Source organism: Streptomyces sp. MUSC 14 (assembly GCF_001866675.1).
Lineage (GTDB): Bacteria > Actinomycetota > Actinomycetes > Streptomycetales > Streptomycetaceae > Streptomyces.
Genome location: NZ_MLYN01000051.1, coordinates 57672 through 170083 on the forward strand (window position 1 = coordinate 57672; position 112412 = coordinate 170083).

General features: G+C 72.6%; 105 protein-coding genes, 1 tRNA gene and 1 pseudogene (1 of these 107 only partly in view). 54 read left to right on the forward strand and 53 right to left on the reverse strand.

What is annotated here, in order from left to right:
• Positions 1 to 385: the 3' end of a PAC2 family protein gene (locus tag BIV25_RS31020; RefSeq protein ID WP_071375790.1), read on the forward strand. It extends 602 nt beyond the left edge of the window; the window shows 385 of its 987 coding nt (coding positions 603-987); the start codon falls outside the window, past its left edge; it ends in the stop codon at positions 383 to 385.
• Positions 386 to 461: 76 nt separating this feature from the next.
• Here the strand turns inward: BIV25_RS31020 and mshC are convergent, their stop codons facing one another.
• The 4 genes from mshC to BIV25_RS31040 form a co-directional block, all read right to left on the reverse strand.
• Positions 462 to 1691 carry a cysteine--1-D-myo-inosityl 2-amino-2-deoxy-alpha-D-glucopyranoside ligase gene (mshC, locus tag BIV25_RS31025; RefSeq protein WP_071375913.1) on the reverse strand — a complete coding sequence of 410 codons (1230 nt, stop codon included), beginning with the start codon at positions 1689 to 1691 and terminating at the stop codon, positions 462 to 464.
• A gap of 93 nt (positions 1692 to 1784) precedes the next feature.
• Positions 1785 to 2624: an SCO1664 family protein gene (locus BIV25_RS31030; protein WP_071375791.1), complete on the reverse strand. Its 840-nt coding sequence runs from the start codon at positions 2622 to 2624 to the stop codon at positions 1785 to 1787.
• On the reverse strand, positions 2588 to 3178 hold the full coding sequence (locus tag BIV25_RS31035; RefSeq protein ID WP_071375792.1) for a DUF3090 domain-containing protein: 591 nt from the start codon (positions 3176 to 3178) through the stop codon (positions 2588 to 2590). The genes BIV25_RS31030 and BIV25_RS31035 overlap by 37 nt, the downstream gene beginning before the upstream one ends.
• Positions 3179 to 3287: 109 nt before the next feature.
• Entirely contained in the window at positions 3288 to 3998 is a 711-nt protein-coding gene (locus BIV25_RS31040) for a histidine phosphatase family protein (RefSeq protein WP_071375793.1), read from the reverse strand.
• A gap of 62 nt (positions 3999 to 4060) precedes the next feature.
• Here BIV25_RS31040 and corA point away from each other — a divergent pair, with 62 nt between their 5' ends.
• Positions 4061 to 5056 (forward strand): magnesium/cobalt transporter CorA, encoded by a 996-nt coding sequence (corA, locus tag BIV25_RS31045; RefSeq protein ID WP_071375914.1) that lies wholly within the window; start codon positions 4061 to 4063, stop codon positions 5054 to 5056.
• Positions 5057 to 5068: 12 nt separating this feature from the next.
• Here corA and BIV25_RS31050 read toward each other — a convergent pair whose 3' ends face one another.
• Together BIV25_RS31050 and BIV25_RS31055 are read right to left on the reverse strand one after the other, a co-directional pair.
• Positions 5069 to 5857 (reverse strand): ferritin-like domain-containing protein, encoded by a 789-nt coding sequence (locus tag BIV25_RS31050; RefSeq protein WP_071375794.1) that lies wholly within the window; start codon positions 5855 to 5857, stop codon positions 5069 to 5071.
• Between the two features lie 245 nt (positions 5858 to 6102).
• Positions 6103 to 7158: an LLM class F420-dependent oxidoreductase gene (locus BIV25_RS31055; protein ID WP_071375795.1), complete on the reverse strand. Its 1056-nt coding sequence runs from the start codon at positions 7156 to 7158 to the stop codon at positions 6103 to 6105.
• 187 nt (positions 7159 to 7345) lie between these two features.
• Here BIV25_RS31055 and BIV25_RS31060 point away from each other — a divergent pair, with 187 nt between their 5' ends.
• Together BIV25_RS31060 and BIV25_RS31065 are read left to right on the forward strand one after the other, a co-directional pair.
• Positions 7346 to 8329, forward strand: coding sequence for an aldo/keto reductase (locus tag BIV25_RS31060; protein ID WP_071375796.1), 984 nt, complete (start codon positions 7346 to 7348; stop codon positions 8327 to 8329).
• Positions 8326 to 10623, forward strand: coding sequence for a helix-hairpin-helix domain-containing protein (locus BIV25_RS31065; RefSeq protein WP_071375797.1), 2298 nt, complete (start codon positions 8326 to 8328; stop codon positions 10621 to 10623). The genes BIV25_RS31060 and BIV25_RS31065 overlap by 4 nt, the downstream gene beginning before the upstream one ends.
• Before the next feature lie 62 nt (positions 10624 to 10685).
• On the opposite strand, the gene BIV25_RS31070 is transcribed toward BIV25_RS31065, so the two are convergent.
• Positions 10686 to 11384, reverse strand: coding sequence for a hypothetical protein (locus BIV25_RS31070; protein ID WP_071375798.1), 699 nt, complete (start codon positions 11382 to 11384; stop codon positions 10686 to 10688).
• A 47-nt stretch (positions 11385 to 11431) separates the two neighbouring features.
• Here BIV25_RS31070 and BIV25_RS31075 point away from each other — a divergent pair, with 47 nt between their 5' ends.
• The gene (locus BIV25_RS31075; protein ID WP_067050609.1) at positions 11432 to 11620 is read left to right on the forward strand and encodes a DUF5703 family protein; all 189 of its coding nucleotides are present in this window, start codon (positions 11432 to 11434) and stop codon (positions 11618 to 11620) included.
• 132 nt (positions 11621 to 11752) lie between these two features.
• Here the strand turns inward: BIV25_RS31075 and BIV25_RS54105 are convergent, their stop codons facing one another.
• From BIV25_RS54105 to BIV25_RS31090, 3 genes are all read right to left on the reverse strand, one after another.
• Positions 11753 to 12607, reverse strand: a complete 855-nt coding sequence (locus BIV25_RS54105) for a chaplin (protein ID WP_071375799.1) — start codon at positions 12605 to 12607, stop codon at positions 11753 to 11755.
• Positions 12608 to 12725: 118 nt separating this feature from the next.
• On the reverse strand, positions 12726 to 12959 hold the full coding sequence (gene chpH / locus BIV25_RS31085; RefSeq protein WP_071375800.1) for a chaplin ChpH: 234 nt from the start codon (positions 12957 to 12959) through the stop codon (positions 12726 to 12728).
• A gap of 148 nt (positions 12960 to 13107) precedes the next feature.
• Positions 13108 to 14478 (reverse strand): M20/M25/M40 family metallo-hydrolase, encoded by a 1371-nt coding sequence (locus BIV25_RS31090; RefSeq protein ID WP_071375801.1) that lies wholly within the window; start codon positions 14476 to 14478, stop codon positions 13108 to 13110.
• A gap of 174 nt (positions 14479 to 14652) precedes the next feature.
• Here BIV25_RS31090 and BIV25_RS31095 point away from each other — a divergent pair.
• From BIV25_RS31095 to polX, 4 genes are all read left to right on the forward strand, one after another.
• Positions 14653 to 14740, forward strand: a tRNA-Leu gene (locus tag BIV25_RS31095).
• A gap of 272 nt (positions 14741 to 15012) precedes the next feature.
• On the forward strand, positions 15013 to 18876 hold the full coding sequence (locus BIV25_RS31100) for a Pls/PosA family non-ribosomal peptide synthetase (protein WP_071375802.1): 3864 nt from the start codon (positions 15013 to 15015) through the stop codon (positions 18874 to 18876).
• A gap of 77 nt (positions 18877 to 18953) precedes the next feature.
• Complete coding sequence (locus BIV25_RS31105) at positions 18954 to 20291, forward strand: M1 family metallopeptidase (protein WP_071375803.1); 1338 nt, start codon at positions 18954 to 18956, stop codon at positions 20289 to 20291.
• Positions 20292 to 20300: 9 nt separating this feature from the next.
• Positions 20301 to 22022, forward strand: a complete 1722-nt coding sequence (gene polX, locus BIV25_RS31110) for a DNA polymerase/3'-5' exonuclease PolX (RefSeq protein WP_071375804.1) — start codon at positions 20301 to 20303, stop codon at positions 22020 to 22022.
• A gap of 9 nt (positions 22023 to 22031) precedes the next feature.
• Here the strand turns inward: polX and BIV25_RS31115 are convergent, their stop codons facing one another.
• On the reverse strand, positions 22032 to 22349 hold the full coding sequence (locus BIV25_RS31115) for a dsRBD fold-containing protein (protein WP_071375805.1): 318 nt from the start codon (positions 22347 to 22349) through the stop codon (positions 22032 to 22034).
• Positions 22350 to 22442: 93 nt separating this feature from the next.
• Between BIV25_RS31115 and BIV25_RS31120 the strand changes: the two genes are divergently transcribed.
• Positions 22443 to 22817: a YchJ family protein gene (locus BIV25_RS31120; RefSeq protein ID WP_079176993.1), complete on the forward strand. Its 375-nt coding sequence runs from the start codon at positions 22443 to 22445 to the stop codon at positions 22815 to 22817.
• 109 nt (positions 22818 to 22926) lie between these two features.
• Here BIV25_RS31120 and BIV25_RS31125 read toward each other — a convergent pair whose 3' ends face one another.
• Complete coding sequence (locus BIV25_RS31125) at positions 22927 to 23628, reverse strand: FadR/GntR family transcriptional regulator (RefSeq protein ID WP_071375807.1); 702 nt, start codon at positions 23626 to 23628, stop codon at positions 22927 to 22929.
• 140 nt (positions 23629 to 23768) lie between these two features.
• Here BIV25_RS31125 and BIV25_RS31130 point away from each other — a divergent pair, with 140 nt between their 5' ends.
• From BIV25_RS31130 to BIV25_RS31145, 4 genes are all read left to right on the forward strand, one after another.
• Complete coding sequence (locus tag BIV25_RS31130; RefSeq protein WP_071375808.1) at positions 23769 to 24284, forward strand: gluconokinase; 516 nt, start codon at positions 23769 to 23771, stop codon at positions 24282 to 24284.
• Positions 24285 to 24384: 100 nt separating this feature from the next.
• The gene (locus BIV25_RS31135) at positions 24385 to 25782 is read left to right on the forward strand and encodes a GntP family permease (RefSeq protein ID WP_071375809.1); all 1398 of its coding nucleotides are present in this window, start codon (positions 24385 to 24387) and stop codon (positions 25780 to 25782) included.
• A gap of 27 nt (positions 25783 to 25809) precedes the next feature.
• Complete coding sequence (locus BIV25_RS31140) at positions 25810 to 26580, forward strand: SDR family oxidoreductase (protein ID WP_071375810.1); 771 nt, start codon at positions 25810 to 25812, stop codon at positions 26578 to 26580.
• Between the two features lie 14 nt (positions 26581 to 26594).
• On the forward strand, positions 26595 to 27623 hold the full coding sequence (locus tag BIV25_RS31145) for an L-idonate 5-dehydrogenase (protein ID WP_071375811.1): 1029 nt from the start codon (positions 26595 to 26597) through the stop codon (positions 27621 to 27623).
• A gap of 27 nt (positions 27624 to 27650) precedes the next feature.
• On the opposite strand, the gene BIV25_RS31150 is transcribed toward BIV25_RS31145, so the two are convergent.
• The 3 genes from BIV25_RS31150 to BIV25_RS31160 all read right to left on the reverse strand — a co-directional run bounded on the left by BIV25_RS31150 (position 27651) and on the right by BIV25_RS31160 (position 30104).
• Positions 27651 to 28277 carry a cytochrome b/b6 domain-containing protein gene (locus tag BIV25_RS31150; RefSeq protein WP_071375812.1) on the reverse strand — a complete coding sequence of 209 codons (627 nt, stop codon included), beginning with the start codon at positions 28275 to 28277 and terminating at the stop codon, positions 27651 to 27653.
• Positions 28261 to 29001 carry a molybdopterin-dependent oxidoreductase gene (locus BIV25_RS31155; protein WP_071375813.1) on the reverse strand — a complete coding sequence of 247 codons (741 nt, stop codon included), beginning with the start codon at positions 28999 to 29001 and terminating at the stop codon, positions 28261 to 28263. Before BIV25_RS31155 ends, BIV25_RS31150 begins: the two co-directional genes overlap by 17 nt.
• Before the next feature lie 101 nt (positions 29002 to 29102).
• Entirely contained in the window at positions 29103 to 30104 is a 1002-nt protein-coding gene (locus tag BIV25_RS31160; protein ID WP_071375814.1) for a hypothetical protein, read from the reverse strand.
• 338 nt (positions 30105 to 30442) lie between these two features.
• Between BIV25_RS31160 and BIV25_RS31165 the strand changes: the two genes are divergently transcribed.
• The 7 genes from BIV25_RS31165 (at position 30443) to BIV25_RS31195 (ending at position 35616) form a co-directional block, all read left to right on the forward strand.
• Positions 30443 to 31339 (forward strand): DMT family transporter, encoded by an 897-nt coding sequence (locus BIV25_RS31165; protein WP_071375915.1) that lies wholly within the window; start codon positions 30443 to 30445, stop codon positions 31337 to 31339.
• A gap of 53 nt (positions 31340 to 31392) precedes the next feature.
• Entirely contained in the window at positions 31393 to 31908 is a 516-nt protein-coding gene (locus BIV25_RS31170; protein ID WP_071375815.1) for an NUDIX domain-containing protein, read from the forward strand.
• 21 nt (positions 31909 to 31929) lie between these two features.
• Complete coding sequence (locus BIV25_RS31175; protein WP_071375816.1) at positions 31930 to 32322, forward strand: YidH family protein; 393 nt, start codon at positions 31930 to 31932, stop codon at positions 32320 to 32322.
• Positions 32310 to 32633, forward strand: a complete 324-nt coding sequence (locus BIV25_RS31180) for a DUF202 domain-containing protein (RefSeq protein WP_071375817.1) — start codon at positions 32310 to 32312, stop codon at positions 32631 to 32633. Before BIV25_RS31175 ends, BIV25_RS31180 begins: the two co-directional genes overlap by 13 nt.
• A 262-nt stretch (positions 32634 to 32895) precedes the next feature.
• Complete coding sequence (locus tag BIV25_RS31185; protein ID WP_071375818.1) at positions 32896 to 33195, forward strand: hypothetical protein; 300 nt, start codon at positions 32896 to 32898, stop codon at positions 33193 to 33195.
• A 167-nt stretch (positions 33196 to 33362) separates the two neighbouring features.
• A complete protein-coding gene (locus tag BIV25_RS31190) occupies positions 33363 to 34385 on the forward strand; it encodes a phosphotransferase family protein (protein WP_071375819.1) in 1023 nt (340 codons plus the stop codon).
• A 7-nt stretch (positions 34386 to 34392) separates the two neighbouring features.
• Entirely contained in the window at positions 34393 to 35616 is a 1224-nt protein-coding gene (locus BIV25_RS31195) for an acyl-CoA dehydrogenase family protein (RefSeq protein WP_071375820.1), read from the forward strand.
• Positions 35617 to 35688: 72 nt separating this feature from the next.
• On the opposite strand, the gene BIV25_RS31200 is transcribed toward BIV25_RS31195, so the two are convergent.
• From BIV25_RS31200 to BIV25_RS31210, 3 genes are read right to left on the reverse strand one after another with little or no spacing between them, the layout of a single operon-like run.
• On the reverse strand, positions 35689 to 36282 hold the full coding sequence (locus BIV25_RS31200) for a TetR/AcrR family transcriptional regulator (protein ID WP_071375821.1): 594 nt from the start codon (positions 36280 to 36282) through the stop codon (positions 35689 to 35691).
• Between the two features lie 37 nt (positions 36283 to 36319).
• Complete coding sequence (locus BIV25_RS31205) at positions 36320 to 37993, reverse strand: class I adenylate-forming enzyme family protein (protein WP_071375822.1); 1674 nt, start codon at positions 37991 to 37993, stop codon at positions 36320 to 36322.
• On the reverse strand, positions 37990 to 38763 hold the full coding sequence (locus tag BIV25_RS31210) for an SDR family oxidoreductase (protein ID WP_071375823.1): 774 nt from the start codon (positions 38761 to 38763) through the stop codon (positions 37990 to 37992). Before BIV25_RS31210 ends, BIV25_RS31205 begins: the two co-directional genes overlap by 4 nt.
• A 95-nt stretch (positions 38764 to 38858) precedes the next feature.
• On the opposite strand from BIV25_RS31210, the gene BIV25_RS31215 reads away from it, so the two are divergent.
• Entirely contained in the window at positions 38859 to 40079 is a 1221-nt protein-coding gene (locus BIV25_RS31215) for an exo-beta-N-acetylmuramidase NamZ domain-containing protein (RefSeq protein ID WP_071375824.1), read from the forward strand.
• A 29-nt stretch (positions 40080 to 40108) separates the two neighbouring features.
• Positions 40109 to 41404: a serine-threonine protein kinase gene (locus BIV25_RS31220; RefSeq protein WP_071375825.1), complete on the forward strand. Its 1296-nt coding sequence runs from the start codon at positions 40109 to 40111 to the stop codon at positions 41402 to 41404.
• A gap of 39 nt (positions 41405 to 41443) precedes the next feature.
• Here BIV25_RS31220 and BIV25_RS31225 read toward each other — a convergent pair whose 3' ends face one another.
• Positions 41444 to 44233 (reverse strand): penicillin acylase family protein, encoded by a 2790-nt coding sequence (locus BIV25_RS31225; protein WP_071375826.1) that lies wholly within the window; start codon positions 44231 to 44233, stop codon positions 41444 to 41446.
• Between the two features lie 219 nt (positions 44234 to 44452).
• Between BIV25_RS31225 and BIV25_RS31230 the strand changes: the two genes are divergently transcribed.
• The 3 genes from BIV25_RS31230 to BIV25_RS31240 all read left to right on the forward strand — a co-directional run bounded on the left by BIV25_RS31230 (position 44453) and on the right by BIV25_RS31240 (position 47071).
• The gene (locus BIV25_RS31230; protein ID WP_071375827.1) at positions 44453 to 45055 is read left to right on the forward strand and encodes a hypothetical protein; all 603 of its coding nucleotides are present in this window, start codon (positions 44453 to 44455) and stop codon (positions 45053 to 45055) included.
• Between the two features lie 96 nt (positions 45056 to 45151).
• Positions 45152 to 45910, forward strand: coding sequence for a 3-keto-5-aminohexanoate cleavage protein (locus BIV25_RS31235; protein ID WP_071375828.1), 759 nt, complete (start codon positions 45152 to 45154; stop codon positions 45908 to 45910).
• A gap of 93 nt (positions 45911 to 46003) precedes the next feature.
• Positions 46004 to 47071 carry an RNA ligase (ATP) gene (locus BIV25_RS31240; RefSeq protein ID WP_071375829.1) on the forward strand — a complete coding sequence of 356 codons (1068 nt, stop codon included), beginning with the start codon at positions 46004 to 46006 and terminating at the stop codon, positions 47069 to 47071.
• A gap of 34 nt (positions 47072 to 47105) precedes the next feature.
• On the opposite strand, the gene soxR is transcribed toward BIV25_RS31240, so the two are convergent.
• Positions 47106 to 47564, reverse strand: a complete 459-nt coding sequence (gene soxR / locus BIV25_RS31245; RefSeq protein ID WP_071375830.1) for a redox-sensitive transcriptional activator SoxR — start codon at positions 47562 to 47564, stop codon at positions 47106 to 47108.
• Between the two features lie 149 nt (positions 47565 to 47713).
• Between soxR and BIV25_RS31250 the strand changes: the two genes are divergently transcribed.
• Complete coding sequence (locus BIV25_RS31250; protein ID WP_071375831.1) at positions 47714 to 48175, forward strand: MaoC family dehydratase; 462 nt, start codon at positions 47714 to 47716, stop codon at positions 48173 to 48175.
• 13 nt (positions 48176 to 48188) lie between these two features.
• Here BIV25_RS31250 and BIV25_RS31255 read toward each other — a convergent pair whose 3' ends face one another.
• The 3 genes from BIV25_RS31255 to BIV25_RS31265 form a co-directional block, all read right to left on the reverse strand.
• Positions 48189 to 48812 carry a TetR/AcrR family transcriptional regulator gene (locus BIV25_RS31255; protein WP_071375832.1) on the reverse strand — a complete coding sequence of 208 codons (624 nt, stop codon included), beginning with the start codon at positions 48810 to 48812 and terminating at the stop codon, positions 48189 to 48191.
• A 103-nt stretch (positions 48813 to 48915) separates the two neighbouring features.
• Complete coding sequence (locus BIV25_RS31260) at positions 48916 to 49203, reverse strand: YiaA/YiaB family inner membrane protein (protein WP_071375916.1); 288 nt, start codon at positions 49201 to 49203, stop codon at positions 48916 to 48918.
• Between the two features lie 61 nt (positions 49204 to 49264).
• Positions 49265 to 50416 (reverse strand): acyl-CoA dehydrogenase family protein, encoded by a 1152-nt coding sequence (locus BIV25_RS31265; protein ID WP_071375917.1) that lies wholly within the window; start codon positions 50414 to 50416, stop codon positions 49265 to 49267.
• A 65-nt stretch (positions 50417 to 50481) separates the two neighbouring features.
• Here BIV25_RS31265 and BIV25_RS31270 point away from each other — a divergent pair, with 65 nt between their 5' ends.
• Entirely contained in the window at positions 50482 to 51129 is a 648-nt protein-coding gene (locus BIV25_RS31270) for a TetR/AcrR family transcriptional regulator (RefSeq protein ID WP_071375833.1), read from the forward strand.
• A 41-nt stretch (positions 51130 to 51170) separates the two neighbouring features.
• On the forward strand, positions 51171 to 51884 hold the full coding sequence (locus BIV25_RS31275; RefSeq protein WP_071375834.1) for a helix-turn-helix transcriptional regulator: 714 nt from the start codon (positions 51171 to 51173) through the stop codon (positions 51882 to 51884).
• Positions 51885 to 51920: 36 nt separating this feature from the next.
• Here the strand turns inward: BIV25_RS31275 and BIV25_RS31280 are convergent, their stop codons facing one another.
• The 8 genes and pseudogenes from BIV25_RS31280 to BIV25_RS31315 all read right to left on the reverse strand — a co-directional run bounded on the left by BIV25_RS31280 (position 51921) and on the right by BIV25_RS31315 (position 59636).
• Positions 51921 to 53003: a Zn-dependent alcohol dehydrogenase gene (locus tag BIV25_RS31280; RefSeq protein ID WP_071375835.1), complete on the reverse strand. Its 1083-nt coding sequence runs from the start codon at positions 53001 to 53003 to the stop codon at positions 51921 to 51923.
• 32 nt (positions 53004 to 53035) lie between these two features.
• Complete coding sequence (locus BIV25_RS31285) at positions 53036 to 54424, reverse strand: aldehyde dehydrogenase family protein (protein WP_071375836.1); 1389 nt, start codon at positions 54422 to 54424, stop codon at positions 53036 to 53038.
• Positions 54425 to 54550: 126 nt separating this feature from the next.
• Complete coding sequence (locus tag BIV25_RS31290) at positions 54551 to 55921, reverse strand: ABC transporter ATP-binding protein (protein ID WP_071375837.1); 1371 nt, start codon at positions 55919 to 55921, stop codon at positions 54551 to 54553.
• Between the two features lie 278 nt (positions 55922 to 56199).
• Positions 56200 to 56904 carry a class F sortase gene (locus tag BIV25_RS31295; protein WP_071375838.1) on the reverse strand — a complete coding sequence of 235 codons (705 nt, stop codon included), beginning with the start codon at positions 56902 to 56904 and terminating at the stop codon, positions 56200 to 56202.
• Positions 56891 to 57580: a hypothetical protein gene (locus BIV25_RS31300; protein ID WP_071375839.1), complete on the reverse strand. Its 690-nt coding sequence runs from the start codon at positions 57578 to 57580 to the stop codon at positions 56891 to 56893. Before BIV25_RS31300 ends, BIV25_RS31295 begins: the two co-directional genes overlap by 14 nt.
• A gap of 403 nt (positions 57581 to 57983) precedes the next feature.
• A pseudogene (locus BIV25_RS51465) lies at positions 57984 to 58199 on the reverse strand (citrate:proton symporter); the annotation flags it as partial.
• Between the two features lie 152 nt (positions 58200 to 58351).
• Entirely contained in the window at positions 58352 to 58969 is a 618-nt protein-coding gene (locus BIV25_RS31310; RefSeq protein ID WP_071375841.1) for a TetR/AcrR family transcriptional regulator, read from the reverse strand.
• A gap of 64 nt (positions 58970 to 59033) precedes the next feature.
• A complete protein-coding gene (locus tag BIV25_RS31315) occupies positions 59034 to 59636 on the reverse strand; it encodes a hypothetical protein (RefSeq protein ID WP_071375842.1) in 603 nt (200 codons plus the stop codon).
• Between the two features lie 162 nt (positions 59637 to 59798).
• On the opposite strand from BIV25_RS31315, the gene hmgA reads away from it, so the two are divergent.
• From hmgA to BIV25_RS31330, 3 genes are read left to right on the forward strand one after another with little or no spacing between them, the layout of a single operon-like run.
• Positions 59799 to 61109, forward strand: coding sequence for a homogentisate 1,2-dioxygenase (hmgA, locus tag BIV25_RS31320; RefSeq protein ID WP_071375843.1), 1311 nt, complete (start codon positions 59799 to 59801; stop codon positions 61107 to 61109).
• A 45-nt stretch (positions 61110 to 61154) separates the two neighbouring features.
• Entirely contained in the window at positions 61155 to 61904 is a 750-nt protein-coding gene (locus tag BIV25_RS31325) for a GntR family transcriptional regulator (RefSeq protein ID WP_071375844.1), read from the forward strand.
• Between the two features lie 26 nt (positions 61905 to 61930).
• Positions 61931 to 63085 (forward strand): type ISP restriction/modification enzyme, encoded by a 1155-nt coding sequence (locus BIV25_RS31330; RefSeq protein WP_177235479.1) that lies wholly within the window; start codon positions 61931 to 61933, stop codon positions 63083 to 63085.
• A gap of 103 nt (positions 63086 to 63188) precedes the next feature.
• Here the strand turns inward: BIV25_RS31330 and BIV25_RS31335 are convergent, their stop codons facing one another.
• Positions 63189 to 63530 (reverse strand): nucleotidyltransferase domain-containing protein, encoded by a 342-nt coding sequence (locus BIV25_RS31335; RefSeq protein WP_071375845.1) that lies wholly within the window; start codon positions 63528 to 63530, stop codon positions 63189 to 63191.
• Positions 63527 to 64249 (reverse strand): TetR/AcrR family transcriptional regulator, encoded by a 723-nt coding sequence (locus BIV25_RS31340; protein WP_071375846.1) that lies wholly within the window; start codon positions 64247 to 64249, stop codon positions 63527 to 63529. The genes BIV25_RS31335 and BIV25_RS31340 overlap by 4 nt, the downstream gene beginning before the upstream one ends.
• Before the next feature lie 63 nt (positions 64250 to 64312).
• Between BIV25_RS31340 and BIV25_RS31345 the strand changes: the two genes are divergently transcribed.
• From BIV25_RS31345 to BIV25_RS31355, 3 genes are read left to right on the forward strand one after another with little or no spacing between them, the layout of a single operon-like run.
• Entirely contained in the window at positions 64313 to 65281 is a 969-nt protein-coding gene (locus BIV25_RS31345; protein ID WP_071375847.1) for an ATP-binding cassette domain-containing protein, read from the forward strand.
• On the forward strand, positions 65278 to 66057 hold the full coding sequence (locus BIV25_RS31350; protein WP_071375848.1) for an ABC transporter permease: 780 nt from the start codon (positions 65278 to 65280) through the stop codon (positions 66055 to 66057). Before BIV25_RS31345 ends, BIV25_RS31350 begins: the two co-directional genes overlap by 4 nt.
• A 46-nt stretch (positions 66058 to 66103) precedes the next feature.
• The gene (locus BIV25_RS31355; RefSeq protein ID WP_256256323.1) at positions 66104 to 67309 is read left to right on the forward strand and encodes a CaiB/BaiF CoA-transferase family protein; all 1206 of its coding nucleotides are present in this window, start codon (positions 66104 to 66106) and stop codon (positions 67307 to 67309) included.
• A 73-nt stretch (positions 67310 to 67382) separates the two neighbouring features.
• Here BIV25_RS31355 and BIV25_RS31360 read toward each other — a convergent pair whose 3' ends face one another.
• The 3 genes from BIV25_RS31360 to BIV25_RS31370 all read right to left on the reverse strand — a co-directional run bounded on the left by BIV25_RS31360 (position 67383) and on the right by BIV25_RS31370 (position 69172).
• Positions 67383 to 67664, reverse strand: coding sequence for a hypothetical protein (locus BIV25_RS31360; protein ID WP_071375850.1), 282 nt, complete (start codon positions 67662 to 67664; stop codon positions 67383 to 67385).
• Between the two features lie 126 nt (positions 67665 to 67790).
• On the reverse strand, positions 67791 to 68633 hold the full coding sequence (locus tag BIV25_RS31365) for an anti-sigma factor domain-containing protein (protein ID WP_071375851.1): 843 nt from the start codon (positions 68631 to 68633) through the stop codon (positions 67791 to 67793).
• Positions 68630 to 69172 carry a sigma-70 family RNA polymerase sigma factor gene (locus BIV25_RS31370; protein ID WP_071375919.1) on the reverse strand — a complete coding sequence of 181 codons (543 nt, stop codon included), beginning with the start codon at positions 69170 to 69172 and terminating at the stop codon, positions 68630 to 68632. Before BIV25_RS31370 ends, BIV25_RS31365 begins: the two co-directional genes overlap by 4 nt.
• Positions 69173 to 69390: 218 nt before the next feature.
• Between BIV25_RS31370 and BIV25_RS31375 the strand changes: the two genes are divergently transcribed.
• The 4 genes from BIV25_RS31375 to BIV25_RS31390 are packed head-to-tail and all read left to right on the forward strand — an operon-like array spanning position 69391 to position 75537.
• Positions 69391 to 70929: a DUF4331 domain-containing protein gene (locus tag BIV25_RS31375; protein ID WP_071375852.1), complete on the forward strand. Its 1539-nt coding sequence runs from the start codon at positions 69391 to 69393 to the stop codon at positions 70927 to 70929.
• Positions 70899 to 72383: a tetratricopeptide repeat protein gene (locus BIV25_RS31380; RefSeq protein ID WP_371273084.1), complete on the forward strand. Its 1485-nt coding sequence runs from the start codon at positions 70899 to 70901 to the stop codon at positions 72381 to 72383. Before BIV25_RS31375 ends, BIV25_RS31380 begins: the two co-directional genes overlap by 31 nt.
• Positions 72380 to 73858, forward strand: a complete 1479-nt coding sequence (locus BIV25_RS31385) for a nickel transporter (RefSeq protein ID WP_071375853.1) — start codon at positions 72380 to 72382, stop codon at positions 73856 to 73858. The genes BIV25_RS31380 and BIV25_RS31385 overlap by 4 nt, the downstream gene beginning before the upstream one ends.
• 44 nt (positions 73859 to 73902) lie before the next feature.
• The gene (locus BIV25_RS31390) at positions 73903 to 75537 is read left to right on the forward strand and encodes a serine/threonine-protein kinase (protein ID WP_071375854.1); all 1635 of its coding nucleotides are present in this window, start codon (positions 73903 to 73905) and stop codon (positions 75535 to 75537) included.
• A 59-nt stretch (positions 75538 to 75596) separates the two neighbouring features.
• On the opposite strand, the gene BIV25_RS31395 is transcribed toward BIV25_RS31390, so the two are convergent.
• Positions 75597 to 76400, reverse strand: a complete 804-nt coding sequence (locus BIV25_RS31395; protein ID WP_071375855.1) for an SGNH/GDSL hydrolase family protein — start codon at positions 76398 to 76400, stop codon at positions 75597 to 75599.
• 364 nt (positions 76401 to 76764) lie between these two features.
• Between BIV25_RS31395 and BIV25_RS31400 the strand changes: the two genes are divergently transcribed.
• The 5 genes from BIV25_RS31400 (at position 76765) to BIV25_RS31420 (ending at position 83858) form a co-directional block, all read left to right on the forward strand.
• Positions 76765 to 77076 (forward strand): hypothetical protein, encoded by a 312-nt coding sequence (locus tag BIV25_RS31400; protein ID WP_256256325.1) that lies wholly within the window; start codon positions 76765 to 76767, stop codon positions 77074 to 77076.
• Positions 77077 to 77461: 385 nt separating this feature from the next.
• Entirely contained in the window at positions 77462 to 78283 is an 822-nt protein-coding gene (locus tag BIV25_RS31405; protein ID WP_071375857.1) for a glycosyltransferase family 2 protein, read from the forward strand.
• Positions 78280 to 79374, forward strand: a complete 1095-nt coding sequence (locus BIV25_RS31410; RefSeq protein WP_079176994.1) for a glycosyltransferase family 2 protein — start codon at positions 78280 to 78282, stop codon at positions 79372 to 79374. Before BIV25_RS31405 ends, BIV25_RS31410 begins: the two co-directional genes overlap by 4 nt.
• A complete protein-coding gene (locus BIV25_RS31415) occupies positions 79367 to 80167 on the forward strand; it encodes a polysaccharide deacetylase family protein (protein WP_071375858.1) in 801 nt (266 codons plus the stop codon). The genes BIV25_RS31410 and BIV25_RS31415 overlap by 8 nt, the downstream gene beginning before the upstream one ends.
• A complete protein-coding gene (locus BIV25_RS31420; RefSeq protein WP_071375859.1) occupies positions 80160 to 83858 on the forward strand; it encodes a lipopolysaccharide biosynthesis protein in 3699 nt (1232 codons plus the stop codon). Before BIV25_RS31415 ends, BIV25_RS31420 begins: the two co-directional genes overlap by 8 nt.
• Before the next feature lie 15 nt (positions 83859 to 83873).
• On the opposite strand, the gene BIV25_RS31425 is transcribed toward BIV25_RS31420, so the two are convergent.
• A complete protein-coding gene (locus tag BIV25_RS31425) occupies positions 83874 to 85292 on the reverse strand; it encodes a xylan 1,4-beta-xylosidase (protein ID WP_071375860.1) in 1419 nt (472 codons plus the stop codon).
• 132 nt (positions 85293 to 85424) lie between these two features.
• Between BIV25_RS31425 and BIV25_RS31430 the strand changes: the two genes are divergently transcribed.
• A complete protein-coding gene (locus BIV25_RS31430) occupies positions 85425 to 86519 on the forward strand; it encodes a DUF5925 domain-containing protein (protein WP_071375861.1) in 1095 nt (364 codons plus the stop codon).
• 15 nt (positions 86520 to 86534) lie between these two features.
• Positions 86535 to 87305: a DUF72 domain-containing protein gene (locus BIV25_RS31435; protein ID WP_071375862.1), complete on the forward strand. Its 771-nt coding sequence runs from the start codon at positions 86535 to 86537 to the stop codon at positions 87303 to 87305.
• 51 nt (positions 87306 to 87356) lie between these two features.
• Here the strand turns inward: BIV25_RS31435 and BIV25_RS31440 are convergent, their stop codons facing one another.
• Entirely contained in the window at positions 87357 to 87725 is a 369-nt protein-coding gene (locus BIV25_RS31440; protein WP_071375863.1) for a GntR family transcriptional regulator, read from the reverse strand.
• Positions 87726 to 87809: 84 nt separating this feature from the next.
• Here BIV25_RS31440 and BIV25_RS31445 point away from each other — a divergent pair, with 84 nt between their 5' ends.
• Positions 87810 to 88739, forward strand: a complete 930-nt coding sequence (locus tag BIV25_RS31445; RefSeq protein WP_071375864.1) for a GNAT family N-acetyltransferase — start codon at positions 87810 to 87812, stop codon at positions 88737 to 88739.
• Complete coding sequence (locus tag BIV25_RS31450) at positions 88720 to 89220, forward strand: DUF402 domain-containing protein (RefSeq protein ID WP_071375865.1); 501 nt, start codon at positions 88720 to 88722, stop codon at positions 89218 to 89220. The genes BIV25_RS31445 and BIV25_RS31450 overlap by 20 nt, the downstream gene beginning before the upstream one ends.
• Before the next feature lie 17 nt (positions 89221 to 89237).
• Here BIV25_RS31450 and BIV25_RS31455 read toward each other — a convergent pair whose 3' ends face one another.
• A complete protein-coding gene (locus tag BIV25_RS31455) occupies positions 89238 to 89840 on the reverse strand; it encodes a bifunctional 2-polyprenyl-6-hydroxyphenol methylase/3-demethylubiquinol 3-O-methyltransferase UbiG (protein ID WP_107486419.1) in 603 nt (200 codons plus the stop codon).
• Positions 89841 to 89951: 111 nt separating this feature from the next.
• Here BIV25_RS31455 and BIV25_RS53380 point away from each other — a divergent pair, with 111 nt between their 5' ends.
• Both BIV25_RS53380 and BIV25_RS31460 read left to right on the forward strand, forming a co-directional pair.
• Positions 89952 to 90086: a hypothetical protein gene (locus BIV25_RS53380; protein ID WP_107486421.1), complete on the forward strand. Its 135-nt coding sequence runs from the start codon at positions 89952 to 89954 to the stop codon at positions 90084 to 90086.
• A gap of 239 nt (positions 90087 to 90325) precedes the next feature.
• Positions 90326 to 91267 (forward strand): lytic polysaccharide monooxygenase, encoded by a 942-nt coding sequence (locus tag BIV25_RS31460; protein WP_071375866.1) that lies wholly within the window; start codon positions 90326 to 90328, stop codon positions 91265 to 91267.
• A gap of 50 nt (positions 91268 to 91317) precedes the next feature.
• On the opposite strand, the gene BIV25_RS31465 is transcribed toward BIV25_RS31460, so the two are convergent.
• The gene (locus BIV25_RS31465; RefSeq protein WP_071375867.1) at positions 91318 to 92181 is read right to left on the reverse strand and encodes a triacylglycerol lipase; all 864 of its coding nucleotides are present in this window, start codon (positions 92179 to 92181) and stop codon (positions 91318 to 91320) included.
• Between the two features lie 169 nt (positions 92182 to 92350).
• A complete protein-coding gene (locus BIV25_RS31470; protein WP_071375868.1) occupies positions 92351 to 92797 on the reverse strand; it encodes a MarR family winged helix-turn-helix transcriptional regulator in 447 nt (148 codons plus the stop codon).
• 93 nt (positions 92798 to 92890) lie between these two features.
• Between BIV25_RS31470 and BIV25_RS31475 the strand changes: the two genes are divergently transcribed.
• Positions 92891 to 93265: a cupin domain-containing protein gene (locus BIV25_RS31475; RefSeq protein ID WP_071375869.1), complete on the forward strand. Its 375-nt coding sequence runs from the start codon at positions 92891 to 92893 to the stop codon at positions 93263 to 93265.
• 17 nt (positions 93266 to 93282) lie between these two features.
• Here BIV25_RS31475 and BIV25_RS31480 read toward each other — a convergent pair whose 3' ends face one another.
• The 7 genes from BIV25_RS31480 to BIV25_RS31510 all read right to left on the reverse strand — a co-directional run bounded on the left by BIV25_RS31480 (position 93283) and on the right by BIV25_RS31510 (position 104653).
• Complete coding sequence (locus tag BIV25_RS31480; protein ID WP_071375870.1) at positions 93283 to 94257, reverse strand: hypothetical protein; 975 nt, start codon at positions 94255 to 94257, stop codon at positions 93283 to 93285.
• The gene (locus BIV25_RS31485) at positions 94254 to 97721 is read right to left on the reverse strand and encodes a DNA polymerase III subunit alpha (protein WP_071375922.1); all 3468 of its coding nucleotides are present in this window, start codon (positions 97719 to 97721) and stop codon (positions 94254 to 94256) included. The genes BIV25_RS31480 and BIV25_RS31485 overlap by 4 nt, the downstream gene beginning before the upstream one ends.
• A 192-nt stretch (positions 97722 to 97913) precedes the next feature.
• Complete coding sequence (locus BIV25_RS31490) at positions 97914 to 98996, reverse strand: S1 family peptidase (protein WP_071375871.1); 1083 nt, start codon at positions 98994 to 98996, stop codon at positions 97914 to 97916.
• Between the two features lie 305 nt (positions 98997 to 99301).
• Complete coding sequence (locus BIV25_RS31495) at positions 99302 to 100201, reverse strand: S1 family peptidase (RefSeq protein WP_071375872.1); 900 nt, start codon at positions 100199 to 100201, stop codon at positions 99302 to 99304.
• A gap of 153 nt (positions 100202 to 100354) precedes the next feature.
• The gene (locus tag BIV25_RS31500; RefSeq protein ID WP_256256328.1) at positions 100355 to 101302 is read right to left on the reverse strand and encodes an LLM class flavin-dependent oxidoreductase; all 948 of its coding nucleotides are present in this window, start codon (positions 101300 to 101302) and stop codon (positions 100355 to 100357) included.
• Between the two features lie 75 nt (positions 101303 to 101377).
• On the reverse strand, positions 101378 to 103135 hold the full coding sequence (locus BIV25_RS31505) for an FAD/NAD(P)-binding domain-containing protein (protein WP_071375873.1): 1758 nt from the start codon (positions 103133 to 103135) through the stop codon (positions 101378 to 101380).
• Positions 103136 to 103540: 405 nt separating this feature from the next.
• On the reverse strand, positions 103541 to 104653 hold the full coding sequence (locus BIV25_RS31510; RefSeq protein ID WP_071375874.1) for a DUF5685 family protein: 1113 nt from the start codon (positions 104651 to 104653) through the stop codon (positions 103541 to 103543).
• 268 nt (positions 104654 to 104921) lie between these two features.
• Between BIV25_RS31510 and BIV25_RS31515 the strand changes: the two genes are divergently transcribed.
• On the forward strand, positions 104922 to 105359 hold the full coding sequence (locus BIV25_RS31515; protein WP_071375875.1) for a cell division protein SepF: 438 nt from the start codon (positions 104922 to 104924) through the stop codon (positions 105357 to 105359).
• Between the two features lie 36 nt (positions 105360 to 105395).
• On the opposite strand, the gene BIV25_RS31520 is transcribed toward BIV25_RS31515, so the two are convergent.
• The gene (locus BIV25_RS31520; protein WP_071375876.1) at positions 105396 to 106589 is read right to left on the reverse strand and encodes an acyl-CoA dehydrogenase family protein; all 1194 of its coding nucleotides are present in this window, start codon (positions 106587 to 106589) and stop codon (positions 105396 to 105398) included.
• A 102-nt stretch (positions 106590 to 106691) separates the two neighbouring features.
• A complete protein-coding gene (locus tag BIV25_RS31525) occupies positions 106692 to 108302 on the reverse strand; it encodes an MFS transporter (RefSeq protein WP_071375877.1) in 1611 nt (536 codons plus the stop codon).
• A gap of 271 nt (positions 108303 to 108573) precedes the next feature.
• Here BIV25_RS31525 and BIV25_RS31530 point away from each other — a divergent pair, with 271 nt between their 5' ends.
• Together BIV25_RS31530 and BIV25_RS31535 are read left to right on the forward strand one after the other, a co-directional pair.
• Positions 108574 to 109740: a mannosyltransferase family protein gene (locus BIV25_RS31530; RefSeq protein WP_071375924.1), complete on the forward strand. Its 1167-nt coding sequence runs from the start codon at positions 108574 to 108576 to the stop codon at positions 109738 to 109740.
• Positions 109741 to 109978: 238 nt separating this feature from the next.
• Positions 109979 to 111010 (forward strand): phosphatase PAP2 family protein, encoded by a 1032-nt coding sequence (locus BIV25_RS31535; RefSeq protein ID WP_071375878.1) that lies wholly within the window; start codon positions 109979 to 109981, stop codon positions 111008 to 111010.
• A 115-nt stretch (positions 111011 to 111125) separates the two neighbouring features.
• On the opposite strand, the gene BIV25_RS31540 is transcribed toward BIV25_RS31535, so the two are convergent.
• Together BIV25_RS31540 and BIV25_RS31545 are read right to left on the reverse strand one after the other, a co-directional pair.
• Positions 111126 to 111341 (reverse strand): I78 family peptidase inhibitor, encoded by a 216-nt coding sequence (locus BIV25_RS31540; protein ID WP_071375879.1) that lies wholly within the window; start codon positions 111339 to 111341, stop codon positions 111126 to 111128.
• 339 nt (positions 111342 to 111680) lie between these two features.
• Positions 111681 to 112391: a transglycosylase family protein gene (locus BIV25_RS31545; protein ID WP_071375880.1), complete on the reverse strand. Its 711-nt coding sequence runs from the start codon at positions 112389 to 112391 to the stop codon at positions 111681 to 111683.
• Positions 112392 to 112412 lie beyond the last annotated feature (21 nt).

Below are 112412 nucleotides of genomic sequence, written 5' to 3' on the forward strand. Positions count from 1 at the left end.
GACGCTGGCGCTGCTCAACCGGCTGGAGGACCTGCTGGACCTGCGCATCCCGCAGGGCGAGCTGCCCGAGGACGCGCGCGCCTGGCAGGTGGGCGTGGACCAGCTGGCGGCCGAGGACAGCGAGGTCGCCGAGTACGTGCAGACGCTGGAGGAGGCCCGGGACACCGCCGAGCTGCCGGAGGCGTCCGGCGAGGCGATCGCCCGCGAGTTCGAGCGGTACCTGCGGCGCCGGGACGTCAGCCCGCCGGGCGGCCACGCGACGGCGGACGGCACGGACACCGGCCCGTGGCTGCGGGACAACCCGGGCGGACGGACCCGGCCGCCCCTGCCGCCGAGGCCCGACGCCTCCGGCGGCCCGGACGACGACGAGGACTCCGAGGAGTGACCCAGGAGTGACGGAAGGGGCGGTACGCGCGCGCGTACCGCCCCTTCTCCGTTCCGCCGTACCGGAGCCGACGTGGCTAGACCGCCACGCCCAGCAGGGCGTCCACCGCCCGTGTCACCAGGCCGGGGGCACCCGTGTCGGCGCCGCCCTCCTGCTCCTGGCGCTCCGCCCAGCGGTCCACCGCGGCGAGCGCGGCCGGTGCGTCCAGATCGTGGGCCAGAGCCTCGCGGATCTCCTCGACCAGGGCGTCGGCACTGGGGCCGTCGGGGCGGGAGACGGCGGCGCGCCAGCGGCCCAGGCGGGCGACGGCGTCCGCCAGGACCTGGTCGGTCCACTCCCAGTCGGCGCGGTAGTGGTGGGCCAGCAGGGCCAGCCGGATCGCCGCCGGGTCGACGCCCTCGCGGCGCAGCGCCGAGACGAAGACCAGGTTGCCCTTGGACTTCGACATCTTCTCGCCGTGCAGCGCGACCATGCCGGCGTGGACGTACGCCTTGGCCATCGGGAACTCACCGGTGAGCACCTGGGCGTGCGAGGCGCCCATCTCGTGGTGCGGGAAGGCGAGATCGGAGCCGCCGCCCTGGACGTCGAAGCCCATCCCGAGGTGGTCGAGGGCGATGGCCACGCACTCGATGTGCCAGCCGGGCCTGCCCCGGCCGAGGGAGGCGCCGTCCCAGCTGGGCTCGCCCTCGCGGGCCGCCATCCACAGCATCGGGTCGAGCGGGTTCTTCTTGCCCGGGCGCTCCGGGTCGCCGCCGCGCTCGGCGGACAGCAGCCGCATCGCGGCCGCGTCGAGGTTCGAGACCTTGCCGAAGTTCGGGTCGGACTCGACGGAGAAGTAGATGTCGCCGTCCAGGTCGTAGGCCGCGCCGAGCTCGCGCAGCCGCTCCACGAGCGGGACGATGCCGGGTATCGCCTCGACGGCGCCTATGTAGTGCTGGGGCGGGAGCATCCGCAGGGCGGTCATGTCCTCGCGGAAGAGGGCCGTCTCCTTCTCGGCGAGGGCGACCCAGTCGATGTCGTCCCGCTCCGCGCGCTCCAGCAGCGGATCGTCGACATCGGTGACGTTCTGGACGTAGTGGACCTGCCGCTTGGTGTCGAGCCACACGCGCTGAACGAGGTCGAACGCGTTGTAGGTCGCCGCGTGACCCATGTGGGTCGCGTCGTACGGAGTGATGCCGCAGACGTAGATGCGGGCGACGGGACCGGGGTCGAGGGTGACCGGACCGCCGGTCGCGGTGTCGTGGATCCTCAGGTCGCGGCCCTGACCAGGCAGGGCGGGGACCTCGGAAGCGGGCCAGGCATGCATGTACATGAGCCTAACCGGCCACGAGCTGCGTATACGAACGGGATCGGGCCGGATGGCCCGTTAGACGGTCTTGAACATCCGCCGGCGTTGTGCTCACACGGGCGGCCACGGGATCGCCGGCCACTCCCCGCCCGGCTCCGGATGCACGCCCGAGGAGAGCAGTTCCTCGGTACGCGCGCGCGTGGCGTCGATCTCGGCCGGCGTGATCAGTGCGGCGAGCCGCTCGCCCAGCGGCCCGCCCAGGCCCTCCCGCAGGCCCGTCAGCACGTCGACGGCCTCCGCGGTCAGCGGCTCCCCCGCCCAGCCCCACAGCAGGGTGCGGAGCTTGTTCTCGACGTTGAAGGTGACACCGTGGTCGATGCCGTAGAGCCTGCCCTCGGCGGTGGGCAGCAGATGACCGCCCTTGCGGTCGGCGTTGTTGATCACTGCGTCGAGGACGGCGAGCCTGCGCAGCCGCTCGTCGTCGGCGTGCACGAGCAGCGCGGTGCGGCCCTCGCCGACCTCGGCCAGGCCGATCGCCTTCCAGCCCGGCTCCGGCTCCTCGGCGTCCACCAGGGCGAGCAGCTCCGCCTCGGCCTGGACGTCGATCCACAGCTGGCACATGCCCTCGCCGTACGGCCCCTCGCGCAGCACGGTCGGCGGGACGAGGCCCCAGCCGGTGGCCTCGGAGACCGCGTAGGAGGCCACCTCGCGGCCGGCCAGGGTGCCGTCGGGGAAGTCCCACAGCGGGCGCTCCCCGGCCACGGGCTTGTAGATGCAGGAGGCTTCCCGGCCGTCGTACGCGACCGTGCAGAACAGTGCGGCGTTCGACGCCTCGCGGATGCGGCCGCGTACGGTCAGCTCACCGCGCGCGAGCAGCTCCGCGGCGGCCGCGTCGGCGGTCGTGTCGACGGACGTCACGCTCCGCGGCGGTATCCGTTCTGGCGCGGACATACGTGTCCTTCCGGATCGAGCGGGAGGCTGCACAGCGGGCACGGCGGCCGCCCGGCGTTGACGACGTCGAGGGCACGCTTGGCGAAGGCCCTGGCCTGCGCGCCGGTCAGCCGGACCCGCAGCATCGGGGGCCCGTTCTCCTCGTCCTGGAGCAGTCGTTCCTCGGCCTCGGCGAGGTCCTCGTCGGTGTCGGCGTCCAGCTCCACGAGGGCCTGCGCCTCGACGATCATGCGCTGTTCCTCGCCGTCCCAGGCCAGCGCCATGGTGCCGACGCGGAACTCCTCGTCGACGGGGGTCTCCAGCGGGGCGGTGTCGGCGATCTCGGTGGGCGCCACGGCAGGGACGGCCGCGCTGCCGCCGCTGCGCCGCACGACCTCGTCGAGCAGTTCGTCCATGCGCTCGGCGAGCGCGGCCACCTGCGTCTTCTCCAGCGCCACGCTGGTCACCCGGGAACCTGCGACGGCCTGGAGGAAGAACGTACGGCGTCCGGGCAGTCCGACCGTGCCGGCGACGAAGCGGTCCGGCGGGTCGTAGAGGAACACCTGACGGGACACGTCCTGATCTCCATTGGGTTCGAGAGCTTCGGCGGTGCTGGCCACGCGGGTCACGCGACTGCGACGGATCCGAGTGCGGTGGATCGCTTCACCCTACTGCGGCCGACGATCACGGTGCGCCCGCACCACCCCCGAGCGGTGCGTCGCCCTCGCCGGTGCCCTCGTCCGGTGCGGCGCCCGGCTGTTCGCGCGGGGCGAGAGAGGCGAGGTCCCCGGTGTCGCCGAGCCGGATCAGGAACGGCCGCAGGCGGGTGAAGCGGATCGCGGTGACGGAACAGGGCTCCACGGAGATCCGCTGGAAGAGGTCGAGATGGAGCCCGAGGGCGTCGGCGACCAGGGACTTGATGATGTCGCCGTGCGAGCACATGAGATAGACGGCGTCGGCGCCGTGGTCGCGCTCCACGCGCGCGTTCCACTCGCGTACGGCCTCGGCGGCGCGGGTCTGCATGGCCCGCAGGGACTCGCCGCCCGGGAACGCGGCGGCCGACGGGTGGGCCTGGACGACCTCCATCAGCGGCTCGTCACTCAGCTCGGCGAGCTTGCGGCCGGACCAGTCGCCGTAGTGGCACTCCCCGATCCGTTCGTCGGTGTGGACGCGCAGTCCCGGGCGGGCCTCCAGCAGCGGGCGCACGGTCTCCTGGCAGCGCTGGAGCGGGCTGGCGACGACCTCCGAGATCGGCAGGCCCGCGAGCCGGGCCGGCAGCGCGGCGGCCTGCGCGGTGCCCCGCTCGTCCAGGGCGACGCCGGGCGTCCATCCGGCGAGCAGACCGGAGGTGTTGGCGGTGGACCGTCCGTGCCTTACGAGGATCAGGGTGGGCATGCGGCCCAGGGTAGGCGTATCAGCACGTGCGCCGCTGGGCGGACGAGGGGAGAATGCGCTCCGTGATCGTGGACTGCGCTGTCTACCGGCACGGGCTCCGCACCGAGGGCCCGGAGGACCTGTCCGACGCGCTGGACGAGGCGCGGGCGGCGGGCGGGTTCGTGTGGATCGGGCTGTACGAGCCGTCGGAGCGCGAGTTCGGCCTGGTCACGGAGGAGTTCGGGCTGCATCCCCTGGCGGTCGAGGACGCCCTCAAGGCGCATCAGCGGCCGAAGCTGGACGTGTACGCCGACTCGCTGTTCATGGTGCTGAAACCGGTCGTCTACGAGCCCGAGGGTGGCACCGTCGCGACCGGCGAGATCATGGTCTTCGTCGGCGACTCCTTCGTGGTGACCGTGCGCCACGGCACATGCTCGCCGCTGGCCGCCGTACGGCACCGGCTGGAGGACGAGCCGGAGCTGCTCGACAAGGGCCCTACCGCGGTGCTGTACGCGATCTCCGACGCGGTCGTCGACCACTATCTGGACGTGGCCGCGGAACTCCAGCGGGACCTGGAGGAGTTGGAGACGGAGGTGTTCCAGCCGGAGCGCGGCGGCTCGCGGCACACCGCGTCCCGGATCTACACCTTCAAGCGGCAGGTCCTGGAGTTCCGCCGGGCCACCGGCCCGCTGACGGTGCCGCTGACCCGGCTCGCCGGCACCGGTCCGTTCGGCGGCTCGGTGCCGTTCGTGCACGACAAGGCGCGGCCCTTCTTCCGCGACGTGGGCGACCATCTGCTGCGGGTGAACGAGTCCGTGGAGGCGCTGGACCGGCTGGTGTCCGACATCCTCTCGGCGCATCTGGCGCAGATGAGCGTCCGGCAGAACGACGACATGCGGAAGATCTCCGCGTGGGCGGCGATGGCCGCGGTGCCCACGATGATCGCCGGGATCTACGGCATGAACTTCGACCACATGCCGGAGCTGCACTGGCTGTGGTCCTACCCGGCGGTGATCCTGCTGATGGCCGCCCTGGAGGTGCTGCTGTACCGCCTGTTCAAACGGCGCGACTGGCTGTAGGCCGGGGGCGGCTCAGGCGAACTCGTGGGCCGGGGCGGCGGGCCCGCCGAGGGCGTCGCGGCGCTCGGGCATGCGCAGGGCCGTCAGCCGGTGCCAGCCGGCCAGGCGCTCGTAGCCGTACAGCGCGTGGATGGCGGCGGCGAGCAGCGCGGACCTGGCCCGGGGCCAGCCGAGGATGCGCCCCATGTGGGCCATGACGGCGAGGCTGACGTCCCGGTGGACGGCGATCTCGGCGAGCGCGCATGTGCGCAGGGTGCGCTGGATCAGCCGGCCGTGTCCGGCGGCGGCGAGGCGCAGCAGTTCCTCGTGGGTGTAGGCGAGGTGGTTGTCCTCGTCGGTGGAGATCACGCGTACGGCCCTGCCGACGTCCGGATCGTCGGCGAAGTACCGGCGGAGCATCGCCATCTGCTCGGCGGCGCGCTGCTCGGTGACCCGGCTGTGGGAGAGGTAGACGACGATGTCCCGCACGGACAGCGGCGCGTCGCGCCGGAGTCTGTCGTGCGCGAGGCCGATGCCGCGCCGTTCCAGGAGCATCGTGTAGTCGGTCTCGGGCGGTACGGCGACGGGGGTGAGCCCGCGCTTCCTCATCAGGGCGCGGAAGATCCGGCCGTGCTTGTTCTCGTCGGCGCCGTGGCGGGCGATCTTCGGGGCGAGCGCGCGTTCGCTGCGCGGGACGAGCGCGGCGATCCGCCCGTTCTCCCAGCCGCCCTGGGACTCCCCGCCTGCGGCGATGGAGCAGAACAGCCGGAAGGACTCGTCGTGGTCGAGGATCTCCTGGAACAGACTCCTGGCCGAAAGCATCGAGGTCACCTCTCCGCAAGATGCATGATTTCGCATCATCCGCGACATTTCGCAGAGCACGAGTCAAATGCGGGCGGAGAGGAGCCGCAACACGGATGCCGGGCGACTGGTCCGGAAGAAGGAACGCCGGGGTCGTAACCGCGCGGCGCCCGGCGCGTTGTTCCCGGTGACGGCCGTGGCGGGGAAGACCCCCGAGCCCCCACCACGGCCGCAGAAACCTTTATTGAGACCTTCGGCCGCGGCCGTCAGGCGAGCCCGGCGCGCCCCAGCGCCTCGCTGCCGGCCCGCAGGGAGGCGAGCCGCTCCTCCAGCGTGAAGCCCGCGGGGTTGAGGCTGAGGGTGGTGACCCCGGCCTCGGCGTAGGCCTTCATCCGGTCCGCGATCCGGTCGACGGAGCCCAGCAGCGTCGTCTTGTCGATGAGGTCGTGCGGCACGGCGGCCGCGGCACCGGCCTTGTCCCCGGACAGGTACTTCTCCTGGATCTCGGCGGCCTCCTTCTCGTATCCCATGCGCCGCGCGAGCTGGTTGTAGAAGTTCTGCTTGGCGCTGCCCATGCCGCCCACGTACAGGGCGGTGTAGGGGCGGAACGCGTCGGCGAGCCCGGCCACGTCCTTGTCGTCGCCGACGGACAGCGGCAGGGTCGGGCACACGTCGAACCCGTCGAGGGTCTTGCCGGCCTTCTCGCGCCCCGCGCGCAGGTGCGTGATCGTGGTCTCCTCCAGGTGCTCGGCGGAGGGGAAGATCAGCAGGGCGCCGTCGGCGATCTCGCCGGTCTGCTCCAGGTTCTTCGGGCCGATCGCGGCGATGTACAGCGGGATGTGCTCGCGCTGCGGATGCACGGTCAGCCTGATCGGCTTGCCCGGGCCGCCGGGCAGCGGCAGCGTCCAGTGCTCGCCCTCGTACGTCAGCCGCTCCCGGGTCATCGCCTTGCGCACGATCTCGACGTACTCACGCGTGCGTGCCAGGGGCTTGTCGAACGTGACGCCGTACCAGCCCTCGGAGACCTGCGGGCCGGAGACGCCGAGGCCGAGCCGGAAGCGCCCGCCGGAGAGCGAGTCGAGCGTCGCGGCGGTCATCGCGGTCATCGCGGGCTGCCGGGCCGGGATCTGGAAGATGGCCGAGCCGACGTCGATGCGCTCGGTCTGCGCGGCGACCCAGCTGAGCACCGTGGCCGCGTCGGACCCGTACGCCTCGGCGGCCCAGCACACGGCGTACCCCAGCCGGTCGGCCTCCTGGGCCACGGCCAGATTGTCCCCGTCCATCCCGGCACCCCAGTAGCCGAGGTTGATCCCGAGTTGCATGGCCCACTCCCCTTACCCGTGAGTAACGTCTCTGTGGGGGCGACCTTAGCGCGGGGGCGTGGGTCCGAGGCAGGGCGCGGCCGGGACCGGGGCCGGGATCACCGTTCCCGGGGGATCTCCGGCGCCCGTCCGCCGAGTTATCCACAGGCCACCCACCGCATGGGTTCTGGCCAGTAATCTCGCGGTCATGGAGCAGAGGCATCTCGGCCGTACCGGCCTGCGCGTGTCCCGGATCGGACTCGGCACCCTCACCTGGGGCCGGGACACCGACCAGCACGACGCCGCGGACTTGCTGAAGACGTTCTGGGAAGCCGGCGGCACGCTCGTCGACACCGCGGACGTGTACGGCGGCGGGGAGTCGGAGTATCTGCTCGGACAGCTGATGGAGGGTCTGGTGCCGCGCCGGGACCTCGTGATCTCCACGAAGGCGGGCAGCGTCCCCGATCCCGACCGCCGCTTCGACGGCTCCCGCGGTCATCTGCTCGCCGCCCTCGACGCTTCCCTGGCCCGCCTCGGCACGGACTACGTCGACCTGTGGCACGTGCACGCCTTCGACCCCGGCACCCCTCTGGAGGAGACGCTCCAGGCCCTCGACATAGCGGTGAGCAGCGGCCGTGCCCGCTACGCCGGCGTCTCCAACTTCTGCGGCTGGCAGCTCGCCAAGGCCGCCACCTGGCAGCTCGCGGCGCCGGGCATCCGGACCCGGCTGGCCAGCACGCAGATGGAGTACTCGCTGCTCCAGCGGGGCGTCGAGCGCGAGGTGCTGCCCGCCGCGCGCGACCTAGGCGTGGGCCTGCTGCCCTCCTCCCCGCTCGGCCGGGGCGTGCTGACCGGAAAGTACCGGCAGACCACTCCGCCGGACTCGCGCGGCGCCTCCGAGCATCTGGCGCCCTTCGTCGAGCCGTACCTCGACGACACGGCGAGGCACATCGTGGACGCGGTGACGACGGCCGCCGACGGCCTCGCCGTCACCCCGCTCCAGGTGGCCCTGGCCTGGGTCCGGGACCGGCCCGGCGTGGCCGCCCCGATCGTCGGCGCGCGCAACGCGCAGCAGCTCACGGCCGCATTGTCAGTGGAGGCGCTTAGTCTTCCTGACGAGATCTGCCGGGCGCTGGACGACGTGTCGGCGCCGCTGCACCGCTATCCCGATCACGACTGGAGCACGCTGTGAGCACGGAGCCGGAGACCACGGAGAAAGCCGGGCCGGGGACACCGGACACCCCTGAGGCCCCGCCCACGGAGAGCCGTGCGCAGGACGGCGGCGTGGACGAGACCGAGGCCGGGGACGGGAGCGACGGCGCGAGCGAGGCCGGGACCGACGCCGAGGACGGTGCGAGCGCCGGCGTCGCCGAAGACGACAGCGGCTCGGGCGGGGGTGGCGGGGCCGGGGCCCAGGTGTCCGAGGCGGAGGCCGAGTTGGCCGCGCAGCGGGTCGAGCGGGAGCGGATCGCGCGGCGCAAGGCCGAGAAGTCGGGCCCGATCGAGAGCGGTGCCAAGCTCAGCGGTACGGCGGCCGACCTGCTCGCCGCGGTCCGGGCGGTGGAGGGCGGCGCGAAACCGGCGGCCACGGTGTTCGCCGAGCCCGCACCGGCCCCCCGCCGCCCGGCCCCGGAGCCGGCGCGCCGGCCGCAGCCCGCACCGGCCCCGGCCGACGCACCCGGCGCGCCCGGCATGCCCGCGGCGGAGGCCGTCGAGGCCGTCCGGCGGGTGCTGACCGAGGGCGGGGCCCCCGAGGCTCTGGCGCCCCGGATCGCGGCGGCGCTCGGCGAGGGCGCGGACGCCGCACTGCGCGAGGACCCCTGGCAGTTGCTGCGGATCGGCGGTGTCCGGCCGGAGCAGGCCGACGGCTTCGCGCGGGCCCTGCTCGGCGCCGCCTGCGGACCCGACGACGAGCGACGGGGCCGCGCGGTGACCGTCTGGCTGCTGGAGCAGGCCGCCCTCGCCGGGCACACCGCGCTGGAGCTGTCCACGCTCGGCACGGCGCTGGGCCGGCAGGGCGTGCCCGACCCGGACGCGGCGGTGCAGAGCACACTCGCCGAGGCCGAGGCCCTGGCCTTCCAGGACGCCCTGGAGGACACCCCCGGCGCGGCGCCCCGAGCGGCGGACGAGCGTGACGGCGAGGGCGAGGAAGGCGAGGAAGGCGAGGAAGGCGAGGAGGAGCGGCCGGTCCGTGTCCTCGTCGGTCTGGAGCGCTACGCCCTGGCCGAGGAGAGCCTCGCCGACGGCCTCGCGAGACTCGTCAACTCCCTGTCGAAGGAAACCGAGGAGCCCTGGCGGGCGGCGGCCGACGCGGCCCGCGGCGGTGCGGCCGAGCTGGCTCGCGCGCTCGCCGGGCACGGCCTGGTGCTGCACACCGGCGGGGAGTCGGCCCGAGCCGAACCGGCCGCGCTGCTCGACGCCGCCCGCACCGCCGGCCTGCGGGCCTTCGCCGTCTGCCACACGGCCGACGGCAGCCGTCGCCTGGCCGCGCTGCCGGGCCCGCTGGCGAGCGGGGACGCGGCGGAGCGCGGTGTGGGTACGGTGGCCGGGCTGCTGTCCGGTGCCGAGGGCCCGGGCCGGGACGCGGACGGCGCACTGGAGCTGGACCTGCTGATCGTGCTCGACGCCCCGCAGCTCGACGTGGAGAGCGCCGCGATGCTCGTGGAGTCGCTGCCGGACGAGGCCCGGCTGGTGCTCAGCGGTGACCCGGCGGTGCTGTGGTCGGCCGGTCCGGGCCGGGTCTTCGCGGACCTGCTGGCCGCCCGTGCCTGCCCGCAGGTCGCCTCCCGCGTGCCCGACCCCGGCCCGATCGGCGAGCTGGTCTCCGGCATCGGAATCGGCGAGCTGAACCAGGTCGACGCCCCCGGCAAGGAGATCGTCATCGTCCCGGTGCGGGACGCGGGCGAGGCCGTGCACCGCACGGTCCAGCTGGTCGCGGACTCGGTACCGCGGGCGATCGGCGTCCCGGCCGACCAGACCGTGGTGATCACCCCGGGACACGGCGGCGCGGCCGGCACCCGCGCGCTCAACGCCGCCCTGAAGGAGCGCCTCAACCCCGGCCCGGGCCGCTTCGGCGGCTTCGACCCCGGCGACCGGATCGCCTACACCCCCGCCCCGGGTCGTACGGTGCCGGGCGTGGTGGTGACGGCCGACGCCGACGGACTGCACCTGTCCTGTGCGGGCACCCCCGTGGTCGTCCCGCGCGAGCGGGTGGAGGGGGCCGTACGGCACGGCTGGGCGCTGACCGCGCATCAGGCGGTCGGGGCCCGCTGGCCGGCGGCGGTCGTGGTGCTGCCCGGCGACGCGGCGCAGACGCTCAGCAGACCGTGGGTGTATACGGCGTTCTGCCGGGCCGAGCGGCATCTGTCCGTGGTCCACGGGGTGGAGCAGGCCCTGCCGCAGGCGGTCGCGCAGACGCCGGCCAGACCCCGCACGACCCGCCTGCAGACGCTGCTGCGCACGCAGGTGCCGTCGGCGGCCGGCTGACCCCCGGCAGATCCCGGTGGTGCCGCGGCGGCCTCAGGCCGGCCCGGCACCACCGGCGGACGTCATCGTCTGACGCCCTCGACCTCGTCGTCGTCCGCCGCCGCGTCCGCGTCCGTGTCGTCGACGAACTCGAGATCCTCGTCGTCGGCGTCCTCGTCGTCGAACACCGCGCTCACGTCGAACCGGCACACCACCCCTTGCGGGTCGATGTGCTCGAACGGCGTCTCCAGCCACTCGCCGGGTTCCGCGGGCTCCTCCGCCGCGGTGACCCAGAGCGTGGAGTCGCCTTCCTCCAGGCCGAACTCCTTGTGCCGGGAGGCGATCTCGTCCGGTTCGAACTCACCGAAGAGGACGCCCAGTGCGCCGGGGACCGTGCCGGCGGCGCCGTCGGCCGGGCCGCCGGACTCGTCGTACTCCGCCGCCTCGACCCGCTGGGCCTGCGCGAGCAGCCGCTGGGGTTCCGCGACGGCGTAGTCGCGGCGGATCAGCACGCTGATCGCGTTGGGTTCCTCGGGGCCCGCGTACGGCGGCAGCTCCTCCGCACCGGGGATCTCGAAGGGTGTGACCTCGTCGTAGCGGTCGTAGAGCAGCTCGTCGTACACCTCGGCGGCCGCGGCGAGCTGGTTGAACGCCTCGGAGACGGCCGGGTCGTCCTCCCCCGACCTGCGTTCGACCGCCGCCAGATGACGGTCGAGCGCGGTCTTGACCGCCTCGGCGGCGGCACGTACCTCGGCAGCGGTGGGCTGCGCAGCATCAGACATAGTGCAGACGCTATCCGTACCGGACCCCAGCCCGCACAATAGATGCGATGCCGGAATACGAATTTGTCGACGTGTACGTACCTCGCGGGGTCTCCCGCAAGGAAGCCACACGTCTGCTGACGGACCATGCCGAGTACGGACACTGGGAGTTGGACCGACTGAGCCTGATGCGCGACGGCAGCCGCAAGGTGCGGTTGCGCCGGCGGATCATCCGCCAGGTGCGCGCCACGTGGTGAGGCCGGACATCTGAACGGAACGGGCCCGGCCGGCATGGCAGGGCCCGCTCCGTTTTCCCGCGCCGTACGGCCCACAGTGCCGTACGCCCTTGTCCTCAACCGGCGTTGACCGCTGCGGGCCCGCGCCGACCGCTAGACGGAGGCGCGTGCCTTGCGGTACAGCACCGTGCCCGCGAGCAGCGCGCCCGCACCGGCCGGCAGCGTGAGGCCGAGCGGCACGTCACTGCCGGTGTGCGCCAGCTCACCGGTGGTGGGGAGCTGTGCGCCCCGGCCGCCCTGCGCCCCGGCCTGCGAGGCCCCGTGCGGCCCGTGCGACTGCTGCGTCCCCTGAGGCCCGTGGGGCGTGTGACCCCCCGGACCGGGCGGGGTCGTCGGACCTCCCGGATGAGTCGGCTTACCCGGGTGGTGCGGGGTGCCGGGGTGTCCGGGGTGCCCCGGGTGACCGGGATGGCCCGGCTGTCCGGGGTGACCGGGGTGTCCCGGATGGCCCGGCGGGTTGCCGTGCCCACCCCCGGGCGGTTGGGTCGGGTGACCGCCGCCGCCGTTGGCACAGTCGTTGCCCGTGGCGGTGTTGCCCACGCCGATGACGTTCACGCTGTTTCCGCAGACGTTCACCGGGACGTCGATCGGCACCTGCACGGTGTTGCCGGAGCCGACACCGGGCGAGCCGCCGGTGCGGCCGCCCGCGTGCGAGCCCCCCGAACCGCCGGAGCCGCTCGTACCGCCGTGGCCCCCGGACGTACCGCCGTGGTTGGCGCACGAGTTGCCCATGGACGGGTTGAGCAGTCCGACCACGTTCACGGTGTTGCCGCACACGTTCACCGGTGCGTGCACCGGCACCTGCACGGTGTTGCCGGACAGTACGCCCGGCGAGCCGGCCGCGGCGCCCGCGGCGCCGGAGTCCGCGTGGGCGTAGCCGCTCGCGGCGGCGATCACCCCGGTCGCGGCGGCCAATGTCATCAGGCCTTTGCGCGTGCCTTGTCGCATGCTGATTCCCCCCTGCCTTCGCTTCACTTCGGAACGAAAAGGCCAGTCGGCCCCGGAGCGCATGGGGCGCGCTCCGAGGCCGACGGCTTGTCGCGCACGCCCCCTCAGGGAGCGTGCGTCACTTGTTCAGGCAGGTGTTGCCGAAGGCGGGGTTCAGGAGCCCGATCACGTTGATCGTGTTGCCGCACACGTTCACCGGGACGTGGATGGGCGCCTGGACGACGTTGCCGGAGACGACACCCGGGGAGTGCACGGCGGCACCCTGAGCACCGGAGTCGGCGACAGCCAGGCCCGCGCCCGCGAGAACCAGCCCACCGGTGGCAGCCGCAGCAGCGACGACCTTCTTGATCATTACTTCCTCCTCATTGGCAATGCGATCCCAAGATGCGGGGATCACATGAGCTGTAACGAGGAGGAAGTAATGGAGCTACGAGCTTATGGTCGCATTCACCCTTCTCAGTCGGTGTCGTACGCGCGCCCGATTACTCCAGGGCAAGGCTTCACGACGCGTCGATGAACCGGTCCAGCACCCGCACACCGAACTGCAGGCCGTCCACCGGCACCCGCTCGTCCACGCCGTGGAACATGCCGGCGAAGTCCAGCTCCGGCGGCAGCTTCAGCGGGGCGAAGCCGAAGCCGCGGATGCCGAGGTCGTCGAAGGACTTGGCGTCGGTGCCGCCGGAGAGCATGTAGGGGATGGCCTTGGCGGTGGGGTCCTCGGCGAGCAGCGACGACTGCATGGCTTCCACCAGCGCGCCGTCGAAGCCGGTCTCGACGGCCTTGTCGGCGTGCACGTCCTCGCGCCGGACGTGCGGGCCGAGCAGCCGGTCGAGGTCGCCGAGGAACTCCTCCTCGTAGCCGGGCAGGAACCGTCCGTCGATGTGCGCGGTGGCCTCGCCGGGGATGACGTTGACCTTGTAACCGGCGTTCAGCTGCGTGGGGTTGGCCGTGTTGCTGAGGGTGGCGCCGATCAGCTTGGCGATGCCGCCGAGCCTGGCGAGGGTGGCCTCCATGTCCTCCGGGTCCAGCTCGGTGCCGAGCGCGTCGCCCAGCTCGTCGAGGAAGGCCCGGGTGGTCTTGGTGACCCGCACCGGGAACGTGTGCCGGCCGACCCGGGCCACGGCCTCGGACAGCTCGGTGATGGCGTTGTCCCGGTGGATCATCGAGCCGTGCCCGGCGGTGCCGGCCACGGTCAGCTTCATCCAGTGCATACCCTTCTCGGCCGTCTGGATCAGATAGAGCCGCCGCCGCTCGTTCACGGTGAAGGAGAAGCCGCCGACCTCGCTGATGGCCTCGGTGACGCCCTCGAACAGCTCGGGGTGGTGGTCGACGAGGTACCGGGCGCCGTACGTACCGCCCGCCTCCTCGTCCGCGAGGAACGCGACGACGATGTCGCGCGGCGGGCGGCGCCCGCTCCTGAGCCGGTCGCGGACGACCGCCAGGGTCATGGCGTCCATGTCCTTCATGTCGACGGCCCCGCGCCCCCACACGCAGCCGTCGGCGACCTCGCCCGAGAACGGATGGTGGGTCCAGTCGCCGGCGTTGGCCGGTACGACGTCGAGGTGGCCGTGGATCAGCAGCGCCGGCCGCGACGGGTCCTCGCCCTCGATCCGGGCGACCGTGGAGGCGCGTCCCGGGTGCGACTCGTAGATCTTCGGCTCCAGCCCGACCTCGGTCAGCTTCTCGGCGACCCACTCGGCGGACGCCCGCTCACCGGGGCCCGAGTGGTCGCCGTAGTTGCTGGTGTCGAACCGGATCAGCTCGCGGCAGAGGTCCACGACCTCGTCCTCGCCGGTGACGCTCCTGGCCGTGTCCGTCTCCGTCTCGCTCACGCGCTTCCTCCCGCTGTCACTGCTGGTGGGTCCCCTCATCCTCTCTCCGGCCCCGCCCCCGGCCCAAGACGGGGCACGGCCCGACATACGCCGTTCATGCGGCACGGCCCCGGGAACGGGGGGTGATCAGCCATCCCCGAAAGCCTGGTAATGTTTCCTTCGTCGCCGCGAGGGAAACCCCGCCAAAAGGGTCCAGCGCACGACAGACACCTTGTCCGGGTGGCGGAATGGCAGACGCGCTAGCTTGAGGTGCTAGTGCCCTTTATCGGGCGTGGGGGTTCAAGTCCCCCCTCGGACACCACAGTGAGGGCCCCTGTCGATCAGGGGCCCTTTCGCATGCCCCCGAACCGGTCCGCGCACCGGTCGGCGCCCCAACTGCCCCTGGTTGTCCGCTCCTTGGCGGTGTGTGGGACATGTCTCGTACGGCGCGAGGATGCCCAGCTCAGCGCCCTCGGACCGGCTTCGTCGCGTCCACCGGTACGGCCCTCCCGAGTGGCCGGAACCGGAGGCGGCTCCTAGCGTCGGAGTAAAATCTTCGGTTTGTGAGTTCAGCCGGACCGACGTGAGGACCCGATGGCAGCCATAGACGAGAGCAGCGCTCTCGGCCTGCTCGACGAAGAGATCCGCACGGAGTTCGGCGACCGGGCCCGCTTCTCGGCCGGGCCAGCCGGGTCGCCGCGCACGCTGGTGGACGTCTTCGACGCGACCGTGCGGGCCCACCCGGACGAGCCCGCGCTGGACGACGGTACGACGTGTCTCAGCTACCGGGCGCTGGCCGGTGAGGTCGAGCGGGTGCGGCGGCGGCTGACCGATGCCGGGGTCGGGCTCGGGGACCGGGTCGGGGTGCGGGTGCCGTCGGGGACCAACGAGCTGTACGTCGCGATTCTCGCCGTGCTCGCCGCCGGTGCCGCCTACGTCCCCGTCGACGCCGAGGACCCGGACGAGCGGGCCGGGTTGGTGTTCGGGGAGGCGGACGTACGGGCGGTCGTCGGGGCCGGGTGCACCGTCAGCATGCAGGGCGGGGCCGCCGACGCCCCCGCCGCGCGGCCCGGGACCGGGCACGACGCGTGGATCATCTTCACCTCCGGGTCGACCGGCAAGCCCAAGGGCGTCGCCGTCTCGCACCGCAGCGCCGCCGCGTTCGTGGACGCCGAGGCGGCCCTGTTCCTCACCGAGGAGCCGATCGGGCCCGGGGACCGGGTGATGGCGGGGCTGTCCGTCGCCTTCGACGCCTCCTGCGAGGAGATGTGGCTGGCCTGGCGGTACGGCGCCTGTCTGGTGCCGGTGCCCCGGTCGCAGGTCAGGAGCGGTGCCGACCTGGGCCCGTGGCTGGTCGAGCAGGAGATCACCGTCGTGTCCACGGTGCCGACGCTGGCCGCGCTGTGGGAGCCCGAGACTCTGAACGACGTACGGCTGCTGATCTTCGGCGGTGAGGCCTGCCCGCCCGAGCTGGCGCAGCGGCTGGTCACCGAGGGGCGCGAGGTGTGGAACACCTACGGGCCGACCGAGGCGACCGTCGTGGCCTGTGCCGCCCTGCTGACCGGCGAGGAGCCGATCCGGATCGGGCTGCCGCTGAACGGCTGGGAGCTGGCCGTCGTCGACGACGGCGGTGAGCCCGTGGCCATGGGCGACAGCGGACAGCTCGTGATCGGCGGGGTCGGGCTCGCGCGCTATCTCGACGCCGGGAAGGACGCGGAGAAGTACGCGCCGCTCGAGTCGCTGGGCTGGGAGCGGGCCTACCGGAGCGGGGACCTGGTCAGGGCCGAGCCCGAGGGGCTGATCTTCCTCGGGCGGGCGGACGAGCAGATCAAGCTCGGCGGGCGGCGGATCGAGCTGGGCGAGGTGGATGCCGCGCTCCAGGCGCTGCCGGGCGTCGCGGGGGCCGCCGCCGCGGTGCGCACCGCCCGCAGCGGCAATCAGCTGCTCGTCGGGTACGTCGTCACGCAGGACGGCTGGGACCACGCGGCCGCCGTCGAGAAGCTGCGGGCCGAGCTGCCCGCCGCGCTCGTACCGCTGCTCGCGCCCGTCGCCGAGCTGCCGACCCGGACGTCCGGGAAGGTGGACCGGAACGCGCTGCCGTGGCCGCTGGAGGGCCTCGAGACGCCCAAGGCGGATCTGTACGGCACCGAGGCCTGGCTCGCCGAGCAGTGGACCGAGGTGCTGGGCATCCCGGTGACCAGTGCCTCCGACGACTTCTTCGCGATCGGCGGCGGCAGCCTCGCCGCCGCCCAGCTCACCACCCGGCTGCGCACCCGCTACCCGAGCGCGGCCGTCCTCGACATCTACCAGCAGCCCACCCTGCGCAAGCTGGCCCGGCGGCTGGAGCAGTCGGCGCAGGATGACGGCGCCGCGCGGACCGTGGCTCCGGTGCCCGTCCGCGCCCAGGTCGTCCAGGTGCTGCTGCTCCTTCCGCTGTTCACGCTGCTCGGGCTGCGCTGGACGCTCGTCCTGGCCGCCGTCGGCACGGTGCTGCCCGGATACGCCTGGCTGCCGACCGCCCCCTGGTGGCTCCTCGCCGCCGGCGGGCTGCTGCTCTTCACCCCGCCCGGCCGGATCGCGCTCGCCGCGGGCGGGGCGCGGCTGCTGCTGCGCGGGCTCGCACCCGGGCGGTATCCGCGCGGCGGGAGCGTGCATCTGCGGCTGTGGGCGGCCGAGCGGCTGGCCGAGTTCAGCGGGGCGACCACGCTGACCGGCTCCTGGCTGGAGCGGTACGCGCGGGCGCTGGGCGCCAAGATCGGGCCGGACGTGGACCTGCACTCGCTGCCGCCGGTGACCGGCATGCTCAGGCTGGGCCGGGGCGCGGCCGTGGAGTCCGAGGTCGACCTGTCCGGGTACTGGCTGGACGGCGACCGGCTGGAGGTCGGCCCGGTCAGGGTCGGCGCGCACGCCACCGTCGGCACCCGCAGCATGCTCTTCCCGGGCGCCCGCGTCGGCAAGCGGGCCGAGGTGGCGCCCGGCTCGGCCGTCGGCCGGCAGGTCCCGACCGGCCAGCGCTGGGCGGGCGCGCCCGCGGTGAAGCTGGGCAAGGCCAAGCGCAACTGGCCGAAGGAGCGCCCGCAGCGGGGCACGTACTGGCGGGTGATGTACGGGCTGACCGGGCTCGCGCTGAGCGCGCTGCCGCTGGTCGCGGGCGTGGCCGCACTGCTGGTCGCCGGGCTGTTCGTGGCGCCGGGCGACTCCGCGGGCCGGGCCCTGCTCGGGGCGGCGCAGGCGCTGGTCCCGGCCACGCTGGCCTACGGGCTGGCGTACGCGCTGCTGATCCTGGTCGTCGTACGGGCGCTGAGCCTCGGCCTGCGCGAGGGCACGCATCCGACGCACAGCCGGATCGGCTGGCAGGCGTGGACCGTGACGCAGCTGATGGACCGCGCACGCGAGACGCTGTTCCCGCTGTACGCCGGGCTGGTCACGCCGGTGTGGCTGCGCCTGCTCGGGATGCGGATCGGGCGGGGCGCCGAGGTGTCGACCGTGCTGGCGCTGCCTAGCCTGACCACCGTCGGCGACGGGGCGTTCCTCGCCGACGACACGCTGACCGCGCCGTACGAGCTGGGCGGCGGCTGGGTGCGGATCGGGCGCGCGGAGATCGGGCGGCGGGCCTTCCTCGGGAACTCGGGGATGACGGCGCCGGGGCGCAGCGTGCCGGACGGCGGGCTGGTCGGGGTGCTGTCGGCGACGCCGAAGAAGGCGAAGAAGGGCACCTCGTATCTGGGGCTGCCGCCGGTGAAGCTGCCGCGCAGCGCCGCCGACGGGGACCAGAGCCGTACGTACGAGCCGCCCGCGCGGCTGCTGTGGGCGCGGGCGCTGGTGGAGCTGTGCCGGTTCGTGCCGGTGCTGTGCTCGGCGGCGCTGGCCGCGGCGACGGTGGCAGCGCTGTGCGCGCTGGGTGTGTGGGCGTGGGCGCTGTCGGGCGTGGTGCTGCTGGTGGCCGGTGGCGTCGCGGCCCTCGTGTCGGTCGTCGCGAAGTGGGCGCTGGTGGGGCGGCACCGCACCGGTGAGCATCCGCTGTGGAGCTCCTTCGTGTGGCGAGACGAGCTGGCGGACACGTTCGTCGAGGTGCTGGCGGTGCCGTGGCTGGCCGGTTCCGTGCCGGGGACGCCGGTGATGACGGCGTGGCTGCGCGGGCTCGGGGCGCGCATCGGCCGGGGTGTGTGGGTGGAGAGCTACTGGCTGCCGGAGGCGGACCTGGTGACGCTGGAGGACGCCGCCACCGTCAATCGCGGCTGTGTGCTCCAGACGCACCTCTTCCATGACCGGATCTTGCGGACGGATACTGTGGTTCTCCGTGAGGGCGCCACACTGGGTCCTGGCGGGATCGTGCTGCCCGGCAGCACGGTCGGGGCCCGTACGACCCTGGGTCCCGCGTCGCTCGTCATGGCCGCGGAGTCCGTCCCGGACGACACCCGCTGGCTCGGCAATCCGATCGAGGCATGGCGTCCGTGAGCGTGGGCCTCTCGGCGTCGGTGAGCGGTGCGCCGGCGGAGCGGAGTGGTGGCACAGCGCAGGGAGCGGACACAGCAGTGGCAGTTCAGCAGTCGGCCGGCCCGGACCCGTACTTTCCCGACAACGGTGACGCACGGTACCGGGTGCATCGCTACGAGCTGGCGCTGGACTACCGGCCCGGCCCCAACCGGCTGGCCGGCACGGCCCGGATCAACGCCATCGCGGGCCGGGCGGCGCTGACCGAGTTCCAGCTCAACCTGGCCGACTTCAGGATCGGCCGGCTCCGGGTGGACGGCCGCCAGCCGCACTGGACGCACCGCGGCGGCCGGCTGCGGATCAGGCCGGCCAAGGCGATCCGGGCCGGGGCCGCGTTCACCGTCGAGGTGCACTGGTCCGGCAACCCGAAGCCGGTGAACAGCCCCTGGGGCGGGATCGGCTGGGAGGAGCTGGCGGACGGGGCGCTGGTGGCGAGCCAGCCGACCGGGGCGCCGTCCTGGTACCCGTGCAACGACCGGCCCGCCGACAAGGCGTCGTACCAGATCTCGGTGACGACGCCGTCGGCGTACGCGGTGGTCGCGGGCGGGCGGCTGCTGACCCGGACGACGAAGGCGTCCACGACCACGTGGGTGTACGAGCAGTCCGCGCCCACGTCCAGCTATCTCGTGGGCCTCGCGATCGGCAAGTTCCAGACGGTGCTGCTGGGCGATCCGGGTCCGGGCGGGGTGCCGCAGCACGGGCACATCCCGGCGCATCTGCTCCCGGAGTTCTCCCGGGACTTCGCGCGCCAGCCCGCGATGATGGAGCTGTTCCAGGAGCTGTTCGGGCCGTACCCGTTCGACGAGTACGCGGTCGCGGTGACCGAGGAGGAGCTCGATGTGCCCGTCGAGGCACAGGGGTTGTCGCTGTTCGGCGCCAACCACGTGGACGGCGCCCGCGGTTCGGAGCGGCTGGTGGCGCACGAACTGGCGCACCAGTGGTTCGGCAACTGCGTGTCCGTCGCGGACTGGCGGCACATCTGGCTGAACGAGGGCTTCGCCAAGTACGCGGAATGGCTGTGGTCCGAGCGCTCGGGCGGCCGAAGCGCCCAGCAACTGGCGGCCACGGCCCACCAGTTGCTCACCACGCTGCCGCAGGATCTGCGGCTGGCCGATCCGGGGCGCCGGTCGCTGTTCGACGACCGGGTCTACGAGCGGGGCGGTCTGACCCTGCACGCGGTGCGCTGTGCGCTGGGCGACGAGGCGTTCTTCCGGATGCTGCGCGACTGGGTGCGGCTGCACCGCAGCGGCACGGTGACGACGGCCGCGTTCGCCGAGCACGTGGCCCGCTTCGCGGACGCCCCCACGGCCGGGCTGTTCGAGGCGTGGGTGTACGGGGCGAAGCTGCCGCCGCTGCCGGTCCTGGGGCTCGCTCCCTAGACTTGAAGGGTGGCCCGGCCCAACGAGGAGGTCGAGGCGCTCCTGCGGGAGTACGCGGACCTCATCGCGATCACGGGAGGCGACGCCTTCAAGGCGCGCGCCTACGAGAAGGCCGCGCGTGCCATCGGCGGGTATCCGGCGGACGTCGCCACGCTGGACCCCGCCGGCCTGCGGGAGATCCCGCACGTGGGCCGGTCCATCGCCGAGAAGGTCGCCGAGTACCTGCGCACGGGGAAGATGGCCGTCGTCGAGGAGCGCCGGGCGAAGATCCCGGCCGGGGTCCGGGAGCTGACCACGATCCCCGGCCTGGGCCCGAAGAAGGCGCTCGCGCTCTACGAGGGGCTGCACATCGCGTCGGTGAGCGAGCTGGCCGCGGCGATCGAGGCGGACGCGCTGGCCGATCTGAAGGGCTTCGGCGAGAAGACGCAGGACAACATCCGGCACGGCATCGAGCTGCTGCGGCGGGCGGGCGCCCGGGTGCCGCTGTCGGTGGCGCTGGAGACGGCCGAGGAGATCGTCGCCGAGCTGTCCGGGGTGACCGGGTGCAGGCGCTGCGCGTACGCCGGTTCGCTGCGCCGGATGCGCGAGACCGTCGGCGACCTGGACGTCCTGGTCGCGGCGAAGCGGTCGGAGCCGTTCATGGCGGCGCTGTGCGCGTGGCCAGCCACGGCCGAGGTGATCGCGCGGGGCACGAAGAAGACGTCGGTGCGCACCGCGAAGGGGCTCCAGGTGGACCTGCGGGTGGTGCCGCCGGAGTCGTGGGGTGCCGCGCTGCAGTACTTCACCGGTTCCAAGGCCCACAACATCCGTACCCGGACCATCGCCGTGCACCAGGGGCTGAAGCTGTCCGAGTACGGACTGTTCGACGCGGAGAGCGGTGAGTCGCTGGCCTCCCGTACCGAGGAGGAGGTGTACGCCCGGCTGGGGCTGCCCTGGATACCGCCGACGCTGCGGGAGGACCGCGGGGAGATCGAGGCGGGCCTGCACGGCGAGCTGCCCGAGGTGGTGACCGAGCAGGACGTCCGCGGTGACCTGCACACCCACACCGACCTCACCGACGGGCTTGCCCCGCTGGAGGAGATGGTGGCGGCGGCCGCGGCGCGCGGCTACGCGTACTACGCGGTCACCGACCACGCGCCCGGCCTGTCCATGCAGCGCATGACCGACGAGAAGGTCCTCGCCCAGCGGGAGCGGATACGCGAACTGGACGGCGGTCCACGGAAGTTGCGGCTGCTGCACGGCACGGAGCTGAACATCGGGCCGGACGGCGCGGTGGACTGGCCGGACGAGTTCCTGGCGGGCTTCGACCTGTGCGTGGCCTCGCTGCACTCGCACTTCGACCTGGGCCGCGGGGCGATGACGAAGCGGCTGGTGCGGGCCGTCGAGAACCGTCACGTGAACATCCTCGGGCACCCCACGACCCGGCTGCTCGGCCGCAGGCCCGGGGTGGACGCCGACTGGGACGAGGTGTTCGCGGCGTGCGCGCGCACCGGCACCGCGCTGGAGGTCAACGCCCAGCCGGACCGGCTGGACCTCGGGGACGAGGGCATCCTGCGCGCCCGTGAGCACGGGGTGCGGTTCGCCGTGAACACCGACGCGCACGCCGTCCCGCATCTCGCCGCGTTGCGCTACGGCATCGGCACCGCGCAGCGCGGCTGGCTCACCCGTGACGACGTGATCAACACGTGGCCGCTGACGAAGCTGCGGACGTTCCTGCGCAAGGGGCGCTGAGCGGCGGCCTCACTCCCATTCCCGGTCCATCCACAGCGGCGACGGGCCCTCGATGTCGGCCGCGCCGACGTCCTTCATGTCCCCGTCGGCGGCGCGCAGCAGGATCCGGCCCATGGCGATCAGCGCCCGCCCGGCGGCGAGTTCGTCGCCGATCTCGGGTACCTCGGGGTCGTACGGGCTGCGGCGGGCCTCCGCGCGGCTCTCCAGCACGTTGTCCCCGGTGTCCAGCACGATCCGGGCCGTGGTGTCCGGGTCGTGCTCGGACAGATACAGGTTCAGCCGCCACTCCTTGACGGCCGGGGGACGGCCTCGCATGGGATCGGTCATCGTCCGCCTCGCCTCCCTGCACCGCGCGTCGCCCTTCCACTGTGCACCCGACCCGCGGCGGCCGCCTCTCCTCGGCCGGGCAGAATAGGGCCCATGACCTCGCGCACCTGCCCCTGTGGACTCCCCCGGTCCTACGACGCCTGCTGCGGCCGCTTCCATCAGCAAGGTGCCGGCGCGCCGACGGCCGAGGCGCTGATGCGGTCGCGGTACAGCGCGTTCGTGAAGGGGGACACGGGGTATCTCCTGCGCACCTGGCATCCACGGACCCGGCCGGAGCGGCTGGAGCTGGATCCGCGGATGCGGTGGACGGGGCTGGAGATCGTGGACAGCACCGACGGGTCCGCGTTCCACACGACGGGCACCGTGACGTTCCGCGCCTCCTACCGGGGCGGTGCGCTGCACGAGCGCAGCCGTTTCGAGCGGGTCGACGGGGCGTGGGTGTACGTGGACGGGGAGTTCCTGGACTGAGCCGGACCGCCCGGCTGGGGGTGTCGTCCGGACCAGGTCGGCCGTGAGGAACGGCGCCTGCCGACCGACCCCAGACCCCGCGACGCTGGCATGATCCAGACGACGCCCCCTAGGGCGCCAGGACGTCCAGTTCCTGGAGGGCGCCCACGGTGATCTGCCGGGTCAGTTCCTCCGCGCGGGCCGCGTCGCCCTCGCGGACCGCCTCCGCGACCTGCACGTGCAGGGTGACGGCCGCCGGGTCGGGGTCCTCGAACATGACCTCGTGATGGGTGCGCCCGGCCAGCACCTCCGCGACGACGTCGCCGAGGCGGGCGAACATCTCGTTGCCCGAGGCCGTGAGGATCACGCGGTGGAAGGCCATGTCGTGGATCAGGTACCCCACCAGCTGGTGGCCGCGTGAGTTGGCCACCATGCCGAGCGCGCACTCGGTGAGTTCGGCGCACTGCCCGGCCGTCGCGTGCCGCGCCGCGAGGCCCGCCGCGACGGGTTCGACCGCGGAGCGCAGCACGGTCAGCGAGCGCAGCTGGTGCGGGCGGTCGGCGCCCGCGAGGCGCCAGCGGATGACCTGCGGGTCGTAGACGTTCCACTCGCACTTGGCGCGGACGATGACGCCCACCCGGCGGCGGGACTCGACCAGGTGCATCGATTCGAGCACACGGACCGCCTCGCGCATCACGGAGCGTGACACCTCGAAGTGCTGGGCGAGTTCGTCCGTCCGCAGGACGCTGCCCGGGGGGTACTCGCCCCCGGTGATGGCGGGTCCGAGGGAGTCCAGTACATGGCCGTGCAACCCCCGGCCCGGTGTGCTCATGCACTCAGCGTACGGCCTGGATCACCGAGGGAAAAAGTCAGACTTATATGTCACACACTCTTGAATTCGTCGTACCTAATGAGTTTCAGTGTGGCGACGCCGATGTGGCGTCGGATGTCGAGGAAGACAGCGAGGCAGTAATGCGTACCCCCCAGGTCGTCGTCGTGATGGGCGTCGCGGGGACGGGCAAGACCACCATCGGTCCCTTGCTCGCCGCGCGGCTGGGCGTTCCGTACGCCGAGGGCGACGACTTCCATCCGCCGGCCAACATCGCCAAGATGTCGGCCGGGACCCCGCTGGACGACGCCGACCGGTGGCCGTGGCTGGACGCCATCGGGCACTGGGCGCACGGGCGGGCCGGACTGGGCGGGGTGGTCAGCAGCTCGGCGCTGAAGCGGTCGTACCGCGACCGGCTTCGGGCCGCCGCCCCCGGGATCGTCTTCGTGCACCTCACGGGCGACCGGAGGCTCATCGAGGACCGGATGGGCCACCGCCAGGGGCACTTCATGCCGACCGCGCTGCTGGACTCGCAGTTCGCCACGCTCCAGCCCCTGGAGCCGGACGAGGCCGGTGTCGCCGTGGACGTCAGCGGCGGCCCCGAGGAGATCACCGAGCGCGCCGTACAGGCGCTGGCCGCCCTCCCGGCCGCCGCGTGACGCCCGCGTTACCCACGCCTTCGCGTGGCCCCCGCATCCGTGCAACCCCCGCCCCGGCGGGACACCCCCGACAAGTCCCCGTAACCGCAAGGGAACCCCCGTGACCAGACTCAGTGTCGAGATGCTGGCAGCGGACGCGCCTCCGCCGATCACCTCCGCAGGCCACGCCCAGCTGGGCATCGCCGTCCTGGTGGGCATCGCCGTGATCGTCCTGCTCATCACCAAGTTCAAGCTCCACGCCTTCCTGGCGCTGACCGTCGGGTCGCTGGCGCTCGGGGCCGCCGCCGGGGCGCCGCTCGACAAGACGATCACCAGCTTCACCACCGGGCTCGGCTCCACGGTGGCCAGTGTGGGTGTCCTGATCGCGCTCGGGGCGATCCTGGGCAAGCTGCTGGCCGACTCCGGCGGCGCCGACCAGATCGTCGACACGATCCTCGCCAAGGCGGGCGGGCGCGCGATGCCGTGGGCGATGGTGCTCATCGCCTCCGTGGTCGGTCTGCCGCTGTTCTTCGAGATCGGCATCGTGCTGCTGATCCCGGTCGTGCTGATGGTCGCCAAGCGCGGCAACTACTCCCTGATGCGCATCGGCATCCCGGCCCTGGCCGGTCTGTCCGTGATGCACGGCCTGATCCCGCCGCACCCCGGCCCGCTGGTCGCGATCGACGCGGTCAAGGCCAACCTGGGCGTGACCCTGGCGCTCGGCATCGTGGTCGCGATCCCGACGGTGATCATCGCCGGTCCGCTGTTCTCGAAGGTCGCGGCCCGCTGGGTGGACGTCCAGGCGCCCGACCGCATGCTGCCGCAGCGCCCCTCGGAGGAGCTGGAGAGGCGCCCCGGCTTCGGCGCGACGCTCGCCACCGTGCTGCTGCCCGTCGTGCTGATGCTGGCCAAGGCGCTGGTGGACATCGTCGTGGACGATCCGGCGAACCACACCCAGCGCGTCTTCGACGTCGTCGGCTCCCCGCTGATCGCCCTGCTGGCCGCGGTGATCGTCGGGTTCTTCACGCTGGGCCGGCCCGCCGGGTTCAGCAGGGAACGGCTCCAGCAGACGGTCGAGAAGGGCCTGATGCCGATCGCCGGGATCCTGCTGATCGTCGGCGCGGGCGGCGGCTTCAAGCAGACGCTGATCGACTCCGGGGTGGGCCAGATGATCCTGGACATCTCCAAGGACTGGTCGATCCCGGCGCTCCTGCTGGCCTGGCTGATCGCGGTCGTGATCCGGCTGGCGACGGGTTCGGCGACGGTCGCGACCGTGTCGGCGGCGGGGCTCGCGGCTCCGCTGGCGGCCGGCATGTCGACCACCCACACCGCCCTGCTGGTCCTCGCCATCGGCGCCGGCTCGCTCTTCTTCAGCCATGTCAACGACGCCGGCTTCTGGCTGGTGAAGGAGTACTTCGGGCTGGACGTCGGGCAGACCGTCAAGACCTGGTCGGCCATGGAGACGATCCTCTCGGTGGTGGCCGGCGGCCTGGTCCTGCTGCTCTCACTGATCATCTAGGGACACGACCCGGACAGGGGTACGGCGATGACGGCTCACCCGCTCTTCGACATCAGCGGCCGTACGGCCCTGGTCACCGGTTCCGGCCGCGGCATCGGTCTCGCCCTCGCCCGGGGCCTGGCCGAGGCCGGCTGCGCGGTCGTCCTCAACGGGCGCGACGCCGGCCGCCTCACGGAAGCGGCGGCGCAGTTGCCCGGGGACCGGGACCGGATCCGCACGGCGGTGTTCGACGTGACCGACGGCGCATCCGTGGCCGCCGGGATCGCGGACATCGAGGAGCGGGTGGGCCCGCTCGACATCCTGGTGAACAACGCGGGCATGCAACTGCGCGCCCCCTTGCTGGAGTTCGCGGACGCCGACTGGCACCGCATCCTGGACACCAACCTCACCAGCGCGTTCCTCGTCGGACGCGAGGCCGCCCGGCGGATGACGGCACGCGGCCACGGCAAGATCATCAACATCTGTTCGCTGCAGAGCGAGGTCGTCCGCCCCGGCATCGCGCCGTACGCGGCGACCAAGGGCGCGCTGAAGATGCTCACCAAGGGCATGTGCGCGGACTGGGGGCCCTGCGGTGTCCAGGTCAACGGGCTCGGTCCGGGCTACATCGAGACCGAGCTGACCCGGCCCCTGGTGGACGACGAGGAGTTCGGCGCGTGGGTGCGCCGGCGCACCCCGGCCGGCCGCTGGGGCCGCACGGAGGACCTGGTGGGCGGTGTGCTCTTCCTGGCCTCGCCCGCGGCCGACTTCGTCAGCGGGCAGATCCTGTACGTCGACGGCGGCATGACGAGCGTGCTCTGAGAGGGGCCACGGAGATGCTGGGCTGCGTGATCCACGGTGCGGGCGACCTGCGGGTCGCGGAGCTGCCGGTACCCGTCCCCGGGCCCGGCGAGGCCCTGGTCGCCGTCCGCTACGGCGGCATCTGCGGCTCCGATCTGCACTACTGGCGCCACGGCGGGGTCGGTGACTTCCGGCTCCGGGAGCCGATGGTGCTCGGGCACGAGGTGGCGGGCACCGTGGTGTCCTACGGCGCCGGGGCCACGGGTCCCGCGCCGGGTACGACGGTCGCCGTGCACCCCGCCACCCCGTGCGGGCGCTGTCCGGAGTGTGCGGACGGGCGGGCGGGCGTCTGCCGGGACACCCGGTACCTGGGCAGCGCGGCCCGCCTTCCGCATGTCCAGGGCGGGTTCGCGGCCCGAGTGGCCGTTCCCGCCGAGCAGTTGAGGGAACTTCCCGAGGGGCTCGGGCTGCGCCGGGCCGCGCTCGCGGAGCCGCTGGCGGTGGCACTGCACGCGGTCCGGCGGGCCGGGGACGTCACGGGCCGGCATGTGCTGGTGACCGGGGCGGGGCCGATCGGGTGCCTGGTGGTCGCGGCGGCGAAGGCGGCCGGCGCGGCACGGGTGACGGTGACCGACCTGCTGCCCAAGGCGCTGCGGTACGCGGCCGTCGCCGGAGCCGACACGCTCGTGCGGGCCGACGACCCGGACGACGCCGGATGGCCGGACGGGACGCACGAGGCGGACGCGGCCGTCGAGGCGTCGGGGGTCGCGGCCGGACTGGACACCTGTCTGCGGCACGTACGGCGCGGGGGCGTGGTCGTCCAGCTCGGGATGCTGCCGCCGGGCCGCAGCCCGTTCGCCGGGAACCTGCTGGTGAGCCGGGAGATCGAGCTGCGGGGCTCGTTCCGCTTCGGTGCCGGGTTCGACGACGCCCTCCGCCTGCTGGCCGCGCGCGGCGCGTTCGACGGGCTGATCAGCCGCGTGGTTCCGGTACGGGACGCCGCCGCCGCTTTCGAACTGGCCGCCGACCGGAACCGGTCCTGCAAGGTGCTGCTGGAGTTCTGAGCAGCCGCGTTCCGCGCAGGAACCGGTTCACGGGCGCCACAGCGGGTGTTCCCGCTTCGCCCAGTCCCGGCTCACCGTCCCCGTGCGCAGGCCCCGTCGCGCCTCCGGGTCGCCCAGGGCCATGCCGATGTGGCCCGCCAGGACCACGCCGATCGTCAGGGCCAGCCAGTCGTGGACGAAGGTGGCCGAGGTGCGCCACATCAGCGGGGCGAGGTGGGTGAACCACATCAGCAGCCCGGTGCCGAGCATGACCAGCGTGGCGCCGGCGATCCAGGCAGCGTAGACCTTCTGGCCGGCGTTGAACTTGCCGGCCGGGCGGGAGGACCGGCGCTTGTCCCGCAGCAGCGCCGCACGCAGCCACATCCGGTCGTGCGGGCCGAAGCGGTTGAGGAAACGCAGGTCGCGGCGGAAGGCGCGGGAGGCGAGACCGAGCAGGACCGGCACCGGCAGGGCGAGGCCCGCGCACTCGTGGACCCGGACGACCAGTTCCCGGCGGCCGACCAGGATCGCCAGCTGCGGGATGTAGAGGATCGCCGCCGTCACCACGCACACGCCCATCAGGGCGGCCGTGACGCGATGCACCCAGCGTTCGGCCGGGGTGAAGCGGTGGACGCGGGCGGCCGGCGGGGCGGGGGTGTCAGCTCGTAGGGGCATCGGTCCGTCCGTTCGACTTGCCGACCCAGGCGTCGACGTCGTAGCCGAGGTTCTCCCAGTAGCCGGGCTGGACATGGTCGGTGACCGTGATGCCGGAGAGCCACTTGGCGGACTTGTAGAAGTACATGGGGGCGACGTAGAGGCGGACCGGGCCGCCGTGGTCGTGGCCGATGTCCTTGTCCTGCATGCGCAGCGCGACCAGGATGTCCGGGCGGCGGGCCTGGTCGAGGGTGAGGCTCTCGGTGTAGGTGCCGTCGAAGCAGGTGAAGCGGATCGCCTTCGCGGCGGAGCGGACCCCCGCCGCGTCCAGCAGGTCGGCGAGGCGGACGCCCTCGAAGGGGGTGCCCGGCACCCGCCAGCCGGTGACGCACTGGACGTCCTTGACCAGCCGGGTCTGCGGCAGGGCGCGCAGGTCGGACAGGGTGTAGGCGCGCGGGTGGTCCACCAGGCCGTCGATCGTCAGCCGGTAGTTCGCGACCGTCCTGTTCGGCACCGACGCGGCGACCGAGTAGTAGCGGAAGCCGCCGCCGTTGGGCAGCAGGCCGGTCAGGCCCGTGGGGTCCTTGCCGGCGACGGCGCCGAGGAAGCCCTCCATGCCGCGCTGGAGCGTGGGCGCGGCGACCACGCCGAGCGCGCCCAGGCCGAGGGTGCCGAGGAAGACACGGCGGCCGACGGGCGTGCCGCCCCGCTCGCCGTGCTGCTCCTCGGATTGTTCAGAGTTCACGTTTTCATTCGAGCACTCGGGGCTGTGGGGAGCCAGGGAATCGGGTCACCGGTCAGACTTCTGTAATCACTTCTTACGTACGTCTCGGAAACCCGTACGGTTCAGCGGACCGTGCCGTTCAGCGCGCGGGCGCGGGCCTCGCGGAAGGAGGCGCGCGGGTCGCGGTGCGCGTAGGACCAGGGCGCCCGGGTGGCGTGCCGGCCGATGCGCTGGAAGAGGGCCGCCGCCTCGGCGGGGCGGCCGGCGCAGGACAGCGCGAAGGCGAGGTGGTTGAGGTCGACGTGGCGGCGGGGGTGTTCGTCGTGCTCCCACTCCAGCCACCAGTCGAAGCAGGCGCGCAGGATCCGGCGGGCCCGGGGGCCGGACCAGTGCCCGGAGGCGGCCGGGTCGGCGGGGGCCAGGCCGGTGGCGGCGAGGACGCGGTAGCGCTCGGCGTAGGCGACGACCGGCAGGACGGCGAGCGGCGAGTCGGCCGGGGCCTCGGCGGCGGCCAGCTCGGCCAGGTCGTACACCTCGTGGGTCTCGGCGCCCCGGCCGCCCGCGGGCCGTTCGGCGAGCCGGGCGAGGAGCAGGTGGTGGGCGTGGTGGTGCTCGGGGTGGCGGCGGCGCAGCTCGGCGAAGACGGCGAGCACCTCGCGCTCCGGGCCGAGGGTGCGGGCCAGCCGGAGCAGGCCGAGCCAGGGGGTGGGGTCGGCGGGGGCGAGCGCGGCGGCCGCGGCGCAGGCCTCGCGGGCCCGGTCGGGGTCCTCCTTGCCGCGCAGGGCGCGGTGGACCTGGGCGAGGGCGGTCAGCGCGGCGGCGTCGGCGGACTCGGGCTCGGCGAGCTGCCAGTCCCGGGCCCAGGCGACGGCGTACGGCTCGGCGGCGAGCACGGTGAGGCGGTGGCCCCGGCGGTCCCAGTCGTCGCCCGTGTGCAGCAGCAGGGAGCGGGCGGCCTGCCTGCGGCCCTGGGCCGACGCCGCGCGCGCGGTGAGCAGTTCACCGTCGTCCAGGGCGTCGTCATAGGCCCCCGCGGTGGCCTGGGCGGAGTCGTCCGGGGCGGTGTCGCCGGACTGGTCCGTGGGGGCCCGGCCCGCGCCGAGCAGAGGGAGAGGAGGGGGCACCGCGGAACTTCCTGTTTCTCGGGCTGCCATCGACCGATCACGCACAGCAAACCCTCACCCAAGGGTCGCGTCAAGCGGAACGCGGTGTTACGAGCTTCAACTTCCGTTTTCTCAGCGGAACTTGAGGAAGTCCGCGCAGGTGGCCCGGGACGCCGGCGGGGCGGTCCGCGGCCGGCTGTGGCGTACGCCATGGCGCGGACGGACGAGGCCACGGAACATGGCGAGCCGACCGCCCGCCGACTGCTCCGGGTGCGGGCACTTCCGGGTCAAGGCCGCCCCCGGGACGCTACAGTCGGCCCTTGCACGCCCGTGGTCCGCCGATGATCGAGGTACGCAGCGTGTCCGTTCTGGTTCTCCTTGTCGCCGTGAGCGCGGCCTGCTGCCTGGGCCTCGGCTTCGTGCTCCAGCAGAACGCCGCCCAGAAGGCACCGCTCGGCGACTTCCTGTCGTTCCGGCTGCTGCTCGACCTGATGCGGGTGCCGCGCTGGCTGGGCGGGCTCGCCCTGATGGTGTCCGGCATGGTGCTGGGCGCGATCGCCCTCGGCGAGGGCGAGATCTCCCTGGTGGAACCGCTGCTCGCGACCAACCTGCTGTTCGCGCTCGCCCTCTCCCGGTACCAGACGAAACAGCCCCTGGGCCGGCAGGGCTGGGCGGGTCTGCTGCTGCTCGCCGGAGGGGTGAGCGCGTTCATCACGGCGGGTGAACCGCGCGCCGGCCATGCCGTCACCGATCCACTGCGGCACTGGCTGATCATCGGCCTGACGGTCGGCGCGGCCCTGGTGCTCACGACGTACGGCAAGCGCTCCCGGATCGGCTGGGGCCCGGTCCTGCTGGCCACGGCGGCCGGGCTGCTGTACGGCGTGCAGGACGCGCTGACCCGGGTCAGCGGCACCCGGTTCGCCGCCGGCGGCTTCCCGGAACTGCTCACCGGCTGGCAGCCGTACGGCGTGCTGGTGTGCGGGGTGACCGGGCTGGTCCTGGTGCAGAGCGCGTTCGAGACGGCCCCGCTGCGCATGTCGCTGCCCGCGCTCACCGCCGCCGAACCGCTGACCGGGATCCTGTGCGGGGTGGGTTTCCTGGGCGACCGGCTGCGCACCGACACCGGGGCGCTGGCCTGGGAGGCGGCAGGGCTCGCGGCCGTGGTCGCGGGCATCGTGCTGCTCGGGCTGCATCCGGCGATGCCGTGCGGCCCGGCGCAGGCGCAGCCCCCGGCCCGCGACCTCCAGCGCCGCTGAGCCCCGGGGCTGCCAGCGGGGCCTGCTTGGATGAGGGCATGAACCCTGCTGACGTGAACCCCGCGGACGAGATCCTCGACATCGTCGACGAGGACGACCAGGTCGTCGGCCGGTGCCCGCGCGGCGAGGCCTACGCCCGGGGCCTGCGCCACCGTTGTGCGTTCATCGAGGTCCGGGACGCGGCCGGCCGGCTCTTCGTGCACCGGCGCACGGCCACCAAGCTGGTCTTCCCCTCGCTGTACGACGTCTTCGTCGGCGGGGTCGTCGGCGCGGGCGAGTCCTACGACGAGGCGGCGCTGCGGGAGGCCGAGGAGGAGCTGGGGGTGAGCGGGCTGCCGCAGCCGCAGTTCCTGTTCAAGTTCCTGTACGACGACGGTGCCGGGAACAGCTGGTGGTCGGCGGTGTACGAGGTGCGCTGCGAGCTGCCCGTGCGCCCGCAGGCCGAGGAGGTCGAGTGGCACGGCTTCCTGTCCGACGAGGAGGTCGGGCGGCGGCTCGCCGAGTGGGCGTGGGTGCCGGACGGGCGGGCGGCGTACGAGCGGCTGCGGGCGTTCCGTTCCGGCAGGTGAGCGGCCGGTAGGGTCGGCACCGTGAGCGATTTCGTGCGGAACGCCCGGCTGTGGTTCGCGCCGGAGCGGGTGCGGGACGAGGGCAGCACGCCCGACTACCGGTTCTCGCTGGCCAACGAGCGCACGTTCCTCGCCTGGCTGCGCACGGCGCTCGCGCTGATCGGCGGCGGGTTCGCGGTGGACCAGTTCCTGCCGCACCTGAGCCGGCCCTGCCGGGTCGGGCTCGCGCTCGCCCTGCTCGGCGCCGGGGTGCTGTGCTCACTGCGTGCGGTGAACCACTGGGTGCGCTGCGAGCGGGCGATGCGGCGGGGCGAGGATCTGCCCGCGTCCCGGTTCCCGGCGCTGCTGAGCCTGGTCGTGGCGGTGGTGGCCGTCGCGATGGTCGTCGTGGTGCTGGTCGGATGGGAGAGGTGAGCACGACCGGGCGGGACCCGGGGCTGCAGCCGGAGCGCACGCGGCTGGCCTGGCGTCATACGACACTCTCGGCCGGCGTGGCCGCCGTACTCGCCGCGAAGGCCGCGCTGCACGGCGGCGCGTCGGCCACCGGCCTCAGCGTCTGCGCCCTGTGCTGCCTGTTCTTCCTCGGCTTCCTGGGGGTGGCCCACCACCGGATCCAGGCCCTCACGGCCCACGCCCACCCACCCGCACTCACCCCGCACCAGGCGACGGCAGCAGTGCTGTACGCGCTCGCCCTGGTGACATGCGCGACGATCCTGCTGACCTGAACCGCACACTCTTCCCGAACCCCCTCGGGACGACACACCACCGCACCCGAGCCCCCACGGCCCACGGCCGCCCAGCGCCAGGCGACGACGGCGGTGCTCTCCGCGCCGGCCCTGGTGGCGTGCGCAGCGATCCTGCTGGCCCGAGCTGCGCCACGCGCCCGATATGCCCGGATATTTACCGTCCGCGCGTAGCCTGTGCGGCGTCGCAACCCGCCACGACCGCCCCCGCAGGGGCGAGACCCCGCCGCCGAAGGTGAGCACCATGACCACCCTCCACCAGGAACACACCGAGCACGGCACACACCGCCACGGTCCGGGCTGCGGGCACAGCGCCGTGCCGCACGGCGACCACACGGACTACGCGCACGACGGCCATCTGCACCGCGAGCACGAGGGCCACTGGGACGAGTGCGAGCCGGCCGGGCACGCCCCGCACCAGGGCCATGAGCACGTGCACCACGACGAGTGCGGGCACGCGCAGGTACGCCACGGCGACCACGTGGACTATCTGCACGACGGGCACCGGCACGCCGAGCACGGGGACCACTGGGACGACCACTGACCCGGGCGGAACCGGGGCCGACGGCTCTTCGGGCGGCACGCCGGGGAGCCGTCGGCCTATCGTGGCTCCGGTCACGTTCGGGCTTGTCTTCGGCGCACCCACTGGACGACATACCGACCGGTCGGCATCATGAACGGGTCACGTTCACCCGTTCATAGGAGTGATGCATGAGCGCCGACCACCCGCCCGGACTCGACCTGGACCGGCTGCGCGCCCTGCTCGACCGCGAGCGCCCGGGTCTCGTCACCGGCCCGCTGACCGGCCGGCTGATCGAGGGCGGCCGGTCGAACCTCACCTACGCGGTCTCCGACGGCACCGCGCGGTGGGTCGTCCGGCGGCCCCCGCTCGGCCATGTGCTGGCCACCGCGCACGACATGAGGCGCGAACACCGCGTGATCAGCGCCCTGCACCCGACGCAAGTGCCGGTGCCGGGCCCCGTGCTGCTGTGCGAGGACGAAGAAGTGCTCGGGGCGCCGTTCTACGTCATGGAGTTCGTCGAGGGCACCCCGTACCGCACGGCGGAGCAGCTCGCCCCGCTGGGCGCCGAACGCACCCGGAACGCGCTGCTGTCCCTGGTGGACACGCTGGTCGAGCTGCACGCGGTGGACCCCGCCGAGGTGGGCCTCGCCGACTTCGGCCGGCCGGAGGGCTTCCTGGACCGGCAACTGCGCCGCTGGGGCAAGCAGTTGGACGCCTCCCGCAACCGTGACCTGCCCGGCATCGACGAGCTGCACGCGGCCCTCGGCCGCTCCCTGCCCGCCTCCCCCGCCCCGGCCGTCGTACACGGCGACTACCGCCTCGACAACGTCCTGATCGGCGACGACGACCGGATCAAGGCGATCCTCGACTGGGAGATGTCCACGCTCGGCGACCCGCTGACCGACCTGGGCCTGCTGGTGATGTACAGCCGGCCGCTGGAGCTGCCGGACTCCCCCATCTCCACGACCGCCACGGCCGTCGGGCACCCCTCCCCCGAGGAGCTCGTCGAGCGGTACGCCGCGCGCTCGGGGCGCGACGTGTCCGCCGTCTCCTGGTACACGGCGTTCGCCTGGTTCAAGCTCGCCGTGATCCTGGAGGGCATCCACTACCGGTTCACGCTCGGCCAGACGGTCGGGCGCGGCTTCGACCGGATCGGCGACCTCGTGCCCGTCTTCATCGACCACGGACTGACCACTCTTCAGGAAGGCTGATCCAGAAATGGACTTCGCGTTCGACGCGCGCACCGAGGAACTGCGTGCCAAGCTGCTCGCCTTCATGGACGAGTACGTCTACCCTGCCGAGGCCGTCGCCGAGGAGCAGCGGGCCGCGCTCGCCTCCCCCTGGGACACCCCGGCCGTGGTCGGCGAGCTGAAGGCCGAGGCCCGCAGGCAGGGCCTGTGGAACCTCTTCCTCCCGGACGCCGAGTACGGCGCGGGGCTGACGAACCTCCAGTACGCGCCACTGGCCGAGATCACCGGCCGCTCCCCGCATCTGGCGCCCACCGCGACGAACTGCGCGGCGCCCGACACGGGCAACATGGAGGTGCTGGCCCAGTTCGCCGACGAGCGGCAGAAGAAGCAGTGGCTGGAGCCGCTGCTGGCCGGCGAGATCCGCTCGGCGTTCGCGATGACCGAGCCGGAGGTGGCCTCGTCCGACGCCACGAACATCACCACCCACATCGAGCGAGCCTCCGACGGTACTGACGACTACGTCATCACCGGCCGCAAGTGGTACATCTCCGGCGCGATGAACCCGGACTGCAAGATCTTCATCGTGATGGGCAAGACGGACCCGGACGGCGCCGACATCCGCCGCCAGCAGTCGATGGTCCTGGTCCCGCGCGACACCCCGGGTGTGACCGTCAGGCGCGCGATGCAGGTCTTCGGCTACGAGGACCACTCGCACGGCGGCCACGCCGAGGTGGTCTTCGACCACGCGCGCGTGCCGGTCACGAACCTCATCGGCGAGGAGGGCGGCGGCTTCGCCATCGCCCAGGCCCGGCTCGGCCCCGGCCGGATCCACCACTGCATGCGGCTGATCGGCATGGCCGAGCGGGCGATCGAGCTGATGTGCCGCCGCGCGGTGTCCCGTACGGCGTTCGGCAAGGCGCTGGCCCAGCAGGGGGTCGTCCAGAACTGGATCGCCGATGCCCGGGTGACGGTGGAGCAGCTGCGGCTGCTGGTGCTGAAGACGGCCTGGCTGATGGACACCGTCGGCAACAAGGGCGCCCACACGGAGATCCAGGCCATCAAGATCGCCACCCCGCGCGCGGTGGTCGGCATCCTGGACCGGGCGATCCAGCTGCACGGCGCCGGCGGCGTGAGCCAGGACTTCCCGCTGGCCGAGCTGTACGCGAGCGCCCGCACCCTGATGCTGGCGGACGGCCCGGACGAGGTGCACCAGCGGTCGCTGGCGCGGCGGGAGTTGAAGAAGTACCTGTAGAAGCACCCGCCAGGGAGCATGGGTAAGGGGCGTCCGCCTGGCGGACGCCCCTTACCCATGACTCATGCGCTGCTACGGCCGCAACGCCCGCAGCAGCAGGTCCGCCAGGTGGTCGGCGACCTGCTGCGGGGTGAGCGGGCCGTTCGGGCGGTACCAGGTCGACAGGTGGTGGACCGAGCCGAAGTGGTAGTCCACGACCAGGTCGGCCGGGGTCGCCGTGGAGAAGACGCCCTCCTTCTGGCCCTCCTCGATCAGCGCGCGGAACCGTTCGTGGTAGCGCCTGCGCTCGGCGCGGACCTGCTTGCTCTTCTCCGGGCTCAGATGGTGCATCGAGCGGAAGAAGATCATCGCGTCGTCGAGGTTCTCGATCGTCGTGACGACCACGTCCGCCGCGGCGCCCCGCAGCCGCTGCTCGACCGGTGCGGCCATGTCGGCGAAGTGGTCGAGCCGCTCCATCTGGAGGCGCAGCACGCGCGCGTACACCTCGTGCAGGAGGTCGTCCTTGGAGCCGAAGTAGTGGTACAGCGCCCCCTTGGTGACGCCCGCCGCCTCCACGATCTCCTGCACCGAAGTGCGGTCGTAGCCCTGCTCGGCGAAGAGCCGGGTGGCGGCGGCCAGCAGCCGCTGCGGGACGGGCGTCCCGTCCCCGTCCGTCGTCCTGGGCACTGCGGGCCACCTGCCTTTCCGTGTCGCTCGTTGTCGCTCAGTGTTCGTCGTGCGCGCGGGAACGCAGTTCCCGGCGGAGGATCTTCCCACTCGCCGTCTTCGGCAGCTCGGGCAGGATCTCCACCTGACGCGGGTACTTATAAACCGCAAGTCTCTCCTTGCAGTACACCGCGAGTTCATCCGGGTCCGTCTCGGCGCCCGGACGAAGGCTGATATACGCCTTGACGGTCTCGCCACGATAGCCGTCGGGCACCCCGACGACGGCCGCCTCGCGCACCGCCGGGTGGGTGTAGAGCACGTCCTCGACCTCGCGCGGCCACACCTTGAAGCCGGACGCGTTGATCATGTCCTTCTTGCGGTCGACGACGTACAGCCAGCCCTGTTCGTCCATGAAGCCGATGTCGCCCGTGCGCAGCTCGCCGTCCGGGAAGGTCTCGGCGGTGGCCTCCGGGCGCCGCCAGTAGCCGGGGATGACCTGCGGGCCGCGCACGACGATCTCGCCCTGCTCCCCGAACGGCACCTCCTCGCCCTGGTCGTCCAGGATGCGCACCATCACGCCCCGCACGGGCACGCCGACGGCCAGCGTGCCGGAGGCCGGGTCGACGGGTGCCTCCAGGCCGGGCGGCACCGAGGCGCAGGGCGCGCTGCATTCGGTGAGGCCGTAACCGTTGTGGATGTACGGGCCGAAGGTGTCCCGGAACGTCCGCACCAGGGCGGGCGGCAGTGGCGCGCCGCCGGAGTAGACGACCTGGAACGAGGAGAAGTGGTCGCGGGTGACCGCCGGATGCGCCGCCAGTGCCATGAAGGCGGTCGACGGGCCGACCGTGTAGACCGGCCGGTGCTCGGCGAAGGCGTCGAGGACCACTCCGGCCTCGAAACGGTAGGCGAGGACGAGTGTGCCCGCGCTGTTCAGACAGGCACCGAACTGGCACACCATGCCGGTGATGTGGAACAGCGGCGCCATTGCGAAGTACACGGGGGCGTCGGGCAGGCCGAGTCCGGCGGACTGCTGTTCGGCGTTGTGCATGATGTTGCCGTGCGTGTTGGTGGCCCCCTTGGGGGTGCCGCTGGTGCCCGAGGTGTAGCTGATCAGGGCGATGTCGGACGGTGCCGGGGCGCGGTCCCCGGGCACCCGGTGTCCCTGCCGGGCGACGGACGCGAGGTCGTCGGCGTCCGCGGCCTGCGGCAGCCGTTCGAAGGTCAGCACCCGCGCGTCGTCCCGGCTCTGGAAGTCCAGCTCGCAGGCGGTGAGCACGATCCGCACGGGTGAGCCGGCGGCCGTGTCGCGCAGGTAGGACTCCCAGGCCCGGTCGGCGCAGACGAGCGCGGCCACCTCGGCGTCCCGCAGGACGTGGGCCACCTCCGCCGACTTGTACATCGGGTTGACGGGGACGACCGTCGCGCCCGCCTTCCAGGCGCCGAGCACGGCGAGCACGAAGTGCGGGGAGTTCTGCAGCAGGACGGCCACCCGGTCACCGGGCCGCAGGCCGCGGGCGGCGAGGTGAGCGGCGACGGAGTCGCTGAGCTCGTCGGCCTCGCGGTAGGTCAGACGGCCGTCGAAGTAGGCGAGGAAGGTGCGCTCGGGCGCCTCGGCGACGGCCCGGCGCAGAGCATGCACCAGGGAGTCGTCCGGGTCGACCGGGCCGCTCAGGGCGTCGTTGCGCAGGGCCAGCCAGGGCTGGGCCGCGTAGCCGGACCCGGACGCGGTCACCGGGCCTCCTCCCACGTGCGCTGGATGCGGTTCATGCCGTTCAGCCAGCGGTCGGGCTCGGCGGCGCGCGCCTGGTAGAAGCCGGCCACCTCGGGGTGCGGCAGGATCAGGAAGCGGTCCTCCTCGATCCCCCGGAACAGGTCGTCCGCGACGGCCTGCGGCTCGATCGCGGTCGACTGGAGCACCAGTTCCCCGGCGCTGCCGGTCGCGGCCAGCATGTCCGTGCGCACGCCCTGCGGACAGATCGCGTGCACCTTGACGCCCCGGTGCCGGTACGTCAGCGACAGCCACTCGGCGAAGGCGTAGGCGCCGTGCTTGGTGACGCTGTAGGAGGGGGCGCCGATCATGGTGAGCAGCCCGGCGGCCGACACGGTGGACACGAACCGGCCACGGCCGCGCTCCAGCCAGTCGGGCAGCAGCTCGTGGGCCGCGCGGACATGCGCCATGACGTTCACGTCCCAGGACAGCGCCCAGGACCGCTCGTCGAGCGGCCCGCCCGCGCCGCCGTCCTCGAAGGCGACCCCGGCGTTCGCGCAGTAGACGTCGACGGTGCCGCCGAGTGCGTCCCGGGCGTCGGCGACGATCGCGGAGGCGTCGCCGGGCACGGCGGTCCCGCCGATCTCCGCGGCCACCGCCTTCGCCTTCTCGGCGTCCAGGTCGTTCACGACGACCCGCGCCCCCTCGGCGGCGAACCGCCGGGCCAGCGCGGCCCCGATCCCTCCGCCCGCCCCCGTGACGACCACTCCCGCATCCTGCACGGCTTCCACCACCGGTCTCCTTCGACACGACGCGACTCGGCTCAGCGCTCGCCAGACTAACCAGTCGGTATGTGTAAAAGGAAGAGTGACCGCACCACCCTCAAGGCATGCATCTGTCCCGACGGAACCTCCTCGCATCGGCCACGCTGGCCGCCGCCCCACGCCCGCCGCTGCACCGCGGACACGTGCGAACCGGCTTCGAACGGCTCGCGGCCGACGGCTACTCCCTCTTGAAGGACCAGCGCGTCGGCGTCGTCACCAACCCCACCGGCATCACCCGGGACGCCCTGCACATCGTGGACGTGATGCACCGGGACCCCCGGGTCCGGCTGACGGCGGTCTTCGGCCCCGAGCACGGCTTCCGGGGCACCGCGCAGGCCGGCGGCTCCGAGGGCCGCTCCACCGACCCGGCGACGGGCCTTCCGGTCTACGACACGTACCTCAGGAGCGGACAGGCCCTCGCCGACATCTTCACCGCCGCCGGTGTCGACACGGTCGTCTTCGACATCCAGGACGTCGGCGCACGCTTCTACACGTACATCTGGACGCTCTACGACTGCATGGCGGCGGCCCGGCTCGCGGGGAAGCGGTTCGTGGTCCTCGACCGGCCCAATCCGGTGACCGGCCGCGAGGCCCGAGGACCCGTCCTGCACAAGGAGTTCGCCACCTTCGTCGGCCGGCAGCCGATCGCGCAGGCGCACGGCATGACCGTCGCGGAGCTGGCGCGGCTGTTCAACGGGGAGTTCCTGGACCAGCCGGTCAGGCTGGACACCGTCCTGATGAGCGGGTGGCGGCGCCAGGACCGGTACGACGCCACCGCCCTGCCGTGGGTGCCGCCGAGCCCGAACATGCCGACCCCGGACACGGCGCTCGTCTACTCCGGCACCGGCATGTTCGAAGGCACCAACCTCTCGGAGGGCAGGGGCACGACGAGGCCGTTCGAACTGCTCGGCGCCGAGGGTGTCGACGGTCGCTGGGCCGCCGCCGCGAACGAACTGGCCCTGCCCGGCGTGCGGTTCAGGGAAGCCTACTTCGCGCCCACGTTCTCCAAGTTCGCGGGCCGGACGGTCGGCGGGGTGCAGCTCCACGTGACCGACCGGACCGCCTACGACCCCGTGCGCACCGGGATCGCGCTCCTGGTGACCGCGAAGCGGGTCTGGGCGGACTTCGCCTGGCGGCCGGACCACTGGATCGACACGCTCACCGGATCGGCCCGGGTGCGCACGATGATCGACGCGGGCGCGGGCACGGACGAGGTGACGGGCGCCTGGCAGGACGAGCTGGCCGCGTTCCGGCGCACGCGAAAGGGGTATCTCCTGTACGAGTGAGGCGCGATGTATGGCCGAGGGAGCCCGGCATGGCGGATCCTGCAATGAGCGTGACTCCCTACTGGGAGCTGACCTTCGACGCGGACGGGGACGTGGACGGCCCCGAGCGCGACCGGTTGCTGGCAGAGGTCAAGGAGCGCGGCGTCCGTGACCTGATCGTCTTCGCCCACGGCTGGAACGACGACCGTTCGAGCGCGACCGCGCTCTACCGCGACTTCTTCGCCCCGATCCCGGGGCTCGCTCCGCACGCCCGCCTCGGCTACGTGGGCGTGATCTGGCCGTCGATGCGCTTCAGCGACGAGCCGATCCCCGACTTCCCGAAGTCGGCGGCGGTCGCGGCGGCGCAGCCGGCGGGGCTGGACGCGGCCACGCAGCGCGCGCTGGTGGCCGTCTTCCCCGACCGGGCGGCGCTGATCGGCCGGTTGGCCCGGATGCTGGACGAACGGCCGGACGGCGCGCAGGGGCTGGCCGCGTTCGGGCGGCTGGTCCTGCAGCTGATCGACGGGGAGCGGCGGCCCGGCGTCGCCGACACGGAGGAGGAGGGCGAGCCGCGGGTGTTCGCCGAGGACGCGGCGACCGCGTGCGCGGAGTTCGCCGAGGCGCTCGCGGCGGTCCGGTCCGCGGCGGCCCCTGCCGAGGGGTTCAGCATCCCGAACCCCTGGGAGGGTGCCAAGGAGCTGCTGCGGCAGGCGGCGTACTACACGATGAAGCGGCGCGCCGGGACGGTCGGCGAGCACGGACTCGGCCCGGCGATCGGAAGGCTGGCGGAGGCGGCGCCCGGGGTGCGGGTGCATCTGACGGGGCACAGCTTCGGCGGGCGGCTGGTGTCGTTCGCGCTGCGCGGGCTGCCCGACGGGGTGCGGCCGGTGAAGTCGGTGACGCTGCTGCAAGGCGCCTTCTCGCACTACGCGTTCGCGGAGCGGGTGCCGCAGGCTCCGGACAGGGCAGGGGTGTTGAAGGACCAGCAGCGGCGGATCGACGGTCCGCTGGTGGCCTGCTACTCGCACTTCGACACGGCACTGGGCACGTTCTATCCGCTGGCCTCGCGGCTGTCGGGGGACGACCGCTCGTTCGCGGGCGGTGAGATCGCGGCCCTGCTGGGGCCGGAGTGGGGTGCGCTGGGGCACGACGGGATCCAGGCGGTGCCGGGATCCGCGCGGCTGGATATCGCGACGGCGCTGGCCTCGGGGCTGCCGGCGACGGGGTGCGTGAGCGTGGACGCGGCGTCGGTCGTCCGCCGGGGCGGCCCGCCGGCCGGGGCGCACAGCGACATCGGGCACCCCGAGCTGGCGCGGGTGATCCTGGCGGCGGGCCGGATCGGCTGAGCCGGCCCGCCGCCAGGGCGTCACCCCGTGCGCGTCACCTCACCGGTGCGAGGTGTATTCCACCACCTGCTGGAAGGTCGGCCGGTTCTGCCAGCTGATGTTGCCGTGCTTGATCCCGCCCAGGGTGCGCTGCACGATCGAGTCGGCGCACCACTGGTCGCCCGCGGAGCACAGGGAGTCTCCGGGGTAGACCTGGGCGGCGGTCATGCCGGCGGCCTGGTCCAGGGTGCTGATCAGGATGTTGCGGCAGGAGCCGAGGTCACCGCCGCCGCAGTACTTCTCGGCGAGTCCCCCCTGCACGTTCTCCCCGAGCACCGCCCGGATGTCCTTGTCGACATAGCTCCACCAGCCGTACTGGAAGGAGCTGCCGGCGTGCGCGCCGGTCGGGCCGTGTCCGGCGGAGGGAGCCTCGTCGATGTACAGGTTGTCGGTCAGGTCGGTGTAGAGGTCGCTGCCGAGCCCCGGTTCGAACTCCGCCTTGACCAGCAGCGGCCACCACGCGTCCAGGATGCGGATCGCGTCGGCGTCGGCGTACGTCTTCGAACCCGCCGAGGTCTCGGTGCGCTTGGCACCCGCGGTGATCCAGGCCTGGAGCTTGTTCACCGCGGCGGCGGCCGTCGGGTCGGACACCGCCGAGGAGTTGATCACCTTGAGCAGCTTCGGCAGCACGTCCTCGGCGCGCAGGTCGGCGAGGGCCGCGTCCGCCATGGCCTGCACCAGCTCGGTCCGGGTCACCCCGCCGGCCGCGACCAGCTTCTTCACCCGGTCGTCCAGCAGATTGCCGCGGTGCACCGATCCGTCGCCCCAGGACGCGGTCGTGTAGTCCTTGGCCTGCTTGTTGTTCCAGGAGACGTAGTAGTCCTGGTCGATGGAGTTGGGGTGTGCGGAGGCCGGGGTGTAGTCGGCCGTGTTGGTGTCCGGGTCCCAGTTCCGCCACTCGTACGCGGGCTGCGCCCAGACGGGGAACTCGGCGTCGACACCGGCGGCCCGGACCGGGTTGTCCCCGCTGTTGTAGTACGCGGTGTGCCGGGAGTCGACGTAGAACCAGTTGAACGTGAAGTTGATGTGCTGGGCCGCGCTCTGGAAGTCCTGGGGGCCCTTGACGTAGTCGGGGTCGTTCAGCATCTGGAAGCCGATGATCGAGTCGGCCTCGTGCAGGTACGACGAGCGCAGCGTGGTGTAGGCGACCTTCTTGCCGCCGACGGTCGCGCGGTACTCCACCGGCCCGTACTTCGTGCGCCAGACCTTCATCGTGTACGACCCCGCCGGCGTGCTGTCGGCCGTGGTCGGTGACCAGGCGTTCTTCTGCTCGACCTCGTCCATGGCCGTACAGGTTCCGTGGTACAGGTAGTGGTAGTCGTCCTGGCACAGCTCGACGGCGTAGGTGTCGATGATGTCCTGGCCCGAGGTGGTCGCGGACCACGAGTAGTCCTGGCCGCGGCCGAGTTCGACGTACATGCTCAGGCCTGCGAAGGAGGCGCCGCGGGCGCTGATGCCCGGCCCCTGGATCTCCTGGAGCATGAGCAGCTGCGGGGCGAAGTAGCCGGTCTGCGGCCCGAAGACGGCGATCGGATGTCCGCTGGCGGTGTACTTGCCGCTCACGACGAGGGCGTTGGACATCCCGCGGTGGGACGAGCTGAGCGTGGTCTTCGCCGCGGCGGCGGAGGTGCTCCTGGCGGCCGCGGTGGCCGCGCTGCCCGTACGGTCGTAGACGAGCGGTTCCTGGGTGACCGAGCCGGCGTCGGGCAGGGCCTCGCCCTGGGCGGTGTCCGGCTTGCCGCCGTAGGGGAAGCCCGATCCGTCGTGGACGGTCAGGACGGCCTCGGGGTCGTTGCGTTCACGGAAGGACTCCCAGACCTTGGTGCCCTCCTCGACCCCGTACTTCTGCTGGGCGGCGAGCAGGGAGACGGCGTTGTTGACCTCGCCGCCACCGCCGGAGCCGAACAGCGTGCCGATGACGGAGGCCAGCGCGACCAGGTCGGTGATCTTGAAGTGGTCGATGGTGCCGGCGTTGGTGATCGGGTCCTTGTGGCCGGTCAGGTCGTACTCGCCGGGGAAATAACGGCCGCTGTCGGAGGCGTCGATGTACGAGTTGATGCCCGCGAGGTAGGCGTTGGCATCGGCGAGCGCCTGCTGGCCACGGGCGCCGTTCTTGGCCACCGCGTTGTCGATCTGCGCCTGGAGGTCGGCCTCGGTGTAGGGCGCGTTGCGGTAGAACTCCTGCTCCAGGCCCTGGTTGGCGGCGGCGCCGCCGGCGAAGGAGGTCAGCTGGCCGCGGCCGACGTGCCGGAAGACGTCCATCAGCCACAGCCGGTCCTCGGCCGCCGCGTATCCGGCGCCGAACTCGGTGCCGTACCGGGTGGTGCCTGTGATGTGCGGCACACCGGTCTTCTTGTCGCGGACGATCGTCACGTCACTGCGGCCGGCCGGGTTCTCGGTGGACGCGACCTGGTCGGACGGGACGCCGAACGACGAGTCGTTGAAGAAGTTGTTGATCGTCGCGTCGGTCAGGCCCTTGTACCCGTTCGCCAGGTTCGCGTACGGACCGAGCTGGTCCTCGGCGTGCGAAGGCTGGGTGCCGAAGGCCTGGTTGAGCAGGATCTGCGCGAGGGTGGCGTTGCCGTTCTCGCCGGGCGGCAGGATGTCCGAGCACTGGCCGCCGCAGTAGTCGTTCGAGGCGGTGGCCGTGGCGGCGGACGCGGCCGTCTGCGTGAGAGGGGAGAGCAGGCCGCCGACGAGGACGCAGATCGAGGCGGTCTTCAGGAACCTGGTGAAGCGGCGGGACGTTCTCAGTCTGACAAGGGCGGTGCGTGGGGTTCGCCGTGGCATGGCAGCTCCTAGCGACTGGGGTGGCCGAAGGTTACCGCCGGTATCCCCAGCTTTAAAGATGAACATGCGTCACTTTCTGGAGTCAGCAAGCAGAACCACGAGACGAGATGGAGCCGAATCGCCTGTCGATACGTCTACTCGTCGACGCCGTTGCGAAGTCCGCGCGGCAACGCCGAAGTGACCGAAGTACAGGTGCAGGTGTGACGGAGGTGCAGGGCGATGGCGGGTTTCCGGAGTCTGGCGAGACAGGTACGCGATCCGGGCTGCGATCTGGCGCTGCGGCGGTACTCACTGCGCAAGTGCCTTGAGAAGTTCGCCCCTTACGGGCATCGGGCGACCTGGGACCATCTGTGCTCCCGGGCGGGCTTCGGCCCGGAGGACCGCTCCCCCGACCCGGCGCGGCTCGTGGCCGCACTGGAGGAGCTGGAGGAGGCCCGGTCCGTCTGGCTCGCCTACGAGACCGACTTCACCGAGCGGCGCAGGAAGGAGAAGCACGACGGGCTGCGCCGGCCCGGCAGCGTGGACGACTGGCACCGGATGACCTGGGGGGGCTTCGGGGTCGCCTGGTGCGACGACCCGCGGGTGCACCCGGCCGAGCCGCTGGCGGAGGTGCTGCGCCGCCTGATCGCCGCGCTGGGGCGCACACCGGGCTCGTGCTGCCCTGTCTGCGGCGCGGACCGCCTGGTCTGGCGCTACGGCCTGGACCACGAGCCGTCCTCCGGCCCCGTCTGCACGGACTGCGGGATCCTCGTCCCGCGCCCGCTGCTCACTGCGCGCGTACTGGAGTACGCCCGGCGGGGACGGCTGCTGATGTCGGCCTGAGAACAGGGGGTTTCACCCTCGGGGGGTGCGAAGGGGGATGCCGCATCCCTGCTGGGACCGAGCCCGTTGTCAGTGGCGACTGCCACCATCGGGGGCATGGTGCAGGTCTGTCTGAACGGGCGCCGCTCCGCCGTCGACGGCGCGAACGTGCCGATGTCCCCACAAGAACTGGCCCGCAGCGCGGCGGAAGCCGTGGCAGCCGGGGCCACCGAGATCCATGTCCACCCCAGGACGCCGTGCGGCCACGACAGTCTCTCCCCGCGCGCCCTCGCGCCCACGCTGGAGGCGATCCGGGCGCGGGTGACGGTGCCGGTCGGGGTGACCACGGGCGCGTGGGCGGAGCCCGACCCCGCGGCCCGGCTCGCGCGGGTGCGCGGCTGGTCGGTGTTGCCCGACTTCGCCTCGGTCAACTGGCACGAGCCGGGCGCCGAAGCGGTCGCCCGGCAGTTGCTGGACACCGGCGTGGGCGTCGAGGCCGGTCTCTGGTCCGGCACGGACGGCGCGGCCCGGTTCGCGCGCTCCCCCCTCGGACCGAGGGTGCTGCGTGTGCTGGCCGAGGTGACGGATCCGGCCCCGGCGACCGCCGGGTCCTCGGCGCGGACGCTGCTGTCCGCCCTCGGTGAGGCGCACGGCCGCCCGGTGCTGCTGCACGGCGAGGAGGACGGCACCTGGCCGGTGCTGCGCCTGGCCGCCCGCCTGGGCCTCGCGACCCGGATCGGCCTGGAGGACACGCTGTTCCTCCCCGACGGCCGCCGCGCGTCGGGCAACGCCGAGCTGGTCGCGGAGGGCCTGGTCCAGTACGCGCGCTCCCGGGGCCGGACAGGAGCCGGAGATCACGACGGTAGCAGCCGCTAATCCACTCGCTCCACCCGTTTGCGGCTCGCAGAGTAGGGCGCGATGAAACACGTCTGAGGGCCGTCGAGGTGCCCTTCTTCCCGAGGAGTTGTGATGTCGACGCTGCGCGTCACCGCCGAAGTGCTGACCGTCCACGAGCATCCGAACGCCGACGCGCTCGAACTGGCCCAGGTGGGCCTGTACCGCGCGGTCGTCGCCAAGGGCGCGTACCGCACCGGAGACGCCGCCGTGTACATCCCCGAGCAGGCGGTGCTCCCGCCCGGGCTGATCGAGGAGCTGGGGCTGACCGGCCGGCTGGCGGGCGGCGAGGCCAACCGGGTCAAGGCGGTGCGGCTGCGCGGCGAGCTGTCGCAGGGCATCGTGTGCCGGCCGGCGGCGCTGGCCGGCCTCGATCTGGCGCACGCGGCGGCCGAGGGGACGGACTTCGCCGAGCTGCTGGGCATCACCAAGTGGGTGCCGCCGGTCCCGCCGACCATGCACGGCGAGGTCGAGCCGGCGGCGGCGCTGCTGCCCTGGGTCGACATCGAGAACATCCAGCGCTACCCGGACATCTTCGCGCCGGGCGAGCCGGTCGTCCTCACGGAGAAGCTGCACGGCTCGGCGTGCCTGCTGACGTACGTCGCCGGCGAGGGCCGGGCGTACGTGTCCTCCAAGGGCTTCGGCGCCAAGTCCCTCGCTCTGAAGGAGGATCCGCGGAACCTGTACTGGCGGGCGGTGCGCGGACACGGCGTCGCCGAGGTCGCGGCACGGCTGTGCGAACGGCTGGGCGCCACCCGGGTCGGCGTCTTCGGGGAGGTGTACGGCGCGGGCGTGCAGGACCTGGCCTACGGCGCGGACGGCCGGCGGGAGACGCTGGGGTACGCGGCGTTCGACGTGTCGGCCGAGATCGACGGCACCGTGCGCTGGCTGGACGCCGCCGAACTGCTGGCAGGGGAACTGCCGCTGGTGCCCCGGCTGTACGCGGGACCGTACGACATCGATCGGGTACGGGAGTTCGCGAGCGGCCGGGAGACCGTGTCCGGGCGGGCGCTGCATCTGCGGGAGGGCGTGGTCGTACGGCCCGCGGCGGAGCGGTACAGCGCGGTGACCGGGGGCCGGGCGATCGCGAAGGCGGTCAGTCCGGCGTACCTGACGAGGAAGGGCGGCACCGAGTACGAGTAGGGGCGGCCCGAAGGGGCGCGGCGAACTGCGCCCCTCAGCGCCCCTCCGCGAACAGCCGCGATCCCGTCTGCCGCTCGCCGAACACGTCGTCCGGATTCGACAGCACGCAGGTCTCCAGCGACAGGCACCCGCATCCGATGCAGTCGGTCAGGTGGTCCCGCAGCCGGTTCAGCTGTCTGATGCGCTCGTCCAGCTCCGAGCGCCACCTCTCCGAGAGCCGCGCCCAGTCCTCACGGTTGGGCGTGCGCTCCTCCGGCAGCTCCGCCAGGGCGTCCCGGATCACGGCCAGCGGGATGCCCACCCGCTGGGCCGCGCGGACGAAGGCGACCCGGCGCAGGGTGTCCCGGCCGTAGCGCCGCTGGTTGCCGGTGGTGCGCCGGCTGCTGATCAAGCCCTTGGCCTCGTAGAAGTGCAGCGCGGACACCGCGGCGCCGCTACGCGCGGACAGCTGGCCGACGGTGAGCTCGTGGACCTTCTCGGGAATCTGGGGCACTCCTCAGAGCCTAGGCCCTGTCGTCACGCTCCGGCGGGAGTGTGACGACAGGGCCTGGTGGCCGCGCACCCGTCGCGGTCCGTTGACAGGCGCCCCGCGTCCGACCATGCTAAGCAGTCGCTTAGAGAATCGAGCGAGAGGCCGGGAACATGGCAGAACCGAGGACCTTCACCTCCCCCGACGCGCTGAAGGCGGCCGTGGGCGAGCAGCTGGGGTACACCGACTGGCTGGAGGTCGACCAGAAGCGGATCGACCTGTTCGCCGACGCCACGGGTGACCACCAGTGGATCCACGTGGACCCGGAGAAGGCCGCGACGGGGCCGTTCAGGACCACCATCGCCCACGGCTATCTGACCCTCTCGCTGCTGCCGCTGTTCGGCCCGCAGCTGATCCGGGTCGAGGGCGTGACGATGGGCGTGAACTACGGAACGAACAAGGTCCGCTTCCCCGCCCCCGTCCCCGTGGGCTCGCGGGTGCGCGCCACCGCGAGGATCACCGGTGTCGAGGACGTCACCGGCGGTGTCCAGGTGACGGTCGCCTTCACCGTGGAGCGCGAGGGCGGCGACAAGCCGGTGTGCGTGGCGGAGTCGGTGTCCCGGTACTACCTGTGACGGCGCGGGCGCCCTACCCGGCGCCCACCATCCGCAGGACGAGGCCGGCGTAGAGCGCGCCGACCTCCTCGGGGGTGCGCGGGCCGTTCACGGTGAACCAGCGGGCCACGTCGATGCAGAGCGAGAGCACGGCGAGCGTGGTGCCCTGGACGTCCGGCACATCGAACTCGCCCGCGGCCACGCCGTCCTCGATGATCCCGCGCACCTCGGCGTCGACCTGGCGGCGCAGCGCCACGATCTCCGCGCGGGCCTCGGGGCCGAGGGCGTCGAGTTCGTACTGCACGACGCGTGCGGTGGTGCGCCGCCCGGCGTGCCAGCGCACGAAGGAGCTGACCGCGTCGGCCAGCCGCTCGGCCGCGGTGCCCTCGCGCCGCGCCGCCGTGCGCAGGATGTCGAGGGCCTTGTCGTGGCCGATGCGGCTGATCCGGTGGAGCAGCTCTTCCTTGGTCTTGTAGTGGATGTAGAGCGCTGCCGGGCTCATGCCGGCGCGGCCCGCGATGTCCCGGGTCGTCGTCGCGTGGTAGCCGCGCTCGGCGAAGGCCTCCACGGCCGCGACGAGCAGCCGCCGGGCCGCGTCAGGGGTGACCTGTTCCCACGGCTCCATCTCGCCGCCGGTCGTCTCCTGCGCCGCACTCATCGCTCGCTCGCCCCTCTCGATGACAGGAGCACCACCATACCGCCGAAGGTGAGCGGTCGCTTAGTGCGCCTGTCCGGATCTTCACGGTTCAGATCGTCGCGGTTCAGATCTTCTCGAAGGGGTCGTGTTCGGCGAGGAGCTTCTCCAGACGGGCCTGGTCGACCCGGCTGACGATCTGCCCGGCCTCCTGCCGGTCCCGGATCACCTTGGCGAGGGTGAAGGCGGAGGTGACGAGGTACAGGACCGCGATCGCGAGGAAGGCCCGGACCCAGGCGCTGGTGTCGAGCTGGTAGATACCGATGGCCGTGGCCGCCATCGCGATGGCGAAGGAGGCGACGGACTGGCCGTAGAAGGCGGTCGTGCTCTGCTGCTTGACCGGTGTGTCACTCATGGGGAAGAGCATCGGCGGACGTGGCCCGCGCCACATCCGCCGAAATACTCAGACGACGTACTCAGAACGCCGAAATCCCGGTCAGGGAACGGCCGATGAGCAGCTTCTGGATCTGGCTGGTGCCCTCGTAGAGGGTCATCACGCGGGCGTCGCGCAGGAGTTTGCCGACCGGGTACTCGTCGATGTAGCCGTAGCCGCCGAAGACCTGGAGGGCGTTGTTCGCGGCGCGCACGGCGGCCTCGGAGGCGAACAGCTTGGCCTTGGAGGACTCGACGGCGAACGGCTGCCCGCGGTCGATCAGATCGGCGACCCGCCAGGTCAGCAGCCGGGCCGCGTCCACGTCGACGGCGATGTCGCTGATCAGCTCCTGCACCAGCTGGTGCCGGGCGATCGGCTTGCCGAACTGCTCGCGCTCGCCCGCGTACCGGACGGCCGCGTCCAGCGCGGCCTGCGCGATGCCGACGCACCCGGCGGCCACCGACATCCGCCCCTTGGCCAGCGCCGACATGGCGACCGAGAAGCCCTTGCCCTCCTCCCCCAGCATCGCCGAGGCGGGCACCCGGACGTCCTCGAAGGCGAGTTCGGCGGTGGCCTGGCCGCGCAGGCCGAGCTTGCCGTGGATGGTGCGGCGGGTCAGGCCGGGGGCGCTGGTGGGCACGAGGAAGGCGGACACCCCCTTGTGGCCGGGGGCGTCGGTGGAGCGGGCGAAGAGCAGGACGACGTCCGCCCAGGTGCCGTTGGTGATGAACATCTTCGCGCCGTTGATGACGTAGTCGTCGCCGTCGCGCACGGCGCGCGTGGTGAGGTTGCCCGCGTCGGAGCCGGTGCCGGGCTCGGTGAGGCCGAAGCAGCCCACGTACTCCCCCGAGGTCAGCCCCGGCAGCCAGCGGCGCTTGTGTTCCTCGTCCCCCCAGGCGGCGACGGTCTTGGCGACGAGCCCGAGAGAGACCGAGACGATCCCGCGCACGGAGGAGTCGCCACGCCCCAGTTCCTCGGTGACCAGGCAGTACGCGAGATGGTCGCCGCCGCAGCCGCCGTACTCCTCGGGGACGGTCAGCCCGAGGAAGCCGACCTCGCCGAGCTTCTTCACGATGCCCCGGTCCACCTCTTCGGCGCGGTCCCAGGCCACGACGTGCGGGGCGATCTCGCGCGCCACGAAGTCCCGGGCGAGCTGCCGTACGGCGGCCTGCTCCTCGCTCAGCTCCAGGTTCACCACGCGATCACCCCACGCTAAAATTAGCACTGCTAGTTTCTATTCCCAGCCCTACTATGTGCGCCATGGCCCGACCGCGCAAGCCCCTCCTCAGCACCGACCGGATCGTCGAGACGGCCCGGGAACTCGTGGACCGCGAGGGACTGGCGGCCGTCTCCACCCGCCGGCTCGCCGCCGAGCTGGGGGTGAGCGGACCCTCGCTCTACAACCACTTCCGCACCAAGGACCAGATCCTGGAGGCGGTCGCGGACTCGGTGAGCGCCCTGGTGGACCTCGCGATGTTCGAGGACGGCCGCGACTGGCGCACCGCACTGCACGACTGGGCCGTCTCCTACCGGGCCGCCCTGCGCGACCACCCCAACATCGTCCCGGTGCTGGCCCGGGGCCCGGGCCGCCGCCCGGCCGCACTGCGCCTCGCCGACGCGGTCTACGGCGCCATGGTCGACGCGGGCTGGCCGCCGGCCCAGGCGACCTCGATCGGCGCGCTGATGCGGTACTTCATCATGGGCTCCGCGCTCGGTTCGTTCGCCGGGGGCTTCGTGGACGACGCGAGCGCGTACGACCCGGCCGACTACCCCCACCTCGGCCAGGCCCACCTTCTCGCCGAGCAGCAGGAGAAGATCGACGAGCGGGCCTTCGAGGCGGGGCTGACGGCACTGCTGGACGGGCTGGAGCGGCAGTACGAGCAGGCCGGGCAGGACGTACAGCGATAGTTCGGCCGGCGCCGACGTGTCCGTGCCGCATGCTGGGTCGCATGACCGCCAAGGATGCGCGGGGCGCCGCACTCGCCGCGCTCGCCGCGCTGATCGCCGACGAGACCCGCGCCACGTGTCTGCTGGCGCTGCTCGACGGGCGGGCCTGGACGGCGGGTGAGCTGGCCCGGCATGCGGGAGTCGCCGCGTCCACGCTCAGCGAGCATCTGGGCAAGCTGGTGGCCGGGGGTCTGCTCGCCGAGGAACGGCAGGGACGGCACCGGTATGTACGGCTGGCCGACGCGCGGGTCGCGGGGCTCGTGGAGGATCTCGCCGCGCAGGTGCCCGCGGCGGCGGTCCGGCGCCCGCCCCGGACGCTGCGGGAATCCGGTGCCGGGTCGGCGATGGCACGCGGGCGTACCTGTTACGACCATCTCGCGGGGCGCGTCGGGATCGCGCTCACCGACGCGCTGACGCTGCGGGGGCTGCTGCGGCAGGACACCGGGTTCGCGCTCACGGACGCGGGGCTGGCGTGGTTCCGGGAGGTGGGTATCGCGCTGGAGGTCTCGGGCCGGCGTCCGCTCGCCCGCGCCTGCCTGGACTGGACCGAGCGGCGTCCCCATCTCGCGGGCGCCGCCGGGGCCGCGCTGTGCCGGCATGCGCTGGATGCCGGGTGGTGTGTGCGGATCGGGTCGGAGCGGGCGGTGAAGGTGACTCCCTCGGGGGAGCGGGAGTTGTCGGAGCTGCTCGGCATTCCGTCGCAAGCGTTGCGCTGAACTCCAGCTCACCCGGGGCCCTTCGGGACGCGAGCCTCAGAACACCACCAGCGCCCGGCCGCCCTTGCCCGCGAGCATGTTCTCGAAGGCCGCCGGGATGTCCTCCAGGGTGATGCGGTCGGTGACCAGTGCGGACAGGTCCAGCCGGCCCGCGCGTACGTGCTCGGCGAGGACCGGGAGGTCGCGGGCCGGATCGGTGTTGCCGTAGACGCAGCCGGACAGGGTGCGGCCCCAGTGGAAGATCTCCAGGGCGTTGAAGGTGACCTGCTCGTCCTTGCCGCCGATGCCGACCACCGTCGTACGGCCGCCCCGGCGGGTGGCGTCCCAGGCGGCGCGGATGCTCACCGCACGGCCCGCGCACTCCACGGCGACGTCCACGCCCTGCTTGCCGGTGAGCGCGCGGATCTCGCGGGCGGTGGTGTCGGAGGCGAGGACGAAGTCCGTCGCGCCGGCCGCGCGGGCCAGTTCCTCCTTCGCCGGGGAGACGTCCACGGCGACGATCCGGGACGCGCCCGCGATACGCGCCGACTGGAGGGTGGCGAGGCCGACGCCGCCCACGCCGAAGACGGCGACCGTCTCGCCGGGGCGGACCTTGGCCGAGTGGTGGACGGCGCCGTAGCCGGTGAGGACGGCGCAGCCGAGGAGGGCGGCGTCCACCAGGGGCACGCCCTCGGGGAGGGGGAGCACGCAGGACGCGGGGACGACCGTCTCCTCGGCGAACGCGGCCACGTTCAGGCCGGGGTGGAGCTCGGTGCCGTCGGCGGTACGGGCGTAGACGTCGGCGGCGCCGTTCAGCGCGTTGGCGCACAGCCAGACCTCGCCGAGCGAGCAGGCGTGACAACTGCCGCAGGAGGGCGCCCAGTTGAGGACGACAGGGGCGCCCGGGGACAGGTGCGCGACGCCCTCGCCCACCGCCACGACCGTGCCCGCGCCCTCGTGGCCGAGGACCGCCGGGACCGGCACCCGCATGGTGCCGTTGGACAGGGACAGGTCGGAGTGGCAGACGCCCGCGGCCGCGAGGCGGACGCGGACCTGTCCGGGACCGGGGTCGGGCAACTCGACGTCGGTGATCTCCAACTGCGCGCCGACGGCGGGCAGGACGGCGGCTCGTACGGCCATGGGTCGCGTGCTCCCTTGGAACTGGAAGGACTTCAGAACTGGAGGGACTTGGTCTGGAGGTACTCGGCGAGTCCGTACGCGCCGAGTTCCCGCCCGACCCCGGACTGCTTGTAACCGCCGAAGGGGGCGAGGGGGTTGAACCGGCCGCCGTTGATGTCGACCTGGCCGGTGTCCATGCGGCGGGCGAAGGCGACCGCCTCGGCCTCGTCGGCGGCCCAGACGGCGCCCGCGAGTCCGTACACCGTGCCGTTGGCGATGCGCAGCGCGTCGTCCTCGTCGTCGTACGGCAGGATCGTGAGGACCGGGCCGAAGATCTCCTCCTGGGCGATGGTCATCTCCGGGGTCACGTCGGCGAAGACCGTCGGACTGACGAAATAGCCCTTCTCGTGCGGCGATCCGGGGCCGCCGGTGACGAGGCGCGCACCCTCGGCGACGCCCTTCTCGATGTAACCGCGCACGCGGGCCTGCTGCTTGGCGCTGACCACGGGGCCGATGCGGTCGCCGTACTTGACGGCGGCGGTACGGGCCAGTTCGACGGCCTCGTCGTACCGGTCGCGGTGGACCAGCATGCGGGTCCAGGCGCTGCACGTCTGGCCGGAGTTGGACATCACGTTGGCGACGCCGACGTTCACCGCCCTGGCAAGGTCGGCGCTCGGCAGGATGACGTTGGCGGACTTGCCGCCGAGTTCGAGGGCGACCCGCTTCACGGCCGCTCCGGCGACGGCGCCGATCTGCCGGCCGACGGCCGTGGAGCCGGTGAAGGAGACCAGGTCGACGTCCGGATGTTCGGCGAGGGCCTGGCCGGCGACCGGGCCGAGGCCGGTGACCAGGTTGAACACGCCGGCCGGCACGCCCGCCTCGTGGACGGCCCCGGCGAACAGCTGGGCGGTGAGCGGGGTGTCCTCGGCGGGCTTGAGGACGACCGTGCAGCCGGCGGCCAGGGCCGGGGCGACCTTGGCGACGATCTGGTGCAGCGGGTAGTTCCAGGGGGTGATCGCGCCGACGACACCGACCGGCTCGGCGAGGACGGTGGAGTTGCCGACCTTCTCCTCGAAGGAGTGGGCGGCCGCCAGCTCGGCGTAGGAACCGGCGACCGCGATCGGCACGGCCGCGTGCACGGCCTGGGAGAACGGGAGCGGGGAGCCCAGTTCGGCGGTGACCGTCTCGGCGATCTCGTCCTTGCGGGCCACGAGGACGTCCCGGAGCGCCGTGAGGCGTGCGGCCCGCTCGGCGGGGGGTGTGGCGGCCCAGCCGGGCAGGGCGGCCCGGGCCGCTCGGACAGCCGCGTCGACGTCCGCCGCGCCACCGGCCGGGACCCGGCCGATGACCTGCTCGTCGGCCGGGTTCACGACGTCGATCGCGTCCGTGGTCGCGGCGGGGCGCCAGGCGCCGTCGATGTACAGGCCGTCATGTGCCTTCATGATGGTGCTTCCTCCCGGCGGTTCGGCGTCGTCCGGCACACAAACTAGCGGCGTTAGTTTTGCTGCGCCAGACACCACTGGCCGCCGCCGGACGCTCCCGGACATCATCGCCGGGCCGGGCGGCGTTCACTCGCCCAGGTCGGGCAGCCGGTCGGGGGACGGGCAGATCCGGTCGCCGTGCCGGTCGAAGACGAAGAGCCGCTCCAGGTCGACGAGGAGCGGGACCTGCATGCCGTGGTGCAGCCGGACGTCCGGGGTGGTGCGCACGACCAGGTCACCCGGGAGCCGGACGCCCGACCGCGCGGACTCCGCCGTCGCGTCCTGCGCCGGCTGCTCCATGACGACCACCGGACCGGCCACCGGACCGCCCACCGGCCCCGCACGCCGGGATCCCGCCCGCTCCCGCAGCCGGTCCAGCATGCCCGGCCGCCCCTGCCGACGCGGTCTGCGCGGGGGCCGGGCGGCGGGGCGCGGGCCCTCCAGTTCGGGTACGACGGCGGGCCGCGAACCGGTGTCGAAGTGCACGAGGACCTCGTGCCCCTGGAACTCCGCATGCTCCACCAGCCCGGTGATCAGCACCTCGCCCGGCCGGGCCGCGTCCCGGTCGGCGATGCGCACCACCTCCGAGCGCAGCCCGACGATGACCTCCCTGCCCTGCTGCACCCGCAGCAACCGGTGGTCCAGGGAGAGGGGTTCGGGCAGCCGGAGCGCCTGCTTGCCCAGGCCGATCGTCATCGCGCCGTCGAGCGGGGCCCGGATCACGCCCTGGAGCAGGTTGATGCGCGGGATGCCGATGAAGGCGGCCACGAAGACGTTGCGGGGCAGGGCGTAGACCTCGCGCGGGGTGCCGACCTGCTGGAGCACTCCCCCGCGCAGCACGGCGACCCGGTCGCCGAGCGACATGGCCTCGGCCTGGTCGTGCGTGACGTACACCGTGGTGACCCCCAACTCCCGGGTCAGCCGGGATATTTCGGCCCGCAGCCGATTGCGCAGCTTGGCGTCCAGGTTGGAGAGCGGCTCGTCCATCAGGAACGCGGACGCGCGGCGGGCGATGGCGCGGCCCATCGCGACCCGCTGCCGCTCACCTCCGGAGAGCTGTCCCGGGTAGCGGTCGAGCAGTTCCTCGACGCCCAGCATGCGGGCGGTGGCGTCGACGCGCGGAGCGGGGTCGGCGCCGGGGTCCTCGATGCGCAGCGGGAAGCCGATGTTGTCGCGGCTGTTCATGCTCGGATAGAGGGCGAAGTTCTGGAACACCATGGCGATGTCCCGGCCGGCCGGCTGCCAGTCGTTGGCGCGCTCCCCGTCGAGCAGCAGCTCGCCCGCGTCGATCTCCTCCAGGCCCGCGATCATCCGCAGCACGGTGGACTTGCCGCAGCCGGACGGGCCGAGCAGGACCAGGAACTCGCCGGGCGCGATGTCCAGCGAGAGGCCGTCGACCACGCGCGTGCCGCGCACGTAGGACTTGCTCACGTCGTGCAGTGAGATGGCGCGTGTCATGCCTGCCGCCCCCGGGGGCTGTCCGGAGCGCCGCTGCTCCGTGGTCCGAACGCCCCGCGCGGTCTCACGGGGCCTGTGGGTCACGGAAGTTAACGGAATGTGCCCGGGCGAGGGAAGACACGCGAGGACGGAGAGAACGGCGGGGCAGGTGGGAGCGGAAGCGGAGGCCCGAATTCAGCGGGCGACGGGGGTGTTGTCCGTATGGCGGACGCCTCGCGTCCGGGCGGACGGCCGCTCGCCGGGCCGGCCGCCTGCCGCCGGCTGCCTGCTGTCGTGGTTCAGCTGGTCGCCGTCGTCGTGTCCGGTTCGCGTACGGCGGTGAGGTGGGCGAAGACGACCACGTTGCTGGTGTAACCCGTCCGCCGGCTGTAGTAGCCGCCGCATGTCAGCACGCGGAGCTCCGGTCGCAGAGCCGGGGCGTAGACCTCCTTGTCCGGGAAGCCCGTCTTGTCGTAGACCTTCATGCGGTCCACCGTGTAGACGGCGGTGCGGCCGTCGGCCCGCTCGACCTCGATGGGTTTGCAGGGTTCGACCTGGGCGAGCCCGGCGAAGACAGCCGGGCCGGTCGACGTGTCCCGGTGCCCGACGGCGATCGCGGTACCGGTCTCCCCCGGTGTGGGGCCGCCCTCGTACCAGCCGACCAGCTTGGGTCTGTCCATGGGCGGGGTCTCCAACTCCCCCGCCCGGTCGAGCCGGAGTCCCGTGATCTGGCCGTCGATGCCCAGCGAGGGGATGCGGAAGGCCGTCGGCCGGGACCGTGACAGCGGGACGGGCGGGGGTCCGGGAGGCGCTTCGCAGGTGCGCGCGCCGGCCGCGCCCGCTCCATGGGCGGCCGTCATGCCGCCGGCCCGGCCAGGCCCGGTGTACCCGCCCGCGCACCGGCGCCCCGCCGCCACCAGGACGGTCACCAGGAGGGCCGTCCTGGCGAGGCGGTAGGCACGGGTCCGGTGCCAGGGCCTGCGTCGGCGGCTACGCGGCGCCATGAGAACGCCGGCGGCTGCGGCGGAGATACAGCACACCGCCGACCGCGCTCAGCCCCACGGCACCCGCGGCGGCCACCGGCGAGTACGCCGCGGCCGTGTCGATGAGACCGCCCCCGCCCGCGTGCACACCGCCCCGCGGCGGGTCGTGGCGGTCTCTCCCGTCCCAGCCCGCACCGTCCTGCTCATGGTGGTCCCGGTGGTCCTCGATCTGTCCGTTCGCACCGTGCTCGTCGTGGTCGTGCTCGTCGTCGTGCCTGCCGTCGTGGCAGTTGACACGGAAGAGCTTCTCCTTCACGGCGCCCGCCGCGACCCAGGTGAGCTTGTACTGCCCGTCCGTCAGGCCGATCGCGTCGGTGTGTCCGGCGCCGGCGGCGAGCTGGATGACCCCGGTGAGGGTGGCGGCACTGGGCAGCGGGGGCTGTGCCTGGATGATGTAGGGGATATTGGGCAGGATGTCGAAGTTGACGGCATCGAGGTAGAACTTGCAGACCGTCGGCTCGTCCTTCGTCACACCGTAGGGCACGCCCACGCTGTGCACCCTGATGTCGCCGTTCTCCCCCTGGGCAGCCGCATGCGGTGCCGCCACCCACGACACACCCACCGCGGCGAGGGCAGCGATGACGACAGTGGTGCCCGCGCGGGGGCCGAGAACACGTGGTGAGGTCTGAGTGGGCATGCACGTTCCTCCGAGTCAGATGATTTTCATACAAATCCATCTTTCGTCTGGACTCTGCGCGATGGCCGCCTCCTCCCACGGCACCGACGTCCGACGCGCCGTCAGAGATCGCTCGTGCGGCGCAATCCCGTACGCCTCCCCCGTACCCCCGTCACCCGTCCGGCCCCCTCGGACCGCCCCGGCGAGCGCACCGCCCCCAGCATCGTGAACGGCGCCGCCGCACCGGTGACCCCGGCGACCGGACCGGCGGCGGCCGGGGCGGCGACCACGTCCACACCGGCAGCGGCAGGGCGATGCCGGCGCACAGCACCGCCGCCAGGAAGCAGGTCACGGTGAGCAGCGCGGGCCGGCCCAGCAGTGCACCGGCGACCGGGAGGCAGGCGGTGAGGACGTCCATGGCGGACAGCAGGCCCACGGCCAGGGCCGGGACCATCGGTACGAAGACGTCGCTCGCGTCGGCCTTCAGCGCCGTCGCGGCGCGGGATGTCGGGCCGCCCCACGGCAGCCTGTTCATCACCCCGTTGGCCATCGCGGCCACGCCGGTCAGCACGACCAGGGACATCTTCAGGCGCTTGTAGAGCGGGCACATCGCCGAGACGGTGGTCATGAAGGTGGTGGAGCACGATCGGGTCGAGGAGGCCGACGTCGGTCATTTCACCTAGGTGGGCACCCTTGCCGACGACCACGCAGAAGGAAGGAAGCGATCACGGCGAAGCCGAAAATGGTCGGCATGAGTGCAATATTCCAGGTCACAGCCTTGCGGCGGCTGGATCAGTCCAGCACGCGGCTCAGGTACGCCCGCAGCAGCGCGCGGGTCTCGGCGATGATCGACTCGTCGCCCTGTGGGTCCGTGCGGAAGGCCAGCTGGACGAGGGCGTCCGCGCTCTCCACGGCGACCAGGAAGACCCGGCGCAGTTCGTCGTCCGGGGCGCGGCCGACGTAGCCGGAGAGCAACTGGATGAGCCGGTCGGCGACCCGGGTGTTGGGCTCGGCCCGGCGAACGCCGACCGGTATCTGGTTGCCGAAGTCGACCAGCGAGAAGCCGGGCGCGGTGCGCTTCATGGCGAGGTACTCGTCGAGGACGGCGTCCATCGCGGCCCGCCAGTCTCCCGCACGGGTCCGCTTCAGCCGCTCGGTGACGCGCTCGGTGTAGCGCTCCAGGTTGCGCTGGGCGAGGGCGTCGGCCATCTGCCGCTTGTTGCCGAAGAAGCGGTAGACGGAACCGATGGGCACCCCGGCGCGCTGCGCGACCGCGCGGGTGCTCAGGTCGTCGTAGCCGACCTCGTCGAGGAGTTCGGCACAGGCGTCGAGGATCCTGGTCAGCCGTTCGGCACTGCGCCGTTGGACGGGCGCGCGGCGGAGCGATGTCGCATGGGGCACGGGCCTCATGATGCCTCTCCGCCCCGGGTCCGGTGAACCTCGCCCTCCCTGCGGACGACGACGGGTGATCCACTCATCGCACCGGGGCGCCGCCCATCGTCGGCGCGGACGACGCCTTTCGCCCGGACCGCGCCGAGCCGGGCGACGAGGTCGGCGCGGGGCTCTGCGCGGGCTCCGGGTCCGACACGGTGATGTCGGCGGTGCTCTGGACCGGCTTGCCGTGCACGGCCCACACGGTGCCGTCGTCGGCGTACAGGCGGGCGGTGAGGTGATGGGTGCCGCGCGGGACGAGCCGGCCGGGCAGGTGGTAGCCGTACGAGCGCAGCCGGGCGGTCTCGTGGCCGTCGACGAAGAGATAGGCGAGCCCGTGTCCGGTGACCGCCGCGCGTCCGGCGCCGGGCGCGGAGCAGTGGAAGCGGCGGAAGGTCAGGCGCACGTCCCAGCCGTCGTGCGGGTCGGGCGTGACCTCGACGTCGACCGCGGGAGCGTTCTTCGTGCCGACCTCGCGCAGATGGCGCCCCGCCCCGTCGGTGTCGTCCAGGACCTTGCCGACCGGCGCGGGCGACGGTGCGCCGCTCCGGGCGTGACCGCCCGTGCAGTCCGCCGCGCCGAGCGGCAGCAGGACGCACGCCGCGAGTGCGGTGAGGGTTCTGCGGGTCCACGGCGTCCTGGGCATGGTCGCGAGAGTAGAACAGCATTCCGGTCTCTCGGATCCGTCTGAAGTCTGGTTCCAGCCGGTCTCCGTGGTCCCTCGGACGGAGTGGGCGAGATCCTCTTGCGTCCGCCCTCACTCATTCCTACGGTGTTGCATAGGAATCAGGAGCGCAAGGGAGCGAACATGAGCGGGGAAGCGCGGAAGACCGCGGCGGGACTGTCGTACCTGACCGGGTTCGGCAACGAACACGCCTCCGAGGCGGTGCCGGGCGCCCTGCCCGAGGGCCGCAACTCGCCGCAGCGCGCGCCGCTCGGCCTGTACGCGGAGCAGCTGAGCGGTTCGGCGTTCACCGAGCCCCGGGCGCACAACCGCCGCTCCTGGCTGTACCGCATCCGCCCGTCGGCCGCGCACCCCGTGTTCACCCGCACCGACAACGGCGCGCTGCGCACCGCGCCCTTCACCGAGTCCGTGCCCGACCCCAACCGGCTGCGCTGGAACCCGCTGCCCGAGCCGCCCGTCGGCACCGACTTCCTGGCCGGCCTGTGGACGCTCGGCGGCAACGGCGACGCGGCCCAGCGCACCGGCATGGCCGTGCACCTGTACCACGCCAACTCCTCGATGGAGCGCGTCTTCTCGGACGCTGACGGCGAGCTGCTGATCGTCCCCGAGCGCGGTGGGCTGCTGCTGCACACGGAGTTCGGGCGGCTGCAGGTGGAGCCCGCACACGTGGCGCTGGTCCCGCGCGGGGTGCGGTTCCGGGTGGAGCTGCTGGACGAGTCCGCGCGCGGCTACGTCTGCGAGAACTACGGGGCGCCGTTCCGCCTCCCCGACCTGGGTCCGATCGGCGCCAACGGCCTCGCCAACGCACGGGACTTCAGGGCTCCGGTGGCCGCGTACGAGGAGGCGGCGGGCCCGGTGGAGGTGGTGAACAAGTTCTGCGGCAACCTCTGGGCCGCGACGTACGACCACTCCCCGCTCGACGTGGTCGCCTGGCACGGCAACCACGTGCCCTACGTCTACGACCTGCGCCGGTTCAACGTCATCGGCAGCATCTCCTACGACCACCCGGACCCGTCCGTCTTCACGGTCCTGACCTCCCCGTCGGACACCCCGGGCCTGGCCGGTGTCGACTTCGTCGTCTTCGCGCCGCGCTGGCTGGTGGGCGAGGACACGTTCCGGCCGCCGTACTTCCACCGGAACGTGATGAGCGAGTACATGGGCCTGATCGAGGGCGCCTACGACGCGAAGGCGGAAGGCTTCGTGCCGGGCGGCGGCTCGCTGCACAACATGATGTCGGCGCACGGCCCGGACCGGGAGACGTTCGACCGGGCGAGCACGGCCGAGCTGACGCCGCAGAAGATCGACGACGGTCTGGCGTTCATGTTCGAGACCCGCTGGCCGGTGACCCTCACCCCGCACGCGGCGGGCGCCGACCACCTCCAGCCGTGCTACGACGACGTGTGGCGGGGGCTGGAGCCCCACTTCCGGGCGTGACACCTGTGTTGCGCCTGATGTTCATCGACAGGTACGGATAATCATGTGACCTCCTTCGCCCCGGACTCGATCGTCCTGAACCGCAAGCTGCCGCTCTGGTACCAGGTGTCGCAGTCGCTGCGCGCGTCGATACTCGGCCGCTCGGCCGAGGCCCCGCTGCGGCTGCCCACCGAGGAACAACTGGCGGAGCACTACGGGGTGAGCGTGCTGACCATGCGGCAGGCGCTGAAGGAGCTGGAGGACGAGGGGCTGATCAGCCGGCACCGGCGGCGCGGCACGTTCATCGAGCCGGACGTCCACCGGGGCGCCCCGGTACGGCTGCTCGGCTCGGTGGACGCGATCGTGGCCCAGCAGTCCGGTATGACGACCGAGCTGCTGGACCACGGCAGCGCGCCCGTGCCGACGCCGCTGGCCGAGTACTTCCCGGACCTCGACGAGGTCGCGACGTACCACCGGCTGCGCAGCGACGAGAGGACCGGCGAGCCGACGAACCACGCCGTCAACCACATCCGCCCCGAACTGGCCGCGCACGTCGACCTGGAGGACCTGATCCGCTGGCCGATGACGAAGGTGCTGCGGGACGTGGCCGGGGCGGACATCAGCCGCATCACGGACACGGTGGAGGCCAGGCTCGCCGACCCGGAGACCGCCCGTCTCCTCCAGGTCCCGCTGCTCAGCCCGATCCTGCACTACACGGGCGTGACGTACGACACCGAGGGCCGGGTGCTGGACGTGGCGGTGATCCACTACCGGGGGGACCGGTTCTCGTTCACGGTGACCTTGGAGGCGACCTGAACCGGTCCGCGCGGCGAGCCCGTAGCATGCCCTGCGTGCCGTACGACGACGCTCCGCCGCTGGCGGACCTCATGCCGTGGTCCGTCGCACCGCTGCGGCCCGGGCGCGCCTGGCCCACGGCGCCCGATCCGGACTCCCTGACGGCCCGCTGGGACGCGCTGCTGACGGCCGAAGGGCAAGGCCGGCTGGCCCTGTTCGAGCCGAGCCGCGCCCGCACCCTCGACTCGGCGGTGGGCCAGCTGCCCGGGCAGTCGACCGGCACGGAGCGGCTGGCCCGCGCCGAGGGCCCCTGCGCGCAGCCGGTACGGGTGCTGGCGGCCCCCTTCGACGAACAGTGGCTGATCCCGGACCACCGGCTGCTCGACGCGGCTCGCCCGGAGTTGTGGCGCGTGGCGGACGCCCACCAGGTGTTCACGGCGGAGACGGCCGACCCCGGCCTCCCGCTGCTGGCCACGTCGCTCCTGCCCACCCTGCGCGGCACCCGGATCCGCCCCCTCTACCGCCGCCCCGGCGGCACGGAACCCAATCTGGCGCCGGGCCTGCTGGACCTTCTGGCGGACCGCCTCGGCAGCCGCCCCACGACGGCGGACCTGCTGGCCTGGATCCTGGCGGCGGTCCGCCCGGACCTCACCGTCCCGCTCACCGGGGACGCCGAAGTCTGGGACCGAGGTGTCGCGTTGGGCCGCCGCACCCTGTGGCTGATGCGCCGCGACGGCGACCGCCCCAAGCTGCCGGGCGGCCGCCGCCCCTACGTCCGCGCACCCCTGCCGCCCCGCCCCCTCACCGTGCACTACGACGCCGAGGAGGAGACCCTGCACCTGGACGACGGCCGCGTCTCCCCCGTCCCGCCGCAGGCCTGGGACTTCGAGGTGGCGGGGGTCCGGGTCCTGGAGTCCTGGTTCACGGCCCGTACGGCCCCGGCCGCCGCCGGCGGCCTGGCGGCGATCCACCCGGCGGTCTGGCCGCAGAGCTGGACGTCGGAGCTGCTGGAACTCATCACGGTCCTGGCCCTGCTGGCGGAACTGCGGCCGGGGCGGGGCGAGTTGGCGACGGCCTCGCCCATCACCACCGCCGATCTGCGCGCGGCCGGCGTCCTTCCCCCACCGCCAGCGTCCCGCCGCCCCGCCTCCGTCCTGGACCACCACGAGGAGGGCCCGGAGGGCCAGTTCGCCCTGATCTAGCTGTTCTGTCCGGTGAGGTTGCGGATGGGTGAGCCGGGTGTCCGCTGAGAGATCTGGAACAGGTGAAGGCCTTCCGGTTCGGTGTGGATTGCGGCGTCCACCCCTAAGAGCAAGGACCCTCGCGCCCCACCCTGAGACACCTCGCCGCGTCCCGGTCGACGAAGGTGAAGCTGCTGTCCAGCGTGTCCCGGACGAAGTCCAGCTGGAGGTCGGGGGGCGGGCCGGGCACCGGGGTGTACCCGAGCCCGCGCAGCAGCTCCGCGAGGCGCACGGCGTCCCGTGTCCACGCGAACCGGTCGATGTCCCCGTGCTCCCGGGTGACCTCGCCGAGGAAGAAGTCCACGGCCCAGCCGCCGCGCAGCCGGAGCGGGATGCCCTGGCGGCGGGACGCCGCCGGGGTCTGTGCGATGAGGGCGAGCTGACGCCCGGCGCGTTCCCCGTTCACCGGTCTCCGCCGCCCGGCGTGAAGCCGTCGAGGAGCCGCCCGAGCGTCCGCTCGAAGACCTCCTCCAGATCCACCGGCCCCACGTCCTCACCGAACGCCTCCGCCATCCTCGGAAACGCACCGGAGGCCAGCTGCCGCCCCAGATACGCACCGCGCACCCCGTTCTCCTCGGCCTCCGACCACGGCAGCGCACGTACCCGCTCGGCGGTGTCGAGTTCGTTGCGGACGTACGTCGTCACCACGCCGTTGATCATCGCGACGAGCTCCAGCTTCGTGCCGTAGCGCGCCTCCAAGGGGTTCAGGCAGGCCAGGCAGTGCTCCAGATAGCGCAGGGCGTGCGGGCTGAAGCCGTAGACGGGGGACATCAGGCGCGGCATCCAGGGGTGCCGGCGCATCAGTGCGCGCGTCTCGTGCGCCACCCTCATCAGGTCGGCCCGCCAGTCGCCGCTCGGCTCCCACAGGACGTGCTCCGCGCTGGCCGTGTCCATCATCAGCTCGTACAGGTCCTCCTTGCGGGGCACGTAGTTGTAGAGCGACATGGTGCCGCAGCCCAACTCTGCCGCGACGTGCCGCATCGACACCGCGTCGAGCCCCTGCGCGTCGGCGATCCGGACGGCGGCGGCCGCGATGTCGTCGCGGGTGTACGCCGGTTTCGGACCTCGCCCGGTGCGCTCGGGGCGCGCCCAGATCACCTCGGGGACGGCCCCTCGGACTGCCATCGGTCATCACCTCGGCCACCATCCTAGTTACGTACGTCGTACGCAGTGCGCTATGGTCAACGCATGACGACTACGTACGCTGTACTTAGTGAAGGTCTGGAGAAACGCTTCGGCGCCGTCCACGTCCTGCGCGGACTGGATCTGGCCGTCGCCGAGGGCACCGTCTGCGGACTGCTCGGGCCGAACGGCGCCGGGAAGACGACCGCCGTACGGCTGCTGACGACGCTGCTGCGACCGGACGGCGGATCCGCGCGGGTCGCCGGGCACGACCTCGTGCGCGAGCCCGCCGCCGTACGGAGCCGGATCTCGGTCACGGGGCAGTACGCCTCGGTCGACGGCGACCTCACCGGCCGGGAGAACCTACGGCTGTTCGGCCGGCTGCACCGGGTGCGCGGACCGGCCGCCCGGGCCGGGGAACTGCTGGAACGCTTCGGGCTCACCGAGGCCGCCGACCGCAAGGCCTCGGCCTACTCGGGCGGCATGCGGCGCCGCCTGGACCTCGCGGCGAGCCTCATCCGCCGCCCGGACGTGCTCTTCCTGGACGAGCCCACCACCGGGCTCGACCCGGCCAGCCGTCGCCACGTCCATCAGGCCGTACGCGAGCTGCGGGCGGACGGTACGACGGTGCTGCTGACCACGCAGTACCTGGAGGAGGCGGACCAACTCGCCGACGACATCGCCCTGATGGACCGGGGCCGGGTCGCGCACATTGGCTCTCCCGCCGGACTCAAGGCGCTCATCGGGTCGTACGCCGAGGCCGTGGTCGCGGATCCGGACGCGCTCCCGAAGGCCGCCGCCGTGCTCGACCGACTCACCGGCAGAGAGCCGGTGTTGGATCATGTGAACAGCACCGTCGGTGCAGCCACCACCGACCCGACGCTGACCCTGCCCCGTCTGGTGCGCGAACTCGACGCGGCGGGCGTGCCGTTGCTCGACGCGAGCCTGCGCCCGCCCACCCTCGACGACGTCTTCCTGCGGCTCACCGGCCGGTCCGGGGCCGCGTCCGCCGAACGCAAGGAGCCGGTGGCATGAGCGCGTTGGCCCACGACGGCCTGGCGATGACGGGCCGGCAGCTGCGCCGGGTCCGCAACAGTCCGGGCCTGGCGGTCCTGACCCAGATGATGCCGATCAACATGCTGTTGTTCTTCGGCTACGTCTTCGGCAGCGCGCTGGCGATGCCCGGCCGCGAGTACCGCTCCTTCCTGGTGCCCGGACTGCTGGTCGCGACCGCCGCCGGCGGCCTGATGAACGGCATGTTCCAGGCCGCCGCGGACACTCACCGCGGGGTGACGGACCGGTTCCGGACGATGCCGGTGAGCCGGGCCGCCGTACCCCTCGGGCAGGCTGTGGCGGACCTCGTGGTCACGACGCTCGGCACGATTCCGCTGCTGCTGGTGGGGCTCGCGGTGGGCTGGCGGGTCGAGGGCGGCGCGCTCGACGCCGTGGGCGCCGTCGGGCTGCTGCTGCTCTTCCGGTTCGCCTGCACCTGCGTCGGGATCCACCTCGGGCTGCTCACCCGCAGCGAGGAAGCGGCCGGGCAGCTCGGCGCCTCCTCCTTCGTGCTGCCGCTGCTGTCCGACGCCTACATCCCGACGGACAACCTGCCGGCCTGGCTGCGCGCGATCGCCGAGTGGAACCCGATCAGCGCCGTGACGACCGCCCTGCGCGATCTGTTCGGCAACGCGCCCGTCCCGCGCGGCGCCGCCTGGCCCGTGGCGCATCCGGTCGCCGGGTCGCTCGCCTGGAGCCTCGCGCTCGTCGCGGTGTTCCTGCCGCCGGCGGTGCGCCGGTACAGCCGCGGCGGGTGACCCCGCGCTACTGACAAAGCGACCGCTCAAAGGCATGATCCACCCCATGGATCAGCCCCTGGATCAGCCCCTGCCCCTGGAGGGCATCACCGTCGTCGCCGTCGAACAGGCCGTGTCCGCGCCCTTCGCGACCCGGCAGCTCGCCGACCTGGGCGCCCGGGTCATCAAGGTGGAGCGGATCGACGGCGGCGACTTCGCGCGCGGCTACGACACGGCGGCCCGCGGTCTCGCCTCGCACTTCGTGTGGTGCAACCGCGGCAAGGAGTCCATCGCCCTGGACCTGAAGGACCCGCGCGGCCTGGCCGTCGTACGGCGGCTGGTCGCGGACGCGGACGTGTTCGTGCAGAACCTCGCGCACGGGGCGGCGGCCCGGCTCGGTCTCGACGCGGCCACCCTGTGCGCCGCGCACCCACGGCTGATCGCCGTCGACATCTCGGGCTACGGGGGCTCGGGACCGTACGCGGACAAGCGGGCCTACGACATGCTGGTGCAGTGCGAGGCCGGGCTCGTGTCGGTGACCGGGACTCCGGAGCGGCCGGTGAAGGCGGGGATCCCGGCGGCGGACATCGCGGCGGCCATGTACGCGTTCTCCGGCGTGCTGGCGGCCCTCGTCCGGCGCGGCACGACCGGGCGGGGCGGGCCGGTGGAGGTGTCCATGCTGGAGGCGCTCGCGGAGTGGCTGGGGCATCCGCTGCACCATGCGATGCACGGGGGCGAACCCCCGGCGCGCACCGGGCTCGCGCACGCCGTGATCGCGCCGTACGACGCCTATCCGACGGCGGGCGGCGGGCGGGTGCTGTTGTCCGTGCAGAACGACCGGGAGTGGCGGCGGCTGGCCGAACAGGTCATCGGGCGCCCGGAACTGGGGACCGACCCTACGTACGCGACGAACGCCGCACGGGTCGCACACCGGGAGGAGACGGACGAGCTGGTGGCGGGGGCGCTCGGCGCGCTGGACGCCGACGATGCGATGCAGCGCCTGGTGAAGGCGGGGATCGCCTGTGCGCGACTGCGGGATGTGCACGAGCTGGCGGCGCATCCGCAGCTCGCGGCCCGGGGGCGGTGGCGTCAGGTGGGTTCGCCGGTGGGGCCGTTGAAGGCGCTGTTGCCTCCCATCACGCTGCCGGGCGGGGACGAGGCACGGATGGGTGATGTGCCCGCGCTCGGGCAGCACACCGGGGCGCTGCTGCGTGCCGTGGGGATGACGGACGACGAGATCGCAGCGATGCGCCGGGACGGTGTGGCGGCCTGAGCGCGGGCACCCCGGATGGAGTCCAGGGGGCCGCCCGCTCGGTCAGCGGTGGCTCACCGCCCGCTCGGCTCGTTCAGTGCCCGCGTCCGTGGCCGCCGAAGAGCGAGCGGCGCAGCCGGCGCAGCGGCGCGAACAGGGAGACGCGGCTGACCCGCTTGCCCCGGTCGCTGCGCTGGTGCGCGGTGTCACGCGCCGTCAGTTCGAGCATCAGCGAGGTCGCCTCGATCGTCTTCTGCTGCGGTATGGCGGGACCCGCCAGTACCGAGAGATGGCGGTCCAGTCGCGAACTGGTCGCACTGCTCCCGCAGGTGATCGCAGGGACCCTGGCCCTGCTGCGCACTGTTATCTGATCCATGTCACTCCCCACCCGTACGAGTCCACCCGGCCCGGGCAGGGTAACCCTATCGCCCCAGGGCGGCACGCGTGTATCTCGGCCACAGGATTCACCTTCCCCGCAAGGAGGTTGACCATCCCTCGATGACTACTCTCCGAATCCGACCGATTTCAGGGTGAGTTGGACAATGGGCTGGCCGGTGGGCTGCACTGAGCCGCCGTCAGGCTCGACGGTTACGGCGAGTGACGTCGAGGAGGTTTCGAGCCCCTTGGCGATCAGAGGCGTGTCGCCCGCGAAGAGCCCGAGGGAGCGCGGTTGTGCATGGGGGCGCATCTGCCAGAGCTGGTGGACGCGGCCGCCGGGCGGAGTGCCGTATCCGCTGAGGGTGACGACGGCCTCCCGCTCCGAGGCGGAAGCGATCACTCCGATACCCCGGCCCCGATCGTCCTTGCTGCTCGTGACGCGGGCGTCGGGAGCGGCCAGAACGTGGGCGATCTCACGTGCCCGCACCTGTGCGGCGTCGAGCCGGTCCTGTGCGCGATGCGCCTGGACCCCGAAGAGCGAGGCGACGACGAGGGCCGCCGCCGCGGTCGCCGTGGCGAGCGGCGCGAACAGGGGGCGCGTGCGGGACGTACGGGTGCGTCCCGGCGGCGGCTGGGTGCCCCAGACGTGCGGCGGCAGCCGGCGTGCGCGCTCCGCGCCCGGCACCGGGGCGCCCGGCACCACGGCGGCCGGTGCCGGGTCCTGCGGTGTCGCACGTACGGCGGCCAGCACCCGGTCCCGCAGGCCGGCCGGCGCCGGAGCCGCCGTGGACCAGGCGAGCCGCACCGCGTCCTCGGCCAGCGCCCGGGTCTCGGCGCCGCAGTGCTCGCAGTCCCGCAGATGCTTCTCGAACCGGCGCCGCTCGCCGGGTTCGAGGGCGTCGAGCGCGTACGGGGCCGCGAGGGAGTGCGGATCGCCGTGGCGCAGCAGCCTGCCGAGGATGCTCATGCGGCGCCTCCCAGGCACTGGCGCAGCCGGGTGAGTCCGTCGCGCATCCGCGTCTTGACCGTGCCGAGCGGCAGCGAGAGCCGCTCGGCGACCTCACGGTAGGTGTAGCCGTCGTAGTAGGCGAGGGTCACCGACTGGCGCTGGAGGTCCGTGAGCCGCCTCAGACAGCGGCGCACCCACTCCCGCTCCAGCCCCGCCTCGACCTCCTCGGCGACCTGGTCGAACGCCGGTTCCCCGGCGCGCTGCGCCTCCCGCTGCTCGCGTTCGCCGGCCGCGCGGGCGCTGCGCACCCGGTCGACGGCGCGGCGGTGGGCGAGGGTGAGGATCCAGGACAGCGCGCTGCCCCGGCCCGGGTCGAACCGGGCGGCGGACCGCCAGGTCTCCAACAGCACCTCCTGAGCCACCTCCTCGGACTGCGCGGGGTCGCGCACCACCCGCCGGACGAGCCCGTACACCGGGCCGGACACCAGGGCGTACAGGTCCTCGAACGCCCGGTGATCCCCGCCGGCGACGAGCACGAGCAGCTCGTCCGCCTGTATGCGGGCCCCCTCGCCGTGGCCGCAGCCGGCCCCTCCCCGTGCTCCACGCATCCGCACGAACGCCCACCTCCCGCCGGTGATACGGATCAGCGGGCCGAAAACGCGGGTCGGGAGCCGCCCAAAACTTTTTCTCCGTCAGGCCAATCCGGCCGCCCGCCCGGCTCCGAATGGGCGTCCGTCAAGGGCAAGTCGGCACCGAGGACGGACGGACAGACGGCATGACACCTCTTGTTTCCAGGCGCGGCCGGGGTCGCGCGGGCCTGGTCACGCTCCTGTGCGGCGCGCTGGCGGCCGGCGGGCTCACCGCCGCGGGCGTCGCCGCGCTGGCACCCGCGACGGCCTCCGCCTCTTCCCACCGGGAGGCCCCGCTGATCTCGGGGACCCCGCAGTACGACAACACCGACGTGTACGCGTTCGTCAGCCCGGACAAGCCCGACACGACGACGGTCGTGGCGAACTGGATCCCGTTCGAGGAGCCGGCGGGCGGGCCGAACTTCTACACGTTCGCCGACGACGCCCAGTACGACCTGCACATCGACAACAACGGTGACGCGCACGACGATCTGGTCTTCCGCTACACCTTCAGGACCCACACGAAGAACGGCAGGACGTTCCTCTACAACACCGGTGTCGTGAAGAGCCTCGACGACCCGAACCTCAACATCACGCAGACCTACGACATCGAGCTGCTGCGGCTCAAGCACGACCGGGTGGTGTACCGGACCAAGCTCGCGAACGACGTGCCGGTGGCCCCCTCCAACGTCGGCAAGGCGTCCATGCCGGACTACGCCAAGCTGCGCTCACAGGCCGTCTACAAGACTGCCGGCGGCGGCACGACCTTCGCCGGACAGGCGGACGACCCGTTCTTCGCCGACCTGCGCGTCTTCGACCTGCTGTACGGCGGCAACCTCAGCGAGGTCGGCAACGACACCCTCAAGGGCTACAACGTGAACACCATCGCGCTTCAGGTGCCCACCGCCCTGATCCGCGAGTCGGCGGGCCAGCCGGTGGTCGGCATCTGGTCCACCACGCAGCGCCGTAACGCCCAGGGCTACTACAGCCAGGTCTCCCGCCTGGGCAACCCGCTGGTGAACGAGGTGGTGAACCCGCAGCGGGACAAGGACCGGTTCAACGCCTCCCAGCCGGCCTACGACGCCCAGTTCCTGAACAACGTCACCCACCCCGAGCTGCCGAAGCTCGTCGAGTCGATCTACAAGATCAAGGCGCCGAGCGAGCCGCGCAACGACCTCGTCGACGTGTTCCTGAAGGGCGTCAAGGGACTCAACCAGCCGCCGGACGTGCGGCCTTCGGAGGAGCTGCGCCTGAACACGTCGATCAAGCCGAGCGCGCACCCCAAGCGGCTCGGCGTCCTGGACGGCGACAACGCGGGCTTCCCGAACGGGCGTCGGCTCGGCGACGACGTGGTGGACGAGGCGTTGCAGGTCATGGAGGGCGCGCTGGTCGGCCAGAAGACCGGTCTGAGCGACGGGGTCGACGCGAACGACCAGACCTTCGAGAAGTCCTTCCCGTACGTCGCCGAGCCCACCTCCGGCTCGCGCGGCCCGCTCGCCAAGGGCACGAGCGCGGGCACGGACGTCCGCAGCCAGTTGGGCGACGCGCTGCAGCCGGCGGGCTCCTCCGCGGGCTCCGGCGACACGATGCTGATCGCCGCCTCGGCGGCGTCGGGCGCGGCCGGGATCCTGCTGCTCGGCACCGCCTTCGCCTGGTGGCGCCGCCGCGTGCAGCGGCCGTACTGACGCCGTCCCCACTCCAGACCGGCGCGGCCCGTATCCCCCCACGGCGGGCCGCGCCTCCCACCCCGTCGACGCAGCAGAGGAGAGGCGGAGAGGCCATGGGCCCGCGCGCGAAGAACAAGAACGACGCCGCCGTACGGCGGTGGCGGACCCTGCAACTTGGGGGCGCAGCCGCGCTGTTGGCGGTGGCCCTGACGAGTGGTGCGGTGGCCGCCGGCGTCGGCCGGGCGCCCGCTGCCGCGCCGGCCGCATCGCGTGCCGTGGACCCCGGGGTCCTCGGCACCGGGAACCTGGACGCGAGCATCGCCTCGCTCCAGGCGCATCTGCGCACCCAGCCGAAGGACGCCGGGAGTTGGGCCACGCTGGGACTCGCCTATGTCGAGCAGGCGCGGACCAAGGGTGACCCGTCGCGGTATCCGCAGGCGGACCAGGTGCTGCGGCGGTCCCTGGCGCTGGCGCCGGACAGTGACCAGGCCCTGGCCGGACGTGCCGCGCTCGCCGCCGCGCGGCACGACTTCACGGACGCGCTGACCTACGCGGACCGGGCGCTGCGGCAGAACCCGTACAGCGAACGCGCGTTGTGCTCCCGGATCGACGCCCTGGTGGAGCTCGGCCGGTACGACGAGGCGGCGCGCGCGGCCGACACCGCCGACGCGCGCAGGCCGGGCGTGCCGGTCTTCACGCGGTACGCGTACGTGCACGAGCTGCGCGGGGACGTGGCGACCGCACGCCGGGTCCTCCAGCAGGCGCTGTCCTCCGCCACCTCGCCCGGCGACATCGCCTACGTGGCCACCCAGCTCGGCCAACTCGCCTGGAACCAGGGAGAGTACGCGGCCGCGCTCAGCGAGTACGCGCGCGCACTCGCCGCCGACGACACCTACCTTCCCGCGCTGGAGGGCCGGGCCCGGGCGCAGGCCGCGAGCGGGGACCGGGCCGCCGCGATCACGGGCATGGAGTCGGTGGTGTCCCGGTATCCGCTGCCCGCTCCGCTCGTCGAACTGGGCGAGCTGTACGAGGCGCGCGGCGCGGCCGGGGACCGGGCGAGGGCGCGGCAGCAGTACGCCCTCGTGGACACCTGGGTCGCGCTGGCCCGCGCGAACGGCGTAGACGCGGACCTCGACACCGCGCTGGCCGCCGCCGACCACGGCGACAAGGCGGCCGCCCTGCGTGCCGCCCGCGCCGAGTGGGCCCGCCGGCACACCGTGCACACGGCCGACGCGCTGGCCTGGGCGCTGCATGTCAACGGCCGGGACGGAGAGGCCCTCCCCTACGCCCGTCGGGCCACCGCCACCGGCTACCACAACGCCGTCTTCCTCTACCACCGCGGCATGATCGAGCTGGCCAGCGGCAACCGGGCGGCCGGCCGCAGCTCCCTGGCCGCGGCCCTGAAGCTGAACCCCGGCTTCTCCCCGGTGGGCGCGGCCGCGGCCCGCACGGCCCTGGAGGCCGCGAAGTGAGACTGCGGCTGCCGTTCGTCCTCGCCGCCGTGTGCGCGCTCGTGTTCCTGCCGGCCGCCGGAGCGAGCGCGCATCCGCTCGGCAACTTCACCGTCAACCGGTACGACGGACTCGTCCCGGCGCCGGGGCAGCTCCGGGTCGAGCACGTCGAGGACCTGGCCGAGATACCGGCGACCCAGGCGAAGCCCGACATCGCGCGGCTGGGGACGGCACGGTGGGCCCGGCAGCGCTGCGAGCGGGACGCCCGGGGCAGCGAGGTGACCGTGGCCGGGCGCCGGGTCCCCCTCACCGTGCGAGACAGCCGGGCCACACCGCGGCCCGGCCAGGCGGGGCTCGACACCCTGCGCGTGCAGTGCCGTTGGACCGCCCCGCTTCCGCGCGCCGGGTCGCTCGCCCTCGGCTTCCGCGCCGATGCGAACTGGTCCGGGCCCGGCTGGCGGGAGATCACCGCGCGCGGCGACCGGACGACGCTCACCGGCTCGGACGTGCCGAAGACGTCCGTCTCGCACGAACTGACCACGTATCCCAAGGACTTGCTGTCGTCCCCGGCCGACGTCTCCACCGCGTCGCTGCGGGTGCGCCCCGGCGGTCCCGCCCTCGCCGCGCAGCGGCCCGACGCCCCGGCCGCCTCCGTACTGCCCCGGGGCGCCGACCGCTGGACGCAGGCTCTCGACGGCCTGGTGGCCCGCCATGACCTCACCGTCGGCTTCGCCGCCGCCGCACTGCTCGTCGCGGTCGTCCTCGGCGCCCTGCACGCCCTCGCACCGGGGCACGGCAAGACCCTGATGGCGGCCACCGCGGCGGCGCGCGGCGGCCGGGCCGGGCTCAGGGACGTGCTGCCGCTGGCAGCGTCGGTCACCGTCACCCACACCCTCGGCGTCGTCGCCCTGGGCCTGCTCGTCACCGCCGGGTCCGCCGCCACGCCCTCGGTGATCGCCTGGCTGGGCCTGGCGAGCGGGGCCCTGGTCCTGGCGGCGGGCGTGAACCTCGTACGACGGGCACTGCGGAACCGGGCACACGGACACGATCACGCCCACGGACACGATCACGGGCACGATCACGGGCACGGACACCGCGAGCACTCCCACACCCACACCCACGGTGGCCACACTCACTCCCACCCCACCGCGCCCACGCTGCGCGGCACGGTCCTGCTCGGCTTCGCCGGGGGGCTCGTGCCCAGCCCTTCGGCCGTGGTCGTGCTCGTCGGCGCCGCCGCACTCGGCAAGGCCTGGTTCGGGCTGCTGCTCGTCGTCGCCTACGGCGCCGGGCTGGCGCTGACGCTCACGGCGGCCGGGGTCGCCGTGGTCCGGCTGGGCTCGGGGGCGTCCCGGGTGCTCGGACGGCGCCCGCGCTGGGCCGCGCACCCCGTGGCCGCGCTGGTGCGCCGGAGCCTGCCGCTCGTCTCCGCGCTCACCGTCCTGGCCCTGGGCGCCGGATTGGTGCTCAAGGGGGCCGCAACAGCCCTCGGTTGAGCTACGTTTGTGGAGAAATCACGCGACATGCCTGGGGGGCGCCCGTGTCCGAAGATCCGGGCCGCGACCGTGTGATCGCGGGCCGTTACCGTCTGCTGTCCCCGCTGGGCGAGGGTGGCATGGGCACCGTGTGGCGGGCCCGGGACGACGTGCTGCACCGGGAGGTGGCCGTCAAGGAGGTGCGCGCCCCGGCCGGGCTGCCCGCCTCCGACGTCGAGCGGATGTACGCCCGCCTGGAGCGGGAGGCGTGGGCCGCGGCCCGGGTCGCGAACCGCAACGTGGTCACGGTGTACGACGTGGCGATGGAGGGCGGCCGCCCCTGGATCGTGATGGAGCTGGTGCGCGGGCTGTCGCTCGCCGACCGGCTGGAGGCGCAGGGCCCGCTGCCGCCGCGGGAGGCCGCGCACATCGGTGCCGAGGTGCTCTCCGCGCTGCGCGCCGCGCACGCGGCCGGGGTGCTGCACCGGGACGTGAAGCCGGCCAACGTCCTGCTCGCGAACGACGGCAGGGTGGTGCTGACCGACTTCGGGATCGCCTCGGTCGAGGGCAGCTCGGCGATCACCATGACCGGCGAGGTCGTCGGCTCGCCCGAATTCCTGGCTCCGGAGCGGGCGCTCGGCCGCACCCCGGGCCCCGAGTCGGATCTGTGGTCGCTGGGCGTGCTGCTGTACGCGGCCGTCGAGGGCGTCTCCCCGTTCCGGTACGACACCCCGCTGAACACCCTGCGGGCCGTGGTGGACGAGGAGTTGCCGCCGCCGTTGCGGGCGGGTCCGCTCGCGCCGGTGATCGCGGGGCTGCTGCGCAAGGACCCGGCCGGGCGGCTGGGCGCCGAGCGGGCGGAGCGGGAACTGCGGCTCGTCGCGGCCGGGGGTGCCCCCGCCGGAGGAGGGGCACCCCACCCGGAGCCGCCACCGGATCCGTCCGCGTACGCCCGGACGGTCGTGACCCGGGAGCCCTGGTCGCGGCAGGAGTCCCGGTTGCCCCAACCGCCGCCTGTCTCAACGCAGTTACCGCCCGACGAGCCGGAACCCGGGCGCCGTCGCGGGGGGGTGGTCGCACTGGTGGCGGGGCTGCTCGTGATCGTGGTCGCGCTGGCGGGGCTGGCGTACGCCCTGCTCAACCGCGACAACGGCGGTCACGGGAGCGACGGCGCGAGCGGCACGGGCGGTCCCCTGGTGAGCGCCAGCGCCCAGGCGCCCACGCACAGCGGCACGGAGGCGGCCACGGGCACACCGTCGGCGCCGCGCAGCAGCGCCTCGTCGTCGGCCCCGCCCGCCCAGTCCGTGCAGGTCACGCTGGTCGGCGTGCACACGGCGTACTCCGGCCCCTGTCCGCCGCCGAGCGGTCAGGCGCCCGCGTTCACGGCGACGTTCACGGTGGGGCGGGTGCCGGCGCAGGTGGAGTACCGGTGGGTGCTCGCGCACGGCTCGGTCGCGGATCCCGGCTGGCAGACTCTGTCGTTCGGGGCCGGTGACGGGACGAGCCGGCAGCTGCGGGTGACCCTGACGACGTACTCCCCGAGCGGTTCGGCCGACAACGCGGTCAGCGTCGAGGTTCGGGCCCCGGTGCGGGTCGCGTCGAACGCGGTGCCGTTCTCGGTGAGCTGCGCGCCGGGGACGGAGACCCCGTCGGGCGGGGCCTCCGCTTCCGCTTCGCACTCGTCCGGAACATCATCCTGACGAGTGAGCCGGTACGGGTGACATGTTGACGGACGGGTCACCCGTACCGCGTACGGCCGTTACGCGTTGCTGGCGAACACCGGCAGATAGCCGCCGGAGTGGCCGGCCGCGGTGGGGTGGTACGACTCGGTGATGTCGAGCCAGTTCACACTGTGCAGCCACGAGTCGCTGGAGCAGATCTCGTGGCTGGAGAAGGCGGAGCGGATGTCGGCGAAGACGAAGCCGTGCGCCGCGGCACGCGCCTGGATGGCGGTGTCCATGTAGTCGGCCGCGCCGTTGATCGCGGAGCGCTTGGTGTCGGACAGGCCGAGGCAGGTCTGGCCGAGCAGGTAGAAGCGGGGGTAGCTGAGCACGACCACCTTGGCGTTCGGGGCCTTGGCGCGGATCTGGTCGTAGACGTTGTCGAGCTTGCCGGGGAGCGTGGAGTCGACGTACGCCTTGGCGGTGTTGATGCGGCTGATGCAGCTGCTGTCGGACTGGAGCACACAGGTCGTCATGACGTCGGAGAACCCGGCGTCGTTGCCGCCGATGGTGATGGAGACCAGCGAGGTGCCGGAGTTCAGCGAGCCGAGCTGGTTGCTGAGGACGTCGTCCGTGGTGGCGCCGGAGCAGGCGTTGAAGGCGAAGGACGACGGGGAGTGGGCCGCGTTCCACAGGTACGGGTACGCGTTGGTGCTGCGGTCGCAGCTGCCGCTGGAGCTGATGTAGCTGCCCGCTCCCACTCCGGAGGAGTAGGAGTCACCGAGCGCCACATAGCCGCCGGTTGCCGCTGTCGAGGCCTGGGCGGCCGCGGCTCCGCCGAGTCCGAGGCCGGCGGCGAGGAGGAGCGAGGTCACGAATCCGGTAAGTCTGAAACGACTCATGGTGCCTCCCTATAGCAGGATCTCTGCCTACAACTGTGGTAACTCCTACGCGCGTTGATCAGAAGTGTTCATGCCAAGAACTTTTGAAGCCTGAACAAGATCGGCCGAAGAAGTTCACCGCACGACACTTGCGCGCGCATGCCAATCCTGTTGACCGGGAGTCAACTCGGCCCCCGGACCGCGTCTTGACGCCCCGCCCCGGCCTGCGCCACATTGAAGCCCGACATCCCGCGCGTCGGGGTCAAATCGGGGGGCACAGTCGCCAATGCAGACCTTACGCATCAAGTCACGTTCATCGGACGGCGCCACCGAGGACCCCGCAGGGGGACGGCCAGGACCGGGGAGGGACCTGTCGCCGCTGCTCATGGGGGCCGCGACCGCCGTCGCGGCGGTCGGCGCGCTGCTCGCCCTGACCGACTCCGGCTCACCGCTGCGCGGTCCGTGCACGCTGTTCTTCCTGCTCGCCGCGCCGGCCGCGGCCGGCGCGGCGGCACTGCGCGGGCTGGATCCGTACGCCCGGACGCTCGCCGCCCTTGCGGGCTCGGTCGTCCTCAACATGCTGGTGGCCCAGGGCATGCTGGCCGTGCACCGCTGGTCCGTCCACGGCGGAGTGATCGCCGTGACCGCACTGAGCCTGCTGCTGCTCCTGTGGGTTCTGCTACGTAAAAGTGAGTAACTCCGGCCAAAGTTATGCAACGGCCAAACCAACAAAAACGTGAGACTGATATCCAGGTCTTGCCATTCTGGTTCAATCGTCAATACCGTCATACGTCTCACCCGCATCGGTCCGTCAGCACGCGGTTCAGGGGAGGGCTCAGGGCCGTGACGTTCCGGCGCGGGGCGCGGTAGGGGGGTGCCGTGCTCGGTGACCACAGTTGTGACCGAGTCGTGCCGCGCGACCGGCTGCCGTATTTCCCGGGCAGACCGGCCAGTTCTGCCAGCTCGTCCACGTGCACGGAGATCGATTCGCCGTGCCGAAGATGAGTAACCCCCCTTTCGAACCGGACAGACAACCGGGCCGCCCGGGGGTGGGCGGTCCACCGGACGAGAGGGAAAAACCCATGAGTTCCGTTCTGCGACCGCCGGCTTCGGGGCAAGATCCGCTGATTGCCGCGAACTACCGGCCCATCTCCTCTCATCTCGCGATCACTCCGCCGGTGAGCGTGGTGATTCCCGCGATGAACGAGGCGGAGAATCTGCCCTACGTCTTCAAGACCCTTCCGGACTGGATTCACGAAGTCGTACTGGTGGACGGCAATTCCACCGACGACACGGTCGAGGTGGCCCGGTCCCTGTGGCCCGGCGTCAGGGTCGTCGAACAGAGTGGCAAGGGCAAAGGGGATGCCCTGATCACCGGGTTCGAGGCCTGCCGCGGCGACATCATCGTGATGGTCGACGCCGACGGCTCGGCAGACGGCGGCGAGATCGTGTCGTACGTCTCCGCGCTCGTCTCCGGAGCCGACTTCGCCAAGGGCTCCCGCTTCGCCAACGGCGGCGGCACCGACGACATGACCTTCATCCGCAAGCTCGGCAACCGTGCGCTGTGCGCCGTGGTCAACCGCAAGTTCGGGGCGCGCTACACCGATCTGTGCTACGGCTACAACGCCTTCTGGCGGCACTGCCTCGACAAGATCGATCTCGACTGCACCGGCTTCGAGGTCGAGACGTTGATGAACATCAGAGTGGTCAAGGCGGGGCTCAAGGTCCAGGAGATACCGAGCCACGAGTACCTCCGCATCCACGGCACCAGCAATCTGCGTGCCGTACGCGACGGGTTCCGGGTGCTCCAGGTCATCCTCAAGGAGCGCTCCAACCGGCGTGAGCTGCGCCGCCAGGAGCGCCACTCGCCGATGCTCGACGCGGTGCGGGGAGAGGTGTCTTGAGAGATCCCGGCATCTCCGTCGTGATCTGCGTGTACACCGAGGACCGCTGGGAGGACATCCTCGCGGCGGTCTCCTCGGTGCGCGCGCAGTCGTATCCGGCGCTGGAGACGCTCCTGGTCGTGGACCACAACCCGGCCCTGAAGGACCGGCTGGAGCGCGAGTACAAGGAGGAGTGCGCGGCGACCGGGGGCCTCCGCGTGCTGGCCAACACGGGCCCGCGCGGCCTGTCGGCCGGCCGCAACACCGGCATCGCGGCCTCCCGCGGCGACGTGATCGCCTTCCTCGACGACGACGCCGTGGCCGAGCGGGACTGGCTGCGCCACTTCGCCGCCGGATACGCCGACCCGCGCGTCATGGCGGTCGGCGGCCGTACGGTGCCGATCTGGGCGTCGGGCCGGCGCCCGGACTGGTTCCCGGAGGAGTTCGACTGGGTGGTGGGCTGCACCTACAAGGGCCTGCCGCCGGGCCGGGTGCGGGTCCGCAACGTGCTCGGCGGGAACGCCTCGTTCCGGCGCACGGCCTTCGACGCGGCGGGCGGCTTCGCCACCGGCATCGGCCGCGACGGCGACCGCCGCCCGCTCGGCTGCGAGGAGACGGAGCTGTGCATCCGCCTCACCCGCGCCCGCCCCGACGCCGTCCTGCTCATCGACGACCGGGCGGTCATCCACCACCGGGTGCCCGCGCCCCGCGAGCACTTCGCCTACTTCCGCACCCGCGCCTACGCCGAGGGCCTCTCCAAGGCGCTGGTCGCCCGCAGCGTCGGCGCGGACAAGGGGCTGGAGTCCGAACGCCGGTACACCACCCGGGTGTTGCCCGCCGGAGTCGCCCGCGGCCTGCGCGACGCCCTGCTGGCCCGCCCGGGCGGCGCGGCCCGCGCGGCCGCCATCCTCACGGGCGTGCTCACCGCCGCCGGCGGCTACGCGGTGGGCAGCGTACGGGCGCGGCAGGGCGGTACGACGTTCTCGTCGGCACCGGTCCCGGCGGCGCCGCCCCAGCAGACGCCGTCCAGCCCTGGGGGCGCCCGGATGCGCGCCGTTTCCGCAGAGGGTGCCCGGACGCGTGACGCTTCCGCAGGGGGTACCGATGGATGACCTGCCCGTGCCCATCCTCATGTACCACTCCGTCGCCGCCGCGCCCAACGACGCCACCCGCGCCCTGTCGGTCGCGCCGGAGGCGTTCGCGGAGCAGATGGCGCTCATCGGTGATCTGGGCCTGGCCCCGCTGACCACCGCCGGCCTCGCGGAGCGCTGGCGCACCGGCCGTCCGCTGCCCGCCCGGCCGGTGCTGATCACCTTCGACGACGGATACGAGGGCGTGCACCGGCACGCCCTGCCCGTGCTCGCCAGGCACGGCTTCCGGGCCACGCTGTTCGTCTCCACCGGCTGGCTCCGGGGCACGTACGACACCGGAGGCGGCCTGGACACCATGCTCGACTGGTCCCAGGTGCGCGAACTGGCCGCCGCCGGCGTCGAGATCGGCGGCCACAGCCACACCCACCCGCAGCTCGACCAGCTCGGCGACGACGAGCTGCGCGCCGAGCTGGACCGCTGCACCGAGATCGTCGACGGCGAACTCGGCGCCCGCCCACTGTCGTTCGCCTACCCGTACGGCTACTCCAGCCGCCGGGTCCGCCGGGCGGTGCGCGCGAGCGGGTACGCCCAGGCCCTCGCCGTCGGCAACGCGCTCGCCCGCCGCCGCCAGGGCCCGTACGCACTCGAACGCGTCACGGTCCGGCGCGCCACCGGCGTCGAGGAGTTCGAGCGGCTGCTCCAGGGCCGTGCGATCGCCCGCACCTTCGCCACGGACCGCGCCCTCACCAAGGGGTACGCCCTCGTCCGCAGAGCCCGCCAGGTCCGCCGGAAGGCCATCCGTTCCCGTGTCTGACACGACGACCACCACCGAGGCCACGACCGGCGCCGACGAGGCGCCGGAGACGGGCCGGTCCCCGCACGGCGGCAGTCCGCTGTTCCGCAACGCCTACGCGCTGATGCTCAACACCGGCATCAGCGCCGTCCTCGGGCTGGGCTTCTGGCTGGCCGCGGCGCGCTACTACTCCGAGTCGGCGGTCGGGCAGGGCTCGGCCGCCATCGCCGCGATGAAGTTCCTCGCCGGACTGACCGCGGTCACCCTGACCGGTGCCCTCGCCCGCTTCATCCCGGTGGCCGGGAAGCGCACCGGCACGCTCATCTTCCGTACCTACGCCGGCAGTTCGCTGGTGGTGGCGGTCGCGGCCGGCGCCTTCCTGCTGACCCTGGACTCCTGGGGGCCGTCGTACGGGTTCCTGCACGGCACGCTCCACGGGCTCGGTTTCATCGTGGCCGTCGTCGCCTGGAACCTGCTCACGCTCCAGGACGGTGTGCTGACCGGGCTGCGCAGCGCGACCTGGGTGCCGGTGGGCAACACCGTGTTCTCGACCGTGAAGCTGGCCCTGCTCGCCGCGTTCGCCGTCGCCGTACCCGCCACCGGTGTCTTCGTCTCCTGGGTGGCCGCGATCGCCACCTCGGTCGTGCCGCTGGGCTGGCTGGTGTTCCGACGGCTGGTGCCCCGGCACGTCAGGGCGACCGAGGGCCACACCCAACCGCCGACGCTGCGGCAGGTCGGCCGGTTCCTGGCCGGGGACTACACCGGCTCGCTGTTCTCGCTCGCGGTGATCTACCTCGTCCCGGTGATCGTCGCCTCACAGGTCAGCTCCGCGCAGAACGCGTACTTCTACATCGCCACCACCATCGGCGGCACGACCGACCTCCTCGCCATCAACATGGGCGCCTCCCTCACCGTCGAGGGCTCGCACGACCCGGACCGGCTGGCCGCCCACACCCGTGCGGCGCTGCGGCGGATGGCCCGGATCATGCTGCCGATCGCCGCGGTGCTGATCGTCGGCGCGCCCTGGATCCTCGGCGTGTTCGGCGCGGGCTACGCGGACGCCGGGACCCCGCTGCTGCGCTGGCTCGCGCTCGGCTCGGTGCTGCGGGTCGTGATCGAGACGTACTTCGCGGTGCTGCGCGCGCGCAGCCGTACCGGCGGACTCGCCCTGTTCCAGGGCCTGTTGTGCGCTCTGGTGCTGGGGGCGACCCTGCTGCTCCTGCCCCGGATGGGACTGACCGGCGCGGGTGTCGCCGAGGCCGGCAGTCTCGCGGTGGTCGCCGCGCTCGCCGCCCCGCGGCTGTGGCGGACGATCCGGAGCGCCCCCGACCCCGCGGCCGACGCGGCCGCACCCGACGGGGACCTCGCCGACCTGGGCCCGCGCGAGGTCCCGGCCGCCGGTGTCACGGCGCGCCGGCCCGGTCCGGCCTGGGCGCTGGACTCGGACACCCTCGCCCTCGGCATCCATGTCGACTTCGACCACGCCGAGCGCCGCCCGGACGTCCGTCCGGGTCCCGGCACCCCGCCCACCGGCACACCGCTGCCGCGGGAGGCGGAGGCGGCGGAGGTCGACGCGCCGTTCACGACGGGGGAACTGGACGCGTCCCTCGCTGCCGAACCTGCCGTACCGGAAAAGGAAGAGGAAAACGAAGAGGAAGAGGAAGGAGCCCACGGGGCCCGCTCGGCGCACGTGCCCCGCGCGCAACGGCTGTTGCCCACCCGCTCCGGAGTCGTCCTCGGCTGTCTGCTGATCGCCGCCCTGCTGCTCTACTGGGTGCCCGCGCTGCGGCTCGGCGAGGCCGACCTGGACCGGATGGGCGGGCTCGGGCTGGTCTCGGTGCTGCCGCTGCCGACGCTGGCCGGGGCCGGGCTGCTGGTCACGGTGTTCGCCGCGCTGCTGTGGCTGCGCCGCGAGCACCGGGCACTGCTGCTGCTCACCCTGCTGGCGACGGTCGTGTCATTGCACGCGCTGCCCGCCGTGATCGAGACCGAGCCACGCTTCCCCACGGCGTGGCAGCACCTCGGTTTCCTCGACTACATCGACCGCACCGGCTCCGCCGTGCCCGACCTGGACGCCCGCTGGAGCTGGCCCGGGTTCTTCGCGGTCGCCGCGTTCGTCGGCCGGGCCTGCGGGGTCACGGACTTCACCGAGGTCATCCGCTGGTGGCCGACGGCCATCCAACTCGCCTACCTGGCCCCGATGTTCCTGCTCACCCGGTCGATGCGGGCGAGCTGGCGGGCGAAGTGGACCGGCGTGTGGCTGTTCGTGCTGTGCGGCTGGGTCGGCCAGGACTACTTCTCCCCGCAGGGCTTCACCTATCTGCTGTACCTGATGTTCGTGGCGATCCTGCTGGTCTGGTTCCGGTCGCCACGCGTGATCTGGACGAGGCTGCGCCCCGGCGAGGCCGAGCCGGCACCGGCCGACCGGCGCGGGCGGGCGGTCCTGCTGCTGGTGCTGATCGGCCTGTACGCGGCGAGCGTGCCCGCGCACCAGCTCACCCCGTTCGTCATGCTCGGTGTGCTCGCGGCCCTGGTCCTGCTCGGCCGGTCCGAACTACGCGGCCTGCCCCTGCTGTTCGGGGTGCTGGCCGCGGTATGGCTCGGCTTCATGGCCGAACCGTACTGGTCGGGTCACTTCAACGATCTGTTCGGCGGGGTCGGCGGCGTCGGCAGCAATGTGTCGACCTCCGTCTCCGGCCGTATCCAGGGCGGCAGTTCGGCCCACAAGCTGGTGCTGTACGTCCGCGTCCTGCTGGCCGGCTCGGTGCTGGCGTTCGCCTGCTGGGGCTGGTGGCGCCGCCGCTTCCACCGCTACCGTGAGCGCTCCCTGCTGATCCTCACCTTCGTGCCGTTCCTCGGCTTCGGCATGCAGTCGTACGGCGGCGAGATGGCGCTGCGCGTCTTCATGTTCGCGGTCCCGGGCGCAGCCCTGCTCGGCGCGCTCGCCCTCTTCCCACGCTCCGGCGCCACCGCGAAGGACCGGGTGAGTCTCGCCCCGCTGGCCGCGCTGCTCGCCGGGCTGCTGCTGATGGGCGGCTTCCTGGTGGCGCGCTGGGGCAACGAGACGTTCGAGCGGACCCGGCCCGGCGAGGTCGCGGCGATGAACTGGGTGTACGCCCACGACAGGCCGACGGTACGCCTGCTGTGGCTGACGCAGGACACGGTCAACGACGTGACCCCGGCGCTGCCGTGGGGCGCGAAGGACATGGAGCGCGTGGACTACGTGCCCACGCCGGCCCCGACCGATCCGGTGCTGGTGTCGGGCCTGGTCAAGTCGTTGAAGGACGCGGGCCCGAACTCGTATCTGATGATCAACCGCAGTCAGGTCACCTATCTCCAGCTGGACGCGGGCTATCCCACGACCTGGGAGCGGCGGCTGGTCGAGAACCTGGACGACCGGCAGGACCTGACCAGGGCCTACGTCAACGACGACGTCACCGTGTACGCGATGCGGCAGCGGCCGGCGGGCGCGGTGCCGAAGCCGGACCCGGGGCCGGTCGGGCCGATCGTGACCTGGACCCCCTGGTCGGTGGTCGGCGCGCTGGCCGCCGTCGTACTGATCCTGCTGCTGGCCGCACGCGAGGTCGCACGCGTCGCGATGCGTCCGGGCGTACGGCAACTGCGCTTGCTCCAGGGCTTGTTCTGGTTCTCGCTGCCGCTGCTGGCGGTGGTGCTGGCCTCGCTGGTGCAGCGGTTCCTGACCATGAAGTGAGGGTGGCCCGGCCGCTCAGCGGTCGAGCCACTTCACCTCGTACGGCCCCATGTCGAACCGTTTGCCGTCGATCTGTGCGCTGATCGTGCGGTTCTGCGTGTTGACCACGAGGACGGTCCTGTCGCTCGCCAGGACGCGGACGTTCGGCACGTCGTCCGCGGCGACCGGCACGTTCGTGTACCGCGTGCCCGGCGGGAACGCCTTCGCGAACCGGGACACCAGGTCGTACATGGGCAGTTCCCGGCCGCCGCCGGCGCTGTCGGTCGGTGTCCACAGACAGCCGGCGCATCCGCTGCCGGACCTGTCCTCCGGGTTCCAGTAGAAGCCGGAGTCGGCGCCGCCCTTCACCAGGGCGATCATGCCGGTGGCCTGCGCGGCGACACGCCGGGGTTCGCTCCAGCCGGTGCGGTCGCCGTTGCCGTCGGCGGGCTCGACGTAGTACTCGGCCCACCACAGCGGCAGGTCGTGCGTCTGCCGCCGGATCCACTCGCCGACCGCGGTGAACTTGTCGGCGGCCGCGAACTCGTCCGGCAGCAGGTCGTCGTCGCGGGTGTAGCTGGAGCCGTCGACCACGGTGAAGTCGGCGCCCGCCTTGTGGGCGTTCCAGTAGGAGAAGGCGTCCAGCACCCGCTGGTCCATGGCGCCCCACGGGCCCTTCACCGCGGCGGAGGCGTGCTGGTCGCGCGGGTCGACGCTGTCCATGTCCAGGTACGGCCCGCCGACCATGATGTCCTTGCCGACCTTCTTCAGTGCCGTGTACACGAGGTTGTAGAGCTTGGTGTAACCCTCGTAGTCCCAGCGGGACCTGGCGTCGTTCCAGAAGCCCTTGAACTCGTTCCAGACGATGAAGTGCCTGACGTCCGGGTAGCGCCGGGCGACGGTCGCGGCGAGGTCGGCGTAGTCCTGGTAGTGGTCGGGGGTGGGGGCGGTCTCCAGGGCGGACTGGCTCCAGTTCGTGTTGCCGACCCCGGCCCGCCCGCCCTTCATCCAGTCCGGGGCGCAGCACAGGGTGATCACCGGGGTGCCGCCGGAGGCCCGCATGAAGTCGATACGGCGGTCCAGGGCGCCGAAGTCGTAGTGTCCCTGGACCGGTTCGGGGTTGTCCGCGCCCCAGCCCATGATGGCCTGGTTCTGCGCCAGCCCACGGCTCTGCGTGAGCAGTTGCTCCACACGCGTGGTGGCCGCGCCGGCACCCTGGTCGGCGCTGTACTGGGTGTGCGTGAAGCCCCAGCCGACGTACGGCTCCGGTGCCGCGCCCGGCCGGGCCGGAGTGCCGTGGACCGTGGCGCCGTCGCGGGTGGTGCCGGTGGTGCCGGGACCGCCGGACAGCGTGCTGACGAGGGTCACCACCAGGGCCAGCGCGACCACGCCGACGCCGAGCAGGGCGGTGAGCCGCCACCGCCGAGTATCCGAATCCCACCCATGACGTCCCATCAAGGACAACAGTAACGGCGGAGGGCATCCGTCCGGCGGGAGTTCGCGACACCGGGAACGGCTCTTCGGAACACCCGGCACAAGGGGAGGAAATGCCGTGCGCGGAGGTCATCGGTGTCGGATCATGGCGGCATGTCTGCGAACCCACACGACGCTCTGCCGATCCGGCTCCACGTCGACGACTCCGACTCGCCGTCCGACGTCGTCGACGCGCTGTTCCTCGGCCGCTTCGCGACGGGCGAGCAGCCGTACTCGCACTCCGTGAACATCGACCGCGTCCGCTCCGGCGCGACCCTGCTGCCCGAGGGCGCCCGTGTGCTGCGCGCCGCCCGCGACGACGACCGCAGCGCCACGCTCGCCGAGGGCGACGGCTGGACCCTGCTGGTCTCGCGCTGGAACCGCGGCGCGGACGTCACCGTCACCGCGACCAGCGCGGACCTCGCCGAGCGGGTCCTCGACCAGGCCACGGACGGCGCGGCCGACGAGCCCGAGCCGCAGCCCGAGAACGTGACGATGGGTTTCTGGTACGTCTCGCCGCGGCGCGGCCCGCACCGCACCACCCGGCAGATCTCCGCCGGCACCTGGGACGAGATCCGGCCCAACTACACGGCCCCGGTGGCGGACGCGATGGACCGGCTGATGAAGACGACCCCCGAGGACATCGCCGGCCGCCTCCTGCTGCTGCACGGCCCGCCCGGCACCGGCAAGACCTCCGCGCTGCGTACGCTCGCCCGCTCCTGGCGGGACTGGTGCCAGGTGGACTGCGTCCTGGACCCCGAGCGCCTCTTCTCCGACGTCGGCTATCTGATGGACATCGCGATCGGCGAGGAGGACAGCGCGGGCAAGGGCCGCTGGCGCCTGCTGCTCCTGGAGGACTGCGACGAGCTGATCCGCGGCGAGGCCAAGCACACGGCGGGCCAGGCCCTGTCCCGGCTGCTGAACCTGACCGACGGCCTCCTCGGCCAGGGCCGCAACGTCCTGGTCGGCGTCACCACCAACGAGGACCTGGAGCGGCTGCACCCGGCGGTGGTCCGCCCCGGCCGCTGTCTGGCCCGTATCGAGGTGGGCCCGCTCAGCCGCCGGGAGGCGGTGAACTGGCTCGGCACCGAGGAGGGTGTCGGCCGCGAGGGCGCCACCCTGGCCGAGCTGTACGCGCTGCGCCGGGGCACGGCCCCGACCTCGGTGCCGGGGGCGCGGGACGGCGCGGACGCGGGGCTGTACCTGTAGTGCTTTGATGGTGGTGTGACCTTGTTCGTCGGCACCTCCGGCTGGCAGTACAAGGACTGGCGGGACCTGGTCTACCCGCCCGGGGTCCCGGCCCGGCTGTGGCTGGAGGAGTACACCCGGCTGTTCGCGACGGTGGAGCTCAACAACGCCTTCTACCGGCTGCCGACCCGGGAGAACTTCGAGAGCTGGCGCGAGCGCGTGCCGCCGGACTTCGTCGTCGCGGTCAAGGCGAGCCGCTATCTCACCCACATCAAGCGCCTGAAGGACCCCGCCGAGCCGGTCGAGCGGCTGATGACCCACGCGGCGGGCCTCGGCGACCGCCTGGGCCCGGTCCTCCTCCAGCTCCCGCCGACCCTGCGCGCGGACCCCGCCCTGCTGGACGCCTGTCTGGCCCGCTTCCCGTCCGGTACGCGGGTGGCGGTCGAGCCCCGCCACGCCTCCTGGTGGACGTCCGAGGTGCGCCAGGTCCTGTCGGCCCGGGGCGCGGCGCTGTGCTGGGCGGACGTGCAGGCCCACCCGACGAGCCCGCTGTGGCGCACCGCCGACTGGGGCTACGTCCGCTTCCACGAGGGCCGTGCCCGTCCCTGGCCCCGCTACGGCCGCCGCTGCCTGGAGACCTGGGTGGACCGCGTCGCGACGACCTGGTCCGACGCGCGTGACGTGTACGCCTACTTCAACAACGACCCCGGCGGAGCTGCCGTGGCGGACGCGGTGACGTTCGGGAGGACGGCGCGGCGGGCGGGTCTGACGGTGACGCGCGTACCGGAGCCGGCTCAGGCCCGCTGAAGCCGTCCCGCCGCCCCGGGGCTCCCCGCCCTTCCGTCACGTCACTTCCCGTCACTTGCCGTAACCAGCCCGCAGTGCGTCCCGTACGGCGGCCAGCGCCTCCGACTCGCCCAGCCCCAGCCTGCGGACGTGCTCGACATACGTCTGCGCCGCGGCGGCGGCCCCCCGCTCCGCGGCCGAGCCGGCGGCCGCCACGAAGGTGCCGTTGCGCCCCCGGGTCTCGATCACCCCGTCGGTCTCCAGCGCCCGGTACGCCTTGGCCACGGTGTTCACGGCGAGCCCCAGCGACTCGGCCAGCCCCCGTACGGTCGGCAGCCGGTACCCCACCGGCAGCGCCCCGGACCGCGCCTGCTCGGAAATCTGCGCCCGCACCTGCTCGTACGGGGGCGCGCTGTCATCGATGCGGATCTTCAGGCTCACGACCCGATTGTCCCGCACCCGCCGGAGAACTCCCGCCGGAAAATGAGAGGCGTCCCGGCAGGTCTGTCCGTACGGTCGCCTGTCATGACTGTGACCGTGCGCGACCTGCGCCCTGGTGACCCGGCCGACGTCGAGGGCTTCGCCCGGGTACGGCATCAGGCCCTCCCTTACATGCTCTGGACCTCCGCGTCCGTCCTGCACACGCTCACCCGCACCCCTCCCGAGGCCTGGTCCCGGTCCCTCGTGGCGGAGGAGGACGGCGAGGTGATCGGTACCGCCCAGGTGATGCTGGCGCACGACAGCCCCGAACCCGGCCAGGGGATGCTCAACGTCTACGTCCACCCGGAGCGGACCGGGCGCGGCGCGGGCGGTCTGCTGGTCCGTGCCGCCGAGGAGCATCTGGCGGCGCACGGGGCGACGAAGCTGTTCGCGTGGGTGCTGGACGAGCCGGCCAACCGCGCCTTCGCCGAGAAGCGCGGCTACCGTGCCAGCCGCCGCGCCCACTTCCTCCGGCTGGACCTGGCCCACGCGGCGCTGCCGCCCCTGCCCGCTCCCCCGCCGGGCGTCGAACTGCGCACGGCCGCGGACTTCGCGGACGACCCGCGCCCGCTGTTCCGGCTGGACGCGGAGACGATGTCCGACGAACCGGGCGACATCGACGTCGAGTTCACCGACTACGCGGCCTGGCTCACGCAGACCTGGGAGCATCCGCTGCTCGACCGCGAGCTGACGACGGTCGTGGTGGCCGAGGGCCGCCCGGTCGCCTTCAGCGTGGCGTACACCGACGGGGGCACCCGCTATGTCACCGCGATGACGGGTACCGCGTGCGCCTTCCGCCGGCGCGGCCTGGCCAAGCTCGCCAAGGTCGACTCGCTGCACCGCGCCCGCGCCGCCGGCCTGACCGGCGCGCTGACGGGCAACGACACCGGCAACGCCCCGATGCTCGCGATCAACAGGTCGCTGGGGTACGAGATCTGCGCGACGGAGGTCCGCCATGTCCGCGAACTCGTCTGAACCGACAGCCGGTCTGACGGTCGTGCTGGTCAAGGGCGGCCGTACGAAGATCCGTTACCCCGCCGAGCTGCTCCACGACGACGGCACGCGCATCGCCGTACGGGCGCCGTGGGCGGGTGCCGGGGTCCGGGACTTCGGCTTCGTGCGCTTCGAGCCGGGCGATGTCTTCACCGAGTACTTCTGGCGGGACCGCTGGTACGCGGTCAAGGAGGTCCGGGCCGGGGACGGCACGGTGAAGGGCTGGTACTGCGACATCACCCGCCCGGCGGTGCGCACCGGTGCCGAGCTGGTCGTGGAGGACCTCGACCTGGACCTGTGGCGCTCCGCCGACGGCGGCGACGTACGACGGCTGGACGAGGACGAGTTCGCCGCGAGCGGGCTGACGGAGGCGGATCCCGGGGCCGCGTCCGCCGCCGTGGCGGCCCTGGACACGCTGGAGGCGCTGGCCCGCGCCGACGGCTTCGCCGGCCTGCTGGCCTGACGCACGCCCGGCCCGGCTCACACGGTCGCCACCACCGCGTACCGCTCGTCCTCGACGGCTCTGCCCCACAGCAGCGGGTCGCCGGACAGTCGCTCCACACGTACGTCCGCGCTCAGCGGGGCGAGCAGCGCGGTGAGGCGCCCGGCGGGGATGCCGACGGGGTGCACGGTCCCCCAGACCCCTTCGACCAGCACGAAACGGCCTCCGGGGCGCAGCAGCTCGCGCCAGTGCCGCAGCACCCGGTCGGGCGCGGGCAGGGCCCACAGCACATGCCGTACGAGGACGACGTCGAAGCGCTGCCCGCCCACCGGCGGGGCCGCGGCATCCCCGCACAGGACCGCCGCGTCCCGCCCGGCGAGCTTGGCGCGGGCCCGCTCGACCATCGCCGGGGACGCGTCGACACCCGTGACCCGGTGTCCCCGCTCGGCGGCGAGGAGCGAGAGGCTCCCGGTGCCGCAGCCCAGGTCGAGGACGTCGGCGGGGCGCTCGGGCAGCCAGCCGCGCACTCTGGCCGCCCAGGCCGCGCGGACCCGGGGGTCGCGCAGGCCGTGGTCCGGTTCGTCGTCGAAGCCGGCGGCCCCGGCGTCCCAGTCGATCTCGTGCATGTCCACAGCGCCCATGCCCACAGAGTGACACCCGCCACTGACAATCCGGCTCCGATGAGGAACTCTCCCCACAAGCGTCTGCCTCCGTGGCATCACGGAACCGGGCAGGTGCCGAAGGAGGCAGCCATGCGCCGCGCAACCGTGCAGAAGCCCCTGAAGAAGACGGACAGCCGCCGTATCCGCGAAGAGGCGGAGGAACGCCCCGCGGGGCGTCCGGAGGTGCGCAAGGACATCGCCCGCACCTGGTGGCCGGACGGCTGACCGGACCGGCCGCGCGGTGTCAGCCCTGCGGCACCACCCCGATGCGCGGCGGGCCGGTTCTCGTCGTTCGTCATGGCGTGGACGCTGTCTGCCTCAGCGCAGTCTGAGCACTCCCTTAACGCCGCCATAAGGATCTCCCTCGACCGCCCCCAACAGGCGATTCTTCGGTTTCTTGGGGCTAGCTTCGGATCGCCCCCACGGGATCCAGCCCGCCCCGAGGACCGTTCGAGGAGTTCCCCATGCCCCCACGCCGCAAGGCCGCCGTCGTCGTCGCCCTCGGCAGCACCGCGCTGGCGCTCGCCGCCTCGCCCGCGACCGCGCACGGTTCGATGGGCGACCCGGTCAGCCGGGTCTCGCAGTGCTACGCCGAGGGGCCCGAGAGCCCGAGGTCGGCCGCGTGCAAGGCGGCCGTGGCGGTGGGCGGCACCCAGGCGCTGTACGACTGGAACGGCGTCCGGATCGGCGACGCGGCGGGCCGGCACCGGCAGTTGGTCCCGGACGGCAAGCTGTGCAGCGCGAACAACGAGGAGTTCAAGGGCCTCGACCTGGCCCGCGCCGACTGGCCGGCGACGCGCGTGCGCGACGGGTCGTACACCTTCACCTACCGGGTGACGGCCCCGCACAAGGGCACGTTCACGGTCTATCTCACCAAGCCCGGCTACGACCCCGCGAAGCCGCTGGCCTGGTCCGAGCTGGATCTGGCGCACCCGGTGGCGACGGCCACCGACCCGGTCGCCTCGGGCGGCTTCTACACGTTCTCCGGCACGCTTCCCGAGCGCTCGGGCAAGCAGCTGCTGTACGCGGTCTGGCAGCGCTCGGACAGCCCGGAGGCGTTCTACTCCTGCTCGGACGTCGACTTCGGCGGCGCCGCAGAGAGCACCACAGGCGGCACGAGCAGCACGGGCAGCACCCCTGCGCCGGTCGCCTCCGCCCCCACCGACCGGCAGGTCGCGGCCGGTGCCGACAGGTCGACGATGAGCCACCACGGCCACGGCGGCGACACGGCCGCCGCGTCCCGCACCGCCGACGCGCCCGAGGCCGCGGGCACTTCGCGGAATCTGGCGGAGACCGGCGCATCGACCGGCACCACCTGTCTGGCGCTCGGCGGCGCGGCGGCGCTGGCGCTCGGCTCGGCCGCGCTGTTCCTGTCGGTACGGCGCCGGGCGACGGGCCGCCGCTGAGGGTTCCGGGGCCCGTCCGGCGGCTCAGGTCGGACAGGCCCCGGTGCGCGTCAACTGAGGGCCGACGCGCAGGTGGTGGCGCTCGCGTGGGCCGGATCCAGCGCGTTCGCCACCTCGTGGAAGGCGATGCGGTCGAACAGGCCGATCGCGACGTGCTCGCTGAGGTCGAGCGGGCACAGGTCCTGGAGCAGGACGTTGTGCACGTCCGAGCCGCTCAGGTACTGGCTCTGCCAGGGCGTGGCCACCTCGTCGTACTTGGTCGCGATGACGGTGTAGTGCACTCCGGGGACGGTGTCGCCGCCCGCGTTGAGCTTGGTGAGGAAGTCCGAGCCGGGGATCTGGTCGGCGAGGCCGGGGGTGGTGGCCTTGATCAGGTCCGAGGCGCCGGGGAAGTACGGCAGCAGGTTGGTGAGGCCGCTGAGGCCGGCGCCGTGGTTGTCGGGGGCGAGGCCGACGAGGGCGTTCACCTTCGCGGCGCCGCCGAGGAACTTCAGGTAGTAGCGGGGCATCATGCCGCCCTGGGAGTGGCCGACGAGGTCGGCCTTGGCGGCGCCGGTCGCGGCCAGCACCTTGTCGACGAAGGCGGACAACTGCCCGGCCGACTGGTCGATGGGGCCGAGGCCGTAGAAGACGGGGACGCCGGTCAGTTGTCCGTAGTCGAGGGAGAAGACGCAGTATCCGCGGGCCTCCAGGTAGGGGGCGAGGGAGAGCCAGTTGTCGACCGAGTTGCCCAGGGTGCCGTGCACCAGGACGACCGGCCGGGGATGGTCGGCGGAGGGCTTGCAGCTGAAGTCGTTCCAGCCGGTGCTCGGGGCGGAGCCGGCCGCGTTCGCCGTGGCGGCCGGTACGACGGCGACGGCGGCGGTGAGCAGCAGTGCGGCGAGGGGTCTGAGGGCTCGCTTCCAGGGCAGCATCGGGTGATCTCCTTGCGGCTCAAGGGAGGTACGACGGCCTAACCCTGTGATCCGGATCACGAGGATGCTGTTCACTCATCAAGTTACGGACGAGTAGCGCACGTGTGAAGTTACGCGCCAGTAAAAAACTTCCGGCACCAGTGGAACTCAACCCGACCCTGACGCTCCGTCACCAGGCGGGCCTGACCGGCCCACCCGGCGCGACGCGCGCCAGCCGCTCCCCCAGCAGGCGCGCTTCGCCCTCACCCAGCACCTCGACCCACCGTCCGACGACCTCGCCCGCCGCCTCCTCCGCCGCCCGGGTGCACGCCCACCCCCGCCCGGTCAGCACGACCAACCGGGCCCGCGCGTCGCGCGGATGCGGCCGCCGCTCCGCGTACCCCTTGCGCACGATCTCGTCCACCAGCTGACTCGCGGCCTGCTTGGTCACCCCGAGATGGGCGGCGAGGTCGCCGACGGTGGCCCCGTCCGGGGCGAGCCGCGCGAAGGCGAAGCCGTGGGCGGGCCGCAGGTCGGTGAATCCGCGGGCCAGGACCCCGTCATGGATGCGTTGCGTGAGGTCGCCCGCGGCGGCGAGCAGCGCGGCGGACAGGGCCATGGCGTCGGAGTTCTGCACGGAGGCATTGAAACACCCTTGACGGATCGGTCAAGCAGCTTGACCATATAGTCAAGCTGCTTGACTACCTACCTCCGAACGGAGAGCACAGCCATGCCCATCGTCCGTTCCGCCCAGTCCGTGCCCCACGAGATCCACGGCGCCCGCTTCGTCTCGTACGCGACCCCGCTCACCGGAAGCAAGGAGCTGTGCGCCTGGCGCGGTGAGATTCCTCCGGGGACCAAGGCCCCGGCGCACACCGTCACCCGGGAGGAGATCTTCCATCTGCTCGTCGGGGACCTGCTGATCACCCTCGACGGCCGGACCGAGCGCATCGGCGCGGGTGACACCGTGATCGTCAACGCCGGGGCGACCCTCGCCGTGGAGAATCCGACCGACCACACCGCGCTCTCCTGGGTCACCACCTCCGTCGGCCTCGAAGCGGAGCTGGCCGACGGCACCCGTATCACTCCGCCCTGGGCCAACTGACGCCCGGCCGAACGGAGTCACGCCGCCAGCGAACCCGGGATCACCGCCCTGGGCCCGAACTTCGCCCGTGCGCGGTCCGCGACCTCCTCGATGCGGCGGACCTTCTCGTCCACGGGGTCGAAGGTGAGCTGGTAGGAGGCCTGGTCGGCGCAGGTCAGGCCCTCGGCGCGCAGGGCGATCGCGCGGACCCGGGCACGCTGGAGGCCGAGCGCCTCGTACATGCCGTAGGCCGTCCGCGTCAGGGCCGCCGAGTGGGCGGTGGGCTCCTTCAGGGTGCGGCTGCGGGTGGTCGAGGACCTGTCGGCGTAGCGCACGGTGAGGGTCAGGGTGCGGCAGACCTGCTCCAGCGCGCGCAGCCGGGCACCCAGTTCCTCGGCGGCCGACAGCAGCGCCCTGTGATGCCGGTCGGGGTCCAACTCATCGAGTGCGAAGGGCCGTTCGGCGACGAGCGACCGTGAGACGGCGTCCGGCACGACGCGCCCGCGATCGATGCCGCTCGCCCTCTCCCGCAGCTCCCGGCCCGCCCGCGCGCCGATCAGCCGCTGGAGCGTGGACAGCGGCGCGGCGGCGACCGTTCCCAGGGTGTCGAGGCCGTACTCGCACAGGGTGCGGGCGGTCGCCGCGCCGACGCCGGGCAGCGCGGACACCGGCAGCCCGGCGAGGAACTCCGCGACGGCGTCCGGGTCCTCCGGCACGGCACACGTCACCCCGGGCCGGGCGTCGCGCAGCGCCACGCGGGCCAGCATCGGCCCCGGCCCCGCGCCGATCGCGCAGTCGACGCCGTACCGCGCGAGGGCCCGCACCCGGATCACCGAGGCAAGTTCCACGGCATCGCGCCCGAAGTACCGCTGGGCGCCGCGCAGATCGGCCAGCGCCCCGTCCGGGGGCAGCGCCTCGACGACGGGGGTGAAGTCCTCCAGCAGTCCGAGCAGCCCCGGCAGGGCCGCCTCGTACATCGGCGGCAGCTGGAAACGTACGCAGAGGATGGTCATCCCGCACTCCCCGGACTCTGGTGCCACAACTTCCGCATCGCCGCGGGCCCTTGCGCGGCCTCCTGCCCGGCGGGGCGCAGGTCGGCCCACGGATGCATCTCGTATCCGGTGGGCAGGTGGATCCGCCGCCCGCCCGTGCCGCCGCCCGCACCGTCTCCGTCGCCACCCCCGGCTCCGTCGCCACCCCCGTCGCCGTCCCCGGTCACCGGCTCCGCGAGCCGCGCGGCCACCACGTCCAGCCCGCCCCCGGCACGCAGTTCGACCAGCTCGGCGAGGTTCCAGGCGGCGGAACCCACCACGCTCAGGCTGCGCGGCCCGCGCCGCTGCACCACTCCCCGGACCAGCAGCAGCCACGAATGGAAGACGGTGTGGGCGCAGGCGTCGTGCGAGTCGTCGAAGAACGCCAGGTCGACCAGCCCGGTGCCGTCGTCCAGCGTGGAGAAGATGACCCGCTTGCCGGACCGGATCGGCGGGGTCTGGGTGGCCGCCTTGGCGCCCGCGACCAGCACGGTCTCCCCGTGCCGCGCCGCACGCAGTCGGCGCGCGCAGACCACGCCCAGCTCTTCGAGGAACTCCCGGTGGTCGTCCATGAGATTGCGCGAGGCGTCCATGGACAGCACCCCGAGCTCGGCGCTGAGCCGCTCGGTGTCCGACAGGTCCGGCAGTCCGGCCGGGGCGGTCTTCCGGCCGCCACCCAAAGGCAGTTGACCGCCACCGCCGCTCCGCGCCCCCCGCTGCAGCTCGGTCAAGTGCAGTTGCAGATCACGCCGGTTGGCGCCGAACGCGTCCAGCGCCCCCACCTGGGCGAGCCGCCCGGCCAGCGGCCGGCTGGGCCGCCCCCGCTCCCAGAAGTCCACCAGGGAGGCATACGGCTGCCCGTCCTCGATCCTCTTCGCCTCCGCCTCGCTGATCCCGTGCACATCGCACAGGGCGAGCCGCAGCCCCCACACCCCTGATTCAGACATCAGTTCGATCCGATGGGCGACCCCGGACACGTTCACGTCCAACGGCAGGATCGGCACCCCCCGCCGCCGCGCGTCGGCCAGCAGCAGCCGCTTCGGGTACATCCCCGGGTCGTGCGTGAGCAGTCCGGCGTAGAAGGCCGCCGGGTGATGGGCCTTCAGCCAGGCCGACTGATACGTCGGCACGGCGAAAGCCACGGCATGCGCCTTGCAGAACCCGTACGACCCGAAGGCCGCCACGATCTCCCAGGTCCGCCGGATCGTCTCCAGGTCGTACCCGTTCGCCGCCGCACGCTGCGCGAACCACACCCGGATCCGCCCCTGCGACTCCGGGTCGGACAGCCCGCGCCGTACCCGGTCGGCCTCGCCCCGCCCGCACCCGGTCAGGATGGCGACGATGTCGATGATCTGCTCGTGGAAGACGACGACGCCGTACGTCCCCCGCAACGGCTCTTCCAGATCCGGATGCGGATACCGCACGGGCGCCCGCCCGTGCCGCGCCTCGATGAACGGCCGCACCATGTCGGCGGCGACGGGCCCGGGCCGGAACAGCGAGATGTCGACGACCAGGTCATGGAAGGTGCTCGGCTGCAGCCGCCCCACCAGGTCCCGCTGGCCCGGCGACTCGATCTGGAAGCACCCCAGCGTCTCGGCGGACCGGATCAGCTCGTACGTCGCCGCGTCCCCCGCCGGCACCGCGTCCAGGTCGACCCGCCGCCCGGTGGCCCGCTCCACCTCGGCCACGGCGTGCGCCATGGCCGACTGCATCCGCACCCCCAGCACATCGAGCTTGAGCAGCCCGAGATCCTCCACGTCCTCCTTGTCGAACTGCGACATCGGCAGCCCCTCGCCGCTGGTCGGCACCACCGGCGTACGGGCGAGCAGCGAGGCGTCGGACAGCAGCACCCCGCACGGATGCATGGCGACCCCGCGCGGCAGGGCGTCGAGCGCCTCGACCAGCTCCCAGAGCCGCCCGTACTTCTCCTTCTCCCCCGCCAGTTCCCGCAGTTCGGGCAGTTCCTCCAGAGCGGCCCGCGCGTCCCTGGCCCGGATGTGCGGGAAGGACTTGGCGACCCGGTCGATCTCCCCCGGATCCATCGACAGGGCGGCACCCACGTCCCGGACGGCGTGCCGGACCCGATAGGTCTCCGGCATCGCGACCGTCGCGACCCGCTCCTCGCCGAAACGCCCGATGATCGCGCGGTACACCTCCAGCCGCCGCGCCGACTCCACGTCGATGTCGATGTCGGGCAGCACGACGCGTTCCTTCGACAGGAAACGCTCCATCAGCAGCCCGTGCTCGACCGGGTCGGCGTGCGCGATGCCCAGAAGGTGGTTCACCAGCGACCCGGCGCCGGAACCACGGGCGGCGACCCGGATGCCCATCTCCCGCACGTCGTCCACGACATGGGCGACCGTCAGGAAGTAGGAAGCGAAACCGTGGTGGCCGATGATGTCCAGCTCGTCGTGCATCCGCTCCCAGTACGCGCGCCGCCCGCCGTAGCCGAGCCGCAGCATCCCTGCCACCGCCCGCGAGGCGAGGGCCCGCTGGGCGGTCCGCCGCCCGGCACCCACGAGGTGGGCCTCGGGGAAGTGGACGGTCCCGATCCCGAGGTCGTCCTCGGGATCGACCAGGCACTCGGCGGCCGTCGTCCGGGTCTGCTCCAGCAGCCGGTGGGCGGCGCCGCGCCGGTAGCCCGCGGCCTCCACGATCCGCTCGGCCGCCCGCAGCATGTCCCCCGCCCCCTTGAGCCAGGCCTCGCCGGAGTCCAGTTCCTTCGTCGGGTCGATCGGGACCAGCCGCCGGGCGGCGTCCAGCACGTCGGCGACCGGGCCCTGGCCGGGGTCGGCGTACCGGACCGCGTTGGTCAGCACCGGCCGCACCCCCTGCTCGGCGGCGAGGCCGACAGTACGGGCGGCGAGCCGCAGCGAGCCGGTCCCCGTCCCCGTACGCCCGTGCCAGACGGCCTCCAGCCGCAGCGCGTCCCCGTAGACCTCACGCCAGGCGGCGAGCAGCCCGGCCGCACGGTCCGGCCGCCCCGCGGCCAGCGCACGCCCCACGTCGGAGCCGGGCCCGAGCAGCACGGTCAGCCCGTCGCCGTGGTTGTCGGGCCAGGTCAGCCGAGGGGTGTCCGCGCTCTTGTGCGCGGCCGTGACGAGCCGGCACAGATCGGCCCACCCTCGGGCGCCGGCCCGGGCGAGATAGGTGACCCGGGGCATCGACTCGTCGACGAAGGCACCACCGCGGACCGGGGCGCGCCGCCTCTCGCCTCGCGGCGCCCGCGCCGGAGCCACCGCGAGATTCACTCCGAAGACCGGCCGCACGCCCGCCTCCGCGCAGGCCTTGGCGAAGCGCACGGCCCCCGCGACGGTGTCCCGGTCCGTCAGCGCGAGCACGTCCATGCCCCGCTCCGAGGCACGCCCGGCCAGCCGCTCCGGATGGGAGGCCCCGTACCTCAGGGAGAACCCGGAGACGGTGTGCAGATGCGCGAAGCCCGGCACACGCACCTCCCACACTCGAACATCAGTTCCCTATTTCCACCCCCACCATACCCCCCATTCTCGAACATGCGTACGACATCCATTCGACCGCCTCCCACCTGCGCGAACACCCGCCCGCAGGCATGCCGGAGTCCCGCCCCCAGCCACCCGGGGACGGGACTCCGCGAGAAGGGACTCCGCCAGAAGTGCGAATCAGCCGATCTGCGTCCCGGTGGCCGACAGGGCCGCCGTGACCGGCTGGAAGAACGTCTCCCCGCCGGAGGTACAGTCACCGCTGCCCCCCGAGGTCAGCCCGACGGCGTTGCTCCCGGAGAACAGCGACCCGCCGCTGTCACCGGGCTCGGCGCACACATCGGTCTGGATGAGCCCGCTGACGGTCCCCTCCTGATAGTTCACGGTGGCGTTCAGCCCGGTGACCGTCCCGTCGTGCACATGGGTGGTGGACCCGCTGCGGGTGACCTTCATCCCCACCGTCGCCTCGGCGGCCCCGGTGATCTTCTGGGTGGACCCGTCGTACAGGTCGACCTCGCTCGGGTGCGCCACGTCCGCCGTGTACTTGACGAGCCCGAAGTCGGTGCCCGGGAAGTGCGACTCGGCGTTCTGCCCGATCTCGTTGCCGCCGGCGTCCGACCAGGTGGAGATGTCCGCCGTGCAGTGCCCGGCGGTCAGGAAGTACGGCTGCCCGCCCTTGACCACGTTGAACCCGAGCGAGCAGCGCCCGCCCGACCCGTTGATCGCGTCACCGCCGGCGATGAAGGGTTTGAACTCCCCCTTCGACCGCTTCAGTTCGGCCTTCGCGCCAAGCCCGTCGACCACCTTGCCCAGCTTGGCCCACTGCGCCCCGGACACCGTCCTGTCGGCGGTGACGACGACCTTGTTGCTGACCGGGTCGGTCGCCCAGGACGTACCGGCGATGGTCGCGTCCTTCTTCAGCACGGTCCGCGCGCCGTCGAGTGCGGCGAGCGAGTTGCCGACGAGTCTCGCCTTGGCCCCGGCCGCCTCGACCGTTCGGGCGGCACCCTGGTCGAGCACGTTGACGACGAGGTTCTTCGCCTGGGCGTCGTAGTAGCTCCCGGCGGCATCGGAGCCCAGCTGACCCAGCAGCGTGGAGGCGAGATTTCCGGCCGCGGGAGCGGACAGGACTCGCGCCTGGGGAGCGGACTTCACCGGCTCACTGGCGTTCGCGTTCTGCAAGGTGACACCCGCGGCGACCAGCGCGGCGATTCCCGCGCCGGCCACGGCGGCCCGCCGCCCGGATATGCGTCGGTGCTTCAACTCACGTCCTCCTGTGGGGGGGACGGCCCGCAGGTTGTGGGGACCTGGTCGGACCGGAAGGCTGGTTGACGAGCGCCCACTCTTCCGAACGACACAGGGAGCACACAAGGTTGACTTCAGGACGCGCACGGAGAGGTCTCGCGCACCCCACCGCCTCGGCCGTCCGCCGTCACGCCAGGAGGTTCGCTCTGCAAACACTACGAGCGAGTAGCGCTGCTCGGAGCGTGATGGCCGAAACAGAGCCCCCGCAGGCGAGACGCCCGCGAGGGTTCTGGAAGCCGGAGCCGGAGCCGAGGCCGGGAACGCTACGGCAGTGAGACCCCGTAGTAGCTCAGCGCCTCGGTCACCGGCTGGAAGAACGTCGTACCGCCGGAGGTGCAGTCACCGCTGCCACCGGACGTCAGCCCGTACGCCACGGAACCGCCGTACAGCGGACCACCGCTGTCGCCGCCCTCGGCGCAGACCGTGGTCTGGATGAGCCCGGAGACGACGTCCCCGCTGCCGTAGTTGACGGTGGCGTTCAGCGCGGTGACCCGCCCGCTGTGCGTACCGGTGGTGGAACCCCGGCGGTAGACGGTCGTGCCCACGGACGGCGTGGCCGCGCTCGTGATGGACTGGCTGCCCACCGAACTGGGGTGCGCGATCGCCGAGTTGGTGTACCGGACCAGCGCGAAGTCATTGCCCGGGAAGCTGTAGCCGACGTTGGTGCCGAGCACCGTGCTGTGGCCGGAGTTGCTGTACCAGGTGGAGGCGACCTGGCCGCAGTGGCCGGCGGTGAGGAAGTAGTACGTGCTGCCGCTGTGCACGTTGAACCCGAGCGAGCAGCGGTAGGAACCACCGTAGATGGCGTCGCCACCGGAGATCAGCTTGTTGAACCTGCCCGGGGTGTGCTTGATGGTGAGCGCGTCGGACTCGGCACCGGCCTGCCGCTTGATCTTGGCGATCTCGGCCTGGGACACGGTGCTGTCGACGGTGACCACGACACGTCCGGTACTGCTGTCGACGGCCCAGGCCGTACCGGCTACGTCGGCCTGACGGACGGAGTCGCTCGCCCTGGTGAGTTGGGTGGCGCTGAACGTATGGGTGTCGCCGGCGTTCGCGGTGGGGGCGGCGAACGCCGCTGCGGCAAGGAGACCGGTCGCCACGGCGATCAGTCGGGTCCGTCTCGCCGTACCGCTGCGGGGAGTGGTGCGCTTGATCCTCACTTTTCGTTCCCTCCAAGGGAAGTCGGGGGCCCGCGTGGGGTCGGGGCCCGTGAGGCGCAGCCAGGGACAGGCCGGGATTCCGAACACACATGCCCTTGGCAAGCGCTGAGGGGGAGTATTCGGCCGAACGACCGGTCGCCACAAGGGTGCCTTTCAGCCGTACAAATTTAAACCCCTTTTACACAGCGCCCCCTGTCCCTCCGCCGCGCCGCCCGGCGTCGCACCGGTCATGACGTACTGCCGGGCGGACCGGGCCAGCCCGAGGTGGTCGCGCAGCGTGCTGCCCGGATAGAAGGTGCGGAACAGGCCACGGTGCTGGAGCAGCCCCACCGTGCCGTTGACGAGCCGCTCCAGGTCACGGCGCGGCTCGACGGGCACGAGATGGAAGCCGTCGGCGGCACCGCCGGCGTGCCAGCCGGCGACCAGTTCCGCGAGGTCGACCGGTCCGCCCCGGTACAGCGGGCCGCGCGCGGTCGGCCGGGGTCCGCCCCCGCCGTATCCGGGCTCGGCCGCGTACTCCCCGTCGCCGAGGTCGATCAGCAGGCTCACCAGCACCCGCAGCGCGTCCGGCCCGCGCCCCGACTCGGCGGCCAGCTCCCGCAGTTCGGTCCGTACGGCAGCGGCCTCCTCGGGACGGGCGACCCGCACCAGGGCCACGTCCGCGCACCGGGCGGCGACGGCGCGGCTGTGCCCCTCGGTGGCGTCGACCACCCGTACACAACACCCCCGCAACGACTCCCCTTCCTCCGCCTCCCCCTCCTTCTTCCCCGACACATCGCCCCGCCAGCCGGCCCGCCCGCCGCTGACCCAGTCCAGCGTCACCACGGCGTCCCGCACCCGGACGGGCTCCGCGCGGGCGGCGGGAATCGTCGGGACCAGGCCGATCCGGCGGGTCGCGGGCGCCACCCGGCACAGCACGTCCAGCGCGTCGGGCCCGGGCCGGCCGGGGGAGTCGTCCAGTGTCACGAAGTCCAGCCCGCCCCGCTCGGCGAGCAGGGCCAGTTCGAGGTGGGCCCCGGCGTCGAAGGAGCCCGGCAGATCGATACCGGCGGCAAGGTGCAGCAGCCCGGGCCGGTACCTGCCCGCGACCATGACACTCATCAACGATTCCCTTACTGGTCGTTACTGGCGATTACCGGTGGTCTTCACCGGCCGGTGCCGGTCGGGGCAGCCGGCTCAGGCGGCGGCCCGGCCGGCCAGGCTCCGCAGGATGCCCAGCGCCGCCCGGACGGTGGCGTCGTTCTGCCGGAACGCGGGCCCGCCGGTGCCCGGCCGGGTGAAGGCGCCGGAGGTACGGGCGTCGGTGTACGGGCCGAGCGCGAAGCGCCGGGGATGCGGGCGGCCGGCCGGGTCGAGGACGCGGCCGTCGCCGGGGTCGACCCGGAGCAGCCCCTCGGGGCTCTCGGCGACGCCGTCGGCGTGCAGTTCGCGCAGCAGACTGTCGCGGGCCCGTCCGACGGCGGGGTCGGGCAGCCGGGCCTCGACCAGCGCCCGGGCCTCGACGGCGAAGCCCGGCACGGTGGGACTGGCGGCCCGGAACACCCCGCCCTCGGCCCGCACGGTCATGTCGGCGCCGACGAAGCGGAGCAGTCCCGCCCGGGACAGCGCGAGCATCTGCCGCAGCCGGGGTCCGGGCGGACCGGACGCCAGGTAGCTGAAGAACCCGTGCCACCAGGTCCCGACACCGCCGAGCCGCACCATCTGCCCGTAGACGGACAGCAGCCCGAGAAAGACCCCTAAGTCCGCACTGTGCGCGGCATCATGACGTCGCGTCAGGTCACTCTGGACATACCTTCGCAGCCCCTCCTGGAACGCCTCGTGCGACGCGTACCGCACCCCCTCCAGCGGGCGGTCGAGCGCGCCGAGGTCGAGCCGGTCGGCCGGGTCCGGTACGGCGGCGGCGACCAGCGCCCGGGTCTCGGCGGGGCCGGCGGCGGCCGCGTACTTCTCCTCGAAGTCGGCCCAGGCCATCGCCGTACGTCCGGCGTGGGCGGTGAACAGCCGGTGGTAGTGGGCGAAGCCCAGTTCCTTCTCCGCCAGCGGCCACACGTCGCGCCGGAAGTCGAAGCCGACCGGCCGGGCGAGCAGTTCCCCGACCTCGGCGGGGCCGAAGAAGCGGGGCAGCGGGGGCCGGTCGCCGGTCCACCCGTAGCCGATCTTCGAGTGGTACGGCACACCGCGCCGCGAGCCGACGTACAGCACCGGCTCCCGCCCCGAGGGGACGTAGGTGTCGCCCTCGTACCGGCCGCCGCGGCCCTCGGTGAGCAGGACCATCAGGTCGACGAAGGCGAGGCCGAAGCCGCGCACGAGCACGGGCTCGCCGGGGCGCAGCGGGGACAGGTCCGTGTCGGCGGTGAAGTCGGGCGGCAGGTGCACCAGGCCGTGTGCGCGGGCGTAGGCCGCCAACCCGGCCTGCTCTTCGTCGAGTTCGGCGTCGAGGTGGCCGAGGGTGAGGATCACCAGGTCGGCGAGGAGGGGGCGGGGCCGGCCCGCCAGCCACACCTGCTGGCGCCCGTCGCGCGGGCCGCTGACCCGCAGGGCGCGCCGGGGATGATGGTGGACGGTGATGCCGTCGGGCAGTTCGGCCAGCGCGCGTTCGTACACGTGGCGCAGATAGCGCCCCTGGAGCTGCCGGTCGGCGAAGGTGGTGCCGTCGAGTCCGGCCCATTCGCGCAGGGTGGGGCCCTCGCGCACCGGGCCGTCCATGGCCACGGTGTCGTCGGTGAACATGGTGACGTCCTCGGCGTGCGAGTTCATCCACAGCAACGGCGACTGCGCCTGGCGCCAGATGCGGCCGCCGCCCGGCGGGTGCGGGTCGACCAGATGGATGTCCAGGCCCGTGCCGGCGTACAGCTCGGGGGCGTTGGCGGCGATGCGCTCCAGGAGGCCGGTCCCGCGCGGCCCGGCTCCCACGATCACCAGCTGCGGCCTCATCGGGCACGCTCCGTGCCGAGCTCGTCGTGCGGGAGGGTGGCGGGGGTGTCGAATGGCATGCGAAGGCTCCATGACGCGAAGAGTCAGGGTGGGTGCCTTCACACGGTCGAGCCCCTCAGCAAGACCGTCCGTCGAGAGTACGTGGGCGTTTCCCGGCGCTGTCAAGGCTGTCCGAACTGTGAGCCGTACGTCTCACGTCAGTTGACGCGGAACCGGATGCCTGTTCCACTTGCCCCATGCATCCGCAGCAGTGGCTGGTCACCCGCTCCCACATCGACTTCGGTCGCGTGTGGTCCTGTTCCTGTTGAGCCGACCCCCTGCGCGCGCACTCGCGCTCTCTTCGCTTCAGCTTCTCCCCGTTTTTCTCCGCGCCTTCACACGCCCCTCCCCTCGCGCCTTCTGCCGCTAGCACCCGTCACAGGGGCAGCAGCAGTCGCATCCGTCGCAGCATCCGTCACACCCGTCGCATCCGTCACACGGGCAGTCGCAGTCACAGTCCGAACAGCACCCCTCCCGCTTCTTCCGCGACCAGGGACCCTCGTACTCGTCCGCGCAGCACATCTGGCAGGTGCAGCACGTCAGGAGAAACGCCCCGCACCCGGGCAGGAATCCGCGCGGAGCCTTGGGCTGGTGCGGATGCGGACGAGGGGGCTGGTGCGGGTCGTACGGCCCGAACGCCCGGTCCACCGACCGCTGCAACTCGTGTGCGAGCAGCAGATGCACCAGCTTGCCGTCGGCGAACTCGGCGTCACGCAGAGCGAGCCGGATGCCGTGCAGGGCGTCGTCGGCGAGCCGGCGGGCCTCCGCGCGGGGCGTGCCCGTGGCGGTGAGCGGGTTCCAGGCACCCGACAGGGCGTCGGACTCCTGGTCCTCCACGGCGTCCAGCAGATGCGCGAGCCGGCCGAAGAGGCGGCCGGCCTCGGCCAGGGGCCGCGCGTTGTCCGGGCGGCCGGCCAGCACCGCGGTGTGCGCGAAGGCCGCCGCCGTCGCGGTCTCGGTCGGCTCGGTGACCGTCAGGACCGGGGTGCCGTACCCGGCGAGGGACTCCAGGCCGAGTTGGCGGTCGACGGCCTCGACGAGGACGCCGGTGTCGAAGCCGACGGCATCGCCGCTGCGCGCACCGGCCCGGCCCCAGCCCGCGGCGACCCGGCGGGCCGCGGCGGCCACCGGTCTGCGGGCCAGCAGCCCGTCCCGGTCGGCGACATGGTCGCGGACCTTCGCCGCGGCGAGCACCAGCGAGACGGCCGCGGCGAGCCGCGCGCCCTCGCCGCGGGCGACGGACGCGGTCCGCATCCCGCGCAGCGCACACGGTCCGGCCGTGCGCCGCGAGCCCTCGGCCGGACCGGCCTGAGCATCCGTCAGAACCGATATGAGCAGCCCGTCGTAGTTCGTCACGACGCGCGCGAACTGGCCGTGGTCGTGGCGCAGCGCGAGGCACAGCCCGCACAAGTGCGCCATCCACTCGGCTTTGAGGCGTTCACCGAGCCGGTGCGAGCACGGTCTGACGATTCCGAACACTGCCGATCCCCCGTTTTGTGGTGCGGCGTTGGTGTTCACCCGTACGCAGTGACGCTCACCCATCCGCCGCCGACGATCATATTTCACTCACAGTCAGCAGCCATATGTGGCTGCACCCTTGGGACACAAGGGCTCTCGACGGATCGGCTGTGCACCAGTACCGTCACAAACCCCCCGCGCGGCGTCTATCCACTTGGCGCACCGTCCGCATCATGGATGACCATAGGGGTGCGGAAAGCGAGAAGGCCTGCTGTGAGAGGAGGCGTCCATGGGATCGGTACGCAAGGCGAGTGCGTGGCTCGGCCTCGTCGACGACAACGAAGACGAGCGTTACTACGACGACGAGTACTCCGAGGGCACCGAGTCCGGGGACGCCTGGGTAACGGACCCCCGGGTGAAGGTGGCCACGGACACGGCCGAGGAGAAGGGCCACCGGATCGGCACGGTCACCCCGGACAGCTTCCGGGACGCCCGCGCGATCGGCGAGCTGTTCCGGGAGGGCGTCCCGGTCATCATGAACCTCACGGCGATGGACCCGGCCGACGCCAAACGCGTGGTGGACTTCGCGGCGGGGCTGACCTTCGGTCTGCACGGCACGATCGAGCGGGTGGCAACGCGCGTGTTCCTGTTGACTCCGTCGAACACGGAGATCATCAGCGGTGAGCCGGCGGCGCGCCGCGAGGACGGGTTCTTCAACCAGAGCTGAGGCAGGGCCGCTCACCGGCCCTGCCCGCCCGGGTGCTCACCGAAAGGCGTCGAGCCCGGTGAGCGCCTTGCCCAGCACGAGCTGGTGCATCTCGACGGTGCCCTCGTAGGTGAGCACCGACTCCAGGTTGGTCGCGTGCCGCATCACGGGGTATTCGAGGGAGATCCCGTTGGCACCGAGGATCGTCCGCGCCGTACGGCAGATCTCGATGGCCTCGCGGACGTTGTTGAGCTTGCCGAAGCTGACCTGCTCGGGACGCAGGCGGCCGGCGTCCATCCGCCGCCCCAGATGGTGGGCGAGCAGGATTCCCTTGTGCAGTTCGACCGCCATGTCGGCGAGCTTGGCCTGGGTGAGCTGGAAGCCGCCGATGGGCCGCCCGAACTGCTCGCGCGACTTCGCGTAGTCCACGGCCGCCTCGAAGCTGCTGCGCGCCGCGCCCATCGCACCCCAGACGATGCCGTAGCGGGCGTGGGACAGACAGCTGAGCGGGCCGCGCAGTCCGGTGACCTCCGGGAGTACGGAGTCGGCGGGCAGTCGTACGTCGTCCAGGACGAGTTCACTGGTGACCGAGGCGCGCAGGGACCACTTGTGCTTGATCTCGGGTGCCGAGAAGCCGGGGGTGTCGGTCGGGACCACGAAGCCGCGGATGCCGTTGTCGGTCTGCGCCCAGACGACGGCCACCCCGGCGACGGAGCCGTTGGTGATCCACATCTTGCGCCCGTTGAGCACCCAGTCTCCCCCGCCGTCACGCTTGGCGTGGGTGCGCATCGAGGCGGGGTCGGAGCCGTGATCGGGTTCGGTGAGCCCGAAGCAGCCGATCACCTCGCCGGCCGCCATGCGGGGCAGCCACTCGTTCTTCTGCTCCTCGCTGCCGAAGCGGTGGATCGCGTACATGGCGAGCGAGCCCTGCACGGAGACCAGGGAGCGGACGCCGGAGTCGGCCGCCTCCAGCTCCAGGCAGGCCAGGCCGTACTGCACGGCCGACGCGCCCGCGCAGCCGTATCCGGTCAGGGACATGCCGAGGGCGCCGATCGAGCCGAGTTCGCGGGCGAGTTCCCTGATGCCGGGCAGCTCCCCGTTCTCGTACCACTCGGCGACGTACGGCAGCACGCGGTCCGCGGCCCAGGCCCGCACGGTGTCCCGCACGGCGAGGTCTTCGGGCTCCAACAGGTCGTCGATCCCGAGCGGGTCGGCGGGATCGAAGGGGGGCAACTTCGAGGACGCGGACATGGGAACACCCTCCGGCACGCAAGAAAACTAGCGCTGCTAGTCACATTGTGCCGCCGACGTTACGGTGCGGTGCCCCGGACGTCCAGTACGTCAGGCGGTACGTCAGGCCGAGACCCGGGACTCCGCCACTTCCCGCGGCGCGGGCAGCTCCACCGTCGTCACGGCCTCGGTGCCGCAGTGCATGACCCGCGGCAGCCGCAGCGCCATCACCGCGCCCAGCAGCAACAGCCCCGCGCTCACCAGCAGCGTCACATGCAGTCCGTGCACGAAGGAGTCCCGTGCGGCCTGCCGCAGCTCGGCCCCGGCAGGACCGCCGAGCCGGCCGGCCAGGTCGTAGGCCTCGCCGAGCGAGTGCCCGGCCGCGCGCGAGGCGTGCCGCGGCACACCCGGCACCGACCGCAGCCCCGGCGCGTAGGCGGCGTTCATCACGCTGCCGAGCAGGGCGATGCCGATGCCGGCACCGAGCTGGTACGACGTCTCGCCGATCGCCGCGGCGCCGCCGGCCTGGTCCGCCGGGGCCTCGCTGAGCATCGACTCGTACGCCCCGAAGAGCGTGGTCTCCAGGCCGAAGCCGAGCAGCACGAAACCGGACAGCAGCAACGGCGCGTTGTCGCTGCCGCCCATCGCGGTGAGCGTGAGGACGGCGGCGGCGGTCAGCAGGAAGCCGGTGCAGACCATGCGGCGCGGCCCGAAGCGGCGCAGCATCCGCGCGCCCGCCAGGCCCGCCGCCATCGCCGCGACGGTGAGCGGCAGCAGCCGCAGGCCGGTCCGCAGCGGCGACAGCCCGAGGACCAGTTGCAGGTACTGCGCGGCGATCAGTTCCAGGCCGACCAGCGCGAGCATCGCCAGCACGATGCAGCCCACCGAGGTGCTGAACGCGGGGCGGCGGAACATCCGCAGGTCCACCAGCGGATGGAGCTGCCGCCGCTGGCGCCGTACGAAGAGGACGAGGAGCGCCGCGCCGACCAGCAGCGGCACCACGGTGAAGGGGCTCGCCGGGGCCTCTGCCCCGCCCAGCCGCTTCACCCCGAGGACGACGCCGAACAGACCGCCGGCCGCCATCAGGGCGCCGACGACGTCCCAGGGGCCGCTGCGGTCGCCGCGGGACTCGGGCAGCAGGATGCGGCCGACCGGCAGACTGACCAGCATCAGCGGGATGTTGACGAGGAAGACCGCGCCCCACCAGAAGTGCTCCAGCAGAAAGCCGCCGAGCAGCGGGCCGACCGCCGCGCCGACGGCGGCGACCGCGCTCCAGATGCCGATGGCGAGCGCGCGCTCGCGCCGGTCGGGGAAGACCTGGCGCAGGATCGACAGGGTCGCGGGCATGATCATGGCGCCGCCGACGCCGAGCAGCGCGCGGGCGAGGATCAGGGCCTCGGCGGTCGGCGCGAACGCGGCCATGGCGGAGGCGACGCCGAAGAAGCCGTAGCCGAGGAGCAGGACGCGCCGGCGGCCGATCCGGTCGCCGAGCGTGCCGAAGAGGATCAACAGCGAGGCACAGACCAGCGGATAGACGTCGACGATCCAGAGCAGCTCCATGGCGCCGGGCCTGAGGTCCTCGGTGACGGCGGGGACCGCCACGTGCAGCACGGTCGCGTCGAGGGCGACGAGCAGCAGGCTGACGCAGAGGACGACGAGCACGACCCAGCGGTTGGCACCGGCTCCGGCTGCCCGGCGGCGCGGCCGCACGGCAGCCGTGGTCGTACCGGACATGCACGTACCTCCCAGCTGATCCCTCGCGTGCGGCGGACCGACGGGTGGGGACTCCCTGTCGCTGAACCGGAGAGGAGCGGTGTCTCCGGCCCGCTCGAACCCACGCGGGTGACTCGTCAGCGTACGCGAGTCCGTCGCGGGCACACGTGGCGGACCTCTCACACGCCCGACCGGACCCGTGTGGCGTATACCACTTCGTACCCTCCTGACCGGAACATCCGCTATGCCCCTGGGGCGGGACCCGTTCCTCGGTCGTCCGATAATCGAGCCCGTGACCGTTCCTGACACGCGCGCGGGCGACACCCGCGCCCCCCTGCTGCGCCGGGCCGCCCCCGCCCTGCTGGGCTATGCCGCGGTGCGCGCCCTGGGGCTGGTGGTGCTGGCGGTGTGGAGCGCCGCGCGCGGCAAGAGCGCGTACCCCCTGCTGACCGCGCGCTGGGACGCCCTCTGGTACACCCGCGTCGCCGAGCTGGGCTATGGCTACGAGGTGCGGCTGCCGAACGGCGACGTGCACTCCAACCTGGCCTTCTTCCCGCTGCTGCCCTGGCTGGAGCGGCTGCTGCACGCACTCTCACCGCTGTCGTACGCGGACGCGGGCTTCGCGGTGAGCCTGCTCGCCTCACTGGCCGCCGCGGCGGGGATCTTCGCGGTGGCGGAGCGCGTGTACGACGCCCGGGTCGGGTTCTGCGCGGTGCTGCTGTGGGCGGTGTTGCCCGTGGGGATCGTGCAGTCCATGGCGTACAGCGAGTCGCTGTTCACGGCACTGGCGGCCTGGTCGCTGTACGCGCTGCTGGCCGACCGCTGGGTGAGCGCCGGGCTGCTCGCGTCGCTGGCGGGACTGACCCGGCCGGTCGGGGCGGCGGTGGTCGCGGCGGTGTGGGTCACGGGGGTGCTGTCGTTCGTACGGGACCGCCGTGAGCGCACAGAGGAGGGGGCCTCCGTCCGGCGCCGCGTCCTCGGCATGCTGCTGGCCCCGCTCGGCGCCGCCGGCTACGTCCTCTGGGTCGGGCACCGCACCGGCAGGGGCCCGCTGGGATATCTGGACGTCCAGGCCGGCTGGCGCAACGGGTTCGACGGCGGCTATGCCTTCGCGCGTTTCGTGTCCGACAAGTTCACGTCATTTCCGTCCGCGCTCGCCGGTGTCGGCCTGATCGTCGGCGTCGCCCTGCTGCTGTGGCTCTACGCCGTCGGCGTCCGGCAGCGTCAGCCGGTCGCCCTGCTGGTGTATACGGGTGTCGTGCTCGCGCTCGCCCTGTGCGCGTCGAGCTACTTCGGCTCCAAGCCCCGGCTGCTGCTGCCCGCCTTCCCGGTGCTGCTGCCGCTCGCCCGCGCGCTCGCCCGGCCGCGCACCACCAAGTCCGCGCTGGTCACCGTGGGTTTGGCGGTCGCCTCGGCGATCTACGGGGCGTTCTGGCTGAACGGCTCAGGTCCGCCATGATCGACTTCGCCCCGGCGGTGACGCCCCGGAGAATTCCGCCCCAGGACCCGGTTAACGCATTTATAAGCGCCATATAAACAACACCCGGAACGATCAAAGGAATTGAAGACGGCGACCTCACCGGATTCCGGAATCCCCGGAATTCGAGCCACGCTTGAGAGGTTTGCCACATCACATCGTCATCACAAAGCCGCAGTTTCGACGGGGTTCACACCTCACTCGCTGTAACGTCGATTGGGTGCGTACCGAACGAAACCTCACTCGGCGTCTGGACCGGGTGTTCGCCAGACTCGACCGTGAGCCGGAACGACCGGCCCACATCGATGTGCCGAGGATGAGCCGGCACCGGGTCGTGCTGTTCACGGCGACCCTGGCTTTCTACCTGGCGATCGTGTGGGCCGTGGTGATCACGTCCTGGCTGGTCCGGCTCGACTGGCAGGTCATGTTCTTCCGGCCGTACCAGCAGTGGCCGCAGATCCACGCCTTCCTCGACTACTACGTGGTGCTCGGCCAGCGCGGCCCCACCGCCGTGATGGTCGCGGCCTGGCTCGGCTGGCGCTCCTGGCGGCAGCACACGCTGCGCCCGCTGCTGACCCTGGCCACCTCGTTGCTGCTGCTGAACGTCACGGTCGGCGCCGCCAAGTACGGGATGGGGCGCCTCGGTCCGCACTACGCGACCGTGATCGGCTCGAACGAGATGATGCGGGGCGGCGATATATTTCCCAGCGGCCACACCGCCAACGCGGTCGTGACGTGGGGGATCCTGGCGTATCTGGCCTCCACTCCCCGGGCGCGCCGCTGGCTGTCGGCCGTGTCCGCGATCACCTCGCTCGGCGTCGGCATGACCACCGTCTACCTCGGTACGCACTGGCTGAGCGACGTACTGCTGGGCTGGGCCGCGGGCCTGCTGATCCTGCTCGCGCTGCCCTGGTTCGAGCTGCCGATCGCGCGCACGGAGGACTGGCTGTTCGACCTGCGCGACCGCTGGCGGGCCCGTCGCGGCCGCCCGGTGGCCGAACCGGCCGTCCCGGTCACCCCGGTGGTGCTCAAGCCGCGCAGCGCCCCGCGGGCCGAGCAGCCGTCCCCGGCGCACGAGCCGGTCGCCTCGACCCGCGCCTCCCGGGGGCTCGCCCACCTGGCCCCGGGGCCGCACACGACCCGCTCGGAGCGCACTCCGGTCACCCCGGCGGGCAGTCGCCGCCCGCCGCACACCGACCACCGCGTCCCGCGCGGCACGACCCAGCCGGCCCGCCCCCTCACCGGCGGCTGACGGCCGGGTCCGGCGGCGGGTCCGGTACGCACACCCCGCCGCCGCGCACGAGAAAGGCCCCGCCTCCCTCACAGGGAGCGGGGCCTTCGCCGTACGTACTGCCTTGACGGCGCGGTCAGCCCTTCCAGGCGCGGGCCACCCGGCCGCCCTGCACCTCGAAGTTCAGCCGCCCCACCCGGTACTCCATGGTGATGATCGCGCCCGGCGGCAGCGACCGCACCGTGGCCCAGCCGCGCTGCCGGGCGAGCCGCTCGGCGTCGGCGGCTTCGAGGCCGACGTACCCGTCCGGACTGTCCTGGGGCTCCGTGGGCGGAGTGGGAATCGGTGCCATGCCACCACGCTAGCAAGGTAAGAGGAAGATCCGCCCAGGGTCACACTTCTGTCACAGCTTCCCGGGTCACACGTACGGGGGTTTCCGCGCAGCTCGCCCGGTCAATCGAACAGAATTCACACCCGTAGCCGGACCCCTTCGAATTAGCCGCGGAAAGGCCCGAGGCAGGCGACGACGCCGGTGCGCGAACGGCATTCCCCGGGCAATCCCGTGCGATACCCCGACAGCTGACGTCGCATAGGAATTCCAGAGGACCGGCCCATGCCGTGGGCCGCGACACGGATGCGGGACAGCCGCCGCCCTCGGTGGACGGCGGCTGTCCCGCGCGGCGCTCGGTGCTCAGAGGGCCAGGCGCTGGCCGGGCACGATCAGGTTCGGGTCGTCGCCGATGACCTTCTTGTTGGCCGCGTAGACCCGCTGCCAGTCGGTCCCGTGCGCGGCGGCGATCGCGCTCAGGGTGTCACCCTCGCGGACGATGTAGTCGCGGCCCTCCGGGGAGTCGCCGCGGCCCGCGTGGGACGCCGGGCGCTCCGCCGTCCGCGCCGGGGCGGACGGTGCCGGAGTGGACCTGGCCGGGGCGGACTTCGTCGTCACGCCCCTCGAGCCGGCCGAGCCGGAGGCCGTACCGGAGGAACCGGTGCGGTCGGCCGCGGGTGCCGCACCGGAGGCTCCGGCGCGCCCCGAGCAGACCGGCCAGGCGCCCCAGCCCTGGGCCTGCTGGACCTTGGTGGCAACGGCGATCTGCGCGCCCCTGGAGGCCTGGTCGGCCGTCGCGGCGTAGGCGGAGCCGCCGTACGCGCGCCAGGTCGAGGCGGAGAACTGGAGCCCGCCGTAGTAGCCGTTGCCGGTGTTGATGTGCCAGTTGCCGCCGCTCTCGCACGCTGCGATGCGGTCCCACACCCCGTTGTCCGCCGCCGCGGCGTTGCCGGTCGCGGCCAGCAGCCCCAGCGGGGCGAGCAGCGCGGCTCCGGCGAGCGCGGCCGTCGTACGGCCCTTGCGGGTGCCGTCGTGACGGGCGGCGTTGCGGGTGGTATCGGCACACTCGGACATGTAATTCCCTCTCCACGAACC

Excerpts from the sequence above, each read along its gene's own strand:
- BIV25_RS31145 (WP_071375811.1), top strand. The coding sequence starts at position 26,595 with ATGCTGGGCTGCGTGATCCACGGTGCGGGCGACCTGCGGGTCGCGGAG.
- BIV25_RS31475 (WP_071375869.1), top strand. The coding sequence starts at position 92,891 with ATGCCCATCGTCCGTTCCGCCCAGTCCGTGCCCCACGAGATCCACGGC.
- BIV25_RS31255 (WP_071375832.1), bottom strand. The coding sequence starts at position 48,812 with ATGAGTGCGGCGCAGGAGACGACCGGCGGCGAGATGGAGCCGTGGGAA.
- BIV25_RS31275 (WP_071375834.1), top strand. The coding sequence starts at position 51,171 with ATGACCGCCAAGGATGCGCGGGGCGCCGCACTCGCCGCGCTCGCCGCG.
- hmgA (WP_071375843.1), top strand. The coding sequence starts at position 59,799 with ATGAGCGGGGAAGCGCGGAAGACCGCGGCGGGACTGTCGTACCTGACC.
- BIV25_RS31340 (WP_071375846.1), bottom strand. The coding sequence starts at position 64,249 with ATGGCAGTCCGAGGGGCCGTCCCCGAGGTGATCTGGGCGCGCCCCGAG.
- BIV25_RS31290 (WP_071375837.1), bottom strand. The coding sequence starts at position 55,921 with ATGACACGCGCCATCTCACTGCACGACGTGAGCAAGTCCTACGTGCGC.
- BIV25_RS31395 (WP_071375855.1), bottom strand. The coding sequence starts at position 76,400 with ATGAGTCGTTTCAGACTTACCGGATTCGTGACCTCGCTCCTCCTCGCC.
- BIV25_RS31280 (WP_071375835.1), bottom strand. The coding sequence starts at position 53,003 with ATGGCCGTACGAGCCGCCGTCCTGCCCGCCGTCGGCGCGCAGTTGGAG.
- BIV25_RS31215 (WP_071375824.1), top strand. The coding sequence starts at position 38,859 with ATGCATCTGTCCCGACGGAACCTCCTCGCATCGGCCACGCTGGCCGCC.
- BIV25_RS31360 (WP_071375850.1), bottom strand. The coding sequence starts at position 67,664 with ATGGATCAGATAACAGTGCGCAGCAGGGCCAGGGTCCCTGCGATCACC.
- BIV25_RS31060 (WP_071375796.1), top strand. The coding sequence starts at position 7,346 with ATGGAGCAGAGGCATCTCGGCCGTACCGGCCTGCGCGTGTCCCGGATC.
- BIV25_RS53380 (WP_107486421.1), top strand. The coding sequence starts at position 89,952 with ATGCGCCGCGCAACCGTGCAGAAGCCCCTGAAGAAGACGGACAGCCGC.
- BIV25_RS31330 (WP_177235479.1), top strand. The coding sequence starts at position 61,931 with ATGCCCTGCGTGCCGTACGACGACGCTCCGCCGCTGGCGGACCTCATG.
- BIV25_RS31345 (WP_071375847.1), top strand. The coding sequence starts at position 64,313 with ATGACGACTACGTACGCTGTACTTAGTGAAGGTCTGGAGAAACGCTTC.
- BIV25_RS31315 (WP_071375842.1), bottom strand. The coding sequence starts at position 59,636 with ATGCCCAGGACGCCGTGGACCCGCAGAACCCTCACCGCACTCGCGGCG.
- BIV25_RS31300 (WP_071375839.1), bottom strand. The coding sequence starts at position 57,580 with ATGCCCACTCAGACCTCACCACGTGTTCTCGGCCCCCGCGCGGGCACC.
- BIV25_RS31415 (WP_071375858.1), top strand. The coding sequence starts at position 79,367 with ATGGATGACCTGCCCGTGCCCATCCTCATGTACCACTCCGTCGCCGCC.
- BIV25_RS31185 (WP_071375818.1), top strand. The coding sequence starts at position 32,896 with ATGACCACCCTCCACCAGGAACACACCGAGCACGGCACACACCGCCAC.
- BIV25_RS31125 (WP_071375807.1), bottom strand. The coding sequence starts at position 23,628 with ATGAGCACACCGGGCCGGGGGTTGCACGGCCATGTACTGGACTCCCTC.
- BIV25_RS31545 (WP_071375880.1), bottom strand. The coding sequence starts at position 112,391 with ATGTCCGAGTGTGCCGATACCACCCGCAACGCCGCCCGTCACGACGGC.
- BIV25_RS31375 (WP_071375852.1), top strand. The coding sequence starts at position 69,391 with ATGACACCTCTTGTTTCCAGGCGCGGCCGGGGTCGCGCGGGCCTGGTC.
- BIV25_RS31405 (WP_071375857.1), top strand. The coding sequence starts at position 77,462 with ATGAGTTCCGTTCTGCGACCGCCGGCTTCGGGGCAAGATCCGCTGATT.
- BIV25_RS31180 (WP_071375817.1), top strand. The coding sequence starts at position 32,310 with ATGGGAGAGGTGAGCACGACCGGGCGGGACCCGGGGCTGCAGCCGGAG.
- BIV25_RS31450 (WP_071375865.1), top strand. The coding sequence starts at position 88,720 with ATGTCCGCGAACTCGTCTGAACCGACAGCCGGTCTGACGGTCGTGCTG.
- BIV25_RS31270 (WP_071375833.1), top strand. The coding sequence starts at position 50,482 with ATGGCCCGACCGCGCAAGCCCCTCCTCAGCACCGACCGGATCGTCGAG.
- BIV25_RS31150 (WP_071375812.1), bottom strand. The coding sequence starts at position 28,277 with ATGCCCCTACGAGCTGACACCCCCGCCCCGCCGGCCGCCCGCGTCCAC.
- BIV25_RS31050 (WP_071375794.1), bottom strand. The coding sequence starts at position 5,857 with ATGCTTTCGGCCAGGAGTCTGTTCCAGGAGATCCTCGACCACGACGAG.
- BIV25_RS31480 (WP_071375870.1), bottom strand. The coding sequence starts at position 94,257 with ATGACCATCCTCTGCGTACGTTTCCAGCTGCCGCCGATGTACGAGGCG.
- BIV25_RS31040 (WP_071375793.1), bottom strand. The coding sequence starts at position 3,998 with ATGCCCACCCTGATCCTCGTAAGGCACGGACGGTCCACCGCCAACACC.
- BIV25_RS31465 (WP_071375867.1), bottom strand. The coding sequence starts at position 92,181 with ATGCTGCCCTGGAAGCGAGCCCTCAGACCCCTCGCCGCACTGCTGCTC.
- BIV25_RS31295 (WP_071375838.1), bottom strand. The coding sequence starts at position 56,904 with ATGGCGCCGCGTAGCCGCCGACGCAGGCCCTGGCACCGGACCCGTGCC.
- BIV25_RS31540 (WP_071375879.1), bottom strand. The coding sequence starts at position 111,341 with ATGGCACCGATTCCCACTCCGCCCACGGAGCCCCAGGACAGTCCGGAC.
- mshC (WP_071375913.1), bottom strand. The coding sequence starts at position 1,691 with ATGCATGCCTGGCCCGCTTCCGAGGTCCCCGCCCTGCCTGGTCAGGGC.
- BIV25_RS31120 (WP_079176993.1), top strand. The coding sequence starts at position 22,443 with ATGACCTCGCGCACCTGCCCCTGTGGACTCCCCCGGTCCTACGACGCC.
- BIV25_RS31090 (WP_071375801.1), bottom strand. The coding sequence starts at position 14,478 with ATGAGGGGACCCACCAGCAGTGACAGCGGGAGGAAGCGCGTGAGCGAG.
- BIV25_RS31195 (WP_071375820.1), top strand. The coding sequence starts at position 34,393 with ATGGACTTCGCGTTCGACGCGCGCACCGAGGAACTGCGTGCCAAGCTG.
- chpH (WP_071375800.1), bottom strand. The coding sequence starts at position 12,959 with ATGATCAAGAAGGTCGTCGCTGCTGCGGCTGCCACCGGTGGGCTGGTT.
- BIV25_RS31355 (WP_256256323.1), top strand. The coding sequence starts at position 66,104 with ATGGATCAGCCCCTGGATCAGCCCCTGCCCCTGGAGGGCATCACCGTC.
- BIV25_RS31230 (WP_071375827.1), top strand. The coding sequence starts at position 44,453 with ATGGCGGGTTTCCGGAGTCTGGCGAGACAGGTACGCGATCCGGGCTGC.
- BIV25_RS31070 (WP_071375798.1), bottom strand. The coding sequence starts at position 11,384 with ATGTCTGATGCTGCGCAGCCCACCGCTGCCGAGGTACGTGCCGCCGCC.
- BIV25_RS31430 (WP_071375861.1), top strand. The coding sequence starts at position 85,425 with ATGTCTGCGAACCCACACGACGCTCTGCCGATCCGGCTCCACGTCGAC.
- BIV25_RS31515 (WP_071375875.1), top strand. The coding sequence starts at position 104,922 with ATGGGATCGGTACGCAAGGCGAGTGCGTGGCTCGGCCTCGTCGACGAC.
- BIV25_RS31235 (WP_071375828.1), top strand. The coding sequence starts at position 45,152 with ATGGTGCAGGTCTGTCTGAACGGGCGCCGCTCCGCCGTCGACGGCGCG.
- BIV25_RS31055 (WP_071375795.1), bottom strand. The coding sequence starts at position 7,158 with ATGCAACTCGGGATCAACCTCGGCTACTGGGGTGCCGGGATGGACGGG.
- BIV25_RS31365 (WP_071375851.1), bottom strand. The coding sequence starts at position 68,633 with ATGAGCATCCTCGGCAGGCTGCTGCGCCACGGCGATCCGCACTCCCTC.
- BIV25_RS31525 (WP_071375877.1), bottom strand. The coding sequence starts at position 108,302 with ATGTCCGGTACGACCACGGCTGCCGTGCGGCCGCGCCGCCGGGCAGCC.
- BIV25_RS31425 (WP_071375860.1), bottom strand. The coding sequence starts at position 85,292 with ATGGGACGTCATGGGTGGGATTCGGATACTCGGCGGTGGCGGCTCACC.
- BIV25_RS31400 (WP_256256325.1), top strand. The coding sequence starts at position 76,765 with ATGGGGGCCGCGACCGCCGTCGCGGCGGTCGGCGCGCTGCTCGCCCTG.
- BIV25_RS31455 (WP_107486419.1), bottom strand. The coding sequence starts at position 89,840 with ATGGGCGCTGTGGACATGCACGAGATCGACTGGGACGCCGGGGCCGCC.
- BIV25_RS31285 (WP_071375836.1), bottom strand. The coding sequence starts at position 54,424 with ATGAAGGCACATGACGGCCTGTACATCGACGGCGCCTGGCGCCCCGCC.
- BIV25_RS31310 (WP_071375841.1), bottom strand. The coding sequence starts at position 58,969 with ATGAGGCCCGTGCCCCATGCGACATCGCTCCGCCGCGCGCCCGTCCAA.
- BIV25_RS31260 (WP_071375916.1), bottom strand. The coding sequence starts at position 49,203 with ATGAGTGACACACCGGTCAAGCAGCAGAGCACGACCGCCTTCTACGGC.
- BIV25_RS31225 (WP_071375826.1), bottom strand. The coding sequence starts at position 44,233 with ATGCCACGGCGAACCCCACGCACCGCCCTTGTCAGACTGAGAACGTCC.
- BIV25_RS31500 (WP_256256328.1), bottom strand. The coding sequence starts at position 101,302 with ATGAGTGTCATGGTCGCGGGCAGGTACCGGCCCGGGCTGCTGCACCTT.
- BIV25_RS31240 (WP_071375829.1), top strand. The coding sequence starts at position 46,004 with ATGTCGACGCTGCGCGTCACCGCCGAAGTGCTGACCGTCCACGAGCAT.
- BIV25_RS31460 (WP_071375866.1), top strand. The coding sequence starts at position 90,326 with ATGCCCCCACGCCGCAAGGCCGCCGTCGTCGTCGCCCTCGGCAGCACC.
- BIV25_RS31140 (WP_071375810.1), top strand. The coding sequence starts at position 25,810 with ATGACGGCTCACCCGCTCTTCGACATCAGCGGCCGTACGGCCCTGGTC.
- BIV25_RS54105 (WP_071375799.1), bottom strand. The coding sequence starts at position 12,607 with ATGCGACAAGGCACGCGCAAAGGCCTGATGACATTGGCCGCCGCGACC.
- BIV25_RS31100 (WP_071375802.1), top strand. The coding sequence starts at position 15,013 with ATGGCAGCCATAGACGAGAGCAGCGCTCTCGGCCTGCTCGACGAAGAG.
- BIV25_RS31445 (WP_071375864.1), top strand. The coding sequence starts at position 87,810 with ATGACTGTGACCGTGCGCGACCTGCGCCCTGGTGACCCGGCCGACGTC.
- BIV25_RS31030 (WP_071375791.1), bottom strand. The coding sequence starts at position 2,624 with ATGTCCGCGCCAGAACGGATACCGCCGCGGAGCGTGACGTCCGTCGAC.
- BIV25_RS31190 (WP_071375819.1), top strand. The coding sequence starts at position 33,363 with ATGAGCGCCGACCACCCGCCCGGACTCGACCTGGACCGGCTGCGCGCC.
- BIV25_RS31350 (WP_071375848.1), top strand. The coding sequence starts at position 65,278 with ATGAGCGCGTTGGCCCACGACGGCCTGGCGATGACGGGCCGGCAGCTG.
- BIV25_RS31250 (WP_071375831.1), top strand. The coding sequence starts at position 47,714 with ATGGCAGAACCGAGGACCTTCACCTCCCCCGACGCGCTGAAGGCGGCC.
- BIV25_RS31220 (WP_071375825.1), top strand. The coding sequence starts at position 40,109 with ATGGCGGATCCTGCAATGAGCGTGACTCCCTACTGGGAGCTGACCTTC.
- BIV25_RS31130 (WP_071375808.1), top strand. The coding sequence starts at position 23,769 with ATGCGTACCCCCCAGGTCGTCGTCGTGATGGGCGTCGCGGGGACGGGC.
- BIV25_RS31115 (WP_071375805.1), bottom strand. The coding sequence starts at position 22,349 with ATGACCGATCCCATGCGAGGCCGTCCCCCGGCCGTCAAGGAGTGGCGG.
- BIV25_RS31505 (WP_071375873.1), bottom strand. The coding sequence starts at position 103,135 with ATGAGGCCGCAGCTGGTGATCGTGGGAGCCGGGCCGCGCGGGACCGGC.
- BIV25_RS31520 (WP_071375876.1), bottom strand. The coding sequence starts at position 106,589 with ATGTCCGCGTCCTCGAAGTTGCCCCCCTTCGATCCCGCCGACCCGCTC.
- BIV25_RS31075 (WP_067050609.1), top strand. The coding sequence starts at position 11,432 with ATGCCGGAATACGAATTTGTCGACGTGTACGTACCTCGCGGGGTCTCC.